We start from the raw sequence: 114,004 nt of genomic DNA, 5'->3' as shown, positions 1-114,004 counted from the left end.
GCCACCGCGCTGCTGATCGGCGCCGCGGTGCTGCTCGGCGGCGCGCTGCTGTGCGGCGTGCTCGCGCCCTCCCGGCACGCGGCCCTGCACCGTGCCGGGCAGCCGGGCCCGGTCGCGCCGCCGCGCCGCCCGGTCGTGAGCGTGGCGCGGGTGTCCGTGGCGGTGCCGACCCGGCGCCTGCCCCGCGGCGTGGAGGCGCTGCTGGCCGGCGGCGTGGTGCTGGGCGTGTTCGGCGGGGTCGTCCTGCTCACCCACACGCTCTCGCAGGCCACCGACGCCCCCATGGCGGGCACCGCCCCCGCGGCGCTCACCGCGGCGCCGCAGACCGCCCGGCCCCAGCAGTCCCGCGCCCCGGCCGTGGTCGTGCCCCCGGCCCTGACCGAGACCCCCGGGCAGGCTCCGGAGACGACGGCCGCCGCACCCACCACGACGCCGACGACCCCGCCGACGACGACCTCGGCGCCCACCACGCCCCCGACCGCCACCACGACGACCCCGGCGGCCGGGACCACCACCGCACCGGCGGAGACGACCACCCCGACGGCGGAGGCCACGACGGCGGAGGCCACGACGTCCGCCGCCACGACGACGCCGGCGGCCGGGACCACCACCTCCGCGGCGGAGACCACCGCCGCACCGGCGGAGACCCCGACGCCACCGGCCCCGACGACGACCCCGACCACGACGCCCGCCCCGACCACGACGCCGGCCGAGACCTCGGCGAGCAGCGGCACCACGACCCCGGGCACCACGACCCCGGGCACCACGACCTCCGGCGGCACGACCACCGGGGAGACGACCACCTCCGCGCCGGCGAGCCCCTGAGCCGGATCCGGCAGGACCGCTGCGGTCCCCGGCAGGGACACCCCTGTCGCGGCACGGCGCGGCGACCGATCCTGGGGCATGGACATCGTGACCCCGAGCACGGCGGGCCGGGTCCGGCGGGCGGTGACCCGCTACTGGCAGGCCCAGGTGCACCTGTGGGAGACGTACCTCTCCGCGGACGGCTGGGACCCGGATCCCGGGACCCCTGCGCCCGAGGACGAGGTCCTGCACTGGGTGGGGCGGCGGCTGGTGGGCAGCGTCCTGCCGGACGAGCCGCGCTGACTCACTCCTCCGCGGTCAGCGTGGCCAGCTCCACGACGGCGCCGACCAGCGCCGCGCCGTCGAGCAGGACGAGGTCGTTGTGGTCCGCACCGGGGACCTCCACCAGCCGGTGGAGACCGGCGGCCGCGCCGGCCACCCGCCGGCTCTGCGCCGGCGGCACGATCGTGTCCGCGGTGCCGAGGACGACCGTCGTCGGCACCCGCACCCGGGCGACCCGCTCGGCCACCGGGTAGCGGTCGCGCAGCAGCAGCCGCACCGGCAGGAACGGGTAGTGCTCGGCGCCGACGGCGGCCAGGTCGGTGAACGGCGACCGCAGCACCAGCCCGGCCGGCGGGTGCTCGACGGCCAGCTCGGTCACCACCGCCGCCCCCAGGCTCTCGCCGTAGTAGAGGAGCCGGCCGGCGGGCACGCCGGCCTCCTCGAGCAGCCAGGTCCGCGCCGCCCGGACGTCGAGCGCCAGGCCCTCCTCGCTCGGGCTGCCCGGGTTGCCGCCGTAGCCGCGGTAGTCGAACAGCAGCACCGCCAGCCCGGCGTCCGCCAGCGCCCGGGCCAGCGGCGCGCGCAGCCCCCGGTGCCCACCGTTGCCGTTCGCCACCAGGACGGCGGGCGCGCCGGCGTCCGGGCCGGGGACGAACCAGGCGCCCAGGGTCAGGCCGTCGGCGGTGGTCAGCCCGACGTCCCGGGCGCCGGGGACCGCGACGGCCGCGGCCGGCAGGGGGCCGTCGTCGGGAAGGTAGACCAGGCGCCGCTGGAACGTCCACAGCAGGCCCACGACCACAGCCAACAGGACGACGACGACCAGCGCCGCCCGCGGTCCGGAGCGCACGACCCGATGGTCGCGGACGGCCCGCACCACCACCCTCCCGGACCGGGCGGCGGCCGCGGGACGCACCCGGGGAGGGCCCGCGACCGGTAGCGTCGGGGCGGACCGGAGGAGGACCCGTTCCCACACACCGCGGACGCTGCGCCGAAGCCCACCTCGGATGCCCCTGCCGGGGCGACGAGACCGTCCACGAGCGACGCGCGAGTGAGATGCGCGACGCCCGTGCCCGGTCCGGCGAACCGGTGGACTGCCCCGAGTGCGGCTCCCTCACCACCCCGCTGTCCCTGCTCACCTGGGGGAACTGCCGGGTCTGCCGCACGGCGCAGTCCCGGCTGACCGACCCGCTCCGCTGGTGACGACGGCGGGACGGCCGCCGTCCCCCCGCCGGGAGCCGGTACAGTGGCGTCCGGTCGCTGTCGTGCCTCTGCTTCGTTCTCGGACGTCCGCAGTCGTCTCTGCCTGACGTTCCTCTCGGTCCTGCCGGTCGGTGCGGCGACCCGGCGCCGGCACCTGCCGGGCCGACACCCCAGCACGGAAGAGAGAACGACATGACCCAGGGCACCGTGAAGTGGTTCAACGCGGAGAAGGGCTTCGGCTTCATCGAGCAGGACGGCGGCGGCCCCGACGTCTTCTGCCACTTCTCGGCGATCAGCGGCTCCGGCTACCGGTCGCTGGACGAGGCGCAGCGCGTCGAGTTCGACGTCACCCAGGGCCAGAAGGGCCCCCAGGCGGAGAACGTCCGCGCGATCTGAGCACCACCGGGAGCACGCGGCGCGACCGCGCCGCGTCCTCCCGCCGCACCACCACCGGACCCCCACGGCCCTCAGGCCGCGGGGGTCCCGTCGTCCCCGGGCCCGGAACCGGACCGCGGGGCGCCCGGCGGGCACGCCCCCGTGTGAGAGTGGCGGCCATGTACCTGCTCGAGTACTCCCTCGCCGACGACTACCTGGAACGGCGGGCGGCGCTGCGGGAGGACCACCTCGCGCTCGCCCGCGCGGCGCACGAGCGGGGTGAGCTGCTGCTGGCCGGCGCGCTGCCCGACCCGTTCGACCGGGCGGTGCTCGTCTGGACGGCCGACCGCGAGGTCGTGGAGCGCTTCGCCGAGTCCGACCCGTACGTCGTCCACGGCCTGGTGACCGGCTGGACGGTCCGGCCGTGGAACGTCGTCGTCGGGGGGCAGCAGTCGTGAGCGGCTTCCCGACCGTCGCCGAGCTCGCCGCCGAGGAGGACGAGCTGCGGTTCACGACCTTCACCAACGACGACGCCTGGGACCTCGGCTCGGCGCTCGTGGCCACCGCCCGCCGCGCCGACGCGCCGGTCGCGGTCGAGATCCGGCGCAACGGGCACCGGCTGTTCTCCGCCGCCCTGACCGGCGCCACCCCGGACAACGCGGACTGGATCGCGCGCAAGGCCCGGACCGTGCACCGCTTCGGGCACAGCTCGCTGTACGTCCGGCAGTCGTGGATCGAGCGCGGCACCACCTTCGAGGAGTCCTCGGGGCTGGACCCGCGGCGGTACGCCGCGCACGGCGGCGCCGTGCCGGTGGTCGTGCGCGACGTCGGCCCGGTCGGTGTCGTCGTGGTGTCCGGGCTGCCTCAGCTGGAGGACCACCGGATGGTCGTCGCGGCGATCCGGGCGCACCTCGGCCGCTGATACGGGTCGGTACTGGTACCTGTGGGCTCCGTGTCACAGGATGTGCACCGACGCCGGCGACGAGGCCGGCGACGGCACCCCGGAGGGCTGAGGACGTGACGGTGCGCAGTGCGGTCCGCTGGGCCGCGACACACGGCGCGATGCGGCTGGCGATCCGGGCGCGGGCCCGGGCGGGCAACCCAGACGCCGAGGTCCTCCGCGACCCGGTGGTGCGCGAGGACCCCTACGCCCACTACGAGCGGCTGCGCACGCCCGCGCCGTTCGCCGGCGGCGCGTTCGCGCGCGTCAGCGTGCACCACGACGTCTGCACCGACGTCCTGCGCAGCGACGACTTCGGCCAGATCGGCGGCAACCGCACCGAGGGCCTGCCGCCGGTGCTGCGGCTGGCGCTGCGCCTGGCCGGCCCGCGGCCCAGCGTCGGGCCGATCGACCCGCCGTCGATGCTCGCCGTCGACCCGCCCAACCACACCCGCTACCGCCGGCTGGTCAGCCGCGCCTTCACCGCCCGGGCGGTCGCCCGGCTGCGCGAGCGCACCGGCGAGATCGCGCACGACCTGCTCGACGACCTCGAGCGGGAGGCCGCGGCCACCGGCGGGCGGGCCGACCTCGTCGCCCGCTACGCCAGCCTGCTGCCGGTCACGGTCATCTCGGAGATGCTCGGCGTCCCGGTGGCCATGCGCGAGCAGTTCCTCGCCTGGGCCGACGGCGCCACGCCGAGCCTGGACATGGGCCTGTCCTGGCGCACCCACCGCGAGGTCGAGCGCAACCTCGGCGAGCTCGACGCCTGGTTCCGCGGCCACCTGCGCCGGCTGCGCCGCGAGCCGGGCGAGGACCTGCTGTCGAACCTGGTCACCGCGGCCGACGACGACGGCGCCGCGCTCACCGAGCAGGAGCTCATGGCCACCGCCGCGCTGGTGTTCGGCGCCGGCTTCGAGACGACCGTCAACCTGGTCAGCAACGGCGCCGCGCTGCTGTTCGCCCACCCGGACCAGCGCCGGCTGCTCGCCGAGGACCCGTCGCTGTGGCCGAACGCCGTCGACGAGGTGCTGCGGCTGGAGTCGCCGGTGCAGCGGACCGGCCGGCGGGCCAAGCGCGCCACCGAGGTGCACGGCGTGCCGATCGCCGAGGGCGACCTGGTGCTGCTCGTCCTCGCCGCGGCCAACCGCGACCCGCGGGTGTTCGACGACCCGCACGTCTTCGACGTCACCCGCCGCAACGCCCGCGACCACGTCGCCTTCTCCAGCGGCATCCACTTCTGCCTGGGCGCCGCCCTGGCCCGGATGGAGGGCGAGGTGGCGCTGCAGGCGCTGTTCGAGCGGTTCCCCGGCCTCGCCGCCGCCGGCGCCGGGCACCGCCGGAGCACGGTCATCCTGCGCGGCTGGGAGTCGCTGCCGGTCTCCCTCGCCCCGGCGCGGTCCCCGGCCGCCGACCTCGCCCGCTGAGGGGGCCGCGTAGCGTGCCGCCGGTGGAGACCCCGCTGCGCACCTGGGCCGGCAACCTCACCTACCGCGCCGCGCGGGTGCACCGGCCGCGGACCGTGGCCGAGGTGCAGGAGGTCGTCGCCGGCAGCGAGCGGGTCAAGGCGCTGGGCTCGCGGCACTGCTTCAACGACATCGCCGACACGACCGCCGACCTCGTGGTCCTCGACGACCTGCAGACCGGGGTCGAGGTCGCCCGGGCCGACGACGACGGCGGCGGCGTGCTGTGGGTGCCGGCCGGGATGCGCTACAGCGAGCTGGTGCGCGAGCTGGCCGGGTCCGGGCGGGCGCTGCACAACCTGGCGTCGCTGCCGCACATCACCGTCGCCGGCGCCACCGCCACCGGCACCCACGGCTCGGGCAACCGCAACGGCTCGCTCGCGACGTCGGTCGCGGGGCTGGAGCTGGTGCGCTCCGACGGCGAGGTCGTCGTCCTCGGCGAAGACGACGCCGACCTGCCCGGCGCGGTCGTGCACCTCGGGGCGCTCGGCGTCGTCACCCGGGTCGCGCTGCGGTTCCAGCCGACCTTCGACGTCGCCAACACCGTGTACGTGGACATGACCTGGGACCGGCTGTTCGCCGACCTCGACGCCGTCGCCGACGCCGCCTACAGCGTCAGCGTCTTCACCGACTGGCACCGGGTCACCTCGGTCTGGGTCAAGTCCCGGCCGGAGGACCCCGCCGCACCCGAGGACTTCTTCGGCGCCCGCGCGGCCACCGAGCCGACGCACATGCTCCCGGACACCCCGGTCGAGAACCTCACCCAGCAGCTCGGCGTCCCCGGCGAGTGGCACGAGCGGCTGCCGCACTTCCGCGCCGAGTTCACCCCGAGCAAGGGCGACGAGCTGCAGAGCGAGTGGTTCGTCCCCCGCCGGCACGGCCGGGCCGCCGTCGAGGCGCTGCGCGGGCTCGCCGACCGGGTCGCGCCGCTGCTGCAGGTCAGCGAGATCCGCACCGTCGCCGGCGACGAGCTGTGGCTGAGCCCGGCGTCCGGCGGCGACGTCATGGCGCTGCACTTCACCTGGGTGCCCGACCAGCCCGCGGTCACCGGGGTGCTGCCGGCGATCGAGGCCGCGCTGCGGCCGTTCGGCGCCCGTCCGCACTGGGGCAAGCTGTTCACCACGGAGGCCGCGGAGCTGGCCGGGCTCTACCCGCGGATGACCGACTTCCGGGCGCTGGTGCGCCGGTACGACCCGCGCGGCGCGTTCCGCAACGACTACCTGGACCGGACGGTCGCCGCGTTCGCCTGACCGCTCAGCCCAGCGCGCGCAGCCGGCCGGCGAGGAACTCCCGCTCGACGGCGTTCTCGGTCAGCAGCAGCGCCTCGGTGTACGCCTCGCGGGCCTCGGCGACCCGGCCGAGCCGCCGCAGCAGGTCCGCGCGGGCGGCGGGCAGGTAGCCGTAGCCGGCCAGCTGCGGCTCGGCGGCGAGCTCGTCGAGGGCGGCCAGCCCCGCCGCGGGCCCGGAGGCGAACCCGACGGCGACCGCGCGGTTGAGCGCCACCACCGGCGAGGGCCACACCGCGGTGAGGACGCCGTAGAGCGCGACGATCTCCGCCCAGTCGGTGTCGGCCCACGACGGCGACTCGGCGTGCACCGCGGCGATCGCCGCCTGCAGCGCGTACCGCGACGGCGGCCGGGCGCGCAGCGCCTCGCGGGCCAGCGCGACGCCCTCGGCGATGGCGGCCCGGTCCCAGCGCGTGCGGTCCTGCTCCTCGAGCAGCAGCAGCCGGCCGTCGGCGCCGGTGCGCGTCTCGCGGCGGGCGTCGGTGAGCAGCAGCAGCGCGAGCAGCCCGGCCACCGCCGGGTCGCCCGGCAGCAGCCGGCGCAGCATCTGGGCCAGCCCGACCGCGCGCTCCACCAGGTCCCGGCGCACCAGGTCCTCCCCGGCCGGCGTGGTGTGGCCGGTGGTGAACAGCAGGTGCACCACCGACAGGACGGCGTCGACCCGCTCGGGCAGCTCCGCGGCCGGCGGCACCCGGTACGGGATCCGGGCGACGGCGATCTTCTTCTTGGCGCGGGTGATCCGCGCGGCCATCGTCGCCGTCGGGACGAGGAAGGCGCGCGCGACCTCGGCGGTGCTCAGCCCGCACACCAGGCGCAGGGTGAGCGCCACCTGCGCCGGGCGGTCCAGCGCCGGGTGGCAGCAGGTGACCACCAGCCGCAGCCGGTCGTCGGGGTAGCCGTGCGCCTCGTCGACCAGGGCGGGCGCGATCCCGCCGTCGACACGGTCGTCCTCGACCAGCAGCGGCAGGTGCCGGCGCTCGACGCCGCGGTGCCGCAGCACGTTGAGCGCCCGCCGCCGCGCCGTCGTGGTCAGCCAGGCGCCGGGCCGGGCGGGGACGCCGTGCGCGGCCCAGTCGGTCAGCGCCGCGGCGAAGGCGTCCTGGACGCACTCCTCGGCGAGGTCGAGGTCGCGGGTGACGCGCACCGTCGCGGCGAGCACGAAGGCCCACTCGCGACGGTGCGCGTCGGCGACCGCGGCCGCGACGGCGGGGCCGAGGGGACCGGCGGTCGGGGAGGACACCGGTCAGTCGAAGGTCATCACCGGGCGGACCTCGACGCCGCCGAAGCGGGCCGGCACCGTCCGCGCGACGGCCAGCGCCGTGTCGAGGTCGGGGGCGTCGATCAGGTAGTAGCCGCCGAGGGCCTCCTTGGTCTCGGCGAACGGGCCGTCGGTGACCTCGCCGCCGCGCACGCTGGTCGCCGTCGTCGTCGGCTCCAGCGCCTCGCCGCCGAGCAGCTTCGCGCCGTGCCGCTCCACGCCCGCGGAGAAGGTGTCGTGCTCGGCCGTGATCTCGCCGTAGACGTCGGGGGTCGCGGTGGCGTACTGCGCCTCGTCCTCGTAGATCAGGACCAGGTACTTCGTCATGGTGTCCTCCGGGGTCCGGGGGCCCGCCTGCCGGGCCCTCCACCTCTACGACACGCAGCACCGCACCAGATCGACAGCCCCGGCGGAAGGACTTCCCGCCGCGCCGTCTCCGGCATGATCTGCCAACCGGACGGCCGGGTTCCGCGAATGTTCTGACGGTGCGCGACGAGGCGGGGACTCCGTAACGTCACTGTCAGCAGTCAGGGCGTACCCGTCCGTCACGCACGGGTCACGCCACCTCCGAGACCCCGAGGAGCTCCCCGTGCCGTCCTCCCGCCTCAGCCTGATCACCGAGTCCTCCGCGCAGCCCGATGCCCTCACCGGCTCGGCCTGGAGCGTCCTGTCCGGCGGCGACGCCGGCTGGCGGCTGGACGCGCTGTGCGCCGAGACCGACCCCGAGGCCTTCTTCCCGGAGAAGGGCGGCTCGACCCGTGAGGCCAAGCGCGTGTGCGCCGGCTGCGACGTCCGCACCGAGTGCCTGGAGTACGCGCTGGCCAACGACGAGCGCTTCGGCATCTGGGGCGGGCTGTCCGAGCGCGAGCGCCGGCGGGTGCGCCTGGCCCGCCGCAGCATGCCGCTCAGCGCCTGACGGCCTGAGCGGGGCGGCGCCGGACCCGCGGGTTACGGTCCGACGCCGGACCACCGCCGGACCACCGCCTCACGAAGGAGCCGCCCGTGGCCGAGGTCGTGTTGTTCCACCACGCGCTGGGGCTGACGCCCGGCGTCACCGCGTTCGCCGACGACCTGCGCGCGGCCGGGCACACGGTGCACACCCCCGACCTGTTCGAGGGCCGCACGTTCGGCTCGGTCGCGGACGGGGTCGCCCACGCGCGGGAGGTCGGCCTCGGCGAGGTGGTGGACCGCGGCGCCCGTGCCGTGGCGGACCTCCCCGCGGACCTGGTCTACGCGGGCATGTCGCTCGGCGTGCTCCCGGCGCAGCAGTCGGCGCAGACCCGGCCCGGCGCCCGCGGCGCGGTGCTCCTCTACTCGTGCCTCCCGGCGGAGGAGTTCGGCTCCTGGCCGGCCGGCGTCCCGGTGCAGGTGCACGGCATGGACGCCGACCCGCTGTTCGTCGACGAGGGCGACCTCGCGGCGGCCCGGGCGCTCGCGGAGCAGGCCGGCGACGCCGAGGTGTTCCTCTACCCCGGCGACCGGCACTGCTTCGCCGACCGCACGCTGCCCTCCCACGACCCGGAGGCGGCCGCGCTGCTCACCCGCCGGGTGCTCGACCTGCTGGCGCGCGCGTGAGCTCGCCGGAGGTGGCCGCCGCCCGGGTGCAGGCGGTCCTCGACATCCCGCTGCACCGGCACCTGGGCATGCAGCTGCGCGACCCCGCCGACCCGACCGCCGGCATCTGGTTCCCCGTCGGCGCCGCCGCGCAGAACCAGGCGGCGCTGCTGCACGGCGGTGTCGTCTACACCTTCCTCGACGTCGCGGCCTTCCTGTCGCTGCTGCCCTCCCTGGGCGACGGCGAGCACGCGGTCACCCACGACCTCACCGCGTCGCTGCTGCGGCCGGTGCGCGCCGGCGCGCGGGTCGACGTCACAGGCTCGGTGCTGCGCCGCGGCCGCGCGGTGGCGTTCCTGCGCGCCGAGGCGACGGTGGACGGCGCCCTCGTCGCCTCGGCGCAGGTCACCAAGACGATCGTCCCGGCGGGCTGAGGGGGCTCACCCCAGCGGGGTCACCACAGCGACATCGAGCGGCGGAAGATGCCGGCGACGTCCTCGGCGGTGACCTCCCGCGGGCAGGTGGCCAGCAGCCGCTGCTGCTTCATCGTGCCCTCGACCAGGTCGTCGACGTCGCCCTCGTCGAAGCCGACCGCGGCGATGCCGTTGGGGATGTCGATGTCGCGCATCAGGTCGGTGAGGACGGTGGGCAGGAACTCGGCCGCGTCGTCGGGCTCGCCGGCGTTGGGGGCGAGCAGCCGCGCCGCCCGGACGTGCCGCTCGGGCGCGGCCTCGAAGGTGAACCGGAAGGCCTCCGGCGCGGTCAGCGCCACCGACATGCCGTGCGGCACCATCGGCTCGCCGGCCGGGTAGTCCTTGGGGTGGAAGTCCTTCACCTGCCCGGCGATCGGGTAGGCGTTGGCGTGCGGGACGTGCACCCCGGCGTTGCCGAAGCCCATCCCGGCGAAGGTGGCGGCCATCGCCATGTCCCCCCGCGCCTGCGTGTCGTCGCCGTGCCGCACCGCCCGCCGGAAGGAGCCCGCCAGCAGCGACAGCGCCTTCTCCGACCACATGTCCGAGATCGGGTTGGACCCGCAGTAGGGCACCCGCTGCTCGGGGGCCTTGCGGTCGTAGGTCGTGTACCAGCGCGCGGTGTAGCTCTCCAGCGCGTGGCACAGGATGTCCATCCCGGCCGCGGCGGTGACCCCGGGCGGCTGGGTGACGGTGAGGTCGGGGTCGATGACGGCGAGGGTGGGCCGCAGCCGCGCGTGGCTGATGCCGGTCTTCACCCGCTGCGCCAGCACGTCCATCACGCAGATCGTCGTGCTCTCCGACCCGGTGCCGGTCGTCGTCGGGACGGCGACCAGCGGCTTGAGCTGCTCGGTCGGCGCCTGCCCCTTCCCCACCGGCACGTTGACGTAGTCCAGCAGCTCGCCGGGGTTGGTGGTGAGCAGGTTGATCGCCTTGGCGGTGTCGATGCTCGACCCGCCGCCGACGGCGACGAACGCGTCCCACGGCCCCGACGCGCGGGCCGCCTCGATCGCCTCGGTCAGGCTGACGTCGGTCGGCTCGACGTGCACGCCGTCGTAGACCCGCGCCTCGATGCCGAAGCGGCCCATCTGGTCGGCGACCCGCTGCGGCAGGCCGGTGGCCGACACGCCGGCGTCGGTGACCACCAGGACCCGCCGCACGCCGAAGCGGCTGAGGTCGTACCCGATCTCCTCCGAGGCCCCGCTGCCGAACTTCAGCTGCGGCGCCCCGTAGGTGAACACGGACTCGGCGGTCATGTCGGCCTCCTCGGCTCGGGCGGATCCGGTTGCACGGATCGTTGCACCCTCCTTGTGGCGGGGACCACAGCGCGGCAGGGTCGGGTGCTCCCGCCAACCTTCCCCCTGGAGGTCAGCCGTGACCGCAGAACCCGAGACCACCGCCGTCCCCGCCCTCGACGACCTGCTCGCCGACTCCCCCACCAACTGGGGCAAGTGGGGCGACGACGACGAGGTCGGCGCCCTCAACTACCTCGGCCCCGAGCAGGTGCTGGCCGCCGTGGGGCTGGTCCGGCAGGGCAAGGTCTTCACGCTGCAGCGGCTGATCGGCGACCCGAAGGGCGACCCGGTGTGGCCGGGCCGCTCCCCCGCCGAGCGCACCCAGATCCTCGACGAGTCCACCTGGGACTCCGACGACGCGCCGCAGTACCCCGGCGGCCTGCACTACGCCGACGACAAAATCAACGCCTTCCTGCAGGGCTCCACGCAGTACGACGGCCTCGGCCACGTCTGGTACGGCGGCAAGATCTGGAACGGCTACGACGCCCGCACCACCGTCGGCGGGCTGGACAAGGCCAGCGTCGAGCCGATCGCCCAGCGCGGCGTCGTCGGCCGCGGCGTGCTGCTGGACATGGCCCGCTTCCGCGGCAAGCCCACGCTCGACAAGGGCGAGACCTTCACCCACGAGGACCTGCTGGCCTGCGCGGAGGAGCAGGGCGTGGAGATCCGGAAGCGGGACATCCTGATCATCCGGACCAACTTCCTGCAGCTGTTCTTCGAGCAGGGCGACGCCTTCTACGACGGCTTCAACGAGCCCGGCCTGGTCTACAGCCCGGAGCTGGTGCAGTGGTTCCAGGACATGGAGATCCCCAACCTGGTCACCGACACGATCGCCAACGAGGTCACCACCGACCCCAACAACGGCGTCGCGCTGGTGCTGCACAACGCGCTCATGCGCAACCTCGGCGTCACCCTCACCGAGATCGCCGACCTCGAGGCGCTGGCCGCCGACTCCGCCGAGGACGGGCAGTACGAGGGCCTCTACGTCGCCGCGCCGCTCAAGGTGCACAAGGGCAGCGGCTCGCCGGTCAACCCCGTCGTCCTCAAGTGAGGCCCTCGTGAGCGTCTACGACGACCGCCCCTGGCTGGCCCTCTACGGCGACCAGCCGCCGGACTACGACATCGAGTTCGGCGACGCCCTGTCGATGTTCCGCGCCGGCGTGCAGCGCGACCCCGACGGCGACGCGCTGCGCTACTTCGACGGCACCGTCGTCCGCCGGGACCTCGACGCGGTGACCGACGCGATGGCCGCCGGGCTGCTGGAGTCGGGCTTCCGGCCGGGGGACCGGCTGGCGGTCTACCTGCAGAACGTGCCGCAGTTCGTCATGGCCATGGTCGCCACCTGGAAGGCCGGCGGCGTCATGGTGTCGATCAACCCGATGAGCCGGGCGCGGGAGCTGTCCTACCTGCTAGCCGACTCCGGCGCGACGGCGCTGCTGTGCCTGGACACCCTCTACGACGAGGTCGCCCGCGACGTCGTCCCGGGCACCGACGTCCGCCTGGTGCTCACCACCAGCGGGCTGGACCTGCAGACCCGCGACGACGAGCGGCTGTTCGCCGGCGTCACCCGGCAGCGGCACGAGGGCACCACCGACCTGCTCGAGTTCGTCGAGCGGTACCGCGGGCAGACCCCGCCGCCGGTGGAGCTCGGCCCCGACGACGTCGCGTTCCTGACCTACACGTCGGGGACGACGGGCGTGCCCAAGGGCGCGATGAACACCCACCGCAACGTCGTGTTCACCGCACAGGTCTACCGGGACTGGGTGCACGCCGGGCGGGACGGCGCGATCTTCGGCATCGCGCCGCTGTTCCACATCACCGGCCTGATCGGCCACGTGGCGGTCAGCATGCTGGTGCCCGCGCCGCTGGTGCTGGCCTACCGGTTCGAGCCGCAGGTGGTGCTCGACGCGTTCCTCGAGCACCGGCCGGCGTTCACCATCGGCGCGATCACCGCGTTCAGCGCGCTGCTCAACGCCCCGGGGTTCTCCAAGGAGCACTTCGACTCGTTCACGTCGATCTACTCCGGCGGGGCGGCGATCTCCCCGGCCGCCGAGCGCGGGTTCTTCGAGGCCACCGGCAAGCAGGTGCACAACGCCTACGGCCTCACCGAGACGACGTCGCCGATGACGGTGACGCCGTTCGGGTCGCCGTCGCCGGTGGACCCGACCTCGGGCGCGCTGTCGGTCGGCGTGCCGGCGCCGAACACCGTCGTCCGCATCCAGGGCGACGACGGGCAGGACCTGCCGCTCGGCGAGGTCGGCGAGATCGTGGCCGAGGGCCCGCAGGTGGTCGCCGGCTACTGGGGCAAGCCCGAGGAGACCGCGGCCAACCTGCCCGGCGGGGCTCTCAAGAGCGGCGACGTCGGGTTCATGGACCCGCAGGGCTGGGTGTTCATCGTCGACCGCAAGAAGGACATGATCAACGCGTCGGGCTACAAGGTGTGGCCGCGCGAGGTCGAGGACGTCCTGGCCGAGCACCCCGCCGTCCGCGAGTCCGCCGTCGTCGGGGTGCCCGACGAGAAGCGCGGGGAGACGGTCAAGGCGTTCGTCAGCCTCCGGCCGGGGGCCAGCACCACCCCGGAGGAGCTGATCGCGCACTGCAGGGAGCGGATGGCCGCCTACAAGTACCCGCGCAGCGTGGTCGTGCTCGACGAGCTGCCGAAGACGGTCACCGGCAAGATCCTCCGCCGCGAGCTGCGGGGGACGTGATCCCGGCCGGGTCCCCGCTCCCCCGGGGGCGGGGACCCGGTCACCGCACCGGCGCGCCCGGCCGGCGCGCCCACGTGGGACGGGCGGCCCGGATCCCGGCCGCGCCGGTGCCCACGACCGCGACCAGCAGGGCCACCCAGGCCCACAGCCACGGGTCGTCGGCCTCGACGTCCCGGCGGTACCAGAGCACCACCACGAGCTCGAGCGCGCCGAACACGGTGTAGGTGACCGCCGCGACGCCCAGCCGGTCCAGGTCCCGCTCCCGGACCGACAGCGCCGCGGCGTACCCGAGGGCGAGCAGCCAGGCGCCGATCACCTGCGAGCTCAGCGGCGTGATCTCCCACGGCCAGAACGACGCGACGGTCTCCACGTGGTGGTGCACGGTGAGCCCGCCGGCGAACAGGACCCCGCCCGCCGCGGCCAGCAGCACCCCCTCCACGAGCAGCAGCCCGGTCAGCCGGGCCGGCATCGGCAGCCGCACGGGCGGGCGCCGGCCCCGGCGGACCTCCTGCCCGAGGACCACCGCCAGGCACAGCGCCGGGACGACGAGGTAGACGGCCAGCCAGATCCAGGCCGCCGCCCGGGCGACCGGCCCGCCGGTGAGCAGGTGCAGCCGGTGGGTGTGGATCAGCGTCGCGGCGCAGGTGAGGACGGTGAACAGGGTGACCGTGAGCACCGGGACCCGGATCCGGCTCCACCGGTCCTCCCGGAGGGAGAGCACCGACAGCACCGCGCCGGCGGTGTAGGCGGCTCCGAGGAACGCGGCGGTGGCCTCGGTGCGGATGGACCAGGCCCAGAAGCGGTCGGCGACGTCGGCGAGCAGGAGCAGCTCGGAGACGGCCAGCAGGGTGAGCCCCAGGAAGGCCGTCAGCAGCCAGCGGGTACCGGGGCGGACCTCCTCGGCGGGGTCCGTCGTCCGCGGTGCGACGGGTTCCATCCGCTGCCGCCTGTCGATCGGGCTCGCGCGCACGCCGGCACCGTGCCTGCACCGGCGTCCCAGGCTGACGCGTCGCCGCCGCCGGGACAAGGGCCCCGGGGCACGACCGGGCCGGTCAGCGCACGTTCTCCGTCCACACGTCCCAGCCGAGCCGGACGATCAGCGCGGTGACCACGACGAGGAACACGACCCGGATGAAGCCGGTGCCGCGAGAGGTCGCCGTCCGGGAGCCGACGTAGCCGCCGAGCGTGTTGGCCGCGCCCAGGCACAGGCCCAGGCCCCAGACCACCGAGCCGTGCGGCACGAAGAACGCCAGCGCGCCCACGTTGGTCGCGACGTTGACGATCTTGGCCTTGGCACTGGCGTTGAGGAAGTCGTAGCCCAGCAGGGACACCAGGGCGAACACGAGGAACGAGCCGGTGCCGGGGCCGAGGACGCCGTCGTAGAACCCGATCACCGCCCCGACGGCGAGCGCGGTGCCGTGGTGGCGGCGGCCGGTGTGCCGCAGCGCCGTCACCTCGCCCAGCGCCGGGCGGAACGCGGTGAACAGCGCGATGCCGACCAGCGCCACGACGATCACCGGCTTGAACACCGCGGCCGGCAGCAGCGCCGCCACCGACGCCCCGCAGAACGAGCCGACCAGGGCGACCGCGGCCATGGGCAGCGCCGTCCGCAGGTCCGGGTGCACCCGCCGCTGGTAGGTGACGGCGCTGGTGGTGGTGCCGAACACCGACGCCAGCTTGTTGGTGGCCAGCGCCTGCACCGGGGCCAGGCCCGGCACCAGCAGCAGCGCGGGCAGCTGGATCAGCCCGCCGCCGCCGACGACGGCGTCCACCCAGCCGGCGGCCAGCGCCGCGACGAGCACGAGGGCGAGCAGGGAGGGCGTCAGGCCCTCCGGGAGGAGCAGGTCAGTCACGCGCGGGTCCCGATGCCGTCACGGACAGCCAGCTTCCCCGACGCCGGGGCGGACGCCGGCGCCGGGTCCGGGGAGCCGCGTTGCGGCCGGTGCCGTCCGGCGGTGCGATCAGGCATGGCGCGCACCCGGGACGAGGAGCCACCCGGCCGTGGAACGGCGACCGACGCCCACTCGCCGCACCGGCTCACCGCCCGCGACTGGCGCCGGGTGCTGCGCCGCGTCGCGCGGCACGTGCTGAGCGACCGGGTCATGGTGCAGGCGTCGGCGGTGGCGTTCTTCGCGCTGCTGTCGGTTGCTCCGGTGCTGGTCACGGCGGTGTCCGTGTACGGCGTCGTCAACAGCCCCGAGGACGCGCTGCACCAGCTGTCCGGGGTGGCGGGGATGCTGCCGGAGGACCTGCGGGCGCTGGTGGTCGACCAGCTGACCACGATCACCACCGCCTCCACGCAGGTGAACACCTGGCGCGGGCTCGGCGGCCTGGCCGCGGCGCTGTGGACGGCGACGACCGCGATGACCTACCTCATCGACGGGCTGACCCTCGCCTACCACGAGACCGAGACGCGGGGCTTCCTCCGCCGCAGCGCGCTGGCCCTCGTCCTCGTGCTCGGCGGTGCGGTCCTGCTCGGCGGGATCATCGCCGGCGCCGGCGAGGTCTCGAGTGCGCTCGCCGGGGCACCGGGCGCCGTCCGGGACGTCGCCCCCGTGCTGACGTGGGTGCTCGCCGCGGTGCTGATGAGCGCGGTGCTCGCCGTCCTCTACCGCTTCGGCCCCGACCGCGCGCAGGCCCGGTGGCGGTGGATCACCCCCGGGGCGGTGCTGACCACCGGGCTGTGGCTGGCGACGACGATCGGCTTCTTCAGCTACGTCCGGAGCCTGGGCGACTACTCCGCGACGTACGGGTCGCTCGCCGGCGTCGCCATCAGCATGTTCTGGCTCTGGACGACGGTCTTCCTCGTGATCGTCGGCGCGGTCGTGAACGCCGAGACCGAGCGGCAGACCGCCCGGGACTCGACCGTGGGCCCCGAGCGGCCGCGCGGCGAGCGCGGCGCGGTGGTCGCCGACAGCGCGCCGCCCTACCCGGGCGAGCGCTGAGGGCGGTCAGAGGTAGTTGACGTGCACGTGGTCGTAGTGGTTGGCCGTCGCGCCGCCGCGGTCCTCCATCGTCTGCCACGACCCGTTCGGCGAGGACAGCATCCGCTGCTCCCAGATCAGGTAGTCGACGCCGAGCTCGTCCCAGTGCGCGCGGTGGTAGGCGACGATCGCGTCGCCGAGGGCGGCGTCGCTCATGACCATGTAGTCCAGCGCCTTGCCGGAGGGGTGGCCGCCCGGGTCGGCCGCGCTGGCGCGGGTGCCGCCGAGGGTGATGGAGTCCGCCCCCGGCACGTTGCTGACCACGGCGTTCGCGGCGGCCTGCACCTGCGACTCGACGGGACCGGCGCTGTTGGTGATCCGGGCGACGACCGAGACGGCGGTGGTGCCCGCGGTCTCCGCGGGGCCGGCCTCCTCGTCCGCGGCCGCGGTGGTCCCGGCGGCCGCGGCGGTCTCGGTGGTCTCGGCGGCCGCGGCGGCCTCGGCGGCAGCGGCGGCAGCGGCGGCCTCGGCGGCCGCGGCGGCCTCCGCGGCGGCGCGGGCGGCGGCCTCGGCCTCGGCCCGCTGCCGGTCGACGGTGGCCTGGTCGGCGGCGGCCTGCGACTGCTGCGCCGCGGTCTCGGCGGCCTCCCGCGAGCTGCGGGTGGCGGCGAGGCCCTCGAGCGGCGCCAGGTCCGGCGGGGTCGTGGCGGCCACCGGGCCGGACTGCGCCGACAGCCCCAGCGCCTCGGCGACGGCGACCGACTCGCTCGCCGTCCCGGCCTCGGCGGTGGCGGCCGGCTGCGGGCCGACCAGGACGTTGACCAGGACCGCGCCGGCGGCGGCGACGCCCAGGTACAGACCCGGACGGCGGTGCGCGGCCAGCGGACGGCGGCGGCTGGAACGGTTCACGGCCGCGCCGGGGCGGCCGGGGGTGGTGCTCGAGGGCATGGGTGCAGGTCTCCCGTCAGCCGCCTACCGAGTTAGCTGACGGGTTCGGGCGGGAAGCGGCCCTACCCGCCCGGACGCACGGGTCCGGTGCGGGATTCACCCCAGTACTGCGGTGGGTCCCCGGCTCGCCCAGGGGGCGACTCGGCGGCGACCGCCCGGGTCCCCTGGCGGGGACGGGGCCGGACGGCCTCGGCCACGGTAACGGCCGTTATGCGTCCGTGACAAACCCCGGCCGTGTTCCGTGGCGGGGACCACGTCCCGGTCAGGGGCGGGTGAGCAGCCGCCCGGCGACGCGCAGGGGCAGGCGCAGCCACCACCCGGTCACCCGCCAGGGCAGGACCGCGGCGGCCCGGACGCCGCGCGCGCCGAGGGCGGCGAGGTCGGCCCACTCGGCCGGCCGCGGCGCCGGGGCGGCCGGCGCGGCGGCGGGGGGCGGCCCGGCGGGGGGCGGCTCCTCGTCCTGCTCCGGCGCCCCGCCGGTCGCCGCGTCCGCCGGCGGCGCTGCCGCCGGCACGGGCTCCCCCGGGCCCTCCTCGGGCACGAGGACGTCGAAGGCGGTCCGGCGGCGCGGGGCGCGCAGCGAGTCGAACGACGGGATCGCCGGGGACGGCGGCGCGTCGTCCCCGTCGGGCAGCGGCCACAGGCCCACCGCCACCGGCTCGGGGACGACGGCGCGGACGGCGGCCACCATCGCCGGCCCCAGCCCGGGGACGGCGGCCAGCTCGCGGCGGGTCAGCGCGGACAACTCCTCGACGGTGGTGACGCCGGCGCGGGTCAGCGCGCCCACCGCCCGCGCGGGCAGGCCCAGCTCCCGGACGCTCCCCGTCGGCACGCCCCGCGACCTCGTCGACATGGCGTCGGACCCTAGCCCTGGATTCACCCCGAGGCGCCCGCCGGGGAGCCGTCCCGGGCCGGCTCCGCGGGACCGGTCGGGGCGGTGCCGGCGTCCGGGGCCGGGGAGGTCGCCGGCGCCTCGCCCGTCGACGTCGTCCCCGCGTCGGGGGCCGGGGGCTCCTCCGTGGCGGGCAAGGCGGTGTCCCCGGGCGTCCCGGTCGCCGGCGCGGTGGGCTCCGGCGGCGTGCCGCCCGACGGCTGGGTCCCGGTCGACTCCGGGGTGCCCTCCGGCGTCGCGCCCGCGGCGCCGGTGCCCTCCGCGGTGCCGGCCTCGGGGGTCGTGGACTCGGGCGTGGTGCTCTCCGGGGTCGTTGCCTCCGGGGCGGGAGCCCCCGGGGTCCCGGCCTCCGGCGTCGTGGCCTCCGGGGTCGTGGCCTCCGGCGTCGTGGCCCCGGGGGTGTCGCCGTCCGCGGCGGGCGCCTCGGGGGTCGCGGCCGGGGACTCCGGCGCGGCCCCGCCGGGCGAGCCGGGACCGGCGCCGGCGGCGGGCGTCCCGGGCTCGGGCACCGCGGTGGCGGGGGCGACGGCGACGAACACCTGCACCCGGTCGCCGGCGGCGAGCTCCACGTCCACCGGGTCCAGCCGGACGACGGTGCCCGGAGCCGCGTCCGCGGTCTGCTCGCTGCGCTGCCCGACGGTGAGGCCGAGGGCGGTCAGGTCGTCGGCGACCTCGGCCACCGGGCGGCCGACGTAGTCCGCGGCCCGCAGCACGATCCCGGCCTGCTGCGTCTCCGCCGCGTCGGCCACCGGCGCGTCGCCGGGGCGGGTCACGGCGAACAGCACGCCGCCGGCGACGAGCAGGACCAGGAGCAGCGGCAGCAGGACCAGTGCCCGGCGGCGCCGGTGCGGCTCCGGCCGGGAGACGGGCCCGGCGGCGGGGGCCGCCTCGGGCGCGGGGGCGGGGGCCGCCTCGGGCGCGGGGGCGGGGGCCGCCACCGGGCGGGTGGGCGGCACCGGGGTGGCCTGGTGGTCGAGCGTCTCCTCGACGGCGGACAGGAAGGCGGCGCCGTCGGGCAGGCGGGCGCCGGGGTCCTTGGTGAGCGCGGCGCCGATGAGCTCCCGGACGTCGGGCGGCAGGTCCTCGGGCAGGGGCTCGGGCTGCTCGCGGACCTGCTTGAGCGCGACGGTGACCGGGTTGGTGCCGGTGAAGGCGGCGTGGCCGGTCAGCGACTCGTAGCCGACCAGGCCGAGGGCGTAGACGTCGCTGGCCGGGCTGACCCGCTCCCCGGCGGCCTGCTCCGGGGACATGTACTGCGCGGTGCCGATGACCTGGCCGGTCTGGGTGAGCGGCACGCACTCGGCCGACCAGGCGATGCCGAAGTCGGTGAGCTTCACCCGGCCGTCGGGCCGGACGAGGATGTTCGAGGGCTTCACGTCGCGGTGCACCACGCCGTGGCGGTGCGCCTCGGCGAGGCCGGCCGCGGCCTGGCGCAGCACGGACAGCGCGGCGTCGGCGTCCAGCGGGCCCTCGGTCTGGATGAGGGTCGACAGCGGCGCGCCCTCGACCAGCTCCATCACCAGGTAGGCCAGGTGTTCGCCGGTGGCGTCGTCGGTGCCCTCGCCGTAGTCCAGGACCGTGGCGATGTTCGGGTGGGTGAGCGCGGCGGCGTGCCGGGCCTCGTTGCGGAAGCGGGCGAGGAAGGTCGGGTCGTCGGCGTACTCGCTGCGCAGCACCTTGACCGCGACCGGCCGGGCCAGCAGGTGGTCCCGGCCCCGCCACACCTGGCCCATGCCGCCGGTGGCGATGAGTCCCTGCAGCTCGTAGCGGTCCCCCAGGGTCCGGCTCCCCTGCTCCACCGTGGTCACTGCGCGACTCCGTCCCGTCCGCTCCGCGGGTGCGCCCGCCTCCTCCGGCCCCCACCGGGAGCTCGTGCGACCCCCCACCCGCCGGGCGGCCGACCCTGGGTCGGTGCCCGTCCGGAGGCCCCGTCAACCACCGGGCCGCCCACCGGCGGCTCCCCCGGTCGCGTGCCGGTGCTCGCGCGACCGGCCCCGGTCGGCCAGGATCCGGGCGATCCGCGGCAACGGGGCCGCGGCCGTTCCGGAGGTCGCCCGTGGACTCGGCCCTCAGCACCGTCGCCCTGCCCGCGGCCCTGGCCGTGATCATGTTCGGGCTGGGGCTGTCGCTCACCGTCGACGACTTCGTCCGGGTCACCCGCCGGCCGCGCGCCGCCGTCGTCGCCCTGGGCCTGCAGCTGCTGGTGCTGCCGGCGCTGTGCCTCGGCCTCGTGGTCGCCGCCGGCCTGGAGCCCGTGCTCGCGGTGGGGATGGTGCTGCTGGCCGCCTCGCCCGGCGGGACGACGGCGAACCTGTTCAGCCACCTGTTCCGCGGCGACGTCGCGCTCAACGTCTCGCTGACGGCGGTCAACTCGCTGCTCGCCGTCGTCACGCTGCCGCTGGTGACCAACCTCGCCGTGACCGTCTTCGACCCGCCCGGCGCCGGGTCGATCGGCCTGCAGTTCGGCAAGACCGTGCAGGTGTTCGCGATCGTGCTGGTGCCGGTGGCGCTCGGCATGCTCGTGCGGCGGGCGGCGCCGGCGTTCGCCGGGCGGATGGACCGGCCGGTGCGGGTGCTGTCCGCGGTCGTGCTCGCGCTGGTGATCGCCGGGACCGTCGTCGCCGAGCGGGAGAACGTGGCCGGGTACCTGCGGGAGGTCGGGCTGGTCGCGCTCGCCTTCTGCGCGCTGAGCCTGCTGGCCGGGTTCGCCGTGCCGCGCGCGCTGGGCGTCGGCCACCGGCAGGCCGTCGCCTGCGCCTTCGAGATCGGCGTGCACAACAGCACGCTGGCGATCACGGTGGCGATCAGCGTCCTCGGCAGCGTGGAGCTCGCCGTCCCCGCGGCGGTCTACGGCGTGCTGATGTTCCCGGTGGCCGCGCTGGCCGGCTGGGCGATGACCCGGTCCTCCCGGTCGGGGGCGCCAGAGCGCGTCGCGTCCTGACCCGCCCGCCGGCGCAGCAGGGCGGGCACGACCTCCGCGCCGGCGGTGCCGGCCGCGGCCCAGCCGAGGACGACCAGCCAGGCCAGCGGGTCCAGCGGGGTGCAGCCGAAGAACCGGCTGAGCCCCGGGGTCTGCACGACCGCGGCCAGGGCGGCCAGCGACCCGGCGGCGGTCGCCAGCACCAGCGGGCTGCGCCGACCGGCCCAGGCGGTCTGCCCGAGCTGGGTGGCGATCAGCGCGGCGAGCCCCATCGTGCTGGCGCGCCGGCGCAGGCCGGTGACGCGGCCGGTGGCCCACGCGCCGGTCGCGCCGGCGGTGGTGGCCAGCCCGCGGACGGCGACCAGGCGGCGCACCGCGTCGGCGAAGCCGCGGTACGGGCCGGCGAGCAGCACCGGCGCGAGCGGGTGGCCGGCCAGGGGCCCGCCGTCCGCGGCCGGGGTGGCCGCCCGCGGCCGGGCCACGGCGACGGCGAGCGCCGGGAACATGTCGGTGAGCAGGTTGACCAGCAGCAGCTGCCGGGTGCCCAGCGGCGCCCGGCCGCCCAGCGCGGAGCCGAGCACGGTGAACGCGACCTCGCCGGCGTTGCCCCCGACGAGGATGGCGACGGCGTCCCGGACGCGGGACCACAGCGCGCGGCCCTCGGCGACGGCGTCGACCAGCCGGGTCAGGTCCCGGTCGGTGATCACCAGGTCGGCGGCGCTGCGGGCGGCGGGCGACTCGGCGCCGGCGACGCCGACCCCGACGTCGGCCAGCCGGATCGCGGCGGCGTCGTTGATGCCGTCACCGGTCATGGCCAGCGTGGCGCCGGCGCGGCGCAGCGCGCCCACGAGCAGCACCTTCTGCTCCGGCGTCAGCCGGGCGAACACCGCCGCCCCGCGCACCAGCGCGGTCCGCTCGGACTCCGACGCCCGCGCCAGCTGCGCGCCGGTGACCACCCGGCCGGCGTCGGGGACCCCGGCCTCGGCGGCGATCGCGGCGGCGGTCTCCGGGTGGTCACCGGTGGCCACGAGCACCCGGACGCCCGCCGCGGCCAGCTGCTCGACCGCCGCGGCCGACGAGCCGCGCACCGTGTCGGCCAGGCCCACCAGGCCGCGCAGGGTCAGCCCGGTCGCCGCCGCCTCGAGGTCGTCGGGGCGGCCGTCCACCGCGCGGTCGGCGACGGCGAGCACCCGCAGCCCGTCGCAGGCCAGCTCCCGCACCCGGTCCGCGGCGTCGCCCGGGTCGGTGCACAGCCGCAGCACGACCTCCGGCGCGCCCTTGACCACCAGCCGGCCCGAGCGCAGCGCCGCCGAGAACCCGCGCCCGGTGGCGAAGGGCACCGAGGCCTCCGGCTCGCCGTCGCCGGCGACACCGCGGTCGGTGGCGGCGGCGTCGACGGCGCGGTCGGTCTCGTGCGCGTCGGTGTCGCCGGCGCCGATCCCGGCCGCGGCCAGGCGCAGCAGGCCGTCCTCGCCGTCGCCCCCGCCGCCCGTGTCGTCCCCGAGGGGCAGCAGCCGGGCCACCCGCAGCCGGTTCTCGGTGAGCGTGCCGGTCTTGTCGAAGCAGACGGTGTCCACCCGGCCGAGCGCCTCCAGCACCCGGGCGCTGCGCACCACCACCCCGTCCCGCGACAGCCGCCGGGCCGCCGCCTGCTGGGCGACGGTCGCGACCAGCGGCAGCCCCTCGGGGACGGCCGCGACGGCGACCGCGACCCCGGAGCTGACCGCCTCGCGCAGCGGCCGCCGCCACAGCACGCCGAGCGCGGCCACGGTCCCGCCGCCGGCCAGCGTCAGCGGCAGCACCGAGCGGGTGAGCTCGGCCAGCCGGGCCTGGACGCCGGCCGGCGGCGCCCCGCGCCCGGCCGCCCGCGCCGCCCGGCCCGCCTGGGTGGCCGGCCCGACGGCGACGACGACCGCGCGGCCGGTGCCGGCGACGACGGTCGTGCCGTCGAAGAGCATGCAGCGCCGGTCGGGCACCTCGGCGCCCGGCGTCGCCGCCACCGACTTGGCCACCGCGAGCGACTCGCCGGTCAGGCTGGACTCGTCGGCCTCGAGGTCCTCGGCGGCCAGCAGCCGCGCGTCGGCGGTCACCACGTCGCCGGACCCGACGAGGACCACGTCGCCCACCCGCAGCGCGCTCGCCGGCACCTCCTCCGCGCCGCCGTCGGTCTCGCGGCGGACCGGAGCGTCCTGCTGCAGCAGCAGCGAGGCCAGCGCCGTCTCCGCGCGCATCCGCTGCGCCGCGCCGAGCAGCGGGTTGCCGACGGTCACCCCCCCGACCAGGAACGCGTCCGCGGTCTCGCCGAGCACGGCGGTGGCGCCGGCGCCGGCGCCCAGGACCGGGGTGAGCGGGTCGGAGAGCTCCGCGGCGACGGTGCGGCCGAACCGGACCGGCAGCCGGACCGCGGCCGTGCCGGTCCCCCGCCGCCACGCGCGGGCCAGCGGGCCGGGCGGGGCGTCCTCGTCCCGGGGCAGGTCCGCCAGCCGGCGCAGGACGTCGTCGGGGTCGAGCGCGTGCCACGGCGTGTGCACCGACGGGGGCGGCGGGGGGCGGCGGGCGGCGCGGACCGCCGTCACGGTGCCGTCGAGCATCGTCCACAGCGCCGCGGTCTTGCCCGGCGTCGTCGCCCGCCGCTGCCCGGCGCGGGCCGAGCCGACGGCGGCCAGCAGCCCGCCCAGCACGTTGCCGGTGACCGCGCTCTGCACCGACCGGCGGGCCAGCCGCCGCGCGTCGGTCACGGCCCGCACCACGCGGCAGGCATCGGCCAGGCCGGCCCCGGTCACCAGGTCCGCCGCCCAGGCGGGCGCCCGGTCCGGCCGCACGGGGGCCACCGCGACGTCGGCGGCCAGCAGCGCGGCCGCGTCGCCGGAGGAGACCAGCAGCACCCCGTGCCCGTCGGCCTGCAGCCGGCGGACGACGGCGGCCGTCGGCTCGTCCGCGGGCGCGACCTCCCCGGCGACGCCGGCGATCTCCCGGGTGCCGGCGTGCGCGGTGAGCACCAGGCGCGCGCCGGTGCCCGCGGCGGTGGTCAACAGCGCCTCGGCGTGCGGGTCGAGCTCGGGGGCGACCAGCACGGTGCCCACCCGCCGGCGCCCGGCGTACAGCGTGCGCAGCGCCGCCCCCGGCGCGTCCGGTGCCTCCCGCGGCGGGCCGAGCCGGGTGCCGTCCGCGCCGGCGCCGTCACCCAGCAGCCGCGCCGCGGCCGTCCAGACGGCGGCGACGTCCCACCCGTCGGCCTCCGCCGTGGCCTCCAGGACGACCGGCGGACCGGTGCACAGGGTCGCCCCGTCGACCACCACGCAGTCCACGCGGTCGAGCCGGCGGTAGGCCATGCCGTCCAGGGGCAGCACGCCGGCGCGGCACAGCAGCCAGTCGAGGGTGGCGGCGAAGGACTCGCGGCCGGCCAGCGCGGCCTTGGGCGTGAGCGCCTTGACCAGGTCGGCGGCGCGGCCGGGGCGGCCGGTCAGGGCGAGGACGGCCAGCACGGCGCCGGTCGTCGTCGGGCCCATCCGGCCCTGGTAGCGGTCGACGACGCCCGGCGGGAGCGGCACCGGCCGCTCCCCGGCGCGGGCCGCCGGGGCCGGGTCCTCCGGCTCGGTGCCGTCCGGCTCGGGCCGGCACAGCTGCTCCTCCCGGCGGCGCCACACCTGCCGCCGGGCGCGGACCTCGAGCACCTGCTGGGCGGAGGCGGCCGCGTTGAGCGCGGGGATGACCGGGCTCTGGGTGGCCGAGTGCAGCACGGCGGAGAGCCCCTCCAGGGCCAGCCGGGTGCCGTACCGGCCGATCCGCCGGGCGAGCAGCTCGGTGATCCAGTCCTGGGTGTCGATCAGCGTGACCGCGAGCGTGGCGTGCCGCGACAGGGCGGGGACGGGCAGCGCCCGGGCGGTGAGCGCGGCGAGCACGCCGAGGGCGTCCACCGCCAGCGCCGTCGCCGTGGCCAGCAGCGGCTCGAGGTCGGCGGGGTGGTCGGCCGGCTCGCGCAGGACGTCCCGCCGGTCGCCGGCGTCCTGCAGCGTGCGCACCGTGCCGAGGACGTCGTCCACGCCCACCCGCCGAGTGTCGACGGCGACCAGCGCCCGGCCGAGGACCTCGTTGACCGTGGCCCACTGCACGCCGTCGAGCCGCTCGAGGCGCGCGCGCAGCGTGCGGCCGGAGTCGGGCGGCGCGCCGGGGGCGCACTCGGGCAGCTCGACCTGCACGAGGCCGGCGTCGGCCCACACCCGCGGCGTGTGCCGCCCGTCGTCGGGCTCGAACATGCCGACGGCGACCCGTGCGAGCTCCCGCAGCCGGCCGGTGGGCAGCGGGTCGGCGCCGGTGAGCAGCGTGCCCGCCGCCCGGACGCCGGAGACGGCGGCCTGGGTGAGGTCGACCGGGCGGCCGGCGATCCGGCTGGTCAGGCCCTCCGCCGTGCGCACCGCGGCGCGGGTGGAGACGCCGAGCAGGCCGGCGGTGAGCACGGCCGGCGCGGCGGCGGCCTGCGCGCCGGTCACCGCGAGGCGCGCCGTGGAGGCCAGGGCGCGCCGGGCGGTGGCGGCGCGGTGGAGGACACGCATCGGCGGGCTCCCCCCTGCACGACACCTGCTGTCCACCCATCGTCCCCCCGACTGTGACCGGAGTCACGGCCGGGTACCGGTCCACGGTCGTCCGCATCCCGTCAGTCCGCCGCGCCGCGCCAGCGCAGCACCTCCAGCGCCGCGGCCACGCCGAGGACGTTCTCGGCCAGCGGCCGGGGCAGCAGCTCGTCGGCGCGGGCCAGCCGGCGCAGCACGGTGTTGCGGTGGGTGTACAGCCGCTCGGCGGTGCGGGAGGCGTTGCCCAGCTCCCGCACGTAGGTCAGCACCGCCTGGCGGGTGTCGGCGTCGGCGGTCGCCAGCCGGCCCAGGGTGCCGGCCAGGAACTCCTCGAGCTGGGTCGGCTCGGTGGTCAGCAGCGACACCAGCTGCACGTCCTCGAAGCGGGCCACCTGCTGCGGGGAGGTCAGCCGCGCCAGCATCCGCTGCGCCGTCGCCGCGTCGAGGTGGCTGCGGCGGAACCCGTCGACGTCGCCGCCCGGCCGGCCCACCGCCACCCGGACGTCGGGGTGCGCGGCCAGCGGCCCGGCCAGCTCCGCCGCCCGCGGCGCGGTGCCCACCGGCAGCCAGACCCACAGCGCGGCCGCGCTGGCGACGACGGTCAGCCGCCGGGTCGCCCCCGCCGCCCGCATCACCGCCTCCGCGGCGGCCTCCAGCTGGCCCGGCGCGGCGCTGCCCGACCCGGTCCACACGACGGCGGCGGTGTGCGGCCCGGTCAGCCCGTAGCCCAGCTGCGCCTCCGCGCGGGCCCGGCCGATCGGCGCGCCCTCCAGCAGCAGGGTGACCGTGGCCCGCCGCTCGGCGTGCGCGCCGCGGGTGAGCTCGGCCCGCTCGGCGGCCATCCGCTCGGACAGCGCCGCGACCGTGTCGTCGATGAACGTGGTGATCGACAGCGCCGAGACGTCGAGCAGCTCGCGCAGCTCGGCCGGGTCGCCGGTCAGCTCGAAGCAGATCTCCATCCACCGCCGCCAGGCCACGCCCTGCGCCGTCCGGTAGGCGTCCAGCCCGCTCTGGTCCAGGCCGCGGCGGACCAGGTCGCGGGCGGTGTCCAGCACCTCCCCGCCGGTGTTGGCCGGCACCCGCCGGCCGGGGTGCTGCACGTTGGCCGCCGCCCAGTGCAGCAGGTTCGCGAGGTTGGCCCGGCGGGTGGCGGCGGCGAGCACGGGGTCCTCGGCGACCGGGCGCATCCGCTCGGTGCCCAGCGACGCGCGGTGCAGCTCCTCGATCCAGTCGGCGCGGGGGTCCAGCGCCACCTCGGCGCCCCGGCGGAACAGCTCCCGCGTGCGGGGCGAGACGGCCGGCCACTCGACGCTCGATGGAGCACTCTGCACCGCACCAGTATCGCGACGGTGCAGTTCGTCGTTGCACCGGGTGACCGGGACCACGCAGTCTCGTGGGCCGCTGCACCCGTGTCCCGAGGACGGAGCACCGCATTGACCACCACGCAGACGCCGGTCGAGCACCTCGACGTGCTGATCGTCGGCGCCGGGATCTCCGGCATCGGCGCCGGCCGGTACCTGACCACCGAGCTGCCCGCGAAGAGCTTCGCGATCCTCGAGGCGCGCGGCGCCTCCGGCGGCACGTGGGACCTGTTCCGCTACCCCGGCATCCGCTCGGACTCCGACCTGTCCACCTTCGGCTACGAGTTCAAGCCGTGGCGGGACCGCCAGTCGATCGCCGACGCCCCGAAGATCCTGGCCTACCTGCGGGAGACCGCCACCGAGAACGGCCTGGACGAGAAGATCCGCTACCACCACCGGGTGCTGGCGGTGGCGTGGTCCAGCGAGGACGCCCGCTGGACCGTCGACGTCGAGCGCACCGACACCGGTGAGCGGCTGCAGCTGACCGCCGGCTGGGTGTTCTGCGCCGGCGGCTACTACCGCTACGACGAGGGCTTCACCCCCGTCTTCGAGGGCCGCGACCGCTTCCGCGGCGAGATCGTGCACCCGCAGGCCTGGCCCGAGGACCTCGACCTCACCGGCAAGCGGGTCGTCGTCGTCGGCTCCGGCGCCACCGCCGTGACGATCGTGCCGGCCATCGCCGGCACCGCCGCGTCGGTGACGATGCTGCAGCGCACCCCCACCTACGTGCTGCCGGTGCCGCGCGAGGACAAGGTCGCCGCGCTGCTGCGGAAGTGGTTCGGCGACGAGCGCGGCTACGCGCTCACCCGCCGCAAGAACATCGCCCAGCAGCGGGCGATCTGGAGCTTCTGCCAGAAGCACCCGAAGGCCGCCCGCAGGGTCATCCGCTGGGTCAACACCAAGCAGCTGCCCGAGGGTTTCGACGTCGACACGCACTTCAACCCGCCGTACGACCCGTGGGACCAGCGGCTGTGCGCCGTCCCGAACGGCGACCTGTTCCGCGCCATCCGCGAGGGCCGGGCCGACGTCGTCACCGACCGGATCGTCGCCTTCGACGAGACCGGCATCCAGCTCGCCTCCGGGCGGCACCTGGACGCCGACGTGGTCGTGACCGCGACCGGGCTGAACGTGCAGGCCTTCGGCGGCGTCGCGATCACCGTCGACGGCGCACCGGTGACGCTGTCGGAGACGGTCTCCTACAAGGGCATGATGCTGTCCGGGGTGCCGAACCTCGCCTACGCGATCGGCTACACCAACTCGTCCTGGACCCTGAAGGTCGGCCTGCTCTGCGAGCACTTCGTCCGGCTGCTGCGGCACATGGACGAGCGCGGCCTGGACACCGCGCGGCCGGTGCTCGCCGACCCGGACATGCCCACCCGGCCCTTCCTCGACTTCGCCGCCGGCTACATCCAGCGCGCCGTCGGCCGGCTGCCGCGGCAGGGCGACCGGATGCCGTGGCTGACCTCGATGGACTACCACTCCGACGTCAAGCTGCTCCGGGCCGACAGCGTCGTCGACCCCGAGCTCCGGCTCACCCGGGCGGCCGACCGCGTGACCGCCGCCGAGGCGGTGCCCGCGTGACCGCCGCCGAGGCGCCGGCCCGCCCGGCCGCCGCCGCGGAGGACCGCTTCGCCGACCTGCCGGCCGGCCCGCGGATCTGCTACCGCGTCGACGGCCCGGCCGACGGCGAGCCGCTGGTGCTGGTCGCCGGGCTCGGCCTGGACCTGACCTCGTGGCCGCGGCGGATGGTCGACGGGTTCACCGACCGCGGCTTCCGGGTGGTCCGGCTGGACAACCGCGACGCCGGCCGGTCGGGCCGCATCGCCACCCCGCCGCCGGGCCGCGCGCGGCAGCTGCTGGCCCGGCCCCGGCCGGACGCCTACGACCTCACCGACATGGCCGCCGACACCGTCGGCGTCCTCGACGCCCTCGGCCTCGGCCGCGTGCACCTGGTCGGCATGTCGATGGGCGGGATGATCGCCCAGGTGGTCGCGGCCCGGCACCCGCACCGGGTGGCCAGCCTGACCTCGATCTTCTCGACCACCGGGTCGCGCCGGGTCGGGCAGCCGGCCCGCTCCACGGTCCTGCGGCTGGCGAAGGCCGCGCCGCGCACCGTCGAGGAGTCGGTCGAGCGGCACCTGGCGATGCTCGGCCACATCGGCGGCCCCGGCTTCCCGCCCGACGACGACCTCGAGCGCGCCTGGGCGGCCGCGGTGTGGGAGCGCGGCGGCGGTGACCGCTCGCGGGAGGTGGCCCGCCAGATCGGCGCCGTCCAGGCCTCGGGCGACCGCACCGCCGACCTGGCGCGGATCACCGCGCCGACGCTGGTCGTCCACGGCGACGTCGACCGGATGGTCCACCCCAGCGGCGGGCGGGCCACCGCGGACGCGATCGCCGGGGCCCGGCACGTCGAGATCCCCGGCATGGGCCACCACCTCGCGCCGGGCGTCGTCGACCGGCTCGTGGAGCTCACCACCGACCTCGCCCGCGGAGCGGGCCGCAGCGACACCGCCCGCGGAGCGGGCCGCAGCGACACCGCCCGCGGCGCGGGCCGCACCGGCACCGCCCGCGGCGCGGGCGCCCACCTGACGGGAGAGAACCGATGAGCAGCCTGCGCGGCAAGGTCGCCGTCGTCACCGGCGCCGGGTCCGGCATCGGCCGGCAGCTGGCCTTCGAGCTGGCCAAGCGGGGGGCGCGGCTGGCGCTGTCCGACGTCGACGAGCTGGGCCTGGGCCAGACCGCCGACCGGGCGAAGGCGCTGGGCGCGGAGGTGCACACCGCGCGGCTCGACGTCAGCGACCGGGCGGCCGTCGTCGCCCACGCCGACGCGGTGGCCGCGCACTTCGGCGTGGTGCACCAGGTCTACAACAACGCCGGCATCTCCGGCGGCGGCCGCTCGGTGCTCGACACCGACTGGGAGACCTACGACCGCACGCTCGGGGTCAACCTGCACGGCGTCATCAACGGCACCAAGGCGTTCCTGCCGCACCTGATCGCCTCCGGCGACGGGCACGTCGTCAACGTCTCCAGCCTCAACGGGTTCATGGCCCAGCCCACGCTGTCGGCGTACTGCGCGAGCAAGTTCGCCGTCCGCGGGTTCACCGAGGTGGTGCGCACCGAGATGATCGCCGGCGGGCACCCGGTGCAGGTCACCGTCGTCCACCCGGGCGGGGTCAGGACCAACATCGCGTCGGCGACGGTGGCCGAGGCGCAGGCGCAGGGCCTCGAGCTCTCCCCCGCGGAGCTGACCCGCAACCGCGTCTACAACGAGAAGCTGCTGACGATGCCCGCCGAGCAGGCGGCGCGGATCGTCGTCGACGGCGTCGAGGCCGGGAAGCCGCGCGTGCGGGTCGGGAAGGACGCCGTCCTGGTCGACCGGCTGGTCCGGCTGCTGCCGGCCCGCTACCCGGTGCTGTCCGCCTGGTACGACCGCAAGCTGTTCGGCCGCGCCTGAGGCCCGGAGCCCCGGCCGCCGCCCGGCGGCCGGGGCTCAGGCCCGGTGCAGCCCCGCGGGATGCGGGGCCAGGCGCCAGCCGGTGGCGCCGGTGAGCGCGATCGCGGCCGCGACGGCGACGTACAGCCAGGCCGCCGGCCGGTCCCACGCGACGTCGCCGCGGTGCAGCAGGACGACCACGAGCTCCAGGACGCCGAACACCGTGTAGGCGATCGCCGCGGTGCGCAGCCGCTCGAGGTCCCCGGCCAGCGCGGCCAGCGCGGTGGCGACGCCGAAGGCGACCAGCCAGGCACCCACCACCCGGGCGGTGAGCGGGGTGAGCGTCCAGGGCCACAGCGTCGTCGCCGACGACGGCGCGACCGAGATCGCGGCGCCCACGGCCAGCAGGACCACCGACTCCACCGCCAGCGCCACCCGCAGCACGACCGGCACCGGACGGGTCCGCGGCGGGTCGGTGCCCGGCGCCCGCTCCTGGACCGGCAGGACGACGAGCATCGCCAGCGGGATGACCACGTACACGGCGGTCCAGAACCAGGCGGCGCCGCGGGCGAGGGCCGGCGCCGCGGCGAACTCGGCCTGGAAGTGGAACCGGTCGACGTGCACCAGCGTGGCGACCAGCGTGAGCACGGTGAACACCAGGATGGTGAGCACCGGCACCCGGCTGTGCGCCCACACCGGGTCGCGCAGCGAGAGCACCACCAGGGTGAAGCCGGCCGCGTAGCCCGCGCCGAGGAAGGCCGCGGTCGCCGGCGGCTGGATGGTCCACGCGAAGCTCTCGCTGGTCCGCGTCGACAGGACGAACAGCGCGACGAAGCCGAGCGCGGTGAGGACGCTGAAGGCCAGCAGCAGCGCCCGCATGGCCGGCAGGAGCTCGCGCCGCCCGGTCGCAGACCGCCGCAGGGCCGTGGGGGCAGGGTCCACCGCGGACCTCCGTGGTCGCTCCGCCCCCGTGCGCGCCCCATTGGAGCACCGGCGCCGGGGACTGTCACCGGACTTCCGTCCCCGTCCGGTACCGCCCTCGGGACCTACGCCTCTACGGCGCGGCGGACCATCCTGCCGATGCTCGACCCGGCAGTGCTCCACCCGACGATGCTCGACGCGTGCAGCGAGGCGGGTCCCGATGACGCCACCGCTCCCCGGTCCCCCGGGCGGCCGGGCGTGACCGCCGGGGTGGCGCTCTCGGCCGAGACCCGGCTCGCGCGCCTGCTGGAGCGGCTGCTCACCGCCGCGGAGGCGTCGCTGGCCGCCGGGGACCTGGAGCCCGCGCGCACCACGGCCGAGGAGGTGCGCGCGGTCGACCCCGACAACCGGCGCGCCGCGCTCGTCCTGCAGCGGGTGGCCCGCCGCCAGGTCGGCCCGGCCGGCGAGCGGGCCCTCATGACCCTGCTGTTCTCGGACCTGGTCGGGTCCACGCTGCTGTCCGAGCAGGTCGAGCCCGAGCAGCTGCGGGACCTGTTCGCCTTCTACCGCGCGGCGGCGCGCGAGGCCGTCGACCGGTACGGCGGCACCCTCATGCACTACTCCGGCGACGGCATCCTCGCCGGCTTCGGCCACCCGGTCCCGCACGAGGACGACGCCCGCCGGGCGGTGCTCGCGGGCCTGGACCTGGTGGTGGCGCTGCACGACGCCCGGGCGCGGCTGACCGACCGGTTCGGCGTGGCCCTCGACGTCCGGGTCGGGATCCACACCGGCCGGGTGGTGGTCACCGACCTGGTCGACGACGGCGCCGTCGCCGAGCGGGACTCCGTCGTCGGCCTGGTGCCCAACCTCGCCGCGCGGGTCCAGCAGACCGCCGACCCCGGCACGGTGGTGATCAGCGACGTCACCCAGCAGCTGGTCGACGCCGACTTCTACCTGCAGTCCCTGGGCGAGCGCGCGCTCAAGGGGATCAGCCGGCCGGTCGAGGTGTTCCGCGTCGACCGCCCCCGCTACGCCGCGGCCCGCTTCCAGTCCGAGCGGTACCGCAAGGCCGGGCTGGTCGGCCGGGACGAGCCCCGCGCCCGCCTGCTGGGCGCGTGGGACGCCGTGCGGCGGGGCGACACCGGCGCCGCGTTCCTCGTCGTCGGCGAGCCGGGCATCGGCAAGTCGCGGCTGGCGGCGGAGGTCCTCGACCGGGTGGAGGCCAGCGGCGGCCGGGTGGTCGGCGCCGCCTGCCTGCCCTACCACGCCAACGTCTCGCTGTGGCCGATCGCGCGGATGATCGAGCGCCTGGTGAGCCGGGCCGGCGAGGGCGGGGACCGGCTGCGCCCGCTGGTCGCGCACCTGGAGTCCCTCGGGCTGGACCCCGCGGCCGTCGTCCCGCTGATCGGCCCGCTGGCCGGGCTGCCGCCGACGCCGGAGTTCCCGGCGCCCGAGCTGGACCCGGGCGCGCTCCTCGACGAGACCCTCGACCGGCTCGTCGACTGGATGGCCGCGGCCGCCGTCCGGCGGCCGCACCTGCTCGTGGCCGAGGACCTGCACTGGGCCGACCCCTCCACCGTCGACCTGCTGGGCCGCCTCGCCGCGCGCCGCCCGGCGGGCCTGCTGGTGCTCGCCACCAGCCGCGACGAGACGGCGGTCCCGTGGCGGGGCGCCGCCCGCGTGGTCCCGCTCGGGCGGCTCGACGACCGGGCCGCCGACCGGCTGGTCGGCAACCTCACGGCGGGCCGGGACCTCGACGACGCGGTGCGGTCGGCGATCGTCGAGCACGCCGAGGGGATCCCGCTGTTCGTCGAGGAGCTCACCCGCTCCGGCATGGAGGCGCGGCGCGCCGAGCCGATCCCGCTGCGGCTGCAGGAGCTGCTGACCTGGCGGCTCAAGGCGCCCGGGGTCGACCTTCGGGTGGTCCAGGCCGCCGCCACGATCGGGCCCACCTTCGACCCGGCGACCGTCGCCGCAGTGGTGGGCGACCCGGACGTCGTGGCCGAGCAGATGACGGTGCTCGCCGACCTCGGCGTCGTCGAACCGGCGGGGCTGGCGACGGGCGCCTACCGGTTCCGGCACGCGCTGATGCGCGACGCCGCCTACGAGACGCAGGTGCTCGACGTGCGGCGCCGGACGCACGCCGCCGTGGCCGAGGCGCTGGCCGCGCGCGGTGCCGAGCCGGCACTGATCGCCCAGCACCTGGACCTGGCCGGTGCGGCGATGCCCGCAGCGGGCCGCTACGTCGAGGCCGCGCAGGCCGAGCAGGCCCAGGGCGCCCACGCCGAGGCGATGCGGCTGCTCTCCCGGGAGCTGGAGCTGCTGGCGCCCCTGCCTCCGTCCGAGGAGCGCGACCTGGCCGAGCTCTCCGCGCGGATGCTGCGCGGCCTGTCGCTCAGCGCGATGCGCGGCTACTCCTCCCCCGACGTCGAAGCCGACCACCGGCGGGCCCAGGAACTCGCCGCCCGGCTCGGGCGGCCGGAGGCGCTCCCGGCGCTGATCGCGCTGTGGGCGTACTGGATCACCAGCGGCCGGCTGACCACCGGTCGCGGCGTGCTCGACCAGCTCACCGCGATGGTCCGCGAGCCCGCGTTCGCCGCCTTCGAGGCGGAGCTGGACGCGGTCACGGGCGTCCACGAGTTCCACCGGGGGCACCTCGTCACGGCCCAGGGGCACCTGGAGCGGGCGCTGGCCGGCTTCGCCGCCCGCCCCGCCGGGCAGGCGGTCTCCCCCATCTGGCCGCTGCCCAACGACCCGGTCTCGGGCGTGACCACCGCCCTCGCCGCCGTGCTCACCGCACGCGGCGAGGTCGACGAGGCCGAGCGAACGCAGCAGCGGGCCCTCCGCCTGGCCGAGGCGATCGACTCCCCGCACGGCCCGTACAGCGTCGCCTTCGCCAAGATCGGCTGGTACGCCTGGGCCCGGCGCCTGCTCGGCGACGAGGAGGGCGCCCGACGCCTGGCCCAGGAGGCCGTCGCCATCGGCCGGGAGCACGGCTACGCGTACTGGACGGCGCTCGGCTGTGCCTATGCCGCCACCGGGACCCCCGGCGGCGCGCCGGAGCGGGAGTTCCTCGAGCAGTCCCTCGCGGGCCTGGCGCTCATCGGCCAGCGGGCCTTCGTCGCCTCCCACCTGGCCTTCCTCGCCCGGCTGGACGCGGCGGCCGGTGACCTCGACCGGGCCGACCAGCACCTGGCCGAGGCGTTCGAGGCGGCCCGGACGAGCGGCGAGGACCTGCACCTGCCGGAACTCCTCCGCCAGCGCGCGAACGCCACCCTGGCCCGCGGCGGGGACCCGGCCGATGCGGTGGCCGACCTGACCGAGGCGCTGCGGCTCGCGACCCGGCAGGGTGCGCGGCTGTCCCGGCTGCGCGCCGCCGTCGACCTCGCCGGGCTGTCCCCGGACGCCCGCCCCGGGGACTGGCGGGTCCTGCTCGCGGAGGCGCGCGAGGACATGCCGGCGACGACGACGACCCCCGAGACGGTCGCGGCCGACGTGCTGCTGGGCGGCTGACCGGGGCTCAGCGGCGGCGCGGCAGCACCACGCGCGCGCGGGTCACGCCGTCCTCGGAGGTCAGCGTCAGCCGGCCGCGGTGCTTCTGGGCGACCACCGCCAGCGACGTCGCCAGGCCCAGCCCGGTGCCCTGGCCGACCGGCTTGGTGGTGAAGAACGGGTCGAACGCGCGCGCGAGCACCTCGGGGGGCACCGGCGGGCCGGTGTCCTCCACGTCGACCACCACGGCGTCGTCCTCCCCGCGGGTCCGCACCGTCACGGTGCCGTCCGGGTCCACCGCGGCGAGCGCGTTGTCGAGCAGGTTGGTCCACACCAGCGCCAGGTCCGCGGCCCAGCCCTGCACCGTCTGCGGCCGCGGGTCGAGGTCCACGACCACCCGGACCCCGGGGGGCACCGCGTGGCGCAGCAGCACCAGCGCCTGCTCCAGGCTCGCGTGCACGTCGACGTCGGCCAGCGACTGGTCGGAGGAGTAGGCCAGCGGGCGCACCCCGGAGACGATCCGGGACAGCTGGTCGGCGCCGGCCGCGACCTCCTCCAGCAGGGCGGCGACCTCGGCCGAGCGGGCCAGCCCGCGCACCGCCCGGCCGCGCCCGGCGGCCGGCAGCCCGGCCAGCGCGCCGGCCAGGCCCGCCGGGTCCACGCCCAGCCGCACCAGGTCGGGGGCGACCGCCCAGCCGCGGCCGACGCCCGCCGCGGCGAGGACGTCGGCGAGCGCCCGCTCGGCGTCCCCGCGCGCCAGCGGGTCGTCCGGGACGGGCACCGCGCCGGCGAGCGCGCGCAGCGGGGCGTCGGGGTCGTCGTCGCCGGACAGCAGGGTCCGCAGCCGGGCGACGCCGCGCTGCACGGCGGCCGCCGGGTTGTTGAGCTCGTGCAGCAGGCCCGCCGACAGGGCGCCGAGCGCGGCCATCCGCTCGTGCTGGCGGACCAGGCCCTCCTCGCGGTCCAGCCGCCGGGTGGCGGCCAGCAGCATCGCCCGGGCCGACGCGGGGTGGGTGAGCAGCCGGTCCAGCGCGTCGGCGCCGATCCGCTGGACCCGGCTGGGGGTCCGCGCCCGCACGGTGGCCGAGCGCGGCCGGCGGTGTGCGAGGCCGAGCTCGCCGACGAGGTCGCCGGCGCCGCACACGTTGAGCAGCACCTCGGAGCCGCCGACCTCCCGGCTGACCTCGAGGTCGCCCTCCAGCACGACGTACATGGCCTCCGGCGGCGAGCCCTCGGCCATGAGCACCTCCCCCGCGGCCAGGTCGACGCTGCGGCTGGCGTCGGCCAGGGCGGCGAGGTCCTCCTCCGGGAGGTGCTCGAACAGCCGGGAGCGGCGCAGCGCCGCGGCGACGTCCGCGTCGGCGGCGCCGGGGACCGTGCGGGTCACCGGGCGCCCAGCCGCTGGTGGGCGAAGCGGACCGCCATCGCACCCTCCCCCACGGCCGCGGCGATCCGGTTGCCCGACCCGTGCCGCACGTCGCCGGCGGCGAACACCCCCGGCACCGACGTCTCCAGCGGCAGCGGCGGGGTCGACAGCGGCCACTCCGGCGCCCAGGTGCCGACGTCCATGCCGGTGAGCACGAACCCCCCGTCGTCGCGGCGGACCAGGCCGTCCAGCCACGCGGTGCGCGGCGCCTGCCCGATGAAGACGAACAGCGCGTCGGCGGCCACCTCGCGCTCCTCGGTCCCGGTCCGCAGCCGCAGGCCCTCCAGCCGCCGCGTGCCCAGCGCGCCGGTCACCTCCGTGTGGTACTCGACCGCGACCTTCTCCGAGGCGGCCAGCCGGTCGACCAGGTAGCGGGACATGGAGGTGGCCAGGTCCCCGCCCCGGACCAGCAGCGTCACCGACGAGGCGAACGTGGAGAGGAACAGCGCGGCCTGCCCGGCCGAGTTGCCGGCACCGACGACGAACACGTGGCCGCCCGCGTGGTCCACGCCCTCGGCCCGCCCGGCGCCGTAGTAGACGCCGACGCCGGTGAGCCCGGCGGCGCCGGGGACGTCGAGGGTGCGGTACTCGACGCCGGTGGCGACGATCAGCGAGCCGGCGCTGACCTCGCCGCCGTCGTCCAGCCGCACCACGGTGTACGGGTCGGCCCGGCGCACGCCGACCACCTCCGCCGGCACCAGGATCTCCGCGCCGAAGCGGACGGCCTGCTCGCGGGCCCGCAGCGTGAGGTCGGCGCCGGAGAGCCCGACCGGGAAGCCGAGGTAGTTCTCGATCCGGCTGCTCGTGCCGGCCTGCCCGCCGGGCGCGTTGCTCTCCAGGACCAGCGTGGCCAGGCCCTCGGAGGCGCCGTACACCGCGGCGGCCAGCCCGGCCGGCCCGGCGCCCACCACCACGAGGTCGTAGGCGGCGCGCTCGGCCCGCGCCCGCAGCCCGATCCGCGCCCCGACCTCGTGCAGGTCCGGCTGCACGAGCACCTCGCCGTCGTCGAGCACGAGGGCCGGCAGCGAGCCGGCGTCGATGCCGGCCACCTCGAGCAGCTCGCGGGCCTGCGGGTCGGTCTCGACGTCGAGCCAGCGGTAGGGCACCAGGTTGCGGGTGAGGAACTCGCGGACCGCGTGGCTGGCCTGCGACCAGCGGTCGCCGACCAGGCGCAGGTTGGCCACCGGCGGCGGCCGGCGCCAGGTCTGCAGCAGGTCGTCGAGCACCGGGTAGAGCCGGTCCTCGGGCGGGTCCCAGGGCTTGAGCAGGTAGTGTTGGACGTCGGCGTCGTTGATCGCCTTGATGGCGGCGTCGGTGTCGGCGTAGGCGGTGAGCAGCACCCGCCGGGCGTCCGGGTAGAGCCGCCGGCTGGCGGCCAGCAGCTCGACGCCGCTCATCCCGGGCATCCGCTGGTCGACCAGCAGCAGCGCCACCGGCTCCTCGCGCAGCCGCAGGCGGCGCAGCAGGTCCAGCGCCTGGTCCCCGGAGGACGCCGCGTACACCTGGTACTGCTCGCCGTAGCGCTCCCGCAGGTCCCGCTCGACCGCGGCGAGCACCGGGCCGTCGTCGTCGACGGCGAGCAGGGCGGGGCGGCTCACGGCTCGTCCCGCGGGACCGGTGGGGCGTGCACGCGGCGGCTGGTGACCGGGCCGGACGGTGCGTCCACGGGCCCACCTCCCGGTGGAGTGGCTGGGGGCCGTTGGGCGCGGAGTCTAGGAGGATCGCCGGGGCCCGAACAGCGCCCCTGCCGTCCGGTCAGGTGACGGTGAACGTGCCGTTCATGCTCGGGTGCGGATCGCACAGGTAGCGGTACTCGCCCGGCTGGAGGTCGAGGACCCACACGGTCTCGCCGGTGCCGAGCACGCCGGTCTTCTCGTCGACCGCGCCGTCCCCGCCGTCGAGGTGGAAGTCGTGGACGTCGCTGTGGTCGGTGACGACGACGTTGTACTCGCCGGCGGGCAGCTCGGTCACCGGCGCGCCGTCCTCGTCGACCAGGGCGATCTCGAAGGCGTCCGGCGAGTCCTCGGTCCCGACGCTGCCCTGCAGCGTCGGCGCGCCGGCCACCGTGGTGGCCGCGGCCTCCGCGTCGTCGCCCCCGGAGCCGCCGCACGCGGCCACCAGGAGGAGCACCGCCAGGGGAGCTGCTGCTGGAGTCCTCATCGCCATCACCCGGCACCCCGCTCCGGCACCGGGGCGGTCCTGCGTCCCGACGTGGTGCCGCAGCAGGGGAACGGTAGTACGCCCGCGCCCGTCCGAGGGGACGTCGCCGTCCGGTCCCCGCGCCCGCCCGGCGGGCCACACTGTGGCCCGCCGCGAGCCCTGCCCCGACGTGCGGAGGAGCCAGCGATGCCCGGTCCCGGAGCGCCCCGGACGGGCGGCCCGTCGGCGCCGGTGGCGGAGGCGGCTCCCCCGGTGCCGGCGGCCGCGCCGCCCGCGCTCCGGGGCGCGGACCCCTCCGAGGAGGAGGTCACCGGCTACCAGCGGTCCCCCAGCGACGTCCTGCGCACCGCGGTCCTCACCCCGGTCGCGCTGCTGCTGGTCCTGGTCGCCGCGTGGTCGCGCGAGGCCGCGGCCGCGCTCGACGCCGACCTGGTGGCGCGGCTGGCCGCGGCCGCCCCGGCCCTGGAACGGTCCCTGACCGGGGCGGTGACCGTGCTGGTGGCGGTCTCGCTGGCCGCGGCCGGGACCGCGCCGCTGCTGCTCCGCCGGCCCCGGCTGTTCGGCTACCTGCTCGCCGGCGGCGCCGCCGCGGTCGTCCTCGCCCGCGCGGCGGCGTGGGCCCTGGGCGGGCAGCCGGGGGACCTGCGCGGCGCGCTCGGGGCGGACGGGCCGGCCGTCGTCGCGGCGTCGTTCGTGGTGCTGGCGCCGTTCGTGTCCCGGCGGTGGCGGCGGGCCGGGGCGCTGGTCCTCGCGGTCACCGTGCTGCTGGACCTCCTCGCGCCCCGGGCGTTCCCGGCCACCCTCGCCGTGTCGCTGGCGCTCGGCGCCGTGGCCGGCTCCACGACCCTGCTGGCGTTCGGCCGTCCCGTGGCCCGGCCGACGCGGGGCGCCGTGGCCGCGGCCCTGGCCGGCAGCGGGCTGGAGCCGGTGGAGGTGGCGCCGGCCGTGGTCGACGCCCGCGGCTCGGTGCCCTGGACCGCGCGGCTGCGCGACGGGGACCGGGTGTTCGCCAAGGTGATGGGGGCGGAGAACCGGGCGGCGGACCTGCTGTTCCGCGCCTACCGGTTCCTCCGGCTGAAGGACGTCGGCGACGAGCGGCCGTTCTCCTCGCTGCGCCGCACCGTGGAGCACGAGGCGATGGTGTCGCTGCTGGTCCGCGGCGCCGGCGGCCGGACCCCCCGCCTCCGCGCGATCGCCCCCGTCGGGCGCGACTCGTGGCTGCTGTCCTACGACCTCGTCGACGGCGCGACCCTGGACCGCGTGCCCGACGCGGCGGTGACCGAGCGGGTGCTGCGCGGCGTCTGGGAGCAGGTGGCGGTGCTGCGCCGGCACGGGGTGGCCCACCGCGACCTGCGCCGGGCCAACGTGCTGCTCGACCCGTCGGGCACCCCGTGGCTGATCGACTGGGGGTTCAGCGAGGTCGCCGCGGCGCCCGCGCTGCTCGACGCGGACGTGGCCCAGCTGCTCGTCGCCCTCGCGCTGCAGGCCGGGGTGGAGCCGGCCGTGGACACCGCGGTCGCCGTGCTGGGGCCGGAGGCGGTGGCCGCCGCGCTGCCCCGGCTCCAGCCGGACTCGCTCAGCGGCGCCACCCGCGACGCGCTCCGGCGCGACCGGCGCCTGGCGGCCCGGCTGCGCGCCGCGGTCAGCGAGCGGTGCGGCGTCCCCGAGCCCCGGCTGGCGGACCTGGAGCGCGTCCGGCCCCGGACGCTGCTCCTCGTCGGCGTGCTCGCCCTCGCCTGCTACCTGCTCGTCCCCCAGCTCGGCGACGTCGCCGGCATGGCCGAGCGCGTGCGGGACGCCGACTGGGCGTGGGTGCCGCCAGTCCTCGCGGCGTCGCTGCTGACCTACGTGGGCGCCGCGGTGAGCCTGGCGGGGGCGGTGGCCGTGCGGCTGCGGCCGCTCCCGACGCTCCTCGCCCAGCTGGCCTCCTCGTTCGCCGGCCGGCTGGTGCCGGCCGGGCTGGGCGGGATGGCGCTGGACGTGCGCTACCTGCAGCGGTGCGGCCTCGACGTCGCGGTCGCCTCGTCCGGCGTCGGGCTCAGCTACGCGGCCGGGACCGTCGTCCACGTGGTGCTGCTGCTGGTGTTCGGGATCTGGGCCGGCCGGTCGCTGCCCGACCTGGCCCGGCCGGTGGAGTCGCCGGCCGTCGTGTGGGGCGCCCTCGCGGTGCTCGCCGTGACCGTCGCCGCCGCCGCGGTCCCGACCGTCCGGCGGTTCACGGCGGCGCGGCTGGTGCCGCCGCTGCGCCGCTCGGTCCACGGCCTGGCCGGCGCGCTGCGCAGCCCCGGCCGGGTGGTGCTGCTGCTGGGTGGGTCGGCGCTGACCACGCTCGGCTACCTGTCCTGCCTCTACCTGTCCACGCGGGCGCTGGGCGGCGACGTGGGCCCGGTCGCCGTGGGCGCGGTCTACCTCGCCGGCGCCGCCGTCGCCGCGGCCGCGCCGACGCCGGGCGGGCTGGGCGCCCTCGAGGCCGCGCTCATCGCGGGGCTCGTCGGCGTCGGGATGGACCACACGGTCGCCGTCCCCGCCGTGTTCCTCTACCGGATCGCCACCTTCTGGCTGCCGATCCTGCCCGGCTGGGCCGCCTTCGCCTGGCTCCGGCGGCACCACGACGTGTAGCCCCTCAGAGGCCTGGTCACTCAGAGGCCGAGCGCGCCGGAGGCGGGGTCGGCCCACCGGCTGGAGTCGTCGTAGGTGCGGACGACCAGCGACCGCCACCGGCCGGTGCGGCTGATCTCCTTCTCCGGCACGCCGCGGGCGTAGGCGGTGGTGGCGAAGCCGCGGCGCAGCGAGTGCGGGGACAGCCCCTCGGTGGGCACCCCGGCGCGCTCGGCGGCGCGCTCCAGGACGAGGTCGACGCTGCGCGTGGTCAGCGCGCCGGCGCCCAGCCGCGGGGTCCGCCCCTTGCCCACCGACCGGAACAGCGGGCCGGAGGTGACGCCCTGCTCCGCCAGGGCGGCCAGCCAGGCCCGGGCGGCGCGGACCGGGCAGGTGGCCGCGCGCACGCCCGGCGCGAGGGCGAGGGTCTCCCCCGCGCCCTCCTGGTCGGTCTTGGAGTAGCGCAGCAGGACGTCGAGGCCGCCGTGCCCGGCCGGGGCGAGGTCCTCGATGCGCAGCCCGACCAGGTCGGAGGCGCGCAGGCCCAGGGCGTAGCCGACGAGGACCAGCGCCCGGTCCCGGACGCCGGCCAGGGTGTCGGGCAGGTCCTCGACCAGCGCCCGGACGGTCGCGGTGTCCAGGGCGCGGGCCCGCCGCGGCCGGACGCCGGCGCGGGCGGCGGTGCGGCGGATGCCGCTCAGCGTGCGGCGCACCCCCTCGCTGTCCCCGGGCGGGGGGTGGCCCGCGGTGCGGGAGGCGTCGTTGAGCGCGGACAGCCGGCGGGCCACGTAGCGGGGGCTGTGCCCGGCGTCGGCCATCGCGGCGAGCCAGGCGGCGACGGCGAGGGGGTCGGCGGGCAGCGCGGACGACAGCGACCGGCTGCGGCACCAGTCGGCCCAGGCGGCGAGGTCGCGGGCGTAGGCCGTGCGGGTGCTCTCGGCCAGGGACGCGGCGAGGTAGGTGCCGACCGCCGTCAGGTCCGTCGCCGGGACGACGCCGCCCCGCTCCTCGGGGCGCGGACCGGCCGGGACGGCCATGCCGGGCACCTCCCTCCGCCGCCGGATTTCACTTCGCAGAGTAGGGGCTTCTCGGAAGTGACGCTGCCGATCTCTCCACCGCTCCGGATACATGGATGGGCGCCGTCCATCTATCGTCGGCGGACATGACGGAGCCCGCCGCGGAGTCGGCCGCCCCCACGTGCGCCTATCCCGGCTGTCAGGCACCGCCCCGGCCGCGCACCCCCGGGCGCAGCGGCCCCTCCCCGCGGTTCTGCGAGCGGCCCGACCACACCCCCGAGTCGGCGCGGCAGGCCCGCACCCGGGCGGCCGGCTCGGCGGCCGCCCGGCTGGCGGCGACCACCGCGGCCCTCGTCCAGGACCTGCCGCCCGAGGGCCGGGTCCGGCAGCTGGTGGGCCGCTGGGCCGACGCCACCCGGGAGGCGGCCCGGACGGCCGAGGCGCAGGCCGCGCTGCTCGCCGCCGCGACCGAGGCGCTGGAGCAGTACCGCGACGAGTCGTCCGTGGAGGCCCGGCTCGCCCGGGCCTCGGCCGACGTCGACGCCGCGCACGCCGCCCGCCTCGACGCCGAGGAGCGCACCCGCGCGGCCGAGGCGCAGCGCGCCGAGTCCGAGGAGGCGCGCCAGGCGGCCGAGCGGGACGCCGCGGCCGCCCGCGCCGACGCCGGGGACCGGGTCGCCGCCGCGGAGGTGGAGGCCGCGCGCCGGGTCGCGGAGGCGGACGCGGCACGCCGGGCGGCGGAGACCGCCCGGGCGGAGGCGGAGGCGGCGCGCGACCGGGCCGGCGAGGAGCGGGACGCCGCCCGGCGGGAGGCCGAGGAGGCCGCGGGCCGGCAGCGGGCCGCCGAGCGGGACGCCGCGGCGGCGCGGGAGGACGGGCGGCGGGCCCGCGCGGACGCCGCCCGGGAGCACGACGCGCTCGTCGGGGCCCGCGCCCGGTGGGACGTCACCGAGCGCACCCTCACCGCGGACCTGGCGGCGCGGACGCGGGAGCGCGACGAGGCGGCGGCCGGCCGGGACGAGGCGCGCGACGAGGCGGCGGCCGCCCGGGAGCAGGCCCGCGACGCCGAGCGGGACCGGGACGCCGCCCGGGGCGCCGAGCAGGACGCCCGGACCCTCGCGCGGGAGGCGGCCGACCGCGCGGCCGCGGCCGAGCAGGGCCTGCGCGAGGCGCTGACCGGGGCGGCGCGCAGCGCGGAGCGGGCCGAGGCCGCCACCCGCCGCGCCGGCGAGGCCGAGGCCGCGGCACGGGAGGCCGCGGAGCGCGTCGGCGCGCTGACCGCCGAGGTGCAGGACCTGCGCACCCGCCTCGCCGGGCGGGACGGCGGCGACCCGGGACCTCGGACCGGAGCGCCGGGGCCCGACCGCGCGTAGCCTCCCGGGGCACGGGGCCGCGCGGGCAGGTGTCGTCGGGGAGCCCGCGTCCCGGCCCCGCTCCCCCGGCCGAACACCCGGCCTCCACCTCCGTCCCGGCGGTCCCGCCGGGCGGCGACCGAGGGAACCCCGCCATGAGCGACCAGTGGCCGTACCCGGACCCGACCGCGCTGCAGGCCCCCGCGGGGCCGACGGCCGACGTCGCCGTCCGGCCGCCCGTGGACGAGCCCGCCGACCTCGAGGAGGACCGGCGCCTGCTGGCGGACTGGGAGTACGCCGAGCTCGGCGGCGAGGGCTGAGGCCCGCGCGCGCCCGTCAGGGACGGGCGCGCAGGCCCTCGAACGTCGTCCTGACCAGCGCGTCGGCCAGCGCGTCCGGGGACAGGCTGCCGCCGGGCCGGTACCACTCGGTCAGCGAGTTGACGGTGCCGAACAGCAGCCGGCTGGTGACGGCGGGGTCGACGTCGGGACGCACGTCGCCCTCCTCCTCCGCGGCGCGCACCAGGTCGGTGACGATCGCGTCGAACTCCCGCCGGCGCTGCAGCGCGGCGTGCTCGACCGGGGAGTTGCCGCGCACCCGCAGCAGCAGGGTGACGAAGGGCAGCTCGGCGGCCAGCACCCGCACCGACCCGCGCACGACGTGCTCGAGCCGGTCGATCGCCCGGCCGGTGCGCGCGCCGGGCTCCTGGGTGACGGCGAACAGCGCGTCCAGCGCCCGGTCCAGCGCCAGCCGCAGCAGCTCGACCTTGCCGGGCACGTGGTGGTAGATCGCCGACTTGGTGACGCCGAGCCGGCCGGCCAGCTCGTCCATGCTGGTGGCGTCGTAGCCGCGCTCGTTGAACACCGCGACCGCGACGTCGAGCAGCGAGTCCAGCGAGTGCCCGGGGCGGCCCCGGCGGACCCGCGCGTCGGTCACGGGCGGTCGCGGTTGTCGGTCATGCGCTGCAGTTTGCCCATCGACCGCGGCAGCGTCTCCGGGTCGACGACGAGCACCTCGATGGTGCAGCCCACGGTGTCCTTGACGCCCGTCGCGACCTCCGCGGCCGCGGGCTCCCGCCGCTCGGGCGGGCAGTCCGGCCGCGCCTCCACCCGGCAGACCAGGTGGTCCATCCGACCGCGGGTGACCAGCTCGAGGGCGAAGTGCGGCGACAGGCCCGGCGTCCGCAGCACGACCTCCTCGATCTGGGTGGGGAACAGGTTCACCCCGCGCAGGATGACCATGTCGTCGGTGCGGCCGGTGACCTTCTGCATCCGCCGCATGCCCGGCCGCGCCGTCCCGGGCAGCAGCCGGGTGAGGTCGCGGGTGCGGTAGCGGACGACCGGCATGGCCTCCTTGGTGAGGGAGGTGAACACCAGCTCGCCCTCCTCGCCCTCGGGCAGCACCTCGCCGGTGGCCGGGTCGATGACCTCCGGGTAGAAGTGGTCCTCCCACACGTGCAGGCCGTCCTTGGTCTCCACGCACTCCTGCGCGACACCGGGCCCCATCACCTCGGACAGCCCGTAGATGTCGACGGCGTGGATGTCCAGGCGGTCCTCCATCTCGCGGCGCATCTGCTCGGTCCACGGCTCGGCGCCGAAGATGCCGATCTCCAGGCTGGAGGCCCGCGGGTCCAGCCCCTGCTTCTCGAACTCGTCGACGACGGTGAGCATGTAGCTGGGCGTCACCATGACCACCCGGGGCGCGAAGTCGGTGATCAGCTGCACCTGGCGCGGCGTCATGCCGCCGGAGACGGGGACGACGGTGCAGCCCAGCGCCTCGGCGCCGTAGTGGGCGCCGAGGCCGCCGGTGAACAGGCCGTAGCCGTAGGCGTTGTGCAGCACGTCGCCGGGCCGGCCGCCGGCCGCGCGGATGGAGCGGGCCATGACCGCGGCCCAGGTCGCGAGGTCGCGCTCGGTGTAGCCGACGACGGTCGGCTTGCCCGTCGTGCCGGACGAGGCGTGCACGCGGCGCACCTGCCCGCGCGGGACGGCGAACATGCCGAACGGGTAGTTCTCGCGCAGGTCGGCCTTGCTCGTCGTCGGGAAGCGGGCCAGGTCGGCGAGCTCCCGGCAGTCGTCGGGGTGCACGCCGGCGGCGTCGAAGGCGCGGCGGTAGTGGGGCACGTTGTCGTAGGCGTGCCGCAGCGACCACCGCAGCCGCTCGAGCTGCAGCGCCCGCAGCTCGTCGATCCCCATCCGCTCGGCGGGGTCCAGGGTCGCCGGGTCCGGTGCCTGGCCCAGCCGCTGCGCCGTCGTGGTCGTCATCGCCGTCCTCGTTCCGCGCTTGTCTCTCCCGGTGCCGTGGGTCACACTATTCCTGACCGCTCGGTCAGTAAATGGGAGGAAGGCCATGGCCGCACCCGTCGTGGACCGCGCCGCCGTCGACGAGACCGCCCTGCAGGAGCAGTTCGAGGCGACGATCGCCGCCGACCGGCGGATCGAGCCGCGCGACTGGATGCCCGAGGGCTACCGCAGGACGCTGGTGCGCCAGATCGCCCAGCACGCGCACTCGGAGATCATCGGGATGCAGCCCGAGGGCGACTGGCTGCTCGCCGCACCGAGCCTGCGCCGCAAGGCGATCCTGCTGGCCAAGGTGCAGGACGAGGCCGGCCACGGGCTGTACCTGTACTCGGCCGCCGAGACGCTCGGCGCCGACCGGGCCGACCTCACCGACAAGCTGATCGAGCGGAAGCAGAAGTACAGCTCGATCTTCAACTACCCGACGCTGACCTACGCCGACGTTGGCGTGATCGGCTGGCTGGTCGACGGCGCGGCGATCTGCAACCAGGTGCCGCTGTGCCGCTCCTCCTACGGGCCCTACGCCCGGGCGATGATCCGCATCTGCAAGGAGGAGTCGTTCCACCAGCGGCAGGGCTACGAGCTGCTGATGACGATGATGCGCGGCACCGGCGAGCAGCGGGCGATGGTGCAGGACGCCGTCGACCGGTGGTGGTGGCCCTCGCTGATGATGTTCGGCCCGCCCGACGACGACAGCCCCAACACCGCGCAGTCGATGGCGTGGGGCATCAAGCGGCACACCAACGACGAGCTGCGCCAGCGGTTCGTGGACATGACCGTGCCGCAGGCGCAGGTCCTCGGCGTCACGCTGCCCGACCCCGACCTGGCCTTCGACGAGGGGAGCGGGCACTGGCGGTACGGCCCGATCGACTGGTCGGAGCTCAAGCGGGTGATCAGCGGGGAGGGGCCGATGAACGCCGTCCGCATCGCCCGCCGCCGCGCCGCCCGCGACGACAACGCGTGGGTCACCGAGGCGGCCACGGCGTACGCGGAGAAGCACGCGTGAGCACCGACCTGACCGCCGAGGGCGGGCACGGCGCGGTCCCCACCGGGCCGGAGGTGCCGACGACGCCCGCGCCGTCGGTCAGCCGCCGCGACTGGCCGCTGTACGAGGTGTTCGTGCGCGGCAAGCGCGGCCTCAACCACGTGCACGTCGGCTCGCTGCACGCCCCCGACGACGAGATGGCCGTGCACGCCGCCCGCGACCTCTACACCCGGCGCAACGAGGGCGTGAGCATCTGGGTGGTCCGGGCCTCCGCCATCACCGCGTCCAGCCCGGACGAGAAGGACCCGATGTTCGCCCCGAGCGGCGACAAGGTCTACCGGCACCCGACGTTCTACGAGATCCCGGAGAACGTCCCCCACATGTAGAAGGACCCCCTCTCCCCCACCACCCCCGTTCCTCGGGCGGCGGGGCCCTGAGGGGGCCGGAAGGGTTCCCGTGCACGAGGAGACGGTCTACGACGCGCTGACCAACGCGCACGACGACGCCGGGCACTGGGCGTTCGGCACCGGGTTCGACGACCCGCTGGCCGGGGTGGACACCACCGTCCCCGCCGGCGTCGACCCCGCCGACCTGGGCGCCTACTGCCTGATGCTCGGCGACGACGCGCTGGTCCTCGCCCAGCGGCTGACCCAGTGGATCACCGCCGCGCCCGAGCTCGAGGAGGAGGTCGCGTTCGGCAACGTCGGCCTGGACCTGCTCGGCCAGGCCCGGCTGCTGCTGGCCCGCGCCGGGTCGGCCGGCGTCCTCGGCCGGTCCCGCGAGCGGGCGACGGCGAGCATCCCCGACGAGGACGCGCTCGCCTACTTCCGCGACCCCGACGAGTTCCGCTGCACCGGCCTGGTCACGGCGGAGAACGGCGACTTCGCGCGCACGATGGTCCGGCTGCTCGCGGCGTCCGCCGTCCGGCTGGCGGTGCTCGCCCGGCTGCGGGACTCCCGCGACCCGGTGCTCGCCGCGATCGCCGCCAAGGGCGTGCACGAGCTGACCTACCACCGCGACCACGCCGCCCGCTGGGTGCTGCGCCTGGGCGACGGGACGGCCGAGTCGCACCGCCGCGCGCAGGCCGGCGTCGACGCGGTGTGGCCGCACCTCGCGGACCTGTTCACCGCCACCGACGTCGAGGCCCGGCTGGTCGCCGCGGGCGTCGCCGTCGACCCGGCTGCCGTCCGCGACGAGGTGCGCGGCGTGCTCACCACCGTGCTGCAGCGGGCGACGCTGACGGTGCCGGCCTGGCCGGCCGACGCGCCGCCGCGCGGCCGGGTCGGCGAGTACGGCCCCGAGCTGGCCGAGCTGCTCGCCGGCCTCCAGGGTCTCGCCCGGCAGCACCCGGCGGCGACCTGGTGACGGCAGAAATGGCCATTTCTGCCGACCCGCGGGCGGTCGCCGAGACCGTCACCGACCCGGAGCTGCCCACGCTCACGCTCGCCGACCTCGGGGTGCTGCGCGACGTCCGCGTGCACGAGGACACCGTCGTCGTCGACATCACCCCGACCTACACCGGCTGCCCCGCCATGGGCGTCATGCGCGCGGACCTGCTGCACGCGCTGCACGCGGCCGGGTTCGACGACGTCGAGGTGCGCACCGTGCTCTCCCCCGCGTGGAGCACCGACTGGATCACCGAGGAGGGCCGCCGCAAGCTCGCCGCGGCCGGCATCGCGCCGCCCGGCAAGGCGCCGGTCCGCCCCGAGGGGCCGGTCCCGCTGCAGCTCGGCCCGACCCGCCGGACGGCGGCCTGCCCGCTGTGCGGCTCCCCCGACACCGTCGAGATCAGCGAGTTCGGCGCGACGGCGTGCAAGGCGCTGCGCCGCTGCCGGGCCTGCGGCGAGCCGTTCGAGCACGTGAAGGAGATCTGAGTGAGCGCACCGGCCCGCCGCCGTCCGCGGTTCCACCCGCTCCGGGTCGCGAGCGTCGAGCGGCTCACCGACGACGCGGTCGCGGTCACCTTCGACGTCCCCGAGGACCTCGCCGAGGACTACGCGTTCCGCCCCGGTCAGGCCCTCACCCTGCGGCGGGTCGACGGCGACCGCGACGAGCGCCGCTCCTACTCGATCTGCGCGCCGGTGGGCGCCCCGCCGCGGGTCGGCGTCCGGGAGGTGCCCGGCGGCTTCTTCTCCTCCTGGCTGGTGCACGAGGTGCGGCCCGGCGACGCGATCGAGGTGCTGCCGCCGTCGGGCACCTTCACCGCCGACCTGTCGCGGCCGGCCGACCACGTGTTCGTCGTCGCCGGCTCCGGGATCACCCCGGCGCTGAGCCTCGCGAGCACCGTGCTGCGCGACGGCGCGTCGACCGTCACCGTGTTCTACGGCAACCGGCGCACCAACACGGTGATGTTCGCCGACGAGCTCGCCGACCTCAAGGACCGCTTCGGCCCCCGGCTGCAGCTGGTGCACGTGCTGTCCCGCGAGCCGCGCGACACCGAGCTGACCAGCGGCCGGCTCGACGGCGACCGGCTGCGGACGCTGGTCGGCGCGCTCGTCGACGCCGAGCACGTGGACCACTGGTGGCTGTGCGGCCCGCACGGGATGGTCACCGACGCCCGCGCGCTGCTGGCCGAGCTCGGCGTCCCCGCCGAGAAGGTGCACCACGAGCTGTTCTACGTCGACGACGTCCCGCCCGAGCCGGTGCGCGGCGACGAGGAGACGGTGACGGGCCCGAGCGCGCAGGTCACCGTGGTGCTGGACGGCCGCACGACGACGCTGGCGCTGCCCCGCGACGTCCCCGTCCTGGACTCCGCGCAGCGGGTGCGCTCGGACCTGCCGTTCGCCTGCAAGGGCGGCGTCTGCGGCACCTGCCGGGCCCGGGTGACCGACGGCGAGGTGGAGATGCGCCGCAACTACGCGCTGGAGCCCGCCGAGGTCGACGCCGGCTACGTCCTGACCTGCCAGGCGCTGCCGCGGTCGGACGCCGTCACCGTCGACTTCGACGCCTGACCCCCCGTGCGCCCGGTCGCCGTCGGCGAGACCGCGGTCCTCGACGTCGTCGTCACCGCGGCGATGACCGTCGACTTCGACGAGCTGGGCCCGGTGCACCCCGTCTACGCCACCTACGCGATGGCCAAGCACTTCGAGGAGGCCGGCCGGAAGCTGCTGCTCGCCCACCTGGAGCCGGGCGAGGCCGCGGTCGGAACGGCGGTGTCGGTCGAGCACCGGGCGCCGGCCTGGCCCGGCGACCGGCTCCGGGTCACCGCGACGTGCACCGGCGTGGCGGGCAACCAGGTCACCTGCGCGTGCCGCGCCGAGGACGCGGCCGGCCGCGAGCTGGGGCGTGGCACCACCGGCCAGGCGGTGCTCGCCGAGGAGGTCCTCGCCGCCCGGCTCACCCGGCCGTCGACCGGCTAGCGGTCGCCGCGCACCACGTGGACGGCGGCCTCAGCGCAGTGGGCCGAGGGGGTCACCTGGCTCGCGTGGCGACCGGATCGAGGAAGAGGAGCTGCTGCGTGCTGTTGTAGTCCAGCACTCGGGCGACGACGTGGACGTCGTTGCCCGCGCCGATGGTGGCCGGGATGTTGGGACCCTGCCAGTGGAGGTCGCTCGTGGTGTTGACGTCACGGAAGAGGAAGTTCGGACCGACTGCCGTCGTCGCGCTGTAGTCCCCGGCGTACAGGAGGATGTCGAATCGCGTGTCGTAGTCGCCGTGGTTGAGCATGTTCGCGACGTTCCCGTCGAACTCGATGAGCTGCCCGCGGTACCTGGTCGCGAAGTCGACGACCGTCTGACCGGCCGGATCTGACACCCCCAGCAGCGCGGCGAGGTCGGCGCTGTTCCCGACGGTCAGGATCTCCTCAGCGGGGGGCTGAGTGGGGACGACCGCCGGCTCCGTCTCCTCGATCACCCGCGGTGCGGCGTCGGAGACCTGCTCGCTGGGCGCGACGGCGGTCTGGCTGGCTGATGCGGCGGTCTCCGAGGCGCTGCCGCCACCGCGCAGCCCGATGACGACCGCGAGGGCGACCACGAGCAGGACCACGCCGCCCGCCACACCCGCGAGACCGAGCCGCGCTCTCGGCGTCAGACGACGGAAGACGGCCAAGACCCGAGTGCCGAGCGTCTCCGGCTTCACGCGACGGAACGTCAACTCCGTGCGCAGCAGCGACCCCTGGCTCTGGCTGTCGAGCTCCCAGCCGTCCTTCTGCCACTTCGCGATCGTCTTGGACTCGGTGCCGCGGATCGCCCGCACGCTCGTGAACTCGTACTGCTGGTCGTCGGCCACGGTGAGCGACAGTAAGTGGCTGCACCGAGGTCTCATGGCTGTTCGCCGTGACACCCGAACAGGCGTGATGCAGGGGTCCCGGGTTCACTCTGGTGCCCCCGAGGCGAACAGGACACCGGAGTGATCGCCGCACTGTCCGCGGGCGGGATCTAGCGGTCGCCACGCACCACGTGGACGGCCGCCTCCTCGGCCGACGCCGCCCCGCCGTCGATGCCCAGGTCCTCGCCCAGCAGCTCGTCCTCCCGGTCGACGACACCGTCGTCGCCGACCTCGGCCAGCCGGCCCGCGCGGGCGTCGCCGACCTCGTCGTCGAGCAGCTCGCCGTCGCCGCCGGCGAGGTCACCGAGGCCGTCGGGACCGTCGTCGTCCCAGGACCGGTCCGGCAGCTCCCGGGCCAGCCGCCCGGCGAGGCTCTCGCCGGTGGCCTCCTCCCGCTCGGTGGTGCCCCAGTCGTCCACGCCCCAGGGCCGCTCCGGCGGCGACCAGCCGGTGTCCAGGTCGCGCGGGCGGCGGGGGTCCTCGAGGGTGTCCTCGGCCTCGAGCAGGCCCGAGGCCTCCTCGGGGTCGGTGCCGTCGGTGCCGTAGAGGTCGCGGTCCACGGGGGGCTCCTCGGGTGCGGGCGGGACGGACGGCGCTGTCCGGGGCGAGCCCACCCTGCCACCGCGCCGGGCCGGGCGGGAGGGCCGCGCGTGTGACCGAACGAGCAGTCCGACCTGCGACCGCGCCGTCCCGCACCGGCGGACACTGGAGGCAGCCGACCTCCAGGGAGACCGCCGTGGACACCTCGATGACCACGCTGCACGAGCACTACGTCCGGCGGGTCAACGCCGCCGTCGCCGAGGACCGCACCGACCTCGTCCGCGACCTCTACGAGGAGTACTTCGAGGAGGCGCTGCGGCGCCTGCTCGAGACCAGCGCCGCCGCCTGATCGCCACCGCCCGACGCTCAGCCCGCGTCGGCCCACGACCGCACGACCGCGACGTCCAGCGGGAAGTCGAGCGGGAACTCGCCGAACAGCAACCGCCCGGCGGTGGCCGCGGCGGCCCGGACCGCGGCGACGACGTCCTCGGCCAGGTCGGCCGGGGCGTGCACGACGACCTCGTCGTGCAGGAAGTACGCCAGGTGCGGCCGCTCCTCCAGCCGCCCCTCCCCCAGCTGCCAGAGCCGGTTGCGCAGGTCGGCCAGCCAGCACAGCGCCCACTCCGCGCCGGTCCCCTGCACGACGAAGTTGCGGGTGAACCGCCCCCACGCGCGCCGGGCGCGGTCGGAGTCGCGGCCGCGGGGCTCGGGCGCCTCGCCGAGGTCGGCGTCCCGCTCCGCCCACGCGGCGCCCGGCGGCGGGGAGCCGCGGCCGAGCAGGGTGGACACCACCGCGCCGCGCTCCCCCGCCCGCGCCGCCTCCTCCACCAGCCCGATCGCCCGCGGGTAGCGGCGGGCCAGCCGCGGCACCATCCGGCCGCTCTCGCCGCGGGTGCCGCCGTAGAGCGCGCCCAGCACCCCGACCTTGGCCTCCGCACGGGTGGCCACCACCCCGGCGTCGACCATGCCGGCGTACAGGTCCCGCGAGCGGGCCGCGGCGGCCAGCGCGGTGTCGGCGCTCATGCCGGCGAGCACCCGCGGCTCCAGCTGGGCGACGTCGGCCACCACCAGGGCCCACCCGTCGTCGGCCACGGCGGCCGGGCGCACCTGCACGGGCACCGACAGCGCGCCCCCGCCCGACGACGCCCACCGCCCGGTGACCACCCCGCCGGGCAGGTAGACCGGCCGGAACCGGCCGCCGCGCACCCAGGCGTCCAGCCAGCTCCAGCCGTTGGCCGCGAGCAGCCGGGCCAGCCGCTTGTACTCCAGCAGCGGCCCGACGACCGGGTGCTCGACCCGCTCCAGCGTCCAGGACCGGGTGTCCTCGACGGGCAGCCCGGCCCCCTGCAGCGCCCGCAGCAGCGCGGCCGGCGAGTCCGGGTTGAGGTCGGGGGTGCCGAGCGCGGCGCGGACCTCCCCGGCCAGCGCCTCCAGCACCGCCGGCCGCAGGCCCGCCGCCGGGCGCGGGCCGAGCAGCCCGGCGAGCAGCGCGTCGTGCACGTCGGCCCGCCACGGCATCCCGGCGTGCGTCATCTCCGCCGCGGCCAGCGCGCCGGAGGACTCGGCGGCCAGCAGCAGGCCCAGCCGCGCGCGGTGCGGGGAGGCGGCGAGCACGGCCTGCTGGCGGCGGTCCTCCGCGACCGGGTCGAGCGCGTCGGCGGGGTCGGCCAGGGCGAACAGCGCCGGGTCGTCCGCGGTCACCGGCTCCAGCGCCGCCCAGCCCGGGTCCGCCGCCGGCCCGGGAGCGGCGTGCGGCGAGCCGCGCAGCACGGCGGCGCACAGCCGCAGGTCGGTGCAGCGCGCCACGCGGACGCCGGCGGCCAGCAGCGCCGGGTACCAGCGGGTGGTGTCGTCCCACACCCACCGGACGCCGGCCCGCTCGCGCTCCCGCACCAGCGCGGCCAGGCCGTCCGCGGGGACCTCGGCGACCGCGCCGTCGGCCTCGTGCACCGCGACCGCGTCCCCGCGGCGGCGCAGCAGGACCCGGTCCACCGCCGCAGTCTGCCCGAGCGCGCCGACGGTTCCCCCGGACCGCCGCGGGGGTCAGGACCGGTCGCGGGCGGGCCCCGTGGCCACCTGCCCGGGCGCCGCGTCGGCGGACCCGGAACCCAGCGACTGCTCCCCGAGCAGCACCGCGGCGGCCTCGACCGTGGGCGGTTCCTGGGCCGGGGCGGGCCCGGCCCCGGGAGCCGGGGCGCCGGGTGGCGGAGCCGGCCGGGTCGCCGGGGCCCGGGAGTCCAGCACCGGCACGGCCGTCGGGTCGGCGTGGCCCCACGCCCGCTCCACCTCGCCGATCAGCGCCTCCAGGTAGGACCGCAGCTGCGTCCGGCACGCCTGGCCGAACGCCTGCAGGTAGGCCACCTGCTCCTGCAGCTCCTCGGCGGTACGGGCGGCCTCCGGTGCGGCCGGCACACCACCCTCGGCGACGATCCGGGCCGCGGCCTCGTGGGCCGCCTGGATCATCGCGCCGACCTTCTCGCGCGCGGACTGCAGCTGCTCGTCGTACTGCTGCTGCGCCTCGCTGACCATGACCCGGCTGAACGTCTCCGCCTCCGCCACGTACTGGTCCGCGGTCTGCTGGGCGACCGCGAGCAGGCTCACGGCCTGCGCCGTCGGCTCCTCCCGGGGCCTCTCCTCGCCGACCTGGGCCTGCAGCTCCTGCACCCGGCCGCGCAGCTCGGCCTTCTCCGCGTGCAGGCGGGCCAGCTCCTCGCCCACCCGGTCCAGGAACCGGTCGACCTCGGCGTCGCTGTAGCCCGGGTGCAGCATCGACGACCGGGTGAACCGCACCTCGCGCACGTCCGCGGGCGTCAGCCGCCGGCCGTCGGGGGCCACCTGGTGGGTCGTCATGACGTCACCTCTCCATCGACATCGGGTCCGGGACGGCTGGGGGCGAACACCTCGGTGCGGATGCGGTCCCGGGGCAGGCCGTGCCGCAGCAGCCGCTCGACGGTGTCCTCGACCATCGGCCGGGGACCGGCGACGTAGGCCTCGCGACTGCCCCACGGCCCGGAGCGCGCCACCACCTCGCCGACGTCGCCGTGCGCCAGTCCGGAGTCCCCGTCCTCGGAGACGGCGGCGGTGACGGTGAGCCACGGGTTCTCCCGCTCGAGCCGCGCCAGGTCCGCCCGGTCGTACAGGTCGCTCTCGGCGCGGACGCCGACGAAGAGGTCCACCCGCCGGGGCGGGCCGTTGCGGGCGACGTGGTCGACGATCGCCTTGAGCGGCGCCAGCCCCGTCCCCCCTGCCACCAGCAGCAGGTCGCGATCGGAGTCGGGGTCGAACTGCATGTGGTCCACCGGGGGCCCGAGCCGCAGGACGTCCCCGACGTCCACCTGCCGCACCAGGGCGGTGCTGACCGGCCCGCCGGCCTGCGCCCTCGCGTGGATCTCCAGCTCGCCGTCGGGCCGGCAGGCGTTGGCCGGCGAGTAGTAGCGCCACAGCCGCGGCCGCAGCTCGGTCTCCAGGGAGATCGACTCCCCGGGGCGGTAGGACAGCGGGATCTTCGTCCGCAGTCGCAGGACGGCGGTGTCGACGGTGCGCCGCTCGTGCGCCGTGACCTCGGCGTCCCACCACGGCGGCTCGTCGGCCATCTCGTCAGCGGCCGCGACCATCACCGAGGCGACCAGCTCGTAGGCCGCCGCCCAGTCCGCGGCCAGCGCGTCGTTCCACTCCTCGTCGAAGTGCGCGAGCGTGGCCAGCAGGCTCGCTCCCACCGCGGGGTAGTGCTCGGCCACCGTCCCGAACTTGCGGTGGTCGCGGCCGAGCTGCTGCAGGATCGGCACGAGGGAGTCGAGGTCGTCGACCCGCGCCACCACCTCGCCGAGCGCGGCGAAGAGCCGGTCGCGCTGGTGTGCCATCGAGACCGGGAACATCTGCCGGGTCTCGGGATGGGCGAGGAACAGGTGCGAGTAGAACCACAGCGGCGCCTCGTCCCCGGCGGCCGCGGCCTTGGCGAAGCTCGCTCGCATGGCAGGTATGTCCACGGTCGCCCCCCGTGTGCCGTCGGCTCGGCCTGTGACCTGGGGCACACTAGCGAGGCCTCCGGACGGCGGCTAGACCTCTCCGACACCGCTCCGGTCGATTTCCGGACCCGCTCCTGGCAGGGTCGGTCGCGGGGGCGCCGCCGGGGTACCCCTCCCCGCGGACGGCGACGACGGGCGGGCCCGGACACGGGGAGCTCAGCAGCTCACCGTTCGCCCGTCGGCCGGCCGAGGAGGCCCCCATGCTGTCTGACCGATCCCGACCCGTGATCGAGGCGACCCTGCCGGTGGTCGCGGACAACGTCCAGGAGATCGCCCGCCGCTTCTACGGGCACCTGTTCGGCACCCACCCCGAGCTGTTCGACGGCGTCTTCAACCGCGGCAACCAGGCCACCGGCGAGCAGCAGGTCGCGCTGGCCGGCTCGGTCGCGGTCTTCGCGAGCACGCTGGTCAAGCACCCGGAGCAGCTCCCCGAGCAGCTGCTGAACCGGATCGCGCACAAGCACGCGTCGCTGGGCATCACGCCCGCCCAGTACGACGTCGTCCACGAGCACCTGTTCTGGGCCATCGTCGACGTGCTCGGTGACGCGGTCACCCCCGAGGTGGCCGCGGCCTGGGACGAGGTCTACTGGCTCATGGCCTACGCGCTGATCCACCAGGAGCGCGGCCTGTACAGCGCCCACGGCGTCCGCCCGGAGACCGTGTGGCGGGAGTGGGAGGTCGCAGAGAAGGTCCAGGAGACCGCCGACGTCGTCACCTTCCGGGTCCGGCGGGTCGACGACCGGCTGGTGAAGACCTCGCTGCCCGGTCAGTACTGCACCGTGCAGGTGCCGCTGCCCGACGGCGTGCGCCAGCCCCGCCAGTACAGCCTCACCCGCGCCGACGACGGCCAGCACCGCCAGTTCTCCGTCAAGCGGGTGCACGGCGGGGGCAAGCCCGACGGCGAGGTGTCCAACCACCTGTGCGACTCGGTCCAGGTCGGCGACCGGCTGACGCTGTCGGCGCCCTTCGGCGACGTCGTCCTCGACGACTCCGGCCGCCCGGTCGTGTTCGCCAGCGCCGGCATCGGGATCACGCCGATGGCCGGGATGCTGTCCCACCTGGCCGCGGCGGGCTCCGCCCTGCCCGTCACGCTGCTGCACGCCGACCTCGACGAGGACTCCTTCGCGCTGCGCGACCAGGTGCTCCACGACGTCGGCCGGCTGCCCCACGCCGCGGCGCACGTCTGGTTCGAGCGGGGCGCGCAGACCTCGCTGCCCGTCGACGGCGTGCACGACGGGACGATGGACCTCGACGACGTCGAGCTGCCCGAGGACGCCACCTACTACCTGTGCGGGCCGCTGCCGTTCATGCGGGCGCTGCGCGGCGCCCTCGTCGACCGCGGCGTCGCCCCCCGCGACGTCCAGTACGAGGTCTTCGGCCCCGACCTGTGGCAGGCCGACCTCGCCTCCGAGCCCGCGCCCGGGGCGACCGCGGAGCCGGCCGGCGCGGCCCGGTAGCCCGGGCGGCCGGGCACACTGGGCGGGTGCCCCCGACCGCCGCCGCCCGCCGCGGGGTGGTCCGCCTGCTCAACACCTCCGGCGGGCGGGTCCTCTGCCTGGCCGGGGTCGTCGACGCGGACGCCGTCGAGGCGTTCTGGCGCTGCTACGGCCTGGAGCCGGTGCGCGTCGACGTCGTCGACGCGCGCTCGGTGACCGCCCTGTCGGCCTCGGGCCGCGAGCTCGTCGCCGACGTCCTCGAGGCGGCGGCGGGGCGCGGTCGCGAGGTCGTGCTGCGCCCGTCCGAGCCGGTGCGGCGGTCCCTGGCCGGACGCGCGGTCTGACGCGACGAGCGTCACGGCCTCCGTTCACCTGGGCTTCACACGCGGCGGGGACCGTGGGAGACGGCCGCACCCGCGGCCGACGGACGACGACGTCCCCCGGACCCACCTCGAGGAGACGCCATGAGCACGACCACGAGCACGACTTCCCGCCGCCACCTGCGCAGCTGGCTGCGGCGCTTCGACGCCTACACGCTGCAGGTGTTCAACGCCGGGACGCCCGCGCGGCCCGGGACCCGCTGAGCGACCGGGGCGGGGAGGCCCGGCCTCCCCGCCCCGCCGGTCACGCCCGCCGGCCCGCCGCGCCCTCGAGGATGCGGTGCGGGTCGGTGGTCGCGGCCAGCCCGGCCAGCCGCTCCCGGACGGCGGGCGTGGGGGTGCGGGCCAGCACGTCCGGCGCCGTTCCCCAGCCGTGTGCCGGACCCCGGTCGCCGAGGTCGCCGCCGAGCGCGGCGGCCAGCTCCTCCGCGCAGGCCCGGGTGGCCGCCCGGTCCTCGGCGCCGGCGCCGCCGGCCACCCGCACCGCCAGCCGCGCGTCGCGGTGGCAGACCGCGCTCGGCTGCTGCGGCACCCAGCCGAGCGCGCCGCCGAGCAGCCGCACCTCGACCGTGCGCGGCCGGCTCCCGTCCGCCGCGCGCAGCAGCCCCGCGACCGCGCCGTCGGAGAGGCGGTCGAGCAGCAGCGAGGACTCCACCCCGGCCTCGAGCGCGGGCGGGGCCAGGCCCGCCGGTCCCCGCGGCGCCAGGTCGGCCGCCAGCGGAGGCGCGGCCGTGCGCAGCACGCCGAGCAGCCCCTCGCCGTCGTCGGCCTCGCCGGCCCAGGCGAACCGGACGGCCACCGACGCCTCGCCCCGCGCCGGCCGGGTGAGCACCAGCGAGGTGCCCGCCTGCGGCGGCAGCGCCGCCGACCAGGTGCGCCACGCCTCCGCCACCCGCGCGCCGTCGGCCGCGGACCAGCGCAGCTCGCCGCCCCACCGCGGCCCGGCGGCGAGCAGGTCCAGTTCCACGGCGGTGACCACGCCGAGCGCCGCGCCGCCGCCGCGGACGCCCCAGTACAGGTCGGCGCCGTCGGTGGGGGTGACCCGGCGCAGCACGCCGTCGCCGGTGACCACCTCCACCGCCCGCACCCGGTCCCCGGCCAGGCCGTAGGTCCGGGCCAGCGGGCCGACGCCGCCGCCGGTGACCGTGTCCGCGACCCGCTCCGCGGCCGAGGACCCGGTGATCGGGGTCAGCCCGTGCCCGGCGGCCGCCGCCGCCAGGTCCCGCCAGCGCACGCCGGCGCCGACCCGCGCCCAGCCGGCGGGCGACACGCTCACCCCGTCCAGCCCGGCGGGGTCCACCAGCAGCGCGCGGGCGGCGTCCCCGCTGCGGCCGGGCGCCCGGACGGCCACGGCCACCCCGTGCCGGCCGGCGAGCCGCAGCGCGGCCACGACGTCGGCGTCCTCCGCGACCCGCACCACCGCCCCGTCGGCGAGGCCGGCCGCCGGCGAGAGGCGGGCGCGCAGGGCGGCGGTCAGGTCGGGCGGCAGGACGGCCGGCCGCGGGTCCACGGTGCGGTCCGGGGGCGGCGAGGGGACGGACAGGGTGCTCACGGGGCGTCTCCAGGTGCGGGGATCGGTGCACCCGGAGGGTGGTCGGCGGTCCTTGGTGTCCCCTTGGCGGCCGCTTGGGCAGCAGGTCACGCGCGCTCCCGGGAGGTCACCGGCAGGTCACGGGGCGTCGCGGTCACCCCCGCGGGCGTGTCCGGGCACCTAGCCTGCGCGGCGATGACCGCCACCTCGTACCGCGTGCTCGGACCCGTGGAGGTCTGGCGCGACGGGCAGCTCCTCGCCCCGCAGTCCCCGCGCCACCGCGCCGTCCTGGCCGCGCTGCTGGTCGACGCCGGGCGGACCGTCCCCGTCGACCTGCTGGTCGACCGCGTGTGGAGCGGCCAGCCGCCCACGGCCGTGTCGGCCACCCTGCAGTCGATCGTGTCCCGGCTGCGCCGGGAGCTGGAGCCCGACGTCACCGGCGGCCGCTGGACGCTGCTGGTCACCCGCGAGCCCGGCTACCGCCTCGAGGTCGCCCCCGAGGACGTCGACGCGTTCCGCTTCGCCCAGCTGCTGCGCACGGCCCGCGACCTCGCCGCCCGCGGCGACGCCGAGGGCGCCCGCGCGGCGGTCGCCGAGGGGCTGGCGCTGTGGCGCGGCCCGGCCTACGCCGACGTCGCGGCCACCTTCGCCGCCGAGGAGTCCGAGCGGCTCGAGCAGCTGCGGCTGGCGGCCCGGGAGCTGGCCGCCGAGCTGGACCTGCGGCTGGGCCGGCACGCCGAGATCGTCGACGACGTCCGGGAGCTGCTGCGCGCGGAGCCGCTGCGCGAGGGGCTGCGGGCCTCGCTGATGCTGGCGCTGTACCGCAGCGGCCGGCAGGCGCAGGCGCTCGAGGTCTACGACGAGGGCCGCCGGCTGCTGGCCGACGGGCTGGGCGTCGACCCGGGCCGGCCCCTGCAGTCGCTGTACGAGCAGATCCTGCGCCAGGACCCGGCGCTGGCCGGGCCCGTCCCGGCGCCGGCCGCCCCGGCGCCGGAGCCCGCGCCGGCTCCCCCGGCGCCGCCTGCGGTGCGGGCGCTGGGCCCCCTGCCGGTCCCGCTCACCGCCTTCGTCGGCCGCACCGCCGAGCTCGGCCGGCTGGCCGCCGCGCTGTCCGGGCAGCGGCTGGTCACGCTGGTCGGGCCCGGCGGCAGCGGCAAGACGCGGCTGGCGCTGGAGGCCGCGCGCCGCCGGCCGGCCGGGTCGCCGCCGGCCGCGCTGGTCGAGCTGGCCGGCGTCGAGGACCCCGAGCTGGTCGCCGGGCAGGTGGCCACCGTGCTGGGCGTGACGCTGGCCGGCGGGGACCCGCTGGGCGCCGTCGCCACCGCGCTGCAGGACCGGCCGCTGCTGCTGGTCCTGGACAACTGCGAGCACGTCGTCGACGCCGCCGCGGCGGTGTGCGCCGCCCTGCTCCCCCGCTGCCCCGAGCTGCAGGTGCTGGCCACCTCCCGCGAGCCGCTCGGGCTGCCGGGCGAGGCGGTGCTGCCCTGCGGCCCGATGCCCGCCGACGCGCCCGGCAGCGACGCCGAACGGCTGTTCCTCGACCGCGCCCGGCTGGCCGCCCCGCACCTGGCCGACCCCTCCGCGGAGGACCTGGGCCACGTCCGCGAGCTGGTCGCCGCCCTCGACGGCCTGCCGCTGGCGGTCGAGCTGGCCGCCGCCTGCCTCACCACCCTGCCGCTGGCCGAGGTCGCCGGCCGGGTCGACGACCGGTTCGCCCTGCTGTCGGGCGGCTGGCGCACCGCGGTGCCGCACCAGCGCACGCTCGCGGCCACCGTGCAGTGGAGCGTCGACCTGCTCGCCCCCGCCGAGCTCGCCGTCTTCCAGGCCGTCTCGGTGCTGCCCGGCACCTTCGGCCCGGACCTGGTCGAGGCGGTGGCCGGGCCGGAGGTCGACGGCCGGGCGCTGGAGCTGCTGCGGGTGCTGGTGGCCAAGTCGCTGGTCGAGCTCGACCACGCGGCCGGGCGCTACCGGATGCTCGAGACGCTGCGGCAGTACGCCGAGCAGGCGCTGGACGAGGCGGCGTCCCGGCGGCTGCGCGACCGGCTCACCGGCTTCGCCGTGGCGCTCACCGAGCGGCTGGAGCCGACGCTGCGCAGCCCGCAGTGGACCGAGAGCGCCCGCCGGCTCGACGTCGAGCAGCCGGCGCTGCGGGCGGCGCTCGGGCACGCGCTGGCCACCGGGCAGGGCGAGGCCGCGCTGCGGATCGGCGGGGCGCTGGGCTGGTACTGGTACCGCCGCGGCCACGTGCAGGAGGGCCGCCGCTGGCTGGCCGCCGCGCTGGACACCACCCCCGGCGCGCCGGCCGGCGTCCGCAGCGGCGCGCTGCTCGCGGACGCGCTGCTGGCCTACCTGTCCGGCGACGTGCCCTCGCTGTGGGAGCGGACCAGCGAGATCGCCGAGACCGCCGACGACGCCGACCCGGTGCTGCCCCTCGCCCTGGTGCTGCGCGGCTTCGTCCGGGCGCTGCTCGGCCAGCCCGACCCCGACGGCGAGGTCGCGGCGGACATCGCCCGCGGCCTCGCGCTGGCGCAGGCGTCGGGCATCGAGTGGGTGCAGGTCGAGATCGCGATGACCCTCGGCCAGTTCTCGCGGGCCGCCGGCGACCTCGACGGCGCGCTGGAGCACCTCGGCCGCGCCGAGCAGCTCGCGCTGCGGCTGGGCCACTCGTGGGCGCACTCCTCGGTGCTGTGGATCCGGGCGAAGGCGCTCACCGACGTCGGCCGGGCCGCGGAGGCGCTGGCCGACCTGTGGGCGATGGTCGAGCTGACCCACCGCGAGGGCGACGCCACCGGCACCCTCGCCGGGCTGCTGGCCGCCGTCGGCGCGGTCACCGCCGCGGGCCGGCCGCGCACCGCCGCGGTGCTGCTCGGCGCGGTGCAGGCCGTCGCCCGGCAGGTCGGCTACGACCCGCTGCGCATGGACCCGCTGGACGGGCAGCGCTACGTCACCGCCACCCGCGAGGCCCTCGACGAGGTCGAGTACGACACCGCGCTGGCCGAGGGCGCGGCCCTCGACCGCGGCGAGGCGGTGACGATGGTGGGCCGGCTCGCCGCGGAGACCCGCGCCGCCGACCCGGTCCGCTAGCCGGCCGGCGGCCGCAGCCCGGCGTACAGCCGGGCGAGGTCGGGCAGCTGGAAGTGCGCGTTCAGCCCGCTCGGGTTGGGCAGCACCCACGTCTCGGCACCGCCGATCGCCACCGGCTGGCGGCCCCAGCCCGCCCGGGGCGCGCCGGTGGCCAGCCGCCAGGCGGTGAGCCCGAGCACCGCCAGCACCCGCGGCCGGCACCGCGCGACCAGGCCGGCCAGCGCCGCCGCGCCCGCCCGCAGCTCGTCGGCCGTCAGCTCGGCCGCCGTCCGCGTCGGCCGGTCCACCAGGTTGGTCACCCCCAGCCCGTACCGCAGCAGCTCGCGGTCCTCCTCCGGCGCCAGCCGGCGCGGGGTGAGCCCGGCCAGGTGCAGCGCGGGCCAGAACCGGTTGCCCGGGCGGGCGAAGTGGTGGCCGCGCTCGGCCGACAGCAGCGACGGGTTGATGCCGCAGAACAGGACGTCCAGGCCGGGGGCCACGACGTCGGGCAGCGGCTTCCCCGCTCCCCCGGGTGCGGACCCGGTCACCTCCTCCCTCCGCCGAGCCGGTCGACCGCCTCGCGGGCGACGTCGGGCGGGACCCCGTGGCCGCCGTCGAACTCCCGGTAGGTGACGTCGTACCCGTCGGCGCGGAGGGCGGGGACGATCTCGCGGCTGGTCCGCGCGACGGGCAGGACCTCGTCGCCGGTCCCGTGGGACACGAAGACCGACGGCTGTCCCGTGCGCGTCGCCGGCGGCACGGACCCCGGGGAGAAGGCGACGACCCGCCGGAACAGCCGGCCGTTGGCCAGCCCCAGTCCCAGCGCGCAGGACGCGCCGTCGGAGAAGCCCGCGACGGCGACCCGGCCGGGGTCGACCGGCACCCGCCGGAGGACGGCGGTCAGCGCGCGGTCGATCCCGGCGACGTCGGGCCCGGAGCCCCGCCGCACGGCGTCCCCGGTGGAGCCCCGGGAGGCGGGGGCGAGCAGCACCAGGCCGCGCTCGTCGGCCGGCGACCGCAGCAGCCCCAGGCCGGCCTCGGCGTCCCCGTGCAGGACGACGACGAGCGTCGCCGGGCCGGCGACCCCGCCCGCGGGCACGTGCAGCAGGGGGTCGCGCGTCTCCTCCAGGCCGAAGGCGGAGGTGCCCGGGGGCGGCGGCGGGAGGTCCGGTGGAGCGGTCGGGCGTGCGGTCAGGCCGGCGGCCCCGTCGGTACCGGGTGCTCCGGGGAGCCGGGCCGCGCAGCCGCCCAGGAGGGCCGCCCCGGCGACCCGGCCCGCCGTCAGGAGCAGCCGCCGGCGCGAGAGCGCGGTGCACGGGTGCCGCTCAGGCACTGACCTCCTCGTGGGTGTTCACCCCCGGGATCCGGCGGACCGACCCCCACCCGAAGCGGGCCCACGCCACCAGCAGCGCCGCACCGACCAGGGACCCGAGGGTGTCGCGGACGAGGTCGCCGTTGGTGTCGTCGTTGCCCTCCGACAGCCGCGTGCCGAACCAGGCGTCGGACCGCCACTCGTACACCTCCCACAGCGCCCCGATCGTGACGCCGAGCGCCGTCGTCACGACCGCGATCCCGACGTAGTGGCGCAGGTGGGTCTCGTCGCGGGGGTCGGGGACGACGTCGAGGCGGGCGAGCGCGATGTAGACGACGGGCGCGGTGAGCATCGGCAGCGTGACGTGCACCAGGTCGTCGAAGCGGACGAACCGGTCGTAGAGGCCCAGCGTCTCGCCGAACCCCTGCAGGACCATCCCCATGGTCAGCGCGAGGTCGTACACCCGCGGCAGGTCGACCAGCCGCGCCAGGACGGTCACCGCCCCGAGGAACAGCAGGACCGCCGCGTCCCCGGCCCGGCCGGCCAGCGCGTAGGTGACCCCGCCCGCGAGCAGCACGAGCCGCAGGACGTCGATGCCGTCCCTCAGCACCGGCGTCCAGTCCCCCATCACCAGCCTGCGGACGTCCACGTGCCCGCCCCACCCCGCCCGGTGGGCGGGTCGCTCCGTCGGCGCGCGGCCCACCGGAGGCGGCTCAGCGCGGCGGGTCGGCCTCCGCGCCGATCGCGTCGTCGACCGAGGTCTCGCCCTGGGTGCGACCGCCGCCGGCGTGGGCGACGTCCGGGCCGACGCTCGCCTGCGAGCCCTCGTCCTCCGGGCCGGCCTGCGGGGTCGGGTCGGTCTCGCTCATCGGTCCTCCTCGGGTGCGTGGTGCCCCGCCCCGTACCCCGCCGGCGGCGGGCCACGCGGCCCGGTCGCCGGCGGGGCACGGGCGCCGGGTCAGCCCAGCCGCAGCACCTGCACCGCCCGCGCGGCCATCTCCGCCTCGCCGAGCGCGTTCGGGTGCACGATCACCGCGTTGGTGCCCTGCAGCACCGGCTCCACCCAGCGGACGCCGATGGGCTGGCAGGCGTCGTGCCCGGCCGAGGCGCGGGTGAGGTCGACGTAGGTGACGCCCGTGGCCGCGGCCGCGCGCCGGACGGCGTCGTTGAGCGTGGTCTGCAGGGAGTGCAGGTAGGGGACGTCCCCCTCGGCGATCGGCATCCGGTCGAAGCAGCCGCCGGTCGGCGGCAGGATCGCCGGATAGCCGAGGATCGCGACCCGGGCCCGCGGCGCGGCCTCGCGGACCGCCGACAGCGCCTGCACCAGCGCCGGGTAGGTGGTGGTGCGGACGGTGTCCTCGAACGAGGTGCCGTAGGTGTCGCGGCACGGGCTGCCGCGGCCCAGCGTGAGCATCCCGGCGGTGCCGCAGCGCAGGATCGACTCGATGAACACCCCGCTGTCGTTGCCGCCGATGGTCATGGTGACCAGCTGGGTGTCCGGGGACAGCGCCTGCAGCTGCGGCGGCACGCCGGGGTGCTGCGCGGTGGTGAAGTCGGAGGTGTCCGCGCCGCCGCAGGTGACGTCGGTCAGCTGGGCGCCGGTCGCCTGCGCGACCAGGTGCGGGTAGTTGCGGGTGGAGCGCAGGCACTGCGGCGCGGCGGTGGGGTCCGGGGGCAGGACGCCGGAGGCCGCGCTGTAGGAGTCGCCGAGCGCGACGTAGCGCAGCGGTCCCGGGGGCGCGGCCGAGGCCGGGGGGACGACGAGCAGGACGCCGGCGAGCGCGGCGAGCAGGACGGTCAGCAGTCGGCGCACGGACCACTCCATCGGGGCCGGGGGGCAGGACGCCGGGCTCAACGACGGCGGTCCGATCGGGTGACGGCGGTCACCCGGCCCCGGCGGCGGCGAGCGGCTCCACCCGGTGCGTCCGCACCCACGCCGCCGGGTCGTGGCGGCGCAGCACCAGCGGCAGGACGGCGTCGCGGACGGCGCGACCCACGGCCGGCGGCGGCTTCGCGCTGCTCCGGCGGAACCCCTGGGCCACCACCCGCTCGGCGCGCGCCCGCCGCCGCTGCTCGAACGTGTGCAGGGCGTCGCCGGGCGGCAGGTCGCGCAGGCACGAGGCGAGGACGACGGCGTCCTCCATCGCCAGCGACGAGCCCTGCCCCGCGGCCGGCGAGGTCGCGTGCGCGGCGTCGCCGACCAGGACGGTGCGGCCGCGGGACCAGCGGGGCACCGTCGGCACGTCGTACGTCGTCCACCCGCGCAGCGGCCCGGGCGTGGCCTCCACCAGGTCCACCAGCGGGGACCGGTCGCCGCGGAACAGGTCGTAGAGCAGGGCCCGCCAGCGCGGGTCGGGCGTGCCGGCGACCTCGCCGTCGGCCGGCTCGCGGTCCAGCGGCGGGTTGGCGAACCACCACGTGCCGCCGTCCGGCGCGGCGAGGTACCCGGCGAAGCATCGCCGGCCGAAGACCATGGTCAGCCGGCCCACCTCGGCGCCGTCCGGCACGTGTGCGGAGTAGCCGGCGGTGTTGAGCACCGGCACGAACCGGGGCGGCGGGGCGTCCGGGGCGACCAGCGGCCGCACCGTCGACCGGACGCCGTCCGCGCCGACGAGCAGGTCCGCGGTCTCGGTGCGGCCGTCGGCGAACTCCGCGGTGACGCCGGTGCCGGTGTCGTGCGCCCCGGCCAGGCGGGAGCCGTAGCGGACCTCGACGCCCCGCCGCAGCGCCTCCGCGTGCAGCGCCCGGTAGAGGTCCGAGCGGCGCAGCGAGAGGCCGGTGCCGCGCCCGCCCGACGGGTCACCGGTGGTGGACGCGCCCAGGACCCGGCCGGTCCCGCTGCGGAACTCGATGGTGTGGGTCGGGAACCCCGCCGCCCGGACGGCGTCCTCGGCGCCGACCGCCGCCAGCGCGTCGAGGCCGTTGACCTGGACGCCGAGCCACGCGCCGACGTCGCCGGCCGGGGCCGGGTGGGCCTCGTGCACCGTCGCCTCGATCCCCACCCGCTGCAGCGCCATGGCCGTCACCGGCCCCGCGACCCCGCCGCCGACCACGATCGCGCGCGTCATGCCCGGGATTGCCTCACACCCGGCGGCGCGCGCCAACCCCCTGGGGCCCTCCCGTCTGCCAGCATCGGCGGCCACCGACCGGAGCACCCGGGGAGGCCGCCCGTGACCGATCTCCAGCGGATCGCCCTGACCGGCGTCGCGATCCCCCCGGGACCGGGCGGCACGCCCGGGCTGCGCGGGGTGCTCGCCGTGCCCGACGGCCCCGGCCCGTGGCCGGGCCTGGTGCTCCTGCACGAGGCCTTCGGCGTCGACGGGGTGGTGCGGCGGCAGGCGCAGCGGATGGCCGCCGCCGGCCACCTCACGCTCGTGCCGGACCTGTTCACCGACGGCGGCGCGCGCCGCGCCCTGGTCCCGACGTTCCGTGCGGTGGACGCCGGGCACGGGCGCCCGTTCGCCGACGCCGAGGCGGCCCGCGCGCACCTGGCCGCGCGGCCCGACTGCACCGGCCGGGTCGGCGTGCTGGGGTCCAGCGTCGGCGGCGGGCTGGCGCTGCACCTGGCGGCCCGCGGCTTCGACGCGGCCGCGGTCTTCTACGCGCGGCTGCCGCGGGACCCGCACACCGCGCTGCTCGGCGCCTGTCCCGTGGTGGCCGGCTACGGCGGCCGCGACCCGGGGCTTCGCGGCACCGCCGCGGAGCTCACGACGGTGCTCACCCGGGTGGGCGTCCGGCACGACGTCCGCGAGTACCCCGGCGTCGGGCACGGCTTCCTGCACGACGCGCCGGTCGGCCCCCGGGTGCTGCGCCCGCTGCTGCGGGACGTGCTGCGGATCCGGCCGGACCCCGCCGCCGCGGCCGACGCCTGGGCCCGGACCGACGCCTGGTTCGCCGAGCACCTGCGCGGGCGGCCCCCGGCGGAGGTCCCGGCGCTCAGGTCGTCGGCGCCGCGACCGGGGACTCCGGCTGCCGCGGAGCCGGGACCACCGGCACGCTGACGACCTCCGGCGCGGGCGCCGGGCGGGCCGGCCGGCGGCCGAAGCCCGCGGCGAACACGTCCGGCAGCACGAACACGACGCGCTGCGGCTGCTCGGGGCCGGCGTCGACCAGGGCGCGGATGCGGGTCAACTCGTCCTCGGCGGCCCGGGCGTCCTCCCAGACCTCGTAGACCATCACCGACCGGGGCTGCCGGACGTGCCGGCGGGACAGGCAGTGCAGGGGACGGTCGACGTCCTCCGGCAGGGCGCGGCGCAGCACCTCGTACTGCGCCGGCTCGACGTCGTTCCACCGCAGGTGCAGCACGAGGAGAGACACGGTTCCCCCTGGTAGTCGGTCCGGTGGTGCGGCACGGACGCTAGGGACGGCCGATCGGCACCGTCTGTACGCACTTCTGCGTAGGCGGCGGGGCGCGACACCCCCTTGACGGCGCGGGGATCTCCGTTGACGCCGGCCCGCGGCAGCGGCCACGCTCGTCCTGCACAGAGGGCTGCACACGCGACCGACGCGGGACCGGCGGGGACCCGCGCAGGATGGTCGGAGGCGGGCCGTGGAGCCTGTGGTCCGGGAGCTCACCGACCTGGTGGTGGGCCTGCTCGACGGCATGGTCGGCCCGCGGCTGCCCGCGGGCCCCGTGTTCGCCCTCCTGTGCCCCCGCCTGGAGGCGCCCGCCGCGGTGCTGCAGCGCACCGACTGGCGCACCGGCGCCACCGAGATCACCGCCACCGGCCTCGACGCCGGGCAGCTGGAACTGCTGGTCGACGCCACGCACCGCATGCGCTCGGTGCACCCCCTGCTGACCGCCGCCGCGGCCGGGGACCTCACGCCCGCGACCGCGCAGGAGGCGGCCGGCGGCTGGCAGAGCTGGCACCGGTCCCCCGCCCGGGCCGTCATCGCCGCGGTGTGCGGCTGGGACCAGGTGGTCAGCCTGCCGCTGCGCGGCGGCCCGGCCGAGGTCTGCGGGTTCGCCTTCGGCCGGCCCCGCCACGACTTCACCGCGGCGGACCTCGCGCTGCTGGGCGGCGTCGCGCCGGTGCTGCGGGCCCTGGACCGGCACGTGCGGACGGTGCGGGCCTGGCAGGACGGCGACGGCGACGACGACGGCGGCGCGCACGCCCGCGAGGCGGGGCTCACCTGCCGGGAGACGGCGGTCCTGCTCTGCCTCGCGGAGGGGCTGACGGCGACCGCGACGGCGCACCGGCTGGGCTGCTCGACCCGCACGGTCACCACGCACGCCGCGCGGCTGTACCGGAAGCTCGGCGTCCACGACCGGCTCACCGCAGTCCTCGAGGCGCAGCGCCGGGGCATCCTGCCCGCCCCCGCCGTGCGGGCCGGCTGAGCGGCGGGTCAGCGCGGTGTCCGCCAGGGCAGCAGCCGGGGGTCCAGCGGGGCCCCGAACCAGCAGGCCATCCACCGCAGCCGGGCGCCGGTCGGCGACGGCTGACGGGCCGGGGTCGGGGTCGGGATCCGGGTCATGGCGTCCTCCCTCGGAGCGGCTGCCGGACGAGCCTCGGACCGGCGGCGGTGCCGTCGCGTCGGGGGAAACCCGCGACCTGGTGGGCCGGGCGGCGGAGCTCGCGCGCGTCGACCGGCTCCTCGCCGGCGCCCGCGCGGGCCGGCCGGGGCTGCTGGTCCTCGAGGGCGAGGCCGGCGTCGGCAGGACCGCCCTGCTGGAGGCCGCGGCCGCGCGGGCCGCCGGGTGCACGGTGCTGCGCGCCCGCGGGATCGAGTCCGAGGCGACGCTGCCGCAGGCCGTCCTGCTGGAGCTGCTCGGCCCGCTGCGCCCCCTGCTGCCGGAGGTCCCGCCCGGGCAGGCGGCGGCGCTCGCCGCGGCGCTGGGCTGGGGGCCGGCCGACGTCCCGGGCGAGCGGCACCTGGTCGCGGCGGGCACCCTCTCGCTGCTGGCCGCCGCCGCGGCGGCCGCGCCGGTGCTCGTCCTGGTCGACGACCTGCAGTGGGCCGACGCGGAGTCCGCCGCCGCGCTGCTGTTCGCCGCGCGCCGGGTGCACGGGGACCGGGTCGCGGTGCTGGTGGCCCGGCGGCCGGGAGCCGACCCGCTGCCCGGCGCCGAGGTCCTCCCGGTGGCCGCGCTGCCCGCCGACGCCGCCCGCGCGCTGCTCGCCGGCACCGTCGCCCCCGCCGTGGCGCGCCGGCTGGTCGACCGCGTCGGCGGGGTCCCGCTCGCGCTGCTGGAGGTGGCCGCGGCCCTGGGGCCGGCGCAGCGGGCGGGTACCGAGCCGCTGCCCGCCGACCTGCCGGCCGGCCCGGCGCTGGCCGGGGCGCTCGAGCCGGAGCTGGCCGCGCTGCCGGCCGGGGCGCGGGAGGCGGTGCTGCTGCTGGCCGCCGCCTACGACGGCAGCGCCGCCGCGGTGGCCGCGGCGCTCGCCCGGGCGGGCACCGACCCCGCCGCGGCCCTGGACGCCGCGGAGCAGCGAGGCGTCGTCGTGCGCGACGGGGACGCCCTCGCCTTCCGGCACCCGCTGCTGCGCAGCCTGGTGTGGCGCCGCGCGACGCCCGCCGAGCGCCGCCGGGCGCACCGCCTGCTGGCGGGGACCGCCCGGACCGGCGACGACCTCGCCGCGGTGTGGCACCGCGCCCTGGCCACCGCCGGTCCCGACGAGGCGCTGGCCGGCGAGCTGGCCGCGGCCGCCGACCGGGCCCGGGCGCGGCGCGGGTACGCGGCGTCGTCGGCGGCACTGGAGCGTGCGGCCGCGCTCACCGGGGACGCCGCCCGGGCCGCGGGGCTGCTGGCGGCCGCGGTCCGGGACGCCGCCGTCGGCGGGGACGCCGCCCGCACGCGGGCGCTGGCCGGCGACGTCCTGCGCGGCGCGGCGCCGGCGGCCGCGCGGGCGGAGGTGCTGCACGTCCTGGGCCGCCTGGAGCAGGACACCGGCTCGGTGCCGGCCGCGGGCGACCTGCTGCGCGCGGCCGCCGACCTCGCCACCGGCCGCACCGCCGTCTGGGTGCTCACCGACCTCGCCGTCGTCCAGCACCGGCTCGGCGACGTGAGTGGCATGCAGGCGACGGCGCGGCGGATCGCGGCCGCCGCGGACGCCCGTGACCCGCTGCAGCGGGTGCTCGCCGCGTGGGTCACCGGGGTCGCCGCGCTCCACGCCGGCGATCCCGACCGCGGCCGGCCGCGGCTGCGCCGGGCGCTGGAGGGCATGGAGGCGGAGCCGGAGCTGCGCGCCGAGCCCCGGCTGCTGCCGCTGCTGGTCATCGCGGTGGGCTGGCTGGCCGCCCCGCTGGCCGCCGTGCCCGTCGTCGAGCGGCGGGTCCGCGGGGCCCGGGAGGTGGGGGCGCTGGGCGTGCTGGTCGCGGTGCTGGCGATGACCGCCCACGGCCGCGCCTGGATGCTCGGCGACCACGCGGGCGCCTACGCCGACGCCGGCGAGGCGGTCGAGCTCGCCGAGCAGCTGGGCTACGTCGCCGACGCCGCACCGGCCCTGGAGCTGCTCGCGTCGGAGGCCGCCATGCGCGGGCGGCACGCGGAGGCGGCGGCGCACCTGGCCCGCGCCCGCGCGCTGGTCACCCGCGCCGGCACGGCCGCGGTCGCGGCCCACCTCCCGGTCCACGAGGCGTTCTGCGCGCTGTGCCGCGGCGACCTGGCCACCGTCGCCCGGGTGCTGGAGGCGAGGCTGGCCGCCGACGGCGGGGTCGGCCCGCTCGGCGAGCCGCTGGGGGTGGCGCCGCTGCTGGTCGAGGCCTGGACGGGGCTGGGCCGGGCCGCTGAGGCCGCGGAGCTCGCCGGCGAGTACGAGCGGGTGTCGCGGTCGCCGCTGCCGCCGACCGCCGCGCTGGTGGCCCGCTGCCGGGCCCTCGCCTGCCCCGACGACGACGCCGCGGCGGCGCTGTTCGAGCGGGCGCTCGCCGCCCACGCGCTCGCGCCCGACCCCTTCGAGACCCCGCACACGCGGCTGCTGTTCGGGGCGCGGCTGCGCCGCTCGGGGCAGCGGACGCGGGCGCGGGAGGAGCTCGCCGCGGCGGCCGACGCCTTCGCGGCACTGGACCTCACCGCCTGGGCGCAGCGGGCCGAGGACGAGCTGCGCGCCACCGGGCGGACCGCGCGCCCGCGCCGGCCGCTGCCCGAGGAGCCCCTCACCGCGCAGGAGACGCGGATCGCCGTCCTGGCGGCGCGGGGCGCCTCGAACGCGGAGGTCGCCGCGGCGCTGTTCCTCAGCCCGAAGACCGTGGAGCACCACCTGAGCAGCGTCTACCGCAAGCGCGGGCTGCGCTCGCGGGTCGGGCTGGCGACGCTGTTCCCGCCCGGGGGCTGAGGGCGGGTCAGCCGGCCCGGTCGAGGCGGCCGGCCAGCTTGTCGACGAACCGGTCGACCGGGCGCGGCTCCTCGCCGGGCGGCAGGGGCTCGGCGGGGGTGAGCACCCACAGCACGGCGTAGAGCACCAGGCCGGCGCCGCCGGCGAGGGTCAGGGCGACGGCGGCGGCGCGCCACAGCACCGCGTCGACGCCGGTGTAGGCGGCCAGCCCGCCGCAGACGCCGCCGAGCATGCGGTCGGTGGAGCTGCGCCGCAGCGGCGGCCGGGTCCCGGTGTACGAGGTCGGAGTCGTCATGGCACGAGGCTGCGCCGCCGGGCCGTGCCGCACATCGGGGAAGGCCCGGAACCGCACCCGGACCCGACCCTGGTCAGCCCGCGGCGACCTTCGGGGCAACCTCCGTGCCGAGCAGCTCGATGCCGCGCAGCAGGTCCTCGTGGGCCAGGCGCGGGTTGGTCATCTGGATGGAGACCCGGTCCACCCCGCCGAGCTGGGCGGAGATCCGCAGCAGCTTCTCGGCCACGGTGTCGGGGTCGCCCATGAAGAAGGCGCCGTCGGGCCCGCTGGTGGCGTCGAACTGCGCGCGGGTGGGCGCCCGGAAGCCGCGCTCGCGGGAGACCTTGGTGAACATCTCGTGCCAGCCCGGGTAGATCGTGTCCGCCGCGGCCCGGGTGCTGTCGGCGACGTAGCCGAACACGTGCAGCCCGACCTGCAGCCGCTCGGGCGCGTGCCCGGCCCGCGCGCCGGCCTGCCGGTAGAGGTCCACGAGCGGCGCGAACTGCCGCGGCTCGCCGCCGATGATCGCGACCATGAGCGGGAGGCCGAGCAGCCCGGCCCGGACGAACGACGTCGGGGTGCCGCCCACGCCCACCCAGATCGGCAGCGGGTCCTGCAGCGGGCGCGGGTAGACGCCCTGGCCGGTGAGCGCCGGGCGGTGCCGGCCGGACCAGGTGACGTGCTCGGACTCGCGGATGCGCAGCAGCAGGTCCAGCTTCTCGTCGAACAGCTCGTCGTAGTCGGCCAGCGACAGGCCGAACAGGGGGAACGCCTCGGTGAACGAGCCGCGGCCGACGACGAGGTCGATCCGCCCGCGGCTGATGAGGTCCAGGGTGGCGAACTGCTGGAACACCCGGACCGGGTCGGCCGCCGACAGCACCGCGACGGCGCTGCCCAGCCGGATCCGCTCGGTGCGGGCGGCGGCCGCGGCGAGGATGACCGGCGGCGCGGAGTCGTAGTACTCGGGGCGGTGGTGCTCGCCGATGCCGAAGGAGTACAGCCCGACCCGGTCGGCCAGCTCGATCTCCTCGAGCAGGTGGGCCATCCGCTCCTCGGGGCCCACGAGCCGGCCCGTCCGCGGGTCGGTCACCGCCGCCACGAAGCTGTCGACGCCGAGGTGCACGGCGGTCCTCCTCCCGGGGCGGGCGCCCCTGTCGTCGAGCACTCGGTCGTCAAGCGCTCAACGACCAGTGAACCAGTCGCCTCCTACCCGCCGCACGCGCGAGCGCCCCTCCGGCCGGGAGCCGGAGAGGCGCTCGGAGGGGTCACCCGGTCAGAACCCCGCCTGGCTGACCCCGTACTCGGCCTGCTGCGGGGTGAAGCCCTCGTACTCCAGCTGGCCGATGAGGCCGGAGCGCGAGAACGAGGTGTAGTCGAGGTAGTCCCTGGCCATCTGGGCGGCCTGCGCGTTCCAGTCGACGCCCAGGTCGTCGACGGCCCAGGTGGCGTCCCCGGTCGAGTAGCCCTCGTACTCCAGTTGTCCGATGAGGCCGGACCGCGAGAAGGCCGTGTAGTCGAGGTAGTCCCTGGCGGTCTCGCGGGCGTTCCGCTGGCCGAGGGTCAGGTCGGGAGCCGGGGCCGGAGCCGGAGCCGGCGCAGGGGCCGGCGCAGGGGGCGGAGCCGGTGCAGGCGCAGGCGCCGGGGCCGGCGTGCGGGCCGGTGCGGGAGTCGTCGGTGCGGCGGTCGTGGGCACGGACGTCGGGGCGACCTCCTCCACCAGCGGCGTCGGGGCAGGAGCCGGCGTCGAGGCGGGCGCCGACGTCTCCGCCGCGGACGTGCTGGTGCCGGCGGCCGCCGAGGTGCTGTCGGTGCCCTCCTTCGGCGCCACGGCCGCGCCGAGCACGGCGAGCGCCAGCACGCCGGCCGGGATCGCGTACCGCTTCCGCGTGAACCAGGGACGGACCGGAGGCGTCGGCAGCCCCGCGCCGGGCGGGACGGGCGGCTGCCAGGGGCCCTGCGGCGCCGGGTACGGCGGCATGGGCTGGGGGGCGCCGAACTGCTGGGGGGTGCCGAACTGCTGCGTGACGTCGTACGGCTGGGGGGCGCCGAACTGCTGCGTGGCGGCGACGTGCTCGGGAGTGCCGAACTGCTGCGGAGGCGGCGGGAAGGCGTAGGCGGCCGTGGGCCGGTCGTCGACCGGCGGCGGGAAGCCGGGCTGGTGCGGGACGCCGGGCCGGCCGTCGTCGTGGGGGTTCGGCAGAACCCCGTCGGGCTGGGTCACGAGGGACACTCCTGCGTCGCTGGCGGATGATCGAACACGCTCCGGCGGAGTATCGGAACCCTCGGCCGGTTCTCGACCCCAGTCGCCCGGCGTCCCCTCGCCGCCCGCGCCGGGACGCGCGAGCGCCCCTCCGGCCGGGAGCCGGAGGGGCGCTCGTGTGCACGGGTCCTAGGCGGCGGTGGTCGCCCGGCCGTCGCGCGTGGCGCGGGGGCCGGGCGCCGCGGGGCGGTCCTCGGCGCCGGCGCGGAGGCCGGCGAGGTGCCAGGCGGTGCAGTCGGGGCAGCTGGCGATCCAGACGTGCCGGGGGTGGCGGAAGCAGGCGGCTCGGTCAGCCGGGGTGCTGGACATGGTGCGGGTACTCCCTGCCGCCGGGCTGACGGCGGCTCGTGACTCGTGGGACGGGTGGTGCAACACGGACGGGCCGCTCCTCCATCCGCGTGTGTGGGAGGACACGTGACAGCCCCCGTACCTGCACGTTCGGCGAGATGTGACGACGGGCACGCCACCCTTTGGCGCCGGGATGGTCACTCTCGACGACCGTGGATGCCGATCCTGGGCGCATGTCCGCTCGACTCGTCGCTGCCGGCAACGCCGCCGCGCAGCAGCCGTGGTCCCGGCCCGTTCCCTCGCCGGCGACCGAGGAGCAACCCTGGTGGCGCTCGGCCGTCGTCTACCAGGTCTACCTGCGCTCGTTCGCCGACGGCAACGGTGACGGCATCGGCGACCTCGCCGGCCTGCGCGCCCGCCTGCCCTACCTGTCGTGGCTCGGCGTCGACGCGCTGTGGATCAACCCGCACTACCCCTCGGGCGGCGCCGACGGCGGCTACGACGTCGTCGACTACCGGGCGGTGGACCCCGAGTACGGCGACGTGTCCGACGTCGAGGCGCTGGTCGCCGACGCCCGCCGGCTGGGCCTGCGCGTCGTGCTCGACGTCGTCCCCAACCACACCTCCGACCGGCACCCCTGGTTCCAGGCGGCGCTGGCCGACCCCGACTGCCCCGAGGCCTCCCGCTACCACTTCGCGCCGCCGTCGGAGGAGCCGCCGAACAACTGGCGCTCGCTGTTCGGCGGGCCGGCCTGGTCGCGCACCCCGGACGGCCGCTGGTACCTGCACCTGTTCGCCCCCGAGCAGCCCGACCTCAACTGGCGGGACCCGGTCGTGGCCGAGGACTTCGAGCGGACCCTGCGCTTCTGGCTCGACCGCGGGGTCAGCGGCTTCCGCGTCGACGTCGCCTACGGCCTCTACAAGGACGCCGGCCTGCGCGACAACCCCGGTGAGTACTCCCCCACCCTGTTCGGCCACGGCCCCGAGCAGGCCATGACGTGGAACCAGCCCGAGGTGCACGACGTGTGGCGCCGCTGGCGGGCGGTCTGCGACGAGTACCCGGACACCATGCTCGTCGGCGAGGTCTGCCTGGCCGACCTCGCCGAGGTCGCCCTCTACTCGCGGCCCGACGAGCTGCACCAGTCGCTGTCGTTCCGGCTGCTCAAGTCGACGTGGGACACCCCGGCCTTCGCCGAGGCGATCGGCAGCGCGCTGGACGCCTTCGGCCAGGTGGGCGCGCCCGTGTCGTGGGTGCTCGGCAACCACGACAAGGACCGCATGGTCACCCGCTTCGGCGGCGGCGACACCGGCCTGGCGCGGGCGCGCGCGGCGGCGCTGCTGCTGCTGTCGCTGCCCGGCTCGGCCTACGTCTACGCCGGCGACGAGCTGGGCCTGCCCCAGGCGCACGTCCCCGACGAGGCCAAGCAGGACCCGATCTTCTTCCGCAGCGGCGGCGAGCGCGCCGGCCGCGACGGCTGCCGCGTCCCGATGCCGTGGAACGCCACCACCGGCGTCGGCTTCTCCCGCGACCGCTCGGCCAGGCCGTGGCTGCCGGTGCCCGCGGAGTGGAAGCGGCACGCCGTCTCCCGGCAGACCCGCGACTCCGGCTCGGTGCTGCACCTCTACCGGCAGGCGCTGGCCGTCCGCGCCGAGCACCCGGCGCTGGGCACCGGCGAGGCGACCGTGAGCACCCGCGGCGACGTCCTCACCGTGCGCTGCACCGGCGGCGGCCGCACCGTCCGCTGCGCGGTCAACATGGGCACCGACACCGCGCTGGTCCGCTCGCGCGGCCGGGTGCTGCTCGAGTCCGGCCCGGGCGTGCACACCTCGGCCCGCTCGGTCGCGCTGCCCCCGGACACCGCGGTCTGGATCGCGGGAGACTGAGGGCGTGAGCCCGCGGCGCTGCCCCTGCGGCACCGGCCTGCCCTACGCCGAGTGCTGCGGGCGGCTGCACGACGGGACGGCGTCCGCCGCCACCGCCGAGCAGCTCATGCGCTCGCGCTACAGCGCCTTCGCCGTCGGGGACGCCGCCTACCTGCAGGAGACGTGGGACCCGGCCACCCGGCCGCGGTCGCCGGCCCTGGACCCGGCGGTGCGCTGGACCGGCCTGGAGGTGCTGGGCACCACCGGCGGCGGGCTGTTCGACGCCGAGGGCACGGTGACCTTCCGCGCGCACTCCCGCGCCGGCGGCGAGGAGCACGTGCAGGCCGAGCGCAGCCGGTTCCGCCGGGTGGACGCCCGCTGGGTCTACGTCGACGGTGACCCGGCCTGAGCGACCCGGCCCGGGCCCCGCTCAGCGCCAGCGGTACTCCAGCTCCGGCCGGCCGGCCCCGCCGTAGCGGGGCACCCGGTCGACCAGACCGGTCTCGGCCAGGTACTCCAGGTAGCGGCGGGCGGTGATCCGCGAGGCGCCGATGAGCTCCGCGGTCTCGGCCGCCGACACCCCCGGCGCCCGGCGCACCGCGGCCACCACGGCGTCGAGGGTCTCCCGGCCCATGCCCTTGGGCAGCGGCGCCGGCCGCGACGGGCGCACCGCGCCGAGCACCCGGTCGATCTCCGCCTGCCCGGCCGCCTCACCGCCGGCCCGCAGCTGCGCGCGGTAGGCCGCGTAGGCCTCCAGCCGGTCGCGCAGCGCCGGGTAGGTGAACGGCTTGAGCAGGTAGCCGACGACGCCGTGCACCGCGGCCGCCCGCACGGTGGCCAGCTCCCGGGCGGAGGTGACGGCGAGGACGTCGACGTCGGCGCCGGCCGCCCGGATCCGCCGGCACAGCTCGAGCCCGGAGGCGTCCGGCAGGTGCAGGTCGAGCAGCACCAGGTCGACGGCGGTGCGCGACAGGGCGTCGAGCGCGGCGGCGCCGGTGCCGGCCACCGCCACCGCGGAGAAGCCGGCGGTGCGCTCGACGTAGGCGCGGTGGGCCTCGGCCGCGACCGGCTCGTCCTCGACGACGAGCACCCGCACCGGCGCGGGGCCGGTGACGTGGCCCGTCCCGGAGCCGGTCACGGGGCCACCTCGGCGGGCACGGCCAGCGGCAGCGAGACGGTGAACTCCGCGCCCGGGCCGGGCCGCACGGTCACCGTGCCGCCGTGCCGGTGCACCGCCTGCTGCACCAGCGCCAGGCCCAGCCCGCGGCCGGGGCCGTCGGGCGCGCCGGCGTCGCCCTTGGTCGTGTAGCCGCGGCGGAAGACCTCGGCCGCCTGCTCCTCGGTCAGCCCCGGCCCGCTGTCCTCGACCCGGATCTCCAGCCGGTCGCCGTCGACGGCCAGGCCCACGGCCACCTCCCGCGGCGGCTCCCCCGACAGCGCGGCGTCGATGGCGTTGTCGAGGAGGTTGCCCACGATCGTGACCAGGTCGCCCGCGGGCAGCCCGGTGACGCCGACCGCGGTGCCGGGGTCGACCTCCAGCGCGACGCCCCGCTCGGCGGCGGTGGCCGCCTTGCCCAGCAGCAGCGCGGCGAGCACCGGCTCCTCGACGGCGCCCACCACCCGGTCGGTGAGCTCCTGCGCCGAGGCCAGCGAGGCGGTGGCGAACTCGACGGCCTCGGCGCTGCGGCCGAGCTCCACCAGCGACACGGTGGTGTGCAGCCGGTTGGCCGCCTCGTGCGCCTGCGCCCGCAGCGACTCGGCGAAGGCCCGCACGCTGTCGCGCTCGCCGGCCAGCGCCTGCAGCTCGGTGTGGTCGCGCAGGGTCACCACCGAGCCGTCGCCGAGGCCGGGGGTGCGGGTGGGCATCCGGCTGACCAGCAGCACGCGCTCGTCGGTCAGGTGCACCTCGTCGACGCCGCGGCGCGGGTCGGCCAGCGCGGCGGCCAGCTCGCCGGGCAGGCCGAGGTCGGCGACCGGCCGGCCGGCGGGGTCGCCGTCGAGGCCGAGCAGGCGGCGCGCCTCGTCGTTGGCGAGCTCCACCCGGCCCTGCCCGTCGACGAGCAGCAGGCCCTCCCGCACGGCGTGCAGCACCGCCTCGTGGTGCTCGAGCATCCGGGCAAGGGTGGCGGCGTCCAGCCCGCCGGTCTGTCGCCGCAGCCGGCGGGCCACCGCGGCGCTGCCCAGGCCGCCGACGGCGAGGGTGACCGCGGCGGTGCCGAGGATGCCGGGGACGGCGTCGGCGAGGTCGGCGGCGACGACGTCCACGGTCAGCCCGGCCGACACCAGCGCCACCACGTCGCCGTCGTCGTCGAACACCGGGCCGGTGGCCCGGACCGAGGGGCCCAGCGTGCCGGTGTAGGTCTCGGTGAAGGTGGTGCCGGCCAGCGCCGGCTCGACGGTGCCGAGGAAGGGCCGGCCGATCTGCTCGGGGTCGGGGTGGGTGAACCGGGTGCGGTCGGGCGCCAGCACCGTGACGAAGGACAGCCCGGTGTCGGCGCGGACCTCCTCCACGAACGGCTGCAGCACCGCCGGCGGGTCGGGCCCTGTGACGGCGTCGGCGACCAGCGGGGAGTCGGCGAGGCTCTCGACGACGGCCGTGGTGCGCTGCTCGGCGCCGTGCTGTAGCGCCTCGCGGGCGTCGTGCCAGGCCACCACCGCCGAGGCCGCCACCACGGTCAGCAGCACCAGGGCCTGCAGCGCCAGCAGCTGGCGGGCCAGGCTGCCGCCGGTGCGGCGGCGGGGCAGGAGGCGGGGCACGGGAGGGAGTCTCCCGCGCCCGGCGCTGCGACGTGGCTCACGTACGCAATGAACACATGGGTGACGGCGGTCACCGGGTCCGGCCCACTGGTACGCGACCGTCCCGACGTCTCCCCCAGGAGCAGACATGGCAGCTGGCACCGCGGCCGGCGATCCGCCCGTGCGCACGAAGCGCGACCGCACGCACTGGCTCTACATCGCCGTCATCGTGGCCGTCGCCCTCGGCATCGCCGTGGGCCTGGCGTTCCCCGAGTTCGCCACCGGCTTGAAGTGGATCGGGACGGCGTTCGTCGCCCTGATCAAGATGCTCATCGCGCCGGTCATCTTCTGCACGATCGTGCTCGGCATCGGGTCGATCCGGCAGGCCGCGAAGGTGGGCCGGGTCGGCGGGCTGGCGCTCGGCTACTTCCTGCTGATGTCGACGGTGGCGCTGGCCATCGGCCTGGTCGTGGGCAACGTGCTGCACCCCGGCGACGGGCTGGCCCTGTCCGAGGAGCTGCGCGGCCGGGGCTCCGAGCTCGCCGAGACCGCCGAGGAGAGCGGCGGCACCACCGACTTCCTGCTCGGCCTGATCCCCACCACGCTGCTGTCGTCGCTCACCGACGGCTCGGTGCTGCAGGCGCTGCTCGTGGCGCTGCTCGTCGGGTTCGCCGTCCAGGCCATGGGCGCGTCCGGGGAGCCGCTGCTGCGCGGCATCGGGCACCTGCAGAAGCTGGTCTTCCGGATCCTCGCGATGGTCATGTGGGTGGCCCCGGTCGGCGCGTTCGGCGCGATCGCGGCGGTGGTCGGCGAGACCGGCGTCGACGCGCTCACGAGCCTCGCCGTGATCATGCTGGGCTTCTACGCCACCTGCGTCGTGTTCGTGTTCGTGTTCCTCGGGCTGATCCTGCGGCTGGCCGCGAAGGTGAACGTCTTCTCGCTGCTGAAGTACCTGGGCCGGGAGTTCCTGCTCATCGTCTCGACGTCGTCGTCGGAGACCGCCCTGCCGCGGCTGATCGCCAAGATGGAGCACGCCGGCGTCAGCAAGCCGGTGGCCGGCATCGTCGTGCCGACCGGCTACTCGTTCAACCTCGACGGCACCGCCATCTACCTGACGATGGCCTCGCTGTTCATCGCCGAGGCGCTCGGCGACCCGCTGTCGATCGGCGAGCAGATCGGCCTGCTGGCCTTCATGATCATCGCCTCGAAGGGCGCCGCCGGGGTCACCGGCGCGGGCCTGGCCACCCTCGCCGGCGGCCTGTCGGCGCACCGCCCCGACCTGCTCGACGGCGTCGGGCTCATCGTCGGCATCGACCGGTTCATGTCCGAGGCCCGCGCGCTGACCAACTTCGCCGGCAACGCGGTGGCCACCGTCCTCATCGCCGGGTGGACCCGCGAGCTCGACCGCGACCAGCTGTCGGCGGCGCTGTCCGGGCGGTCGCCGTTCGACGAGGCCACCATGCTCGACGACGACCACGGCGGCCTGCCCGCGGACGCCACCGACGCCGGCCCCGGCCGGCGCGACGCGCAGGCCGAGCTGCGGCAGGAGGCGCTCTCCGCCGCCCGCTGAGCGGGCACTCCCCGACCACCACACCCCCGACCCCGGCCGCGCGCCGGAGCCGGGGGTGTGGTCGTCTGCGGCGGTGGCAGCCCCCTGGGACGTGGTGGTCGCCGGCGCCGGCCCGGCCGGGCTGTCGGCGGCCGCCGCCTGCGCCGCGGCGGGGCTGCGGACGGCGCTGGTCGCGCCCGCGGTGCGGCCCTGGCCGGCCACCTACTGCCTGTGGGCCGACGAGCTCGACGCCGCGGCCGGCCCGCTCGGCCTCGACCCGGCCGCCGTCGCGGCCGCGTACGCCCCCACCGTCGTGCGCACCGCGTCCGGCGGCGAGCGGCGGCTGACCCGCGGCTACGCGCGGCTGCGCAACGACGCCGTGCACGCCGCCCTGCTGGACCGGTTCCGGTCGGCCGGCGGACGGGTGGTGACCGGCCGGGTCGGCGGCCTGGTCGACGAGGCCGTCGGCGAGGTCGCCGTCCTCGCCGACGGGCGCCGGCTGGCCGCCCGCACCGTCCTCGACGCGCGCGGCGGCGGGCCCGCGACGGCGCAGCAGCGGGCCTGGGGCGAGGTGGTGGCCGGCCCCGTCGACGACGTCGTCCCGCCCGGCGGGGCGCTGCTCATGGACTGGATGGCGCTGGCCGACCCCGCCGCCCCGCCGGCGTTCCTCTACGGCCTGGCCCTCGACGACGGCACGGTGCTGCTCGAGGCGACCTCGCTGGCCGCCCGCCCGCCGGTGCCGCTGCCGGACCTGCGGGTTCGGCTGGACCGGTTCCTCGCCGCCCGCGGCCTGCGCCCGGCCGGGGAGCCCGAGCGGGTGGCGATCCCCCTGGACGCCCCGCCGCGGGCCGCCGGACCGGGGACCCCGCTCGGCGCGTCGGCGGGGCTGGTGCACCCGGCCACCGGCTACAGCGTCGCGTCCTCGCTGCGGCTGGGCCCGCGGGTCGCGGCCGTGCTCGCGGCCGGCGGGGACCCGCGCGCGGTGGTGCGGCGGGCCCGCCCCCGGGCGACGGCGGCGCTGCTGGGCCTGGGCTTGGAGGTGCTGCTGCCGCTGGACACCCGCGCCACCGACGCCTTCTTCGCCGCGTTCTTCGCGCTGCCCGAGCGGTCCTGGGCGGCCTACCTGGACGTCGGCTCGCCGCCGGCCGCCGTCGCCGCGGCGATGGCCCGGGTGTTCGCCGCGCTCCCCGGGCCGCAGCGGGTGCGGCTGCTGCGCGGGGTGGCCGGCGGGTCGGCCCGGGGGCTCAGGCGGGCGCGGGCGGCGGCGTCGCGTCGATGACGGCGGCGTGCTCGGGCAGCACGCCGGTGCGCCGCCGCTGGCGCAGCAGGTACCACGCCAGGCCGACCGCGACGATCGCGCCGATGAACACCGGCGCGGCCCACTGCAGGTACCAGTGCGGTTCCCCGGTGGCGTTGTAGACCTCCCGCCGCGGCCAGGCCAGGTTGACCGCCATCCCGGCACCCCACAGCACGGCGAGCACGTTGACCGGCAGGCCCAGGCGGCCGAGGGAGAACCGGCCCGGCGCCGGCCGGGGCCAGCGCCCGCGCAGCCGGGCGACCAGCATCGGCCCGGTCACCAGCAGGTAGGCCAGGTAGATCATCACCACGGCGATGCTGGTCAGCGCGGTGAACACCTGCGGCTGGCGCACGTTGAGCAGCAGCACGCCGACGGCGAGCAGCCCGACGAGGACGGCGGGGACCACGGGCGTGCGCCGCCGCGGGTCGACGTGCGCGAGCCGGGCGGAGGCGGGCAGCGCGTTGTCGCGGGCCATGGCGAAGGTCATCCGGATCGCCGCGGTGTGCACCGCGAGGCAGCACACGGTGACCGCGACGACGATGCAGAGCAGGAACGCCTTCCCCAGCCCGGTGCCGGCCACCGACAGCAGGACGTACTGCAGGCCCCCGCCGCTGGAGGACAGCTGCGGGTCGGTGAGGTCGGGGGCGGCCATGAGCCCGAACAGCAGGATCAGCCCGCCGAGCACGAAGGACGCGGTGATCGCCCGCAGGATCGCCCGCGGCGCGGTGCGGCCCGGGTCGATCGTCTCCTCGCCGAGCGAGCTGGCGGTGTCGAAGCCGTACATGACGTAGCCCGAGGCGAGCGCCGCGACGAGGAACGCGCCGAGGTAGCCCAGCGGCTGCCCCTCGCCCCGGCCCCCGGTGTCGAACAGCACGTCCTGCGGCCCGCGGGTGATCGCGACGGCCAGGACGACCACGATCAGCACCGCGGCCACCAGCTCGATGAACACCCCGGCGCTGTTGATGCGCGCCATCAGCCGCACGCCGAACGCGTTGACCAGCGTGGTGAACGTGATGAGCAGGCCGCCCAGCACGACGGCGTTGACGGCGACGTCGTAGGTGCCGGTCCCGTCACCGACCAGCTGGAAGCCCGACCACAGCTGCGGCAGCGTGATCTGGTAGGCCAGCGCGGTCGCGGCCAGGGTGACGATCGAGGCGGTGAGCATCACCCAGCCGGCCAGCCACGACGTCGTCGCGCTGCCGAGGCGCTTGGTCCAGTTGTAGAGCGACCCGGCCACGGGGTAGCGGGCGGCCAGCTCGGCGAAGCACAGCGCGACCATCAGCTGCCCGGCGAAGACCATCGGCCACGACCACACGTACGCCGGGCCGCCGGCGCCGAAGCCGAAGTAGAAGAGCTGGAACGTGCCGGTGAGGATCGAGATGTAGCTGACGCCGGCGGCGAAGCTGGAGAACCGGCCGATGCTGCGGTCCAGGTGCTGCCGGTAGCCGAACTCGGCGAGCTGGGAACCGCCGTCGTCGGTGGGGCGCACGGGGGTCCTTCCGGGTGGGGGTGCGGGCGCCCCACTCTGGCCGACGGCGCGGTCCCCGGCGACCCGGGAGGGTCAGGCGCCGAACGACAGCACCTCCGCGACCGGCCGGCGGTTGGTCGTCGGGCTGCGGTCGCCGGACGGGTACCCGAGCCGCATCAGCATCTGCGGGTGGCCGACCAGCGACAGCCGCGAGCGCAGCTGCGCGCGGGTGGCCGGCCAGTCCAGCGCCTGGGTCAACGGGGAGGCCGCGAGCCCCCCGGTGGTCACCTCGAGCAGCACCCGGCCGAGCGCCCGCCCGGCGGTGAGCCAGGCCCGCCGGTCGTCGCCGTCGGTGCCCATGAGCAGGACGGTCGGGCGCTCGACCGGCGGCGGCGGGGCGTCCGGGTCGAGGTCGGAGACGTGCGGCCGGTCGGCGGGGCGGGAGCCCACCACGAAGTCGCGGACCAGCCAGTTCGACGGCCGGGTCGACGGGTCCTCCCCGGGCACCGCCCCGACCGGGATCCCGTCGGGGGCGGTCGGGTCCGTGCGCATCCACCGCTCCAGCTCGGCGAGGTACTCGGGCTCGCGCTGCTCGACCTCCTCGGCGCGGGACAGCAGGAAGGCCGTGGTGACCTCCTCGTCCTCCCCGCTGATCCGCTTCACCCAGACCCGGAACGCGCCGGCGGTGGCCTGCAGCCGGTCGACCACCTCGGCCGGGACGGCCCGCGGCAGGAACGGCGCGCGCTCGGTGTGCCGGGCGCCGATGGCGTCGGCCAGGGCGCGGCCGGCGTCGTCCGGGGTGCGGCCGCCGGTGACGGTGAGGACGGCCAGCAGGTCGGGGTCGGCCGGGTCGGGCAGCTCCTCGACGGCGGTGTCGTGCCCGGCGGCCGCGAGCGCGACGACGGCGAACTCGACGGCGACGCCGCAGCTGACCACCCGCTGGCGGCCGCTGGGGTCGAGGGCGTGCAGCGCCCGCGCCGGATCGGTGCGGACCTCCAGCCGGTCGCCGGACGCGGTGAACCGCCACGGCTGCGTGTTGTGGATCGAGGGGGCCCGGGTCGCGGCCTCCACCACACGCGTCCACTCCTGCTGGTCCACCGTCGGCCTCCCGTCGTCCGTGCGTCCCGTGCAGGACCTGCCTACCCCATCCCCGCAGGTCACACCGCGCGGACCGCCGGGGCCTGCCGGAGCCGCCCGGCGAGGAGGACGACGACGCCGCGGCCGGTGACCGCCGCCATCGTCAGGGCCATCGCGAGGCCGCCGAGGACGCCGATCGCGGCGACCAGCAGGGGGTCCTGCCCCGGCTGCCACAGCGGTGTGGTGAGGGCGGTGAACACGAGCAGGCCGGCGAGCCAGGCCAGCGCGGTGCACCCGATCCAGCGCCCGGCGCGGGGCACGTGCCGGCGCAGCACCGTCCACTGGGCGGCGCCGATGACGGTGAGCAGCAGCGCCGCCGCGACCAGCGCCAGGGGCACCTGCACGGCGAGCGGCAGGTCGAGCACCCCGGACGCCCAGGTGCCCGGCGCCGTCCCGAGGAACCACGCGACGACGGCGGCCGCGGCGGTGCGCACCGTCCAGTCGCGGCGGGACAGGCCGGGCAGCACGGGGGCGAGCACGGCGGCCTGCGCCGCGCCGAGCAGCGCCCCCTCGGCCGCGCCGGCGGCGGCGAGCACCGCGAGCGCCGCGGGGCCGGGCAGGTCGGCGGCGCCGAGCAGCACCGCGGTCACCGGCACCAGGAACCCCAGCGCCTCCCCGGCGGTGACCACGAGCAGCCAGCGCCGCCACAGCGCGGTCGGGGTGGTCACGGGGGCAGCGTGCCGGGCGGACGCGCGCGTCCCGCAGGGCCGGAGGTCCCGGCCCGCCGGGCCCGCCGGCCGGTACCCTCCCGGCCGGTGAGCGCCCCTCCGTCCGACCCCGGCCCCGTGGCGGCGCTGCTGCGCCGGTGGCGGACGGCGGCCGCGCTCACCCAGGAGGAGCTCGCCGCCCGGTCCGGGCTCACCGCCAAGGCGGTGAGCGCGCTGGAGCGGGGCGAGCGGCGCCGCCCCCACCCCCACACCGTGCGCGCGCTCGCCGACGCCCTCGGCCTCGACGCCGCCGACCGCGCCGCCCTGACCGCCGCCGCCCGCCCGGCCGGCGGCGGGCCCGCGGCGGGCACCCTCCCGCCGCCCGCGGCGCCGGTGTTCGGCCGCGAGGACGACGTCGCGGAGGTGGCCGGGCTGCTGCGGTCGCGCACCGCCCGGCTGGTCACGCTCACCGGCCCCGGCGGGGTGGGCAAGACGACGCTGGCGCTGGCCGCGGCGCGGGAGGTGGCGGCCGCGTACCCCGACGGCGTGACGGTCGTCGAGCTGGCCCCGGTGCGCGAGCCGGGGCTGGTGCTGCCCACGCTGGCCCGCGCGCTCGGCGGGCGGCAGCTGGGGGGACCGGTCGCCGACGCGGTGGCCGCCCGGATCGGCGACCGGCGGCACCTCGTCGTCCTCGACAACGTGGAGCACGTGCTCGACGCCGCGCCGGAGGTCGCCGGGCTGCTCGGGCGCTGCCCGGGCCTCGCGGTGCTGGCCACCAGCCGGGCGCCGCTGCGGGTGCGGGCGGAGCGGGAGCGCCCGCTCGCGCCCCTCCCGGTGCCGGCGGGCACCGGCGCCGCGGCCGTGGCCGCCTCCCCCGCCGCCCAGGTGTTCCTCGACCGGGCGGCGGCCGCCGGGCGCCCGGTCGTCCTCACCGACGCCACCGCCGCCGACGTCGCCGCGATCTGCCGGCGCCTCGACGGGCTGCCCCTGGCCCTGGAGCTGGCCGCCGCGCACGCCCGCTACCTGCCGCCGGCCGCGCTGCTCGGCCGGCTGGACGAGGCGCTCGGGTCCGGCGGCGCCCGGGACCTGCCCGAGCGGCAGCGCACCATGCGGGCCGCGCTGGACTGGAGCCACGACCTGCTCACCGCCGCCGAGCAGCGGCTGCTGCGCCGGCTGGCCGTCCTCGCCGGCGGCTTCTCCCTCGACACCGCGCGGGCGGTGGCCGGCGTCCCCGACGTGCTGCCCGCCCTGGGCGGCCTGGTCGAGCAGTCCCTCGTCGTCCCCGAGGACGGGCCCGAGGCCCGCTACCGGCTGCTGGAGCCGGTGCGGCAGTACGCCGCCGCGCGGCTGGCCGACGCCGGGGAGACCGACCTGGCCGCGGACCGCGCGACGGCCGCCGTCCTCGACCTCGCCGCCGGCGCGGAGACCGGGCTGACCGGGCCGGAGCAGGGCGCCTGGCTGGACCGGCTGGAGCGCGACCACGGCAACCTGAGCGCGGCGTTGGGCCGGCTGGTGGCCGCCGGCCGGTCCGCCGACGCCGCCCGGCTGGTGCGGGCGACCTGGCTGTACTGGGCGGTGCGCGGCGACGTCGCCGAGGGCCTGGGCTGGGTGGCCCGCATCGACCGCGCCGGCCTCGCGCCGGTCGACGACGCCCGCCGGCTGCTCGCGCTCGCCGCGCTCCGCTACGCCGCCGGCGACGTCCCCGGCACGGCGGAGGCGGCGGCCGGGGCGGCGGCGGCCGCCGCGGACGCCGGCGCCGGGGACCTGCGCGCCCTGGCGCTGGTGCTCACCGGCTCGGCCGCGGTCTTCCGCGGCGACCTCGGCGCCGCCGGGCGCGACCTGGCCGAGGCGCTGCGGCTGGCCGCGGAGACCGGCGAGGCGTGGGCCCGGGTGCATGCCGTCGTCGCGCAGGGGCAGCTGCTGCTGCAGGCGGGCGACCTCGCCGGCGGGACGGCGACGCTGGCCGACGCCGAGCGGCTGGCCCGCGCGCTCGGCAGCCCGTTCAGCCTGGCGACGCTGCTCAACGTGCAGGCCTCGCTGGCCGCGCTCGCCGGCGACGAGGACGCCGCCCTCGACCGGTGGGCGGAGGCGGCCGGCCTCGCCGCGGAGGTCCGCACCTCGTGGACGCTGGCCTACACGCTGCCCGGGCTGGCCGCCGTCGCCTCCTCCCGCGGGCTGCCCGAGCTCGCGGCACAGCTGTTCGCCGCGGGGTCGGCGACGGCGGAGGCGGCGGCGGTCGCGGTGGCCTTCCCGCCCGACGTCGCGCTGGCCGCCCAGGAGCTGCCGGCGGTGCGGGCGGCGCTCGGTGAGGAGGCGTTCGCCCGGGCCTGGGACGCCGGCCGGCTGCTGCGCCCGGAGGACGTCCCGGCCCTCGCCGGGACGATCAGGCGGGCCCGCGGACCGCGCTGACGTAGCGGCGGTACCGCCGGGCGAAGACCGTCCGCAGCAGCACCCGGACCGGGAACGGGACGACGTGCAGCATCATCGTCCGCTCGTCGGGGTCGCACTCCTCCAGCAGCGCGCCGAACAGCAGCGGCAGGTCCCGCACCGACATCTCGCCCCTGCCGTGCTCGCCGAGCTGCGCCCACTCCGCCTGCGTGACGTGCCGCTGCGCCAGCGGCAGGATCTCGGTCTCCTCCTCGGCCAGGTGCTCGGCCAGGACGGCGCCCAGCGCCTCGACGGTGGACGCCACCTCCTCGGCGACCGCCGGCCGCGCCTCGACCTCCCAGCGGTCCAGCGCCGGGCCGAGGGCGCCGATCAGCCGCTCCACCTCGGCGTGCTGGGCCTCCATGCGGTGGACGACGGCGGCGTCGGGCGGGCAGCGCTCGAGCAGCTTCGGCCAGAGCAGGTCGTCCTCGGCGGTGTGGTGCAGGTGCAGGCCGAGCAGCACCATCCGGGCGTGCCGGGCGAGGACGGCGGCGCGGGCGGTGTCGCCGGGGCCGACGGCGCGCACGAGCCCGGGGAGCAGGCCGAACTCGCGGCGGAAGGCGCGGTGGACGACGTACATGTCGCGGACGTCGGCCATCGGGACGGTGGGGGCGGGAGCGGTGTTCGTCATGGCGGCGAGCCTGTCGGCGGGGCCGCGCCGATCCCACCCACAGCGCACCCACACCGCCCCCACGGTCCGCCCGCGGGGGCTCGGGTGGGGGTCAGCTCTCGGAGGCGTGGTGGTGGAAGCGCCGCCACGGGTGCCGGCGGGCCGTCGGGGGCTCGGGGTGCCGCGCCTCCTCCGGCGGTGGCCCCGCGGACTCCGCCGCCGCGCCGGCCTGGGCGGCCCGGCGGGGGGTCGGCGGCCGGGTGCTGTCGGCCAGCCGCTCGCGGCTGAGCTGGTGCTGCAGGCCGAGCGGATCGCAGCGGTGGCCGCGCGCGGCGACGTCGTGCTGCGCCTCCCACTGCGCGATCAGCTTCTCGTCGAGCGACATCTCGCGGCGCACCGGCTCCTCGGGCGGGCGGGCGGTCGGGTCCATGGTTCCCCCTCTCACCCCCGGGGCCGTCCCCCGGGGGACGCAAACGTCAGGGCCGGGCGGCGGCGCCGGACCCCACGGTCTCGGCCGGGCCGGGGCGCACCGCGTCGGGCCGCACGACGGTCACCGGGCAGGGCGCCGCGCGCAGCACCGAGGACGCGACCGAGCCGAGCAGCCGCCCGCGGGCGCCGCCCCTCCCCCGGGTCCCGAGGACCAGCAGCTCCGCGCCCCCGGTCGCGGCCAGCAGCGCGTCGACCGGCGCCCGGTGCACCGCGCGGCAGGTCACCGCGACCTCCGGCGGCACGCCGGCCGCGGCGACGTCGTCGGCGAGCGCCCGCTCCACGGCCCGCTCCCAGTCGGCCAGCGGCGGCACGTAGGCCGGCTCCCAGGTGTCCGGGCGGGGTGCGGTCGGCACGCTCCACGCGCGCACGGCGGTCAGCGGCATGCCGGTGCGGGCGGCCATCCGGCCCGCCCAGGCGAGCGCGGCCCGGGCGCACGCCGAGCCGTCCACCCCGACGACCACCCCGCCGGCGACGCCACCGGGCCCGGCTCCCGAGGTCACGGCACAGCCCCCCTCAGCACCGGTCACCGGTGGCCGGCGCAGACCCATGACACGCCGCACCGGCGCCCGGCGGCAGGGTCGGAGGTCCCGGTCAGCGGACGGCGGCCGGCCGCCCGTCCGGGACGCTGCGGGTGAACTTCCGCCAGATCCAGCTCGAGGGGACCCGGCGGCCGGTGAGCAGGTAGTCGGCGACGCCGTCGATGAACATCGTCGCCTCCACCTCCCGGTGCACCGCCGCGCGGCCGGCGAACAGCAGCTCGTCGCCGGGTGCGAGCACCGTCGCGGGCTCGGGGGTCAGCACCGCCTCGTCGCCGCGCAGGAGCAGCAGCGGCACGGCCAGCAGGCTCTGCTCGCGCTCGGCCGGGTCGCGCAGCAGGTCGGCGAGCCGGAAGCACCCCTCGGTCAGCAGCGGGTGCAGCGCCGGCGCGTCCTCCGCGGTCAGGCGCACCTTCCACAGCGCCTCCAGGTGCGCGCCGCACGCGTCCAGCAACCGCTCGACCACGCCGGCCGACCACTCGTCGCTCTGCCCGGGCAGCTCGCGCAGGAACCGCCACAGCAGCGGCGTGCTCAGCCGGGCGTAGGCGTCGTGCGCGACCACCTCGGTGGGCACGAGCAGCGCGTCGACGTCCATCGCGGCGAACAGGGCCGCGTCGGCCGGCTGGTTCTGGCGGGCGGCGACGAACAGGGAGGGGTTGGTGCGCCGCGCCTCGGCCACCAGCGAGAGGTTGGTGGTGTCGTTGTCGGTGCCGGCCACCAGCCCGACGGCCGTCTCCAGGCGGGTCCGCCGGATGACGTCGGGGTCCGCGGCGTCGCCCACCACGACGCCCTCGCCCGGGGTCGTGTCGACGACGGTGACCTCCAGCCCCTCGGCGCCCAGGTCCGCGGCGAAGTGCCGGCCGAAGCGCCCGTAGCCGCAGACCACCCACCGGCCCGGCGCGGGCGCCTTGCCGCGCGGCGGCAGCTCGGCGCCCGGCCCGCTCTCCAGCCAGGTCATGAGCTGGTAGGACGCCGGGGTCCGCAGGGCCAGTCGCAGGTGGTCGCCGAACCGGTCGAAGGGGTTGATGACCGTCGGCGAGCCGAAGCCGGCCATGCGCTCGGCGACCGCGGACGACGTCGTGCGGGTGACCACCGTGAGCTCCGGGCGCAGCAGGGCGGCGGCCATGGCGACGGCGAGGTTGGCCTCGTCGTCGCCGGTCACGGCCAGCACGCCCTCGCACCACGGGTGCCCCAGCCCCGCGACGCCGAGCACGTGCGGGTCGCGCGCGTCGCCCACCACGCCGGGGACGTCGCCCCGGTGCGGCGCGATCTCCAGGGCGTCGATGCGGGCCTCGGCGATGTCGACGACGGTGAACCGGCGGCCCAGCGCGTCCAGCGACAGCCCCAGCGTCTCCCCGGCCTGCCCGTAGCCGCAGATCAGCAGGAACGGCTCGCGCAGCCGGGTCACCTTGCGCGACACGTGGCGCAGCGCCAGCGCCTGCCGGAACGCGCGGTCCTGCACCAGCGCCAGCAGCGAGCCGATGGCGTAGGCCCAGCCGACGACGGTCAGGTAGATCGTGCCGGTCACCCACATGCGCTGCGCGTAGCTGAACGCGAACGGGATCTCGCCGAAGCCGATCGTCGTCGCCGTGTAGCTCATGACGTAGAAGGCGTCGAACAGGCTCAGCCGGGCCGGCTGCCCGTCCGCGTCCACCCCCGGGACCAGCGACAGCCCGAGCACGCTGACGGCGAAGATGACGATCAGGGTGATCAGCGGCGCGCGCATCCGCCGGAGGACGGTGAACACCGTCGCCGACCCCTCCGCGCGCGGCACGACCGGTGCCCGCCGGCGCCGGCGCCGGCCGCGGGTGGTGACGGGTGGCGGCGGGGCGGTCTCCACGGCGGCCCGCCTCAGTGCCGCTGGAAGGACACGGTCTCGACGACGAGCAGCACCACCGAGACCACGTTGGCCAGCAGCGCCCCGCCCGACAGCGACACCATGCTCGCCGTCGCGTGCTCCGTGAGCCCCTCCGCGGACACGTGCACCGCCCAGGCCCAGGTGATGGTCGCCGCCACCAGCTGCAGGTCGGCGACCAGGCTGGTGGCCAGGTGCACCGCGCCGATCTGCGTGCGGTCGCCGAACTTGAGCACGGTCGCGATCAGGCTGATCACCAGCGCGGCGAACAGCTCGTAGACGTTGTGCAGGGCTGGGTCGGAGATGTCGCCGATGAAGAAGCCGAAGTTGAGCGTGGCGGCGAGCAGGACGAAGAACCCGAAGACGACCTTCTCGAGGTTCACGCGGCGGGCACCTCCTCTCGGCGCGGTCGACGCTAGCCGGATCGGGGCACGCGCACCTGTCGGAGTCGTACCGCACTGCGAGCATGGCCGCGTGCTGCTCGCCGACGTCGTCGCCGCCTCCGCGGCCGTGGCCGCCACCCGCTCGCGCACCGCCAAGGCGCAGGCCATCGCCGGGGCGCTGCGCGCGGCGGGGCCGGACGAGGCGGGGCCGGTGGCCGCGTGGCTGGCCGGCGAGCTGCCGCAGGGCCGGGTCGGCGTCGGCTGGCGCACCCTGGCGCGGACCGCGCCGCCGGCCGCGGCCGCGCCGTCGCTGACCGTCGCCGCCGTCGACCGGGCGCTCACCGCGCTGGCCGGCACGGCCGGCAGCGGCTCGGCCGCCCGCCGCGAGGCGCTGCTGACCGAGCTGCTCACCGCCGCCACCGCCGACGAGCAGCACCTCCTCGTCCGGCTGCTCGGCGGCGAGCTGCGGCAGGGCGCGCTGGAGGGCGTGGTGCTGGACGCGATCGCCGCCGCGGCCGGCGTCCCGGCACCGGCGGTCCGGCGGGCGATGATGCTGGCCGGCCGGCTCGACGAGACCGCCGTCCTCGCCCTCGGCGGCGGGGAGGACGCCCTCGCCGCGGTCGGGCTGCGGGTGGGCCGCCCGGTGCGGCCGATGCTGGCGAGCCCCGGCTCCTCCCTCGACGCCGCGCTCGCCGACCTCGGCCCCGCGGTCACCGTGGAGCACAAGCTCGACGGCGCCCGCATCCAGGTGCACCGCGACGGCGACGACGTCCGCGTGTGGACCCGCACGCTGCGCGAGGTCACCGGCGGCGTGCCGGAGCTGGTCGAGCGGGTGCGCGCGCTGCCCTGCCGCACCGCCGTCCTCGACGGCGAGACCCTGGCCCTCGACGACGACGGCCGCCCGCGCGCGTTCCAGGACACGATGAGCCGCTTCGGCAGCGACGGCGCCGACGCCGGCGTGCTGCTGAGCCCGTTCCTGTTCGACGTGCTGCACCTCGACGGCCGCGACCTGCTCGACGAGCCGCTCGACGTCCGCCTCGACGCGCTGGCCGGCCTGCTCGCCGACGACGCGCACGCCCCGCTGCGGATGCTCGGGGTGCGCCGGCCGACGCCGGAGCAGGCGGCCGCGGTGCTCGACGACGCCCTGTCCGCCGGGCACGAGGGCGTGGTGGTCAAGGCGCTGGACGCCCCGTACGCCGCCGGCCGCCGCGGCCGCGCGTGGCAGAAGGTCAAGCCGGTGCACACCCTCGACCTCGTCGTCCTCGCCGCCGAGTGGGGGTACGGCCGGCGCACCGGCACGCTGTCCAACATCTGGCTCGGCGCCCGCGACCCCGACGGCGGCGAGCCGGTGATGGTCGGCAAGACGTTCAAGGGCATGACCGACGAGCTGCTGGACTGGCAGACCCGCACCTTCCCCGCCCACGCCCGCGCCGAGCACCCGTGGGGCGTGGAGCTGCGGCCCGAGCTCGTCGTCGAGGTCGCGCTCGACGGTGCCCAGCGCAGCCCGCGCTACCCCGGGGGGCTGGCGCTGCGCTTCGCCCGGGTGCTCCGCTACCGGCCGGACAAGACCCCCGGCCAGGCCGACGACCTCGACGCGGTGCGCGCCCTGCTCGCCGGCGGCTGAGCGGCGGGGTCAGCCGGGCCGGCGCCCGCTGCCGAGGTGACCGCCCAGCATCGCCCCGGCCAGGACCGGCGCGCTGCCGGCGCGGGCGAGGGCGACGCCGAGCCGGTGACGCCCCCGGAGGCGGGCGACCCACGAGGCGGCGAACACCAGCGTGGCGAGCCCCTGCAACGCGGCGTGGGTCATGCCGACCCGCCGCGCGGCGCGGTCGGCCCCCGCCCACTCCGCCCAGCCGGCGACCGCCGTCGGCACCGCGGCCGCGACGCCGAGGGCCGTCAGCCGGGTCGCCGCGCGACGGGACCCCTCGTCGCGGAACAGGTCCAGGTACTGGGCCGTGAACCACGCGCCGAGCGGCGCGTCGGTCAGGATGACGTGCAGCGGCACGCCGGTCGCGTCGCCGTGGAGGACGCGGCGGACCCGGGCCTCGGCGACCAGGCGGCCCGCGGCCGGTGCCACGGCCTCGATGGCGCCGTCCCAGGCGGTGCTGTGCTCCAGCCGCCGGAGCAGCCGGGCGTACCCGCCGGCGGCGGGAACGGGGAGGCGCTCGGCGGAGCGCAGGGTGTCGCTCACGGTCACCCACGCTACTACGGATGTAGTGCCGAATCACTACGTCTATGGTGACGGCGTGGTGACCACGCGGAGCCGCGCGCTGGACGCGGCGGTCGAGCTGCTGGGCACGGAGGGCGTGCGCGCCCTGACGCACGCCCGCGTCGACGCGCGGGCCGGCCTGCCGAAGGGGTCGACCTCCAACCACTTCCGGACCAGGCGGGCGCTGCTGTCGGGGGTCGTGGACCACCTCGTCGCCCTCCAGTGGCAGGACGTGAGCGGCGCCTCGGAGGTGGCCACCGCCGACGACCTCGTCGACCGGCTCTGCACCCTGCTGGAGCGCGCGACCGGGCCGGACCGGGCGCAGACCGCGGCCCGGTACGCGCTGTTCGTCGAGGCCGGGCACGACCCGGACCTGCGGGAGTCGCTCGCGCGCGGGCGCGCCACCGTCGAGGCGCCGCTCGTCCTGGCGCTGGCCGGCCTCGGCGCCGGCGACCCCCGGGCAGCGGCCGCGGTCGTGGTGCCCTGCCTGCAGGGACTGCTGCTGCGCCGCATCTCGCGGCTCGACGAGGCCGACCCCCGACCGGTCGTGCGCCGGGTGGTGCAGGCGGTCCTCGGCTGAGCCGTCCAAGCCGGACGGCAGCCGGCCGCAAGCCGCCGTGCCGAGGCTGCCCGGCGTGACCCCGACCCGCGCCCTCCCCTGCCTGCTCACCGCCGGCGCCCTCGTGCTCGCCGGGTGCACCGCCGTCCCCGACGACTCCGCCGCCGCGGCCGCGCCCGCCGCGTTCGACGAGGTCCTCGGCACCGTGGTGCTCGACGCCCAGGCCGGCCCGCCGGCGGGGGGCGCGCCGCGCACGCGGGTGCTCGACGCCGCCGCGCTGCCCGACGGGCGGGCCTACGTGCTCACCGCCGGGGCGACCGTGCGGCTGGTGGAGGTCGTCCGCGGCGACGCCGGCCCGGCCGCCGGCGACGCCGTCGAGCTGTCCGGGCTGGGCCCGCGCGCGGCGCTGGAGGTCACCCCCGGCGGGGAGCTGCTCGTGGTGGGCAGCGACGACGACGGGCCGGTGCTGCTCACCGTCGCGGACGGCGGGCCGGCCGAGCGGCGCGTCGACGGCCCCGGGCAGGTGCTCGCCTCGGCCCTGTCCGCCGACGGCGGGACCGTGTACGTCGGCCTGGCGCCCGGGGAGGAGACGGGCGTGCCCGCGCGGCTGCTCGCCGTCGACGCCGCCACCGGCGAGGTCACCGCCACCGCCCCGCTGGGCGCCGGGCTGGACCCCCGGGCCCGCTCGGCCCGGCTGCTCCCGCGCCCCGACGGCGGCGTCGTGGCCGTCATCAGCAACCCGCAGCCCGGCGGCGCCCAGGACTGGGTCGCGGAGTACGACGCCGACCTCGGGACGGCGGTCGCCCCGTTCGGCGTCGTCGCGGCCCTCGGCGCGAGCGGGCACACCGAGGTCTCGGTCGGCGTGGCCGGCGACGGGGACCTCGTGGTGCTCACCGAGGTCCGCGACGGCCGCCGGGTGTCCCGGTTCTCCTCCGGCGAGCTCCTCGGCACCGTGGACGCGGACCTCACCGGCCCGGTGGACGCCGTCGTCGCCGGGCCGCCGGCCGGGCTGGTGACCCTCGCGTGGGGGCGGGGCGGCGCCGACCCGGTGCTGGTGTCGCTCGACCCGGCCACCGGGGCGCTCGGCGAGCCGCTGGCCACGTGCGACACCCTCGGAGGCCACGACGCGCTCGCCGTCGCCCCGGACGCCACCTGGGCGGTCGCGGCCGGCGCCTGCGGGCACGACGACGTGGTCGCGGTCCTCGTCGGGTGACCCCGGGGCGGGGTGGTTCACTGCACCGGTCGGTCGGGCGGACGGGGGGCAGGGCGTGGCACAGCCGGTCGGCGGCGGTCCGGTCCCCGGTGGGCTGGTCGCCCTGCTCGACGTCGCGGAGGCCGCGCCCGGCCGGTTCCGCGGCGCGGCGCGCGGCGTGCCGGCCGACCGGGCGTTCGGCGGCGCGGTGGTCGCCCAGGCGCTGCTCGCCGCGACGGCGACCGTCCCGGACGACCGGGCGGTGCACTCGCTGCACGCCTACTTCGTCCGCGCCGGCGACCCGGCCGCGCCCAGCGACCTGCAGGTCACCCGGGTGCGCGACGGCGGCAGCTACACCACCCGGGAGGTCGCCGCCGTCCAGCACGGGGAGACGATCCTCGTGCTGACGGCGTCGTTCGCCCGGCCCGAGACCGGCCCCGAGCACCAGGTGCCCACCCTGGACGCCCCGCCGCCGGAGTCGCTGGCCGCCCCGGCCGACGCGGCGGCCGGCGCCCCGGCCTCCGTCCTCGCGTGGCTGGCCTGGCTGGACGCGCGGCACCCGTTCGACTTCCGGTTCGACGGCGGCCCGCCCCGGATCGCCGCCGGCCGGGGCGAGCCGGCACCGCCGCGGCAGCGCTTCTGGTTCCGCTCCCGCGAGGCGCTGCCCGACGACCCGCGGCTGCACGCCTGCGCGCTCGCCTACGCCACCGACATGCTGCTGCTCGCCGTCGCGGTCGCCCCGCACGCGGCGGTCATCGGCGACCCCGGCCTGGTGACGGCGAGCCTCGACCACGCCGTCTGGTTCCACGGCCCGGCCCGCGCCGACACCTGGCTGTGCTTCGAGCAGGAGAGCGCCTGGTCCGCGGGCGGCCGCGCGCTGTGCTCCGGGCGGGTGTTCGACCGCGCGGGCCGGCTGGTGCTGACCGTCGTCCAGGAGGGCGTGCTCCGCCGGCGCCGGGCCTGAGCCGCTCCCCGGCGCAGCCGCCCGGGCGCGCGTCCCCCCGTCCGGGGGTGGCATCTGCTGTGATGGGCGGTACAGCGGTTCGCACGCCCCGCGGAGGTGCCGATGGCCGGCTGCCCGGCGAGCACCCCCGGGCTCACCCGACCGGGTGGGGATCGCGTGCCCGCCCTGTCGCGGCGGGCCCCCACTGCCGATGGGGAGTCGTGACCAGTCTCGCCGTCCGTCCGGACGCCGGCGCCGTGCCCGGGGGCTCCCCGCGGCCGCCGGACCCGCTCGCGGTCCTGCTCACGACGCTCGACGAGCTGGAGACCCTCACCCGCTTCGACTCCGAGGCGGCCGCGGAGCGCGCCGGCGCCGCCGCGGGCACCGCCCGCGAGCTCGGCCGCCCCGACCTGGAGCAGCGGGCGCGGCTGGTGGCCGCCGACCTGCTGCGGCGGCGCGGCTCGGTGGCCGAGGGCGGCCGGATCGCGCACGAGGTGCACCGCTGGGCCACCGAGGCCCGGTCCCGGCACCTGCTCGCCCGCAGCTCCTTCGTCCTCACCGCGGTGTTCCAGGAGCTCGGCGACCTCGCCGGCGCGCTGGAGCACGCCGTGCAGGGCGTCGACCTGCTCGACGACGACGCCCTCCCGGCGCTGCGGGTCGACCACCTGGTCCGGCTGGCCGACGTCCTGGGCCTGTCCCGCGACCCCGCCGCCCCCGAGCGCTACGCCACCGTCCTCCGGCTGGCCGAGGACCTCGGCGACGTCGACCGGCAGCTGCGCATCCTCAACAACCGCGCCTACACCGACACCCTCGCCGGCCGGTTCGCCGACGCCCTGCACTTCAGCACGCGGCTGCAGGACCTGGCCGCCGCGCACGGCGTCCCGCTCGACGTCGGCCGGCTGGACACCGTCGCCCGCGCGCTCATGGGCCTGGACCGGCTGGACGAGGCGGAGGAGGCGCTGCTGCCGGGCCTGGCGCCGGAGGTGCTCGACAGCTCCCACGACGGCGACGCCGGGGCGGACTTCCTGCTCACCCTGGCCGAGGTGCAGCGCCGCCGCGGCGCCGTCGACGCCGCCCAGCGGACCCTCGACGAGTGCGTGCGCCGCTGCCTGCAGCACGGGCTGACCTCGATCCGGGTGCGCGCCCGCGCCGAGCAGGCCGAGCTGCACGCCGCCGCCGGCGACCACCGCGCGGCGTTCGAGGAGCACAAGCGCTACTGCGCCGAGCTGATGGAGCAGCAGTCCGCCCAGCGCGAGTCCCGCGCCCGCGCGCTGCAGGCCATGTACGAGACCACCGAGGCCCGCCGGCAGAGCCGCCGCTGGCGCGAGCTGTCGCTGCGCGACCCGCTCACCGGCCTGCACAACCGCCGGCACGTCGACGACGAGCTGCCCCGGCTGCTGGCCGACGGCGCGCTGGTGTGGGTGGCGCTGCTGGACCTGGACCACTTCAAGTGGGTCAACGACACCTGCTCGCACGCCGTCGGCGACGAGGTGCTGCGCACCGTCGCGGGCATCGTGCAGGACCTCCCGGCCCCGGGCACCGCCTCGCTGGTCGCCCGGCTGGGCGGTGAGGAGTTCCTCGTCGTCCTCGCCGGCGCCGACGCCGCGGCCGCGGCCCGGCACCTGGAGGACGTCCGCAGCGCCGTGGCCGCCCACGCGTGGGGCCCGCTCACCGGGGACCTGCCGGTGACCGTGAGCATCGGCGCCGCCAGCACCAGCGAGGTCATCGACCGGACGCCCGCGCAGCTGCTCGGCCGCGCCGACGCACGCCTCTACCGCGCCAAGCGCGAGGGCCGCGACCGCGTCGTCGTCGGCGACTGACCAAGGACCCCCTTGCCCCCCCCACCGCTCGCAAGCCCGCGGGGGGCCCCTGCACGGGGGCCTGACCGAGCTGTGCGATGCGCTGCGTCGACCCACGCGGTCGACGCCGGACCGGTGGCGGAGCACGCTGCACGGGTGACCACCGACCCGGCGCCGATCAGCCGCTTCCCCGTCGCCGACCCCGCCGACCTGCCGCCGGACCTGGCCGAGCGCCACGCCGAGGTGCAGGAGAAGTCGGGGTTCCTGCCCAACGTCTTCGCGGCGCTGGCCTGGCGGCCGGCCGAGGAGCGGGCGTTCCTCGCGATGCACGACGCGCTCATGGACAAGGACACCCCGGGCCTGTCGACCGGCGAGCGGGAGCTGATCGTGGTCGCCACCAGCGCGGCCAACGACTGCGCGTACTGCGTGGTGGCGCACGGCGCGATCGCGCGCATCCGCACCCGTGACCCGTACCTGGCCGACCTGGTCGCCGTCGACTGGCGCAAGGCCCCGCTCGACGACCGGGTGCGCGCCGTCCTCGACGTCGCCGTCCGGCTGGCCACCGACCCCGCCGCCGTGACCGCCGCCGACCTCGACCGGCTGCGCGCGCACGGCCTCACCGAGGACGACGTCTGGGACGTGGGCGCGATCACCGCCTTCTTCGCGCTGTCCAACCGGCTCGCGCACTTCGCCGCGATCCCGCCCAACCCCGAGTTCCACCTCATGGGCCGGCTCCCCCGGTGACCGCGCGCGGGCCGACTACCGTGGGCCCGTGACCAGCGCGGACAGCGGGACCGACGACCCGTCGGGCATCGCCGACGCCGACTTCGACCGGCTGGTCGTCCTGGTCCGCACGCTGCTCGACGTCCCCACCGCGCTGGTGACCCTCGTGCAGCCCGACCGCCAGGTGTTCCCCGGCGCCGTCGGCCTCCCGCCCGAGTGGCAGGCCCGCCGCAGCACCCCGCTGAGCCACTCGTTCTGCCAGTACGTGCGGGCCACCGCGCGGCCGCTGGTGGTCCGCGACGCCCGCGAGGTGGAGGTCCTGGCCGGCAACCGGGCGATCGACGACCTCGGGGTGGTCGCCTACTGCGGGGTGCCGCTGGTCGGCCCGGACGGCGAGGTGGCAGGTGCGGTCTGCGCCATCGACTCCCGGCCCCGCGACTGGACCGACACCGACGTCGCGGTGCTCACCCAGGTCGCCGGGCTGGCCGCCTCCGAGCTGCGGCTGCGCGCGCTGACCCGCGACGCCGAGACCGCCCGGCGGGCCGCCGAGCGGATCAGCGAGCAGACCCGGCTGCTGCTGCGGTTCGCCGAGACGCTGGCCGACGCGGTCACCCTCGACGACGTCGCCGCGGCCGTGACCGGCGCCGCCGCCGAGGCGCTGGGCACCTCGTGGACCTGCCTGGCCCTCGTCGACCCCGCGACCCGCCGACTGCGGCTGGTGCCCGGCACCCCCGAGGACGACGTCTCCCTCCCGCTGGGCGCCGAGGTCCCGCCGGCGGTCGCGCTGACCACCGGGCGCGCGGTGTTCCTCCCCGACCCGGCGACCGCCGCCGCGCGGTTCCCGCACGCGCGGCCGCCACGGCCGGCCGGGGCGTCGGCGCACCTGCCGCTGCCGGTCGCCGGCGCGCTGCCGGGCACGCTCAGCCTGGCCTGGGACGAGCCGCACGCGTTCGGCCCGGTCGAGCAGGGCCTGGTCCTGGCCCTGGCGCAGTACACCGCCCAGGCCGTCGGCCGCGCGGTGCTGCTGGCCCGGCAGGAGTCGGTGGCCACCACCCTGCAGCGCGCGCTGCTCGGCGAGCTGCCCACCCCGGCCGGGCTGGAGCTGGCCGCCCGCTACCTGCCCAGCAGCGCCGGCGCGCAGGTCGGCGGCGACTGGTGGGACGCCTTCGACGACTCCGACGGCGCCACGGTGCTGGTCATCGGCGACGTCAACGGTCACGACGTCGCCGCCGCGGCCAGCATGGGGCAGCTGCGGGCGATGCTGCGCGGCTTCGCCTTCGAGGGCGGCGAGCCGCCGGCCAGGGCGCTGGACCGGCTCGACGCCGCCGTCGCCGGGCTGCGCACCGGCGCCCTGGCCACCGCGCTGGTCAGCCGGGTCGACCTCGGCGACGACGGCGGCCGGGTGATGTCCTGGAGCAACGCCGGGCACCCGCCGCCGCTGCTGCGGCACGCCGACGGCCGGGTCGAGGTGCTCGCCCCTCCCCCGGACCTGCTCGTGGGCCTGGACGCCACCCGGGCGCGGGGCACCCACCGGATCGCGCTGGAGCCGGGCAGCACGGTGCTGCTCTACACCGACGGCCTGGTCGAGCGCCGCCGCACCGACCTCGACGACGGCATCGCCCAGCTCACCGCCGCCGTCGCCGCGGACGGCGCCGGCTCGCTGGACGACCTGCTCGACCGGCTGCTGGAGGGCGTCCGGGGCTCCACCGACGACGACGTCGCGCTGCTCGCCGTCCGCGTGCGGTGACGACGGACGGACATGCGTCCGTCACACGGTGTCCCTACGGTGTCCCGATCCGGCCCGCCCGGGCCGCTCGAGGAGGACATCCGTGCGCTTCCGCCCCATCCCCCGCCGGGCCACCGTGGCCCTCGTCGCCGCCGCGTCCGTGGTCGCGGCCGCCGCTCCCGCCGCCGCGGCCCCCGGCGCTCCCGGCACCCCGCGCTACGCCGACGGCAGCACCTCCGGCGGGGACCCGTACTTCCCGGCCGCCGGCAACGGCGGCTACGACGTGCAGCACTACGGCCTGGACCTGTCCTGGCACCCCGGGGCGACGCCGCAGGAGAGCCGGCTCGACGGCACCGCCGTCGTCACGCTGACCGCCACGCAGGACCTGGCGAGCCTCTCGCTGGACCTGCGCGGGCTAACCGTCTCCTCGGTGCTGGTCGACGGCAGGCCGGCCCGCTTCACGCAGCTCCCGCCGGGTGAGGACGGCCGCGGCGGCGAGATCGTCGTCCAGGCGGCGCCCAGGCTGAAGGCCGGCACGACGCACGAGGTCACCGTCGTCTACAGCGGGTACCCGGGGCAGCCCACGGACGCCGAGGGCGCCCTCTACGGCTGGGTCACCTTCGCCGACGGCGTCCTCGTGGCCGGTGAGCCCGAGGGCGCGCCCACCTGGTTCCCGGTCAACGACGTCCCCACCGACAAGGCCACCTACGACTTCCGGATCACCGTCCCCGCGGGCAAGACCGCCGTCGCGAACGGTGAGCCGGTGGGCGCCCCGGTCACCGTCGGCGACCGGACGACCTGGACCTGGCACGCGGCCGACCCGATGGCCAGCTACCTCGCGACGGCGTCGATCGGCGACTACACGATGACGACGTCGACCGGGCCGGACGGGCTGCCGATCCTGGACTTCGTCGACACCGGGGTGACCGGCATCCGGCTGGCGACGACCCAGCGCAGCCTGGCCCTGCAGCCACAGATGATCGCGTTCTTCGAGGACGTGCTCGGCCCCTACCCGTTCACCTCGTTCGGCGCGATCGTCGACGACGACAGCGTCGGGTACGCGCTCGAGACCCAGACCCGGCCGGTCTACTCCCGGTCGGCGGGCGAGACCACGGTGGCGCACGAGCTGGCCCACCAGTGGGTCGGGAACAGCGTGAGCCCGACGACGTGGGCCGACATCTGGCTCAACGAGGGCTTCGCCACGTACCTGCAGTGGATGTGGACCGAGTCCCGCGGCGGCACCACGGCGCAGGAGTCGTACGAGGACGTCCTCGCCACCCCGGCCGACGACGAGTTCTGGACCGTGCCGCTCACCGACCCCGGTGCCACCGGCCTGTTCGCCGACGCCGTCTACGACCGGGGCGCCGCGTTCCTGCACGCCCTGCGCCTGGAGATCGGCGAGGCCGCCTTCGCGGAGCTGCTGCACCGCTGGGTGTCCGAGAACGAGGACGGCAACGTCACGACCGCCGACCTGCTGGCCCTGGCCGAGGACGTGAGCGGGCAGGACCTCGACGCCCTGTTCCGCGACTGGCTGACCGATCCCGACCGGCCCGCGGCGGAGTGACCTCCCGGGGGCGGGCAGGATCGGCGCCATGCCCGCCCCCGGTACCCCGCTCGAACGGCTCGGCTTCCTCACCATCGGCCTGTTCGACCCCGCCGACCCGGCCGCGGGCCACGAGACGACGCTGCGGACGGTCGAGCTCGGCGAGCGGCTGGGCTTCGACAGCGCCTGGCTGCGCCACCGGCACCTGCAGTACGGCATCTCCTCGCCGGTCGCCGTCCTCGCCGCGGCCACCCAGCGGACACGGCGGATCGAGCTCGGCACCGCGGTCACCCCGCTCGGCTGGGAGAACCCGCTGCGGCTGGCCGAGGACCTCGCCACCGTCGACGTCCTCTCCGGCGGCCGGCTCAACCCCGGGGTCAGCGTCGGCCCGCCGATGCACTGGGACGACGTCAAGGGCGCGCTCTACCCCGACACCGCCGGCGTCGAGGACTTCTCCTACGCCCGGGTGGAGCGGCTGCTGCGGCTGGTCGGCGGGGAGCCCGCGGCGTCGTTCGCCGGGCGCGAGGGCGTCGTCGAGGAGTGGTCGGACCGGGTGCAGCCGCACTCCCCCGGCCTGCGCGACCGGCTCTGGTACGGGGGCGCGAGCACCCGCTCCGCGCAGTGGGCCGGGCAGGCGGGCATGCACCTCCTCACCAGCAGCGTGGTCCGCGCCGAGGGCGGCTCCACCGACTTCGCCGCGATCCAGGCCGACCAGGTGCGGGCCTTCCGCGAGGCCAACCCCGGCGGGCGCGTGTCGCAGGGTCTGGTCGTCATCCCGACCGACAGCGCCACCGCCGAGCAGCGGGAGCGGTACGCCGCCTACGTCGAGGCCCGCAGCCCGCGGGTGGGGGTCCCCCAGGGCCCGGGGCGGCTGCTGTTCGCCCCCGACCTGCTCGGCACCGCCGAGCAGGTCGCCGAGGCGCTGTACGCCCACGCCGGCTTCCGCGAGGTCACCGAGGTGGTGTTCGCGCTGCCGTTCAGCCTCACCGAGGCCGACCACGAGCAGATCCTCACCGACACCGCCGAGCGCCTCGGCCCGCTGCTCGGCTGGTCCCCGGCCGCCTGAGCGGTCAGCGCGGCACCGACACCGACCACGCGGCCGGGACCAGCCGCCAGGTGCGCGCGCCGGCCGGCGGCAGCAGGTCGCCGTCGGCGTCCAGGCCGGCCGGCTCGCCGCTCACGGTGACCTCCCGCCCGCGGACGACGACGACGTCGTCGCGGCCGGGGTGCCGCCCGGCGAGCAGCGCGACGGCGAACGCGGCCCGCGCGGCGGGGCCGGTGGCCGCGCTGACCACGACGTCGGCCAGGCCGTCCCCGGGGTCGGCGCCGGGCGCGAGCGCCGTCCCGCCGCCGATCGTGGGCCCGTTGCAGACCCCGACCATGAGCAGCGGCGTCGCCCCGTCGGCCGCCCAGCCGGCGGGCGCGGTGACGACGGCGCCGTCCACGGTCACCCGCAGCCGGTGCTCCGCGCCGGCGATCCCGGCGACCGCGGCGCCGACGGGGTAGGCCAGCACGCCGAGCCGCTCCTTGAGCCCGGCGGCCTCGTCCGCGGCGCGGACGCCGATCCCGGCGTGCACCGCGTTGACCACCACGCCCCCGGCGTCGTCGCGCAGCAGGTCCAGCGGGCGCGGGGCGCCGTCCAGGACGCAGCGCGCGGCGGCGGCCGGGTCGTCGGGCAGGCCGAGCGCGCCGGCCAGGTCGTTGCCGGTGCCCAGCGGCACGACGCCGAGCGGGTCGGCAGGGTCGAGGGCGCCGGCGCGGTCCAGCGCGGCGACGACCGCGTGCACCGAGCCGTCGCCGCCGGCGACGACCGGCCGGCGCCCGTCCCGCCCGGCGAGCACGCGGTCCAGGTCGCCGGCGTCCGCGGTCGCCGCGACCTCGACGTCGGCGCCGGCGCGCAGCACCTCCAGCGCCGGGTCCAGCCCGTCGGCGCTCCCCGCCGATCCGTTCACCACCAGCAGCAGCCGCACGGGGAGCACCCTCCCAGCCCGCGCGGGCCCCGGCCGCCCGCGGGCAGGATCGGCACCGTGACGAGTGACGCCGACGCCGTGGTCGCGGGCCTGCGCTCGCGCGGCAGCCTGAAGTGGACCCGCTACCCCGACGCGCTGGGTGCCTGGGTCGCCGAGTCCGACCTGGGCACCGCGCCCGCGGTCACCGCCGCGCTGCAGGACGCCGTCGCCCGCGGCCTGTTCGGCTACCTGCCCGACTGGCTCGCCCACGACATGGCGCGGGCGACCGCCGCCTTCCTGCGCGACCGGCACGGCTGGGAGGTGCCGCCGGAGCGGGTCCGGCCCATGGCCGACGTCCTGGCCGGGCTGTCCGCGGCGATCACCCACCTGTCCCGGCCCGGCTCGCCGGTGGTGCTGCCCACCCCGGCCTACATGCCCTTCCTGGAGGTGCCGCCGGCGCTGGGCCGGGAGGTGCTCGAGGTGCCGATGGCCCGCGACGGCGACCGGTACGTCTACGACCTCGACGCGCTCGACGCCGCCTTCCGCGCCGGCGGGGACCTGCTGGTGCTGTGCAACCCGCACAACCCGATCGGCCGGGTGCTCGAGCCCGCGGAGATGCTCGCCGTCGCCGAGGTGGTCGACCGGCACGGCGGCCGGGTGTTCTCCGACGAGGTGCACGCGCCGCTGGTCTTCCCCGGCTCCCGGCACGTGCCCTACGCGTCGCTGTCGGACGCCACCGCCGCGCACACCCTCACCGCCACCAGCGCGTCGAAGGCGTGGGACCTCGCCGGCCTCAAGTGCGCGCAGCTGCTGCTGTCCAACGACGCCGACGCGGAGCTGTGGGCCCGGGTCGGGCACGGGGTGGAGCACGGCTGCTCGACGCTCGGCGCGGTCGCCAACACCGCCGCCTACCGGGACGGCGTCGGCTGGCTGGAGGAGACGATCGCCGTCCTCGACCGGCACCGCCGGCTGCTCGCCGACCTGGTCGCCTCGCACCTGCCCGGCGTCCGGTACCGCCCGCCGGAGGGCACCTACCTGGCCTGGCTGGAGGGCCTCCCGGCCGACGCCCCCGGCGACCTGCTGCTCGCGCGGGCGGGGGTGGCGGTGGTCGACGGCGCCCGCTGCGGCGAGGCCGGGCGCGGCGCGGTGCGGCTGAACCTGGCCACGCCCGAGCCGGTGCTCACCGCGATCGTCGAGCGGATGGCGGGCGTGCTGCGCTGACCGGTCCCCTCAGTCCCGCGCGACACGGTAGACCCGGTACTCGACCGCCGGCCCGACCAGCACGCGCCCCTCGGCGACGAACAGCGTCTGGTTCACCCAGGCATATCGCTCGTCGCCGGTCTCGAGGCGCGGGGTGGTGAAGAAGTACTGGTCCCCGAAGTCCGTCGAGGTCCCGCCGCCGCCCATGATGGCGAGGATCGCCGGGGTCAGCTCCATCAGGCCCGGGTACTGGGCATAGATGTAGGCGCCGTCCACCGTCTGAACCGTGGCCCGAACGTCCAGGCGGCCGAAACCATCCGCGCCCACCAGCAGCCAGTCGGCACCCGCGCCGACGAGCCGACCCTTGAGGCGTTCGCCGTGGACCTCGCCGCCGGTGATCGTCGCCTCCATGCGATTACCGAAGGGACCCGGCCCGACCGGATGCGGCTCGAGGTCGGCGTGGTACTCGAACTCCGGGACCAGTTGTGGCATGGCGTCCCTCCCCCGGGACGAGGGCGGGCCGGGAACCCGCCCGGGGGGCGGACGGTCCGCCGCCACGACCGGACGGTCAAGGAAGCCGCGCGCGCCCGGGCGTTCCGGACACGGCGCGTGCAGGCGGACTCCCGGTTGCGTCAACTGCGGGTGTCGGCCTCGACCGCCTCGAACGCCTTGCGGGCGGCGATGAGCACCGGGTCCCAGACCGGCGCGAACGGCGGCGCGTAGGACAGGTCCAGGGAGAGGACCTCGTCGACGGTCATCTCGTTCCAGATGCAGATGGCCAGCGCGTCGATCCGCTTGGCCGCGCCCTCCTCGCCGACCACCTGGGCGCCGAGCAGCCGGCCGCTGCGCCGCTCGGCGATCATCTTGACCCGGATCGGGGACGCGTTGGGCATGTAGCCGGCGGTGGTCGTGGAGTCGACGGCGGCGGTGACGAACGAGTAGCCGGCGTCCTCGGCCTCCTTCTCCGACAGCCCGGTGCGCGCGGCCTCGACCGTGCAGATCTTGGTGATCGCCGTCCCGATGACGCCGGGGAAGGTGGCGTAGCCGCCGCCGATGTTGATCCCGGCCACCCGGCCCTGCTTGTTCGCGTGCGTGCCGAGCGCGACGACGACCCGCTGCCGGGACAGCCGGTGCACCGACTCGACGCAGTCGCCGGCCGCCCACACCCCGGGCACCTGGGTCCGCATCCGCTGGTCGACGGCGACACCGCCGGAGGTGCCGAGCGGGATGCCCGACTCCGCGGCCAGCCGCACGTTCGGCCGCACGCCCAGGCCGAGGACGACGAGGTCGGCGGGCAGCTCGCGGCCGCCCTCGGTGACCACCGCGCGCGCCCGCCCGTCGCGGTCGACGTCGATGCCCGCGACGCCGTCGCAGAGGACAAGGTCGACCCCCTCGCTGCGGACGCCGTCGGCGATGAACCGGCCGACGTCGGGGTCGAAGGTGCCCACCGGGGTGGCCGACTTGTCGACGACGGTGACCCCGAGCCCGCGCACCCGGCACGCCTCGGCGATCTCCAGCCCGATGTAGCCGCCGCCGATGACGACCACCTCCCGCACGCGCCCGCTGTCGAGCTCGGCCCGCAGCGCGACGCCGTCGTCGAGCACCTGGACGCCGTAGACGCCCTGCGCGTCGATGCCCTCGACCGGCGGGCGCATCGGCACGCTGCCGGTGGCGTAGACGAGGTCGTCGTAGGGCTCGGTGCCCTCGGTGCCGGCGTCGAGGTCGCGCCAGTGGACGAGGCCCTTGTCGGTGTCGATGCCGACGACCTCGGTGCGCATGCGGACGTCGATGCCGGCCGCGCGGTGCTGCTCGGGCGTGCGGGCGACCAGCCGCGCCTCGCTGTCGACGGTGCCGGAGATCCAGTACGGGATGCCGCAGGCGGAGTAGGAGGTCGCGCGGCCGCGCTCGAACATGACGACGTCGAGGTCGGGCTGCCGCTTCCTGGCCTGGGACGCCGCGCTGCCGCCGGCGGCGTCTCCTCCGATGACGACGAGACGGGTGCTCACCCCGGCAGGCTAGGACTCAGCGGTCCTCCAGGCTCACCGCGACGGTCGCGGCCAGCTCGCGGACCGCCTCGAGGTCGTCCTTCGTCGGGGCGCCGGTGAGCGACAGGGGCGCCGCGACCTGCTTCCACCGCAGGGCGCCGGTGATCGTGCCGATGGCCTTCAGCGCGCCGGCGGTGTCGTCGCCGCCGTGCACCCACACGCCGAAGGGCAGGCCGACGGTGGCGTCCAGGCAGGGGTAGTAGACGGTGTCGAAGAAGTGCTTGAGCGCGCCGCTCATGTAGCCGATGTTGGCCGGGGTGCCGAGCAGGACGCCGTCGGCGGCGAGCAGGTCCGCGGGCCCGGCCGACAGCGCCGGCCGCTCGACCAGCTCGGCCTCCTCGACCATCGCCACGCCCTCGCGGGCCGCCTCGAGCACCGCCTGCAGGTTCGGCGAGGGCGTGTGGTGGACGACGAGCAGCCGCGGCATGCCGCCATCCTCCCCACGCCGTTCGGTCCCCGCCGGGTCCGCCGGGCACGGGCTGTGTGGCCGTCCCGCCCGTCGTCGACTCCCGGTCGTCCCGGGGCGGCGGAGACCGCCGCAGGTCGACGACCGGCGCACCGCCGGGCGGCCCCGGGCGCGCGTGCCTGCCCGACGCCGTCGAGGTGCGCGCCGCGGTCCCACGATCTGCGCTGGTGGGAGGGGGACGCGCGTACCCGCCGGGACGTGCCGGACGAAGGGGTCCCCCGCCGTGAGTTCCTACCGCTGCAAGCCCAGCAAGCCCGTCGCCGTCCTCGGGATCGTCGTCGGGGTCGGGATGCTCGTCCTCGGCATCACGCAGTTCGGCGACGCGAGCGGCGGCGGGCTGGGGTTCCTCGGGTTCCGGTGCGTCCTGGTCGTCGCCATCACCGCGCTCACCACGTGGGCGGCCTTCTCGGAGCGGGGGCCCTGGGGACCTTCGTCCGGCCCCCCGACGACACCCCCTCGCCCGACCGCTGACCCTCCTGCGCGGGGTCCGGCACCAGCGCGCCCGACCGTTGCGCCGCCTGTCGACCTGCTGCGGTCTCCGGCGACCGGGGGCGACCGCAGGTCGACAGGCGGCGCGTCCGTGACCGCCCCGCGGCCGACGCCGGGTCCGGCAGGATCGCGGCCATGGCGGAGAACCCCCGGATCGGGCCCATCGAGCGGACCACGAAGCGGTCCTGGGACGAGTGGCTCCGCTTCCTGGAGTCCGTCGGCGCGAGGGACCTCGACCACCAGGCGATCGCGCTGCACGTCTACGAGGAGCTCGGCGACGGCTTCGAGCAGCGCGGCTGGTGGACCCAGTCGGTGACGGTCGCCTACGAGCACCACATCGGCCGCCGCGTCCCGGGCCAGCGCTCCGACGGCACCTTCCAGACCAGCGTCAGCCGGGCCACCCCGCTCGGCATGACCGAGCTCATGGAGCGCTGGCGGGCGTTCGCCGACGGCGACGCGGCCGTGCGGGAGGTCGTCGCCGGCGGCGACCCGAGGGTCAGCGGCACCGACCGGCGCGTCACCTGGCGGACGAGGGCGGCCGACGGCTCGTCCGTCGTCGTCACCAGCGAGCCGAAGCGGAACGGGACGGCGTCGCTCGTGGCGACCCAGATGGGCCTGCCCACCCCCGAGGCCAACGAGGCGGCCCGCGCGCGGTGGGCGGGGATCGTCGAGCGGTTCCTGGCGGGCGCGCGGCCGGGACGCTGACCCGAGGAGGCGGCATGGGCGACGAGACGCCGGCGGCGCAGCTGGAGCACCTGCGGGCCCTGCCCGGGACGTGGACGACGGAGGGCACCCATCCCCTGCTGCCCGGCCAGGAGATCCGCGGGCGGGCCGTGTTCGCCTGGCTGGAGGGCGGCCACTTCCTCGTCTGGCGCTCCCACAGCGACCACCCCGACGTGCCCGACGCGCTCGCCGTCATCGGCGTCGTCGACGGCCGGCTGTCGATGCACTACTACGACTCCCGCGGCGTCCACCGGCTGTACGCGGTCGGCGCGGGCCCGGGCGAGTGGCGGTTCTGGCGCGACGACCCGCAGATGTCGCAGCGGTTCACCGGCACCTTCGGCGACGGTGGGGACGTGCTCGTGACGCGCGGCGAGTTCTCCCGCGACGGCGGCGCCACCTGGGACGAGGACCTCACGCTCACCTACCGCAGGACCGGGTGAGGCGGAGCCGGGACGCCCCTCCACGCGGCGCGCGACCGCTACCCTCCCGCCGCCATCGGCGGGGACGGGGAGGGACCGTGGGACTCAGGATCGGCACGGGCGTGCTGGCGGCGCTGGTCGCCGGCGCGGCGCTCGGCGCGGTCAGCCGCGCGCTCATGTCGCTGGTCAGCCTCGCGGCGACCGGGTCGAGCACGTTCTCGTGGAGCGGGACGTCCTTCGTCCTGCTGCTCTACGTGCTGGTCGCGCTCCCGGGCGGCGCGGTGGCCGGGCTGACGGTGCACCGCCTGCGGTGGCTGCTGCCGGTCGCCGGGGCGCTGTTCCTCTGCCTGCCGGCCGTCGGGGTGGCCGCGGCGGAGGTCGGCGCGACCGCCGGGTTCGGCGCCCTCCAGTGGCTCGGTGTCGTCGGCTCCGGCGCCGCCGTGTTCGCCACCATCGGGCTGCTGCCGGTGCTCACCGTCCGGCTCACCGACCGGTGGCTCGGCCGCCGCCGGGTCCCCGACGGCGGAGGGCCCGTGACCGCGCCCGAGGGCACCGCGCCGGCGGCTGCCGCCGGCTGAGGCGGGCTCCGGGGCGTGGCCGGGCGCCGCCGGCGTCACTAGCGTGGCGCGATGGCCATCGAGGTCCACCCGGCGACGCGGGAGCGGTTCGACGACGTCGCGGCCGTGCTCGGCCCGCGGAACCCGGACGCCAACGTCTGCTGGTGCCTGAGCCACCGGCTCGACTCGCGGACCAACCGCGAGCTCGTCGGTCCCGCGCGGCGGGAGTACGTCCGCGCGCTCACCGGGCGCCCGGTCGCGCCGGGGGTGCTCGCGTACGACGACGGCGAGGTCGCCGGCTGGGCCGCGGTCGCGCCGCGGGCGGAGCTGCCCTTCGAGCGCTCGCGGAGGATCCCGCACGTCGACGACCTCCCGGTGTGGTCGCTGTGGTGCGTGCGCGTGCGTCCGGGCCACCGCGGGAAGGGCATCGCGCACGCGCTCCTGCAGGGCGCGGTCGGGTACGCGGCGGCGAACGGCGCCCCCGCCGTCGAGGGCTATCCCGCCGACAGCGGGGACGAGCGGGTCGACACCACGATGGCCTACGTCGGCACGCGGCGGATGTTCGAGGCGGCCGGCTTCACCAAGGCCGCGGACACCGACGCCGTCGCCGGCGGCTTCCCCCGCGTCCTCGTCCGCCGCGCCCTCCCCTGAGCCGGGTGGTCACCGGTCGTCACGGCCGGTCGACGATCGGGCGGCCCACGCCGACGCGGGCCCGTGCCGTGCGGGGGGACGGCGCTCGGCGTCCACGGGCGCACGAGGCTGGTCCCCAGGAGCGACGTCCACGGAGCCGGCTGTCGGGAGTGGGCCATGACCAGGGTGGCGATCGTGACCGGAGGCGCCTCGGGGATCGGGCGGGCGCTGGGTGCGGCGCTGGTGCGCCGGGGTGACCAGGTGGTCCTCGCGGACGTCGAGGGTCCGGCCGTGGCCGAGACCGCGGAGCACCTCACGGCCCTCGGCCCCGGGGCGGCGTCGTCGGCCGCGGTGGACGTCCGGGACGCGACGGCAGTCGAGGCGCTGGTCACCGGCACGGCGGGGCGGCACGGCCGGCTGGACCTGCTGTTCAACAACGCCGGCGTGGGCTTCGGCGGCCCCGTGGAGGAGATGTCCCTCGCCCACTGGGACCGGATCGTCGACGTCAACCTGCGCGGCGTCGTCCACGGCGTGCAGGCCGCCTACCCCCTGATGCTGCGGCAGGGGTCCGGGCACATCGTCAACACGGCGTCGCTCGCCGGGTTGCTGCCGATGCCCGGGAACGTCCCGTACGGCACGACGAAGTGGGCGGTGGTCGGCCTGTCGCTGTCCCTCCGCACCGCGGCCGCGCCCCACGGGGTGCGGGTCAGCGTGGTGTGCCCGGGCGCCGTGGACACCCCGTTGCTGGACCAGAAGCCGCCGGCGGACCTCCCGCGCGTCCCCACCGCGGAGGCCATCGACGTCCGCGCGGTGCTGACCCGGGTCAGCGGGGGCCGCCTGTACGGCGCCGACGCGCTGGCCGCCGACGTGCTGCGCGGGGTGGACCGCAACCGGGCGGTCGTGGTCGCGCCCCGGCAGGCACGGGTCATGTGGTGGCTGATGCGCCTGTCGCCGTCCCTGGTGATGCGCCTCGAGCAGGGGATGATGGCCCGCGAGATGGCCGTCCGGTCGGCCCCGGCCGCGGCGGTGCCGACGCCGAGGACGGAGCCCGCCGAGGACGTCCGCGCCTCCGGCTGACGCACCCGGACCCGTAGTGGAGCGCGCGCTCCACTAGAGTGGCCTCGTCCGTCCACGGAGGAGGTCCCGATGCCCCGGCCCCGGGTCCACGCGCCCGACGCGGTCCTCGACGCCGCCGAGGAGCTGCTCGTCGACCGCGGCCGCGCGCAGCTGACCGTCCGCGCGCTGGCCGCCCGGTCGGGGGCCTCCAACGGCAGCATCTACCACGCCTTCGGCTCGCTGGAGACCGTCGCCGGGGCCGCCTGGCTGCGCCGCGCGCGGCAGTTCCTCGACCTGCAGCGGGCCGCCGTCGCGGAGGCCGGCCGGGACGCCCGCCGGGCGGTGCAGGCCGCCGCCGACGCCCCGGCCCGGCTCGCCGAGCAGGACCTGCGGGCGGCGCGGCTGCTGGTCGGGCTGCAGCGCGACGACGTCCTCACCGACGCCGTCGCCCCGGACGTCGCCGACGGCCTGCGCGCCCTGGACGCCGACCTGCTCGACACGCTGCGCCGGCTCGCCCGCTCGCTCTGGGACCGCGACGACGCGGCCGCCACGGGCGTCGTCACCACCTGCGTCGTGCGCCTGCCCGCCGCGCTGCTGTTCCCCGGGATCCGCGCCGGACGGGTCCACCCGCACACCCGCACGCAGCTGGCCGCCGCCGTCGGCGCGGTCGTCGACTGCGGCCCGCCGGCCTGAGCCGCCCCACCCCCACCCACCGCACCGGGAGACCACCGTGCCCACGCTCGACCGTTCCGACGACGTCTTCGTGCTCGACCTCGGCGCCGACGAGAACCGCTTCTCCCCCGACTGGCTCGCCGCCGTCGACGCCGCCCTGGACGAGGTGGAGGGCGCCTCCGGGCCCCGGGCCCTGGTCACCACGGCCACCGGCAAGTTCTTCTCCAACGGCCTGGACCTCGCCTGGCTGCTCGAGCACCCCGACCAGCGGGACGCCTACGTCGGCACGGTCCAGCGGCTGCTCGCCCGCGTGCTGGCGCTGCCGGTCCCGACCGTGGCGGCGGTCCAGGGCCACGCCTTCGCCGCCGGGGCGATGCTCGCGCTCGCGCACGACCAGCGGGTCATGCGCGCCGACCGCGGCTTCTGGTGCCTGCCCGAGATCGACATCGACCTGCCCTTCAGCCCCGGCATGTCCGCCCTGATCCAGGCCCGGCTCACCCCGCAGACGGCGCACGTGGCGATGACCACCGGCCGCCGCTACGGCGGCACCGACGCCCTCGCCGCGGCGATCGTCGACCGCGCCGTCGCCGAGGAGGAGGTCCGCCCGGCCGCCGTCGAGATCGCCGCCGCGCTCGCCGGGAAGGCCGGCCCGACCCTGGGCACCATCAAGTCCCGCCTCTACGTCCCGGCCCTCGCGCTGCTGCGGGACGAGGTGTCACCCCGGGGCTGAGCGGGGGCCGAGGGCGGCCAGCAGCCCGTCGCGGGCGGTGGCCAGCGACGGGCCGTACCAGGTCAGCGCCCGCCCGGACACCAGCACCGACCGCACCCCGGGGAACGCCTCGGGACCGTCGTCGGCGGTGAACGGGTAGGGCTCGTCGGGCAGCAGGACGACGTCGGGCCGCGCGGCGAGGACGTCGTCGACGGCCACGTGCGGGTAGCGGTCCTCCCCCTCGCCGAAGACGTTCACCAGGCCCAGGCGGGCCAGCACGTCCCCGGTGAAGGTGCGCGGGCCGACCACCATCCACGGGTCCCGCCACACCGGCACGGCGCACCGCAGTGGGGGCTCCGGCGCCGGCCGCGCCCACGCGCCCGCGGCGTCCGTCAGCCAGTCCGGCTCGGGGACCTCCAGCGCCTCGGCGAACAGCCGCCGCATCGAGGCCAGCGCCTCGTCCACCGACTCGATGACCGTCACCCACACCGCGATCCCGGCCGCGCGCAGCCGGTCGACGTCCAGGCGCCGGTTCTCCTCCCGGTTGCAGACGACGAGGTCCGGCGTCAGCGCGGCGACCGCCGCCCGGTCGGGGTTCTTGGTGCCGCGGACGCGCGGCACGTCGAGGCCGGCCGGGTGGGTGCACCAGTCGGTGGCGCCGACCAGCCGGTCGGGCACGGTGACCGCCAGCGCCTCGGTCAGCGACGGCACCAGCGACACGATCCGGGGGGGGGGGGGGGGGGGGGGGGGGGGGGGGGGGGGGGGGGGGGCGGGGGGGGGGGGGGGGGGGGGGGGGGGGGGGGGGGGGGGGGGGGGGGAG

General features: G+C 77.4%; 108 protein-coding genes and 1 riboswitch (1 of these 109 cut by a window edge). Of the genes, 56 read left to right on the top strand and 52 right to left on the bottom strand.

Annotated elements, in window-relative coordinates; genetic code table 11:
* Both ACI79L_RS08575 and ACI79L_RS08570 read left to right on the top strand, forming a co-directional pair.
* Positions 1-825: the 3' end of an MFS transporter gene (locus ACI79L_RS08575; protein WP_456936377.1), read on the top strand. Its footprint begins 1,419 nt before the window's first position; 825 of the gene's 2,244 nt are visible here — the last part of the coding sequence; its start codon lies off the left edge, out of view; the stop codon is at positions 823-825.
* Positions 826-903: 78 nt separating this feature from the next.
* A complete protein-coding gene (locus ACI79L_RS08570; RefSeq protein ID WP_456936376.1) occupies positions 904-1,107 on the top strand; it encodes a hypothetical protein in 204 nt (67 codons plus the stop codon).
* A 1-nt stretch (position 1,108) separates the two neighbouring features.
* Here the strand turns inward: ACI79L_RS08570 and ACI79L_RS08565 are convergent, their stop codons facing one another.
* The gene (locus ACI79L_RS08565; RefSeq protein ID WP_456936375.1) at positions 1,109-1,933 is read right to left on the bottom strand and encodes an alpha/beta hydrolase; all 825 of its coding nucleotides are present in this window, start codon (positions 1,931-1,933) and stop codon (positions 1,109-1,111) included.
* 545 nt (positions 1,934-2,478) lie between these two features.
* On the opposite strand from ACI79L_RS08565, the gene ACI79L_RS08560 reads away from it, so the two are divergent.
* The 5 genes from ACI79L_RS08560 (at position 2,479) to ACI79L_RS08540 (ending at position 6,311) form a co-directional block, all read left to right on the top strand.
* Entirely contained in the window at positions 2,479-2,682 is a 204-nt protein-coding gene (locus ACI79L_RS08560) for a cold-shock protein (RefSeq protein ID WP_012948522.1), read from the top strand.
* A 158-nt stretch (positions 2,683-2,840) separates the two neighbouring features.
* Complete coding sequence (locus ACI79L_RS08555; protein ID WP_456936374.1) at positions 2,841-3,119, top strand: YciI-like protein; 279 nt, start codon at positions 2,841-2,843, stop codon at positions 3,117-3,119.
* Entirely contained in the window at positions 3,116-3,583 is a 468-nt protein-coding gene (locus ACI79L_RS08550; RefSeq protein ID WP_456936373.1) for a heme-degrading domain-containing protein, read from the top strand. Before ACI79L_RS08555 ends, ACI79L_RS08550 begins: the two co-directional genes overlap by 4 nt.
* 101 nt (positions 3,584-3,684) lie before the next feature.
* Positions 3,685-5,025 (top strand): cytochrome P450, encoded by a 1,341-nt coding sequence (locus ACI79L_RS08545; protein WP_456936372.1) that lies wholly within the window; start codon positions 3,685-3,687, stop codon positions 5,023-5,025.
* A gap of 23 nt (positions 5,026-5,048) precedes the next feature.
* Positions 5,049-6,311: a D-arabinono-1,4-lactone oxidase gene (locus tag ACI79L_RS08540; RefSeq protein ID WP_456936371.1), complete on the top strand. Its 1,263-nt coding sequence runs from the start codon at positions 5,049-5,051 to the stop codon at positions 6,309-6,311.
* Positions 6,312-6,315: 4 nt separating this feature from the next.
* Here the strand turns inward: ACI79L_RS08540 and ACI79L_RS08535 are convergent, their stop codons facing one another.
* Positions 6,316-7,587: an RNA polymerase sigma factor gene (locus tag ACI79L_RS08535; protein ID WP_456936370.1), complete on the bottom strand. Its 1,272-nt coding sequence runs from the start codon at positions 7,585-7,587 to the stop codon at positions 6,316-6,318.
* A gap of 3 nt (positions 7,588-7,590) precedes the next feature.
* The gene (locus tag ACI79L_RS08530) at positions 7,591-7,932 is read right to left on the bottom strand and encodes a YciI family protein (RefSeq protein ID WP_456936369.1); all 342 of its coding nucleotides are present in this window, start codon (positions 7,930-7,932) and stop codon (positions 7,591-7,593) included.
* A 262-nt stretch (positions 7,933-8,194) separates the two neighbouring features.
* Here ACI79L_RS08530 and ACI79L_RS08525 point away from each other — a divergent pair, with 262 nt between their 5' ends.
* From ACI79L_RS08525 to ACI79L_RS08515, 3 genes are all read left to right on the top strand, one after another.
* Positions 8,195-8,521, top strand: a complete 327-nt coding sequence (locus tag ACI79L_RS08525; protein WP_456936368.1) for a WhiB family transcriptional regulator — start codon at positions 8,195-8,197, stop codon at positions 8,519-8,521.
* A gap of 86 nt (positions 8,522-8,607) precedes the next feature.
* Positions 8,608-9,180, top strand: coding sequence for a dienelactone hydrolase family protein (locus ACI79L_RS08520; protein ID WP_456936367.1), 573 nt, complete (start codon positions 8,608-8,610; stop codon positions 9,178-9,180).
* Positions 9,177-9,593, top strand: a complete 417-nt coding sequence (locus tag ACI79L_RS08515; protein ID WP_456936366.1) for a PaaI family thioesterase — start codon at positions 9,177-9,179, stop codon at positions 9,591-9,593. The genes ACI79L_RS08520 and ACI79L_RS08515 overlap by 4 nt, the downstream gene beginning before the upstream one ends.
* Positions 9,594-9,613: 20 nt before the next feature.
* Here the strand turns inward: ACI79L_RS08515 and ACI79L_RS08510 are convergent, their stop codons facing one another.
* A complete protein-coding gene (locus ACI79L_RS08510) occupies positions 9,614-10,885 on the bottom strand; it encodes a hydroxyacid-oxoacid transhydrogenase (RefSeq protein ID WP_456936365.1) in 1,272 nt (423 codons plus the stop codon).
* Positions 10,886-11,003: 118 nt separating this feature from the next.
* Between ACI79L_RS08510 and ACI79L_RS08505 the strand changes: the two genes are divergently transcribed.
* Together ACI79L_RS08505 and ACI79L_RS08500 are read left to right on the top strand one after the other, a co-directional pair.
* On the top strand, positions 11,004-11,975 hold the full coding sequence (locus ACI79L_RS08505) for a cyclase family protein (protein ID WP_456936364.1): 972 nt from the start codon (positions 11,004-11,006) through the stop codon (positions 11,973-11,975).
* 7 nt (positions 11,976-11,982) lie between these two features.
* Positions 11,983-13,632 (top strand): AMP-binding protein, encoded by a 1,650-nt coding sequence (locus ACI79L_RS08500; protein WP_456936363.1) that lies wholly within the window; start codon positions 11,983-11,985, stop codon positions 13,630-13,632.
* Positions 13,633-13,672: 40 nt separating this feature from the next.
* On the opposite strand, the gene ACI79L_RS08495 is transcribed toward ACI79L_RS08500, so the two are convergent.
* Positions 13,673-14,569 (bottom strand): hypothetical protein, encoded by an 897-nt coding sequence (locus ACI79L_RS08495; protein WP_456936362.1) that lies wholly within the window; start codon positions 14,567-14,569, stop codon positions 13,673-13,675.
* Between the two features lie 115 nt (positions 14,570-14,684).
* Positions 14,685-15,485 (bottom strand): sulfite exporter TauE/SafE family protein, encoded by an 801-nt coding sequence (locus ACI79L_RS08490; protein ID WP_456936361.1) that lies wholly within the window; start codon positions 15,483-15,485, stop codon positions 14,685-14,687.
* 114 nt (positions 15,486-15,599) lie between these two features.
* Here ACI79L_RS08490 and ACI79L_RS08485 point away from each other — a divergent pair, with 114 nt between their 5' ends.
* Complete coding sequence (locus ACI79L_RS08485; protein ID WP_456936360.1) at positions 15,600-16,577, top strand: YihY/virulence factor BrkB family protein; 978 nt, start codon at positions 15,600-15,602, stop codon at positions 16,575-16,577.
* Positions 16,578-16,583: 6 nt separating this feature from the next.
* Here the strand turns inward: ACI79L_RS08485 and ACI79L_RS08480 are convergent, their stop codons facing one another.
* From ACI79L_RS08480 to ACI79L_RS08470, 3 genes are all read right to left on the bottom strand, one after another.
* Entirely contained in the window at positions 16,584-17,504 is a 921-nt protein-coding gene (locus ACI79L_RS08480) for a hypothetical protein (protein ID WP_456936359.1), read from the bottom strand.
* Positions 17,505-17,510: 6 nt separating this feature from the next.
* A riboswitch (cyclic di-AMP (ydaO/yuaA leader) is annotated at positions 17,511-17,661 on the bottom strand.
* Between the two features lie 105 nt (positions 17,662-17,766).
* The gene (locus ACI79L_RS08475) at positions 17,767-18,336 is read right to left on the bottom strand and encodes a DNA-directed RNA polymerase subunit alpha C-terminal domain-containing protein (protein WP_456936358.1); all 570 of its coding nucleotides are present in this window, start codon (positions 18,334-18,336) and stop codon (positions 17,767-17,769) included.
* 44 nt (positions 18,337-18,380) lie between these two features.
* Entirely contained in the window at positions 18,381-20,204 is a 1,824-nt protein-coding gene (locus ACI79L_RS08470) for a protein kinase domain-containing protein (protein WP_456936357.1), read from the bottom strand.
* 248 nt (positions 20,205-20,452) lie between these two features.
* On the opposite strand from ACI79L_RS08470, the gene ACI79L_RS08465 reads away from it, so the two are divergent.
* Entirely contained in the window at positions 20,453-21,337 is an 885-nt protein-coding gene (locus ACI79L_RS08465; RefSeq protein ID WP_456936356.1) for a bile acid:sodium symporter family protein, read from the top strand.
* On the opposite strand, the gene ACI79L_RS08460 is transcribed toward ACI79L_RS08465, so the two are convergent.
* Both ACI79L_RS08460 and ACI79L_RS08455 read right to left on the bottom strand, forming a co-directional pair.
* Positions 21,244-25,869: an HAD-IC family P-type ATPase gene (locus ACI79L_RS08460; RefSeq protein ID WP_456936355.1), complete on the bottom strand. Its 4,626-nt coding sequence runs from the start codon at positions 25,867-25,869 to the stop codon at positions 21,244-21,246. The two genes, ACI79L_RS08465 and ACI79L_RS08460, sit on opposite strands and share 94 nt — an antisense overlap.
* A 101-nt stretch (positions 25,870-25,970) precedes the next feature.
* The gene (locus ACI79L_RS08455) at positions 25,971-27,218 is read right to left on the bottom strand and encodes a PucR family transcriptional regulator (RefSeq protein WP_456936354.1); all 1,248 of its coding nucleotides are present in this window, start codon (positions 27,216-27,218) and stop codon (positions 25,971-25,973) included.
* Positions 27,219-27,320: 102 nt separating this feature from the next.
* On the opposite strand from ACI79L_RS08455, the gene ACI79L_RS08450 reads away from it, so the two are divergent.
* The 3 genes from ACI79L_RS08450 to ACI79L_RS08440 are packed head-to-tail and all read left to right on the top strand — an operon-like array spanning position 27,321 to position 30,702.
* Positions 27,321-28,829, top strand: a complete 1,509-nt coding sequence (locus ACI79L_RS08450; RefSeq protein ID WP_456936353.1) for a flavin-containing monooxygenase — start codon at positions 27,321-27,323, stop codon at positions 28,827-28,829.
* Entirely contained in the window at positions 28,826-29,854 is a 1,029-nt protein-coding gene (locus ACI79L_RS08445; RefSeq protein ID WP_456936352.1) for an alpha/beta fold hydrolase, read from the top strand. The genes ACI79L_RS08450 and ACI79L_RS08445 overlap by 4 nt, the downstream gene beginning before the upstream one ends.
* Entirely contained in the window at positions 29,851-30,702 is an 852-nt protein-coding gene (locus ACI79L_RS08440) for an SDR family NAD(P)-dependent oxidoreductase (protein ID WP_456936351.1), read from the top strand. Before ACI79L_RS08445 ends, ACI79L_RS08440 begins: the two co-directional genes overlap by 4 nt.
* 36 nt (positions 30,703-30,738) lie before the next feature.
* Here the strand turns inward: ACI79L_RS08440 and ACI79L_RS08435 are convergent, their stop codons facing one another.
* Positions 30,739-31,623, bottom strand: a complete 885-nt coding sequence (locus ACI79L_RS08435) for a hypothetical protein (protein ID WP_456936350.1) — start codon at positions 31,621-31,623, stop codon at positions 30,739-30,741.
* 138 nt (positions 31,624-31,761) lie between these two features.
* Between ACI79L_RS08435 and ACI79L_RS08430 the strand changes: the two genes are divergently transcribed.
* The gene (locus ACI79L_RS08430; RefSeq protein WP_456936349.1) at positions 31,762-35,115 is read left to right on the top strand and encodes an ATP-binding protein; all 3,354 of its coding nucleotides are present in this window, start codon (positions 31,762-31,764) and stop codon (positions 35,113-35,115) included.
* A gap of 7 nt (positions 35,116-35,122) precedes the next feature.
* Here the strand turns inward: ACI79L_RS08430 and ACI79L_RS08425 are convergent, their stop codons facing one another.
* The 3 genes from ACI79L_RS08425 to ACI79L_RS08415 all read right to left on the bottom strand — a co-directional run bounded on the left by ACI79L_RS08425 (position 35,123) and on the right by ACI79L_RS08415 (position 38,680).
* Entirely contained in the window at positions 35,123-36,481 is a 1,359-nt protein-coding gene (locus ACI79L_RS08425; protein ID WP_456936348.1) for a sensor histidine kinase, read from the bottom strand.
* Positions 36,478-38,118 (bottom strand): FAD-dependent oxidoreductase, encoded by a 1,641-nt coding sequence (locus tag ACI79L_RS08420; protein ID WP_456936347.1) that lies wholly within the window; start codon positions 38,116-38,118, stop codon positions 36,478-36,480. Before ACI79L_RS08420 ends, ACI79L_RS08425 begins: the two co-directional genes overlap by 4 nt.
* A gap of 157 nt (positions 38,119-38,275) precedes the next feature.
* Positions 38,276-38,680 (bottom strand): cupredoxin domain-containing protein, encoded by a 405-nt coding sequence (locus tag ACI79L_RS08415; protein WP_456927291.1) that lies wholly within the window; start codon positions 38,678-38,680, stop codon positions 38,276-38,278.
* A gap of 186 nt (positions 38,681-38,866) precedes the next feature.
* Between ACI79L_RS08415 and ACI79L_RS08410 the strand changes: the two genes are divergently transcribed.
* Positions 38,867-41,299 (top strand): lysylphosphatidylglycerol synthase domain-containing protein, encoded by a 2,433-nt coding sequence (locus tag ACI79L_RS08410; protein WP_456936346.1) that lies wholly within the window; start codon positions 38,867-38,869, stop codon positions 41,297-41,299.
* 20 nt (positions 41,300-41,319) lie between these two features.
* On the opposite strand, the gene ACI79L_RS08405 is transcribed toward ACI79L_RS08410, so the two are convergent.
* Positions 41,320-42,315 (bottom strand): site-specific integrase, encoded by a 996-nt coding sequence (locus tag ACI79L_RS08405; protein ID WP_456936345.1) that lies wholly within the window; start codon positions 42,313-42,315, stop codon positions 41,320-41,322.
* Between the two features lie 125 nt (positions 42,316-42,440).
* On the opposite strand from ACI79L_RS08405, the gene ACI79L_RS08400 reads away from it, so the two are divergent.
* Both ACI79L_RS08400 and ACI79L_RS08395 read left to right on the top strand, forming a co-directional pair.
* Positions 42,441-43,667, top strand: coding sequence for a hypothetical protein (locus ACI79L_RS08400; RefSeq protein ID WP_456936344.1), 1,227 nt, complete (start codon positions 42,441-42,443; stop codon positions 43,665-43,667).
* Positions 43,668-43,801: 134 nt separating this feature from the next.
* Positions 43,802-43,966, top strand: a complete 165-nt coding sequence (locus ACI79L_RS08395; RefSeq protein ID WP_456936343.1) for a hypothetical protein — start codon at positions 43,802-43,804, stop codon at positions 43,964-43,966.
* 16 nt (positions 43,967-43,982) lie between these two features.
* Here ACI79L_RS08395 and ACI79L_RS08390 read toward each other — a convergent pair whose 3' ends face one another.
* Complete coding sequence (locus ACI79L_RS08390) at positions 43,983-44,582, bottom strand: TetR/AcrR family transcriptional regulator (RefSeq protein WP_456936342.1); 600 nt, start codon at positions 44,580-44,582, stop codon at positions 43,983-43,985.
* On the bottom strand, positions 44,579-45,910 hold the full coding sequence (paaK, locus tag ACI79L_RS08385) for a phenylacetate--CoA ligase PaaK (protein WP_456936341.1): 1,332 nt from the start codon (positions 45,908-45,910) through the stop codon (positions 44,579-44,581). The genes ACI79L_RS08390 and paaK overlap by 4 nt, the downstream gene beginning before the upstream one ends.
* 85 nt (positions 45,911-45,995) lie before the next feature.
* Here paaK and paaA point away from each other — a divergent pair, with 85 nt between their 5' ends.
* The 6 genes from paaA (at position 45,996) to ACI79L_RS08355 (ending at position 50,287) form a co-directional block, all read left to right on the top strand.
* Positions 45,996-46,949, top strand: a complete 954-nt coding sequence (paaA, locus tag ACI79L_RS08380; protein WP_456936340.1) for a 1,2-phenylacetyl-CoA epoxidase subunit PaaA — start codon at positions 45,996-45,998, stop codon at positions 46,947-46,949.
* Positions 46,946-47,314, top strand: coding sequence for a 1,2-phenylacetyl-CoA epoxidase subunit PaaB (gene paaB, locus ACI79L_RS08375; RefSeq protein WP_456936339.1), 369 nt, complete (start codon positions 46,946-46,948; stop codon positions 47,312-47,314). Before paaA ends, paaB begins: the two co-directional genes overlap by 4 nt.
* 70 nt (positions 47,315-47,384) lie before the next feature.
* Positions 47,385-48,293 (top strand): 1,2-phenylacetyl-CoA epoxidase subunit PaaC, encoded by a 909-nt coding sequence (paaC, locus tag ACI79L_RS08370; protein WP_456936338.1) that lies wholly within the window; start codon positions 47,385-47,387, stop codon positions 48,291-48,293.
* An 8-nt stretch (positions 48,294-48,301) separates the two neighbouring features.
* The gene (gene paaD, locus ACI79L_RS08365) at positions 48,302-48,802 is read left to right on the top strand and encodes a 1,2-phenylacetyl-CoA epoxidase subunit PaaD (RefSeq protein ID WP_456936337.1); all 501 of its coding nucleotides are present in this window, start codon (positions 48,302-48,304) and stop codon (positions 48,800-48,802) included.
* Positions 48,803-49,879, top strand: a complete 1,077-nt coding sequence (gene paaE, locus ACI79L_RS08360) for a 1,2-phenylacetyl-CoA epoxidase subunit PaaE (RefSeq protein WP_456936336.1) — start codon at positions 48,803-48,805, stop codon at positions 49,877-49,879.
* A 6-nt stretch (positions 49,880-49,885) separates the two neighbouring features.
* Positions 49,886-50,287: a thioesterase family protein gene (locus tag ACI79L_RS08355; protein WP_456936335.1), complete on the top strand. Its 402-nt coding sequence runs from the start codon at positions 49,886-49,888 to the stop codon at positions 50,285-50,287.
* 52 nt (positions 50,288-50,339) lie between these two features.
* On the opposite strand, the gene ACI79L_RS08350 is transcribed toward ACI79L_RS08355, so the two are convergent.
* The gene (locus ACI79L_RS08350; RefSeq protein WP_456936334.1) at positions 50,340-51,155 is read right to left on the bottom strand and encodes a DUF4839 domain-containing protein; all 816 of its coding nucleotides are present in this window, start codon (positions 51,153-51,155) and stop codon (positions 50,340-50,342) included.
* Between the two features lie 149 nt (positions 51,156-51,304).
* A complete protein-coding gene (locus ACI79L_RS08345) occupies positions 51,305-51,754 on the bottom strand; it encodes a DUF5709 domain-containing protein (protein ID WP_456936333.1) in 450 nt (149 codons plus the stop codon).
* Between the two features lie 176 nt (positions 51,755-51,930).
* Between ACI79L_RS08345 and ACI79L_RS08340 the strand changes: the two genes are divergently transcribed.
* Positions 51,931-52,083 carry a hypothetical protein gene (locus ACI79L_RS08340; RefSeq protein WP_456936332.1) on the top strand — a complete coding sequence of 51 codons (153 nt, stop codon included), beginning with the start codon at positions 51,931-51,933 and terminating at the stop codon, positions 52,081-52,083.
* Positions 52,084-52,100: 17 nt separating this feature from the next.
* On the opposite strand, the gene ACI79L_RS08335 is transcribed toward ACI79L_RS08340, so the two are convergent.
* The 3 genes from ACI79L_RS08335 to ACI79L_RS08325 are packed head-to-tail and all read right to left on the bottom strand — an operon-like array spanning position 52,101 to position 55,705.
* On the bottom strand, positions 52,101-53,726 hold the full coding sequence (locus tag ACI79L_RS08335; protein WP_456936331.1) for a bifunctional 3'-5' exonuclease/DNA polymerase: 1,626 nt from the start codon (positions 53,724-53,726) through the stop codon (positions 52,101-52,103).
* A 51-nt stretch (positions 53,727-53,777) separates the two neighbouring features.
* Positions 53,778-54,584: a DivIVA domain-containing protein gene (locus ACI79L_RS08330; RefSeq protein ID WP_456936330.1), complete on the bottom strand. Its 807-nt coding sequence runs from the start codon at positions 54,582-54,584 to the stop codon at positions 53,778-53,780.
* Positions 54,581-55,705, bottom strand: a complete 1,125-nt coding sequence (locus ACI79L_RS08325) for a globin domain-containing protein (protein ID WP_456936329.1) — start codon at positions 55,703-55,705, stop codon at positions 54,581-54,583. Before ACI79L_RS08325 ends, ACI79L_RS08330 begins: the two co-directional genes overlap by 4 nt.
* A gap of 254 nt (positions 55,706-55,959) precedes the next feature.
* Between ACI79L_RS08325 and ACI79L_RS08320 the strand changes: the two genes are divergently transcribed.
* The gene (locus ACI79L_RS08320; protein WP_456936328.1) at positions 55,960-57,216 is read left to right on the top strand and encodes a globin domain-containing protein; all 1,257 of its coding nucleotides are present in this window, start codon (positions 55,960-55,962) and stop codon (positions 57,214-57,216) included.
* A 26-nt stretch (positions 57,217-57,242) separates the two neighbouring features.
* A complete protein-coding gene (locus tag ACI79L_RS08315; protein WP_456936327.1) occupies positions 57,243-57,539 on the top strand; it encodes a hypothetical protein in 297 nt (98 codons plus the stop codon).
* A 280-nt stretch (positions 57,540-57,819) separates the two neighbouring features.
* Here ACI79L_RS08315 and ACI79L_RS08310 read toward each other — a convergent pair whose 3' ends face one another.
* Complete coding sequence (locus ACI79L_RS08310; protein ID WP_456936326.1) at positions 57,820-59,127, bottom strand: FAD-binding oxidoreductase; 1,308 nt, start codon at positions 59,125-59,127, stop codon at positions 57,820-57,822.
* Between the two features lie 174 nt (positions 59,128-59,301).
* Here ACI79L_RS08310 and ACI79L_RS08305 point away from each other — a divergent pair, with 174 nt between their 5' ends.
* Positions 59,302-62,190: a BTAD domain-containing putative transcriptional regulator gene (locus ACI79L_RS08305; RefSeq protein ID WP_456936325.1), complete on the top strand. Its 2,889-nt coding sequence runs from the start codon at positions 59,302-59,304 to the stop codon at positions 62,188-62,190.
* Here ACI79L_RS08305 and mug read toward each other — a convergent pair.
* The 6 genes from mug to ACI79L_RS08275 form a co-directional block, all read right to left on the bottom strand.
* Positions 62,187-62,717, bottom strand: a complete 531-nt coding sequence (gene mug, locus ACI79L_RS08300) for a G/U mismatch-specific DNA glycosylase (RefSeq protein WP_456936324.1) — start codon at positions 62,715-62,717, stop codon at positions 62,187-62,189. The genes ACI79L_RS08305 and mug overlap by 4 nt on opposite strands.
* A complete protein-coding gene (locus ACI79L_RS08295; RefSeq protein ID WP_456936323.1) occupies positions 62,714-63,502 on the bottom strand; it encodes an alpha/beta hydrolase in 789 nt (262 codons plus the stop codon). Before ACI79L_RS08295 ends, mug begins: the two co-directional genes overlap by 4 nt.
* Positions 63,495-64,130, bottom strand: coding sequence for a hypothetical protein (locus ACI79L_RS08290; RefSeq protein ID WP_456936322.1), 636 nt, complete (start codon positions 64,128-64,130; stop codon positions 63,495-63,497). Before ACI79L_RS08290 ends, ACI79L_RS08295 begins: the two co-directional genes overlap by 8 nt.
* Before the next feature lie 64 nt (positions 64,131-64,194).
* Positions 64,195-64,350, bottom strand: a complete 156-nt coding sequence (locus tag ACI79L_RS08285) for a hypothetical protein (RefSeq protein ID WP_456936321.1) — start codon at positions 64,348-64,350, stop codon at positions 64,195-64,197.
* Between the two features lie 89 nt (positions 64,351-64,439).
* Positions 64,440-65,294 carry an SGNH/GDSL hydrolase family protein gene (locus ACI79L_RS08280; RefSeq protein WP_456936320.1) on the bottom strand — a complete coding sequence of 285 codons (855 nt, stop codon included), beginning with the start codon at positions 65,292-65,294 and terminating at the stop codon, positions 64,440-64,442.
* Positions 65,295-65,364: 70 nt separating this feature from the next.
* Positions 65,365-66,549 (bottom strand): FAD-dependent oxidoreductase, encoded by a 1,185-nt coding sequence (locus tag ACI79L_RS08275; RefSeq protein ID WP_456936319.1) that lies wholly within the window; start codon positions 66,547-66,549, stop codon positions 65,365-65,367.
* A gap of 102 nt (positions 66,550-66,651) precedes the next feature.
* On the opposite strand from ACI79L_RS08275, the gene ACI79L_RS08270 reads away from it, so the two are divergent.
* Positions 66,652-67,482, top strand: coding sequence for a dienelactone hydrolase family protein (locus ACI79L_RS08270; protein ID WP_456936318.1), 831 nt, complete (start codon positions 66,652-66,654; stop codon positions 67,480-67,482).
* Here ACI79L_RS08270 and ACI79L_RS08265 read toward each other — a convergent pair.
* Positions 67,418-67,798 carry a hypothetical protein gene (locus tag ACI79L_RS08265; RefSeq protein ID WP_456936317.1) on the bottom strand — a complete coding sequence of 127 codons (381 nt, stop codon included), beginning with the start codon at positions 67,796-67,798 and terminating at the stop codon, positions 67,418-67,420. The two genes, ACI79L_RS08270 and ACI79L_RS08265, sit on opposite strands and share 65 nt — an antisense overlap.
* A gap of 232 nt (positions 67,799-68,030) precedes the next feature.
* Between ACI79L_RS08265 and ACI79L_RS08260 the strand changes: the two genes are divergently transcribed.
* Positions 68,031-68,819 carry a helix-turn-helix transcriptional regulator gene (locus ACI79L_RS08260; protein ID WP_456936316.1) on the top strand — a complete coding sequence of 263 codons (789 nt, stop codon included), beginning with the start codon at positions 68,031-68,033 and terminating at the stop codon, positions 68,817-68,819.
* Positions 68,820-68,827: 8 nt separating this feature from the next.
* Here the strand turns inward: ACI79L_RS08260 and ACI79L_RS08255 are convergent, their stop codons facing one another.
* The gene (locus ACI79L_RS08255) at positions 68,828-68,956 is read right to left on the bottom strand and encodes a hypothetical protein (protein ID WP_456936315.1); all 129 of its coding nucleotides are present in this window, start codon (positions 68,954-68,956) and stop codon (positions 68,828-68,830) included.
* Between the two features lie 80 nt (positions 68,957-69,036).
* On the opposite strand from ACI79L_RS08255, the gene ACI79L_RS08250 reads away from it, so the two are divergent.
* The gene (locus ACI79L_RS08250; protein ID WP_456936314.1) at positions 69,037-71,757 is read left to right on the top strand and encodes a helix-turn-helix transcriptional regulator; all 2,721 of its coding nucleotides are present in this window, start codon (positions 69,037-69,039) and stop codon (positions 71,755-71,757) included.
* A 7-nt stretch (positions 71,758-71,764) separates the two neighbouring features.
* Here the strand turns inward: ACI79L_RS08250 and ACI79L_RS08245 are convergent, their stop codons facing one another.
* From ACI79L_RS08245 to ACI79L_RS08230, 4 genes are all read right to left on the bottom strand, one after another.
* Entirely contained in the window at positions 71,765-72,052 is a 288-nt protein-coding gene (locus ACI79L_RS08245) for a PspC domain-containing protein (protein WP_456936313.1), read from the bottom strand.
* A 73-nt stretch (positions 72,053-72,125) separates the two neighbouring features.
* On the bottom strand, positions 72,126-73,154 hold the full coding sequence (locus tag ACI79L_RS08240; protein WP_456936312.1) for an LLM class flavin-dependent oxidoreductase: 1,029 nt from the start codon (positions 73,152-73,154) through the stop codon (positions 72,126-72,128).
* Between the two features lie 150 nt (positions 73,155-73,304).
* Positions 73,305-74,252, bottom strand: coding sequence for an Ltp family lipoprotein (locus ACI79L_RS08235; RefSeq protein ID WP_456936311.1), 948 nt, complete (start codon positions 74,250-74,252; stop codon positions 73,305-73,307).
* Positions 74,253-74,420: 168 nt separating this feature from the next.
* Positions 74,421-74,600, bottom strand: coding sequence for a hypothetical protein (locus ACI79L_RS08230; protein ID WP_456936310.1), 180 nt, complete (start codon positions 74,598-74,600; stop codon positions 74,421-74,423).
* Between the two features lie 212 nt (positions 74,601-74,812).
* On the opposite strand from ACI79L_RS08230, the gene ACI79L_RS08225 reads away from it, so the two are divergent.
* Positions 74,813-76,462 carry a glycoside hydrolase family 13 protein gene (locus ACI79L_RS08225; protein WP_456936309.1) on the top strand — a complete coding sequence of 550 codons (1,650 nt, stop codon included), beginning with the start codon at positions 74,813-74,815 and terminating at the stop codon, positions 76,460-76,462.
* 4 nt (positions 76,463-76,466) lie between these two features.
* The gene (locus ACI79L_RS08220; RefSeq protein ID WP_456936308.1) at positions 76,467-76,850 is read left to right on the top strand and encodes a YchJ family protein; all 384 of its coding nucleotides are present in this window, start codon (positions 76,467-76,469) and stop codon (positions 76,848-76,850) included.
* A gap of 21 nt (positions 76,851-76,871) precedes the next feature.
* On the opposite strand, the gene ACI79L_RS08215 is transcribed toward ACI79L_RS08220, so the two are convergent.
* Positions 76,872-77,579, bottom strand: coding sequence for a response regulator (locus ACI79L_RS08215; RefSeq protein ID WP_456936307.1), 708 nt, complete (start codon positions 77,577-77,579; stop codon positions 76,872-76,874).
* Positions 77,576-79,198 (bottom strand): sensor histidine kinase, encoded by a 1,623-nt coding sequence (locus ACI79L_RS08210; RefSeq protein WP_456936306.1) that lies wholly within the window; start codon positions 79,196-79,198, stop codon positions 77,576-77,578. Before ACI79L_RS08210 ends, ACI79L_RS08215 begins: the two co-directional genes overlap by 4 nt.
* Positions 79,199-79,325: 127 nt before the next feature.
* Here ACI79L_RS08210 and ACI79L_RS08205 point away from each other — a divergent pair, with 127 nt between their 5' ends.
* Positions 79,326-80,747 carry a cation:dicarboxylate symporter family transporter gene (locus ACI79L_RS08205; protein ID WP_456936305.1) on the top strand — a complete coding sequence of 474 codons (1,422 nt, stop codon included), beginning with the start codon at positions 79,326-79,328 and terminating at the stop codon, positions 80,745-80,747.
* Positions 80,748-80,820: 73 nt separating this feature from the next.
* The gene (locus tag ACI79L_RS08200; RefSeq protein ID WP_456936304.1) at positions 80,821-82,005 is read left to right on the top strand and encodes a lycopene cyclase family protein; all 1,185 of its coding nucleotides are present in this window, start codon (positions 80,821-80,823) and stop codon (positions 82,003-82,005) included.
* Here the strand turns inward: ACI79L_RS08200 and ACI79L_RS08195 are convergent.
* The 3 genes from ACI79L_RS08195 to ACI79L_RS08185 all read right to left on the bottom strand — a co-directional run bounded on the left by ACI79L_RS08195 (position 81,971) and on the right by ACI79L_RS08185 (position 85,296).
* Positions 81,971-83,512 carry an APC family permease gene (locus tag ACI79L_RS08195; RefSeq protein WP_456936303.1) on the bottom strand — a complete coding sequence of 514 codons (1,542 nt, stop codon included), beginning with the start codon at positions 83,510-83,512 and terminating at the stop codon, positions 81,971-81,973. The two genes, ACI79L_RS08200 and ACI79L_RS08195, sit on opposite strands and share 35 nt — an antisense overlap.
* Before the next feature lie 72 nt (positions 83,513-83,584).
* Positions 83,585-84,652 (bottom strand): Acg family FMN-binding oxidoreductase, encoded by a 1,068-nt coding sequence (locus ACI79L_RS08190; protein WP_456936302.1) that lies wholly within the window; start codon positions 84,650-84,652, stop codon positions 83,585-83,587.
* Positions 84,649-85,296 carry a hypothetical protein gene (locus ACI79L_RS08185; RefSeq protein WP_456936301.1) on the bottom strand — a complete coding sequence of 216 codons (648 nt, stop codon included), beginning with the start codon at positions 85,294-85,296 and terminating at the stop codon, positions 84,649-84,651. Before ACI79L_RS08185 ends, ACI79L_RS08190 begins: the two co-directional genes overlap by 4 nt.
* A gap of 87 nt (positions 85,297-85,383) precedes the next feature.
* On the opposite strand from ACI79L_RS08185, the gene ACI79L_RS08180 reads away from it, so the two are divergent.
* On the top strand, positions 85,384-87,684 hold the full coding sequence (locus tag ACI79L_RS08180) for an ATP-binding protein (RefSeq protein ID WP_456936300.1): 2,301 nt from the start codon (positions 85,384-85,386) through the stop codon (positions 87,682-87,684).
* Here the strand turns inward: ACI79L_RS08180 and ACI79L_RS08175 are convergent.
* The 5 genes from ACI79L_RS08175 to ACI79L_RS08155 all read right to left on the bottom strand — a co-directional run bounded on the left by ACI79L_RS08175 (position 87,659) and on the right by ACI79L_RS08155 (position 91,575).
* Positions 87,659-88,333: a hemerythrin domain-containing protein gene (locus ACI79L_RS08175; RefSeq protein WP_456936299.1), complete on the bottom strand. Its 675-nt coding sequence runs from the start codon at positions 88,331-88,333 to the stop codon at positions 87,659-87,661. The two genes, ACI79L_RS08180 and ACI79L_RS08175, sit on opposite strands and share 26 nt — an antisense overlap.
* A 91-nt stretch (positions 88,334-88,424) precedes the next feature.
* Entirely contained in the window at positions 88,425-88,742 is a 318-nt protein-coding gene (locus tag ACI79L_RS08170; RefSeq protein WP_456936298.1) for a hypothetical protein, read from the bottom strand.
* Positions 88,743-88,788: 46 nt separating this feature from the next.
* The gene (locus tag ACI79L_RS08165; RefSeq protein ID WP_456936297.1) at positions 88,789-89,301 is read right to left on the bottom strand and encodes a universal stress protein; all 513 of its coding nucleotides are present in this window, start codon (positions 89,299-89,301) and stop codon (positions 88,789-88,791) included.
* A gap of 91 nt (positions 89,302-89,392) precedes the next feature.
* Positions 89,393-91,177, bottom strand: a complete 1,785-nt coding sequence (locus ACI79L_RS08160) for an NAD-binding protein (RefSeq protein WP_456936296.1) — start codon at positions 91,175-91,177, stop codon at positions 89,393-89,395.
* An 11-nt stretch (positions 91,178-91,188) separates the two neighbouring features.
* Positions 91,189-91,575, bottom strand: a complete 387-nt coding sequence (locus ACI79L_RS08155; protein WP_456936295.1) for a DUF6394 family protein — start codon at positions 91,573-91,575, stop codon at positions 91,189-91,191.
* A 91-nt stretch (positions 91,576-91,666) separates the two neighbouring features.
* On the opposite strand from ACI79L_RS08155, the gene ACI79L_RS08150 reads away from it, so the two are divergent.
* Entirely contained in the window at positions 91,667-93,199 is a 1,533-nt protein-coding gene (locus tag ACI79L_RS08150) for an ATP-dependent DNA ligase (protein WP_456936294.1), read from the top strand.
* Positions 93,200-93,208: 9 nt separating this feature from the next.
* On the opposite strand, the gene ACI79L_RS08145 is transcribed toward ACI79L_RS08150, so the two are convergent.
* A complete protein-coding gene (locus ACI79L_RS08145) occupies positions 93,209-93,766 on the bottom strand; it encodes a DUF2231 domain-containing protein (protein WP_456936293.1) in 558 nt (185 codons plus the stop codon).
* A 55-nt stretch (positions 93,767-93,821) separates the two neighbouring features.
* On the opposite strand from ACI79L_RS08145, the gene ACI79L_RS08140 reads away from it, so the two are divergent.
* The 8 genes from ACI79L_RS08140 (at position 93,822) to ACI79L_RS08105 (ending at position 103,335) form a co-directional block, all read left to right on the top strand.
* Positions 93,822-94,364 carry a TetR/AcrR family transcriptional regulator gene (locus tag ACI79L_RS08140; RefSeq protein ID WP_456936292.1) on the top strand — a complete coding sequence of 181 codons (543 nt, stop codon included), beginning with the start codon at positions 93,822-93,824 and terminating at the stop codon, positions 94,362-94,364.
* 55 nt (positions 94,365-94,419) lie between these two features.
* The gene (locus ACI79L_RS08135; RefSeq protein ID WP_456936291.1) at positions 94,420-95,556 is read left to right on the top strand and encodes a hypothetical protein; all 1,137 of its coding nucleotides are present in this window, start codon (positions 94,420-94,422) and stop codon (positions 95,554-95,556) included.
* Positions 95,557-95,611: 55 nt separating this feature from the next.
* Positions 95,612-96,499 (top strand): acyl-CoA thioesterase, encoded by an 888-nt coding sequence (locus ACI79L_RS08130; protein WP_456936290.1) that lies wholly within the window; start codon positions 95,612-95,614, stop codon positions 96,497-96,499.
* 200 nt (positions 96,500-96,699) lie between these two features.
* Entirely contained in the window at positions 96,700-98,298 is a 1,599-nt protein-coding gene (locus ACI79L_RS08125; protein WP_456936289.1) for a GGDEF domain-containing protein, read from the top strand.
* Positions 98,299-98,433: 135 nt separating this feature from the next.
* Positions 98,434-99,021: a peroxidase-related enzyme gene (locus ACI79L_RS08120; RefSeq protein WP_456936288.1), complete on the top strand. Its 588-nt coding sequence runs from the start codon at positions 98,434-98,436 to the stop codon at positions 99,019-99,021.
* A gap of 28 nt (positions 99,022-99,049) precedes the next feature.
* Positions 99,050-100,747, top strand: a complete 1,698-nt coding sequence (locus ACI79L_RS08115; protein WP_456936287.1) for a GAF domain-containing SpoIIE family protein phosphatase — start codon at positions 99,050-99,052, stop codon at positions 100,745-100,747.
* A gap of 82 nt (positions 100,748-100,829) precedes the next feature.
* Positions 100,830-102,290, top strand: coding sequence for a M1 family metallopeptidase (locus ACI79L_RS08110; protein ID WP_456936286.1), 1,461 nt, complete (start codon positions 100,830-100,832; stop codon positions 102,288-102,290).
* A gap of 28 nt (positions 102,291-102,318) precedes the next feature.
* Complete coding sequence (locus ACI79L_RS08105; RefSeq protein ID WP_456936285.1) at positions 102,319-103,335, top strand: LLM class flavin-dependent oxidoreductase; 1,017 nt, start codon at positions 102,319-102,321, stop codon at positions 103,333-103,335.
* Between the two features lie 4 nt (positions 103,336-103,339).
* On the opposite strand, the gene ACI79L_RS08100 is transcribed toward ACI79L_RS08105, so the two are convergent.
* Positions 103,340-104,239: a diacylglycerol/lipid kinase family protein gene (locus ACI79L_RS08100; protein ID WP_456936284.1), complete on the bottom strand. Its 900-nt coding sequence runs from the start codon at positions 104,237-104,239 to the stop codon at positions 103,340-103,342.
* Between the two features lie 57 nt (positions 104,240-104,296).
* Here ACI79L_RS08100 and ACI79L_RS08095 point away from each other — a divergent pair, with 57 nt between their 5' ends.
* Complete coding sequence (locus tag ACI79L_RS08095) at positions 104,297-105,439, top strand: MalY/PatB family protein (RefSeq protein ID WP_456936283.1); 1,143 nt, start codon at positions 104,297-104,299, stop codon at positions 105,437-105,439.
* A gap of 9 nt (positions 105,440-105,448) precedes the next feature.
* On the opposite strand, the gene ACI79L_RS08090 is transcribed toward ACI79L_RS08095, so the two are convergent.
* From ACI79L_RS08090 to ACI79L_RS08080, 3 genes are all read right to left on the bottom strand, one after another.
* Positions 105,449-105,910 carry a DUF3237 domain-containing protein gene (locus ACI79L_RS08090; protein ID WP_456936282.1) on the bottom strand — a complete coding sequence of 154 codons (462 nt, stop codon included), beginning with the start codon at positions 105,908-105,910 and terminating at the stop codon, positions 105,449-105,451.
* Between the two features lie 140 nt (positions 105,911-106,050).
* On the bottom strand, positions 106,051-107,424 hold the full coding sequence (locus tag ACI79L_RS08085; protein ID WP_456936281.1) for an FAD-dependent oxidoreductase: 1,374 nt from the start codon (positions 107,422-107,424) through the stop codon (positions 106,051-106,053).
* Positions 107,425-107,440: 16 nt separating this feature from the next.
* On the bottom strand, positions 107,441-107,890 hold the full coding sequence (locus tag ACI79L_RS08080) for a flavodoxin family protein (RefSeq protein WP_456936280.1): 450 nt from the start codon (positions 107,888-107,890) through the stop codon (positions 107,441-107,443).
* A 663-nt stretch (positions 107,891-108,553) separates the two neighbouring features.
* Between ACI79L_RS08080 and ACI79L_RS08075 the strand changes: the two genes are divergently transcribed.
* From ACI79L_RS08075 to ACI79L_RS08045, 7 genes are all read left to right on the top strand, one after another.
* Positions 108,554-109,123 carry a hypothetical protein gene (locus ACI79L_RS08075; RefSeq protein WP_456936279.1) on the top strand — a complete coding sequence of 190 codons (570 nt, stop codon included), beginning with the start codon at positions 108,554-108,556 and terminating at the stop codon, positions 109,121-109,123.
* 14 nt (positions 109,124-109,137) lie between these two features.
* The gene (locus ACI79L_RS08070; RefSeq protein WP_456936278.1) at positions 109,138-109,581 is read left to right on the top strand and encodes a hypothetical protein; all 444 of its coding nucleotides are present in this window, start codon (positions 109,138-109,140) and stop codon (positions 109,579-109,581) included.
* Between the two features lie 77 nt (positions 109,582-109,658).
* Positions 109,659-110,138 carry a hypothetical protein gene (locus ACI79L_RS08065; RefSeq protein ID WP_456936277.1) on the top strand — a complete coding sequence of 160 codons (480 nt, stop codon included), beginning with the start codon at positions 109,659-109,661 and terminating at the stop codon, positions 110,136-110,138.
* A gap of 51 nt (positions 110,139-110,189) precedes the next feature.
* On the top strand, positions 110,190-110,768 hold the full coding sequence (locus ACI79L_RS08060) for a GNAT family N-acetyltransferase (RefSeq protein ID WP_456936276.1): 579 nt from the start codon (positions 110,190-110,192) through the stop codon (positions 110,766-110,768).
* A 156-nt stretch (positions 110,769-110,924) separates the two neighbouring features.
* The gene (locus ACI79L_RS08055; RefSeq protein ID WP_456936275.1) at positions 110,925-111,824 is read left to right on the top strand and encodes an SDR family NAD(P)-dependent oxidoreductase; all 900 of its coding nucleotides are present in this window, start codon (positions 110,925-110,927) and stop codon (positions 111,822-111,824) included.
* A 69-nt stretch (positions 111,825-111,893) separates the two neighbouring features.
* A complete protein-coding gene (locus ACI79L_RS08050; protein WP_456936274.1) occupies positions 111,894-112,496 on the top strand; it encodes a helix-turn-helix domain-containing protein in 603 nt (200 codons plus the stop codon).
* 37 nt (positions 112,497-112,533) lie between these two features.
* A complete protein-coding gene (locus ACI79L_RS08045) occupies positions 112,534-113,205 on the top strand; it encodes an enoyl-CoA hydratase-related protein (protein ID WP_456936273.1) in 672 nt (223 codons plus the stop codon).
* Here the strand turns inward: ACI79L_RS08045 and ACI79L_RS08040 are convergent.
* Positions 113,191-113,904 (bottom strand): helical backbone metal receptor, encoded by a 714-nt coding sequence (locus tag ACI79L_RS08040; RefSeq protein WP_456936272.1) that lies wholly within the window; start codon positions 113,902-113,904, stop codon positions 113,191-113,193. The two genes, ACI79L_RS08045 and ACI79L_RS08040, sit on opposite strands and share 15 nt — an antisense overlap.
* Between the last annotated feature and the right edge of the window lie 100 nt (positions 113,905-114,004).

Source organism: Geodermatophilus sp. SYSU D00684 (assembly GCF_054050455.1).
This window is presented reverse-complemented; position numbering and strand designations above follow the sequence as displayed.

Bases quoted from the DNA above. Each gene is read 5' to 3' on its own strand.
- ACI79L_RS08570 (WP_456936376.1), top strand. From the start codon at position 904: ATGGACATCGTGACCCCGAGCACGGCGGGCCGGGTCCGGCGGGCGGTG.
- ACI79L_RS08560 (WP_012948522.1), top strand. From the start codon at position 2,479: ATGACCCAGGGCACCGTGAAGTGGTTCAACGCGGAGAAGGGCTTCGGC.
- ACI79L_RS08555 (WP_456936374.1), top strand. From the start codon at position 2,841: ATGTACCTGCTCGAGTACTCCCTCGCCGACGACTACCTGGAACGGCGG.
- ACI79L_RS08530 (WP_456936369.1), bottom strand. From the start codon at position 7,932: ATGACGAAGTACCTGGTCCTGATCTACGAGGACGAGGCGCAGTACGCC.
- ACI79L_RS08510 (WP_456936365.1), bottom strand. From the start codon at position 10,885: ATGACCGCCGAGTCCGTGTTCACCTACGGGGCGCCGCAGCTGAAGTTC.
- ACI79L_RS08495 (WP_456936362.1), bottom strand. From the start codon at position 14,569: ATGGAACCCGTCGCACCGCGGACGACGGACCCCGCCGAGGAGGTCCGC.
- ACI79L_RS08485 (WP_456936360.1), top strand. From the start codon at position 15,600: ATGGCGCGCACCCGGGACGAGGAGCCACCCGGCCGTGGAACGGCGACC.
- ACI79L_RS08480 (WP_456936359.1), bottom strand. From the start codon at position 17,504: ATGCCCTCGAGCACCACCCCCGGCCGCCCCGGCGCGGCCGTGAACCGT.
- ACI79L_RS08460 (WP_456936355.1), bottom strand. From the start codon at position 25,869: ATGCGTGTCCTCCACCGCGCCGCCACCGCCCGGCGCGCCCTGGCCTCC.
- ACI79L_RS08440 (WP_456936351.1), top strand. From the start codon at position 29,851: ATGAGCAGCCTGCGCGGCAAGGTCGCCGTCGTCACCGGCGCCGGGTCC.
- ACI79L_RS08430 (WP_456936349.1), top strand. From the start codon at position 31,762: ATGCTCGACCCGGCAGTGCTCCACCCGACGATGCTCGACGCGTGCAGC.
- ACI79L_RS08415 (WP_456927291.1), bottom strand. From the start codon at position 38,680: ATGAGGACTCCAGCAGCAGCTCCCCTGGCGGTGCTCCTCCTGGTGGCC.
- ACI79L_RS08410 (WP_456936346.1), top strand. From the start codon at position 38,867: ATGCCCGGTCCCGGAGCGCCCCGGACGGGCGGCCCGTCGGCGCCGGTG.
- ACI79L_RS08405 (WP_456936345.1), bottom strand. From the start codon at position 42,315: ATGGCCGTCCCGGCCGGTCCGCGCCCCGAGGAGCGGGGCGGCGTCGTC.
- ACI79L_RS08400 (WP_456936344.1), top strand. From the start codon at position 42,441: ATGACGGAGCCCGCCGCGGAGTCGGCCGCCCCCACGTGCGCCTATCCC.
- ACI79L_RS08395 (WP_456936343.1), top strand. From the start codon at position 43,802: ATGAGCGACCAGTGGCCGTACCCGGACCCGACCGCGCTGCAGGCCCCC.
- paaK (WP_456936341.1), bottom strand. From the start codon at position 45,910: ATGACGACCACGACGGCGCAGCGGCTGGGCCAGGCACCGGACCCGGCG.
- paaA (WP_456936340.1), top strand. From the start codon at position 45,996: ATGGCCGCACCCGTCGTGGACCGCGCCGCCGTCGACGAGACCGCCCTG.
- paaD (WP_456936337.1), top strand. From the start codon at position 48,302: ATGGCCATTTCTGCCGACCCGCGGGCGGTCGCCGAGACCGTCACCGAC.
- ACI79L_RS08330 (WP_456936330.1), bottom strand. From the start codon at position 54,584: ATGACGACCCACCAGGTGGCCCCCGACGGCCGGCGGCTGACGCCCGCG.
- ACI79L_RS08325 (WP_456936329.1), bottom strand. From the start codon at position 55,705: ATGCGAGCGAGCTTCGCCAAGGCCGCGGCCGCCGGGGACGAGGCGCCG.
- ACI79L_RS08320 (WP_456936328.1), top strand. From the start codon at position 55,960: ATGCTGTCTGACCGATCCCGACCCGTGATCGAGGCGACCCTGCCGGTG.
- ACI79L_RS08305 (WP_456936325.1), top strand. From the start codon at position 59,302: ATGACCGCCACCTCGTACCGCGTGCTCGGACCCGTGGAGGTCTGGCGC.
- ACI79L_RS08285 (WP_456936321.1), bottom strand. From the start codon at position 64,350: ATGAGCGAGACCGACCCGACCCCGCAGGCCGGCCCGGAGGACGAGGGC.
- ACI79L_RS08275 (WP_456936319.1), bottom strand. From the start codon at position 66,549: ATGACGCGCGCGATCGTGGTCGGCGGCGGGGTCGCGGGGCCGGTGACG.
- ACI79L_RS08255 (WP_456936315.1), bottom strand. From the start codon at position 68,956: ATGACCCGGATCCCGACCCCGACCCCGGCCCGTCAGCCGTCGCCGACC.
- ACI79L_RS08245 (WP_456936313.1), bottom strand. From the start codon at position 72,052: ATGACGACTCCGACCTCGTACACCGGGACCCGGCCGCCGCTGCGGCGC.
- ACI79L_RS08230 (WP_456936310.1), bottom strand. From the start codon at position 74,600: ATGTCCAGCACCCCGGCTGACCGAGCCGCCTGCTTCCGCCACCCCCGG.
- ACI79L_RS08225 (WP_456936309.1), top strand. From the start codon at position 74,813: ATGTCCGCTCGACTCGTCGCTGCCGGCAACGCCGCCGCGCAGCAGCCG.
- ACI79L_RS08205 (WP_456936305.1), top strand. From the start codon at position 79,326: ATGGCAGCTGGCACCGCGGCCGGCGATCCGCCCGTGCGCACGAAGCGC.
- ACI79L_RS08175 (WP_456936299.1), bottom strand. From the start codon at position 88,333: ATGACGAACACCGCTCCCGCCCCCACCGTCCCGATGGCCGACGTCCGC.
- ACI79L_RS08170 (WP_456936298.1), bottom strand. From the start codon at position 88,742: ATGGACCCGACCGCCCGCCCGCCCGAGGAGCCGGTGCGCCGCGAGATG.
- ACI79L_RS08105 (WP_456936285.1), top strand. From the start codon at position 102,319: ATGCCCGCCCCCGGTACCCCGCTCGAACGGCTCGGCTTCCTCACCATC.
- ACI79L_RS08090 (WP_456936282.1), bottom strand. From the start codon at position 105,910: ATGCCACAACTGGTCCCGGAGTTCGAGTACCACGCCGACCTCGAGCCG.
- ACI79L_RS08080 (WP_456936280.1), bottom strand. From the start codon at position 107,890: ATGCCGCGGCTGCTCGTCGTCCACCACACGCCCTCGCCGAACCTGCAG.
- ACI79L_RS08075 (WP_456936279.1), top strand. From the start codon at position 108,554: ATGGCGGAGAACCCCCGGATCGGGCCCATCGAGCGGACCACGAAGCGG.
- ACI79L_RS08070 (WP_456936278.1), top strand. From the start codon at position 109,138: ATGGGCGACGAGACGCCGGCGGCGCAGCTGGAGCACCTGCGGGCCCTG.
- ACI79L_RS08060 (WP_456936276.1), top strand. From the start codon at position 110,190: ATGGCCATCGAGGTCCACCCGGCGACGCGGGAGCGGTTCGACGACGTC.
- ACI79L_RS08055 (WP_456936275.1), top strand. From the start codon at position 110,925: ATGACCAGGGTGGCGATCGTGACCGGAGGCGCCTCGGGGATCGGGCGG.
- ACI79L_RS08050 (WP_456936274.1), top strand. From the start codon at position 111,894: ATGCCCCGGCCCCGGGTCCACGCGCCCGACGCGGTCCTCGACGCCGCC.